Raw genomic sequence first — 86,690 nt, 5'->3', positions numbered from 1 at the left:
GCCTGCGCACGCCCGAAATCCGCCCGCCGCAAGGCGGCCACGGCATAGTCTGCCGCTTCAAAGATCGACATCCGCTCAAGTCCGGACCGATGCACCAACGCCCTTCTAGGGGAGATTCTCTTTTGCCATCAGTCTCGCTCATTGGTACCTAGGCTGTGCAACGCGCAGGTAGCCACAATGGCAAAACGACCTAGCGCGCTTCAGCCCGTTCCCCCCAAAGCTTCCGAATAACCGGCTCGTACTCCGGCCTTGAACAGAATTGGCAGTCGGGCTGCCGCGGGCGCAGCGTTCGTCCCCGTGCGATTGGCAAGTCCATGGATCGATCGACCAATAGTTTGTGGTGGCTAAGCCTGCAAACGACCTGAGCATCTCAACTGCCATCAGTACGCCGGCCGGCCGATGCTATTGTGCAAGTTTCGCAGCACTGCGGGTGGCGATATCGCCCAAGACAGCATGAAGAAGCGTTCCAACTTCCTGTTCGGCGACCCCGGGTGCAATTCCTGATTCGGACAGTTGAACTAGAATTGCCTTGGCGGTGTTGCGCCAGAAGGCGTTCGCGTCCTCCCCGTTCTTGAACTCCAGGACCCGGGCGATCCCTTCGACCAACTTCCGCCGCCGATGCAGCGGAAACGCGCTTATGTTTGAATCACACATCGATCACCTCACCCTTTCAGTCGCGCGAATAAGCATTGGCGGGTGAGAAAATTTGGTTAACAGCGCTTTTTGGACAATGGACAGCAATGGAATAAAGCGTCTACCCAACAAGCCAAGAGGTGTGCCGCGTGTTGATGATCGGCGCGTGCTGAACGGCATCTTCTGAGTGCTGCGCTCCGGTGCTCCATGGCGCGACCTGCCTCAGAGCTATAGCCCGCGCACCACCTGTTGCAACCGCTTCGTCCGATGGCGAAAAGCAGGTGTGTGGCTGCGCAGTAACGAGTCTACGGCCTAAGGTTTGCGGAGCCTCACGCCGGCGCGGCTGCCGTTCTCCGGGATGAACTCGACGCCGGCGGCCTAGAGGGCGATGCGCAAGGCAGCAACGGTTCGCTCTTGTGTGGGGCTCTGTCGGGCCGCGACATCTACTTAATGTCTACTCTAGACAGTCGCCGCGACCATAACTTTGATAGCAAGTCAGGGTCGCGGGATGCCGAGCCGCTTGAAATACCGAGTTAGGTCCGGGTGCTCGCGATCGTCCTGCCTCAACCGCGCAAGCGCGTCATCATCGCCGGCGAGCGCCATAACCAAACCGCGAGCGCTTATTCTCCACGGAGCACCGGGCATTGTCTGGTTGTGAGGACGGTGCTTGATAACCAGCCGCCTGAGTGTGTCGTCGCTTACGTTGTAGTCGTGCCCTGAACAGATCAATGGCCCTCTGGACCGTGATCGCCTCTGCCCGTGGATGTAGAGCGGCCGAAGCCGTTCGCCTGTTTCCGGCGCTGTTTTTGACAGGGACCGCATTGCTCATTCGGCCAATCGCGCTTTTCTGCGGCCCGCCGTTTCGCCCGACATCAGGGAACGATATCGCCCCCCGTGTATTAGAACCTATGGACACATTGGAACCCCACGGCCACGGGATGGTGGCCGACCTTCTGACATCGGAAGTTGCCAACGCCAGGCAGCGCATCCACCGGACCGAGCTCGCGCTTCAACGCACTGAAGAAATGCTGGCCGAAAATCTCGCGCTGTGCAGCAGGACACGAACTGCGGTGGAGGCCGCAGACCGCTTGATGAAGATCGATCCCCCCAGCTTTGAACGACGTCGCGCGGGTTGAACTGGGCCGGCGTTTCATTTTCGCGGCCTTGCGGCACCGTCCCGCAAGAGCCTGCCCTATTGGCATCACAGCGTGAGCAAACATTGGACAGAAGCGTTCCAACGTTCACGATGTGCAACGCCGACGCCAGACCGACACGAATCTTCAGTTCAAAGAGCGAGGGTAATGCTGCGGCAAACGAAGGTGGCACGGGGGGTCTTCGCGCGAGCCGGTTATCCGATCTCCCGCTCAGAAATTTGTAGTAAATATTCCAACGTCCTTATGGAACCCATTCGTTGCGGGCGAGTTGCGGCTGATTGGGACGGAATTCCCGATGACAACCAGCAACAAAGCAGACCATCAGTCTGTCTCCGAAGCGTTTCGGAAACTGATCCGTTCCGAGGGCTATCGTCATAACGTACAAACGTTCTTAAATCTGGGGGTCGAACCAGAACTGCCGCCAACCCTACAGTCATTACTTGCGGCTATTGATCGGGCCAAACAGGGGCCGACGGAAGAAGTCCCTTAGCGGGCCGGCTGGGCGTCAGGTCCAAAGAGTATAGAGGCTCGCCTCGTGGCTTGTCCCTCCGAGTCCCACTCAGAAGTCTATCAAACATTCTTCTTGATTTTACCCGGCAGGATCATGAATGTTCCGCGTGGGTTCTCGCTGAGGTGGGAGGCTTGGTATGAACGTTTGGACAAACTGCCGACCCCGCAAAGTGACTGCACATGAGCTTGTTGAAGAGCTGATCTTACAAGCCCGTCGCGGCCAAATCATCTCCGTCAAAGAGACCATCGCAGCGGTGCGCCGAGACGGGCCGCATCTGATGGAAAGTGACTGCGAGCTGGTCGCTCTTATTGTCGAGATTGCCCCAGCCTTTGGCCTGTTTGTCGGGTTCGATCTTCGCGAATAGCCGCATGGCTCTCCACTGGTTCTCCCCTCAGTCTACGGCAGGACCGACAGCACCTAGGTTATGGACGAAAGGTGGATCGAAGCGCGCTCTATAGGTCGAGAGGGGGTCTTCGCGCGAGCCAATTATCCGATCACCCGATCAGAAACTCTAGCTAAAAAAATTGCTGACTGTTGCGGCCGGCACCGTGCCAATTTGTACGATTCGTACATGGCGTTGATGTCGGTCAGGAAGTGAGTAGATTCCCTTTCGGCGTGTCCCTGGGGAGGGCTGGATGAGCGTCGCGCAAAGGGTCGGTCCGCTTCTAGAGCAAGCAATCACTGTACTCCTCAACAGGGCGGACCGTCGCGACACGGTCTCGATAAAAGCGGCGCTACGCGAAGCGCGGGAGGCTGCGCCTTATTTGGTGGCCTCCGACGAAGAACTAACCGAGGCGATCGTCGAGGCAGCAACTGCCATGGGCCTCTGCGTGGCTTTCGACTGTGGCGAGTAGCTGTCAGCCAACTTCAGTCACTGTGGCATCGCAACAAAGCGCGCCGTCCTGCGCTATTTTCCCATTTTCAACAGTTAGAGGTAATCCGCAATTACCTTCGCAACCTGCTGCCTGTAGAACGGGAGCTGCCGGCTGAACGAAGGTATTTGCTGGAGGAACTTGATAAGGTCGACAAAGAGTGACCGCATGGCCCGCCACTGGTTCAACCCTCCGGTCCCGGTCAAGACCGAGCGTCCCGGGATCATCCGCAACGTCAACAACGCCGAGGCAGCCGGGGAGGAGCTGATGAAGGGGACCAAACGTGGCCTTGCTCGGACCTCGCGATGCGTGTTTGCATCGCCGTACCCATCCGGTGAAGCCTTCACCGGATGGGTACAACAGCACCGCGAAGCTGACCGGCTGAACAAGGCATACAATGGAAAATTTCGCATACTGAAGGGCATCGAGGCGGACATCCTGGCAGATGGCTCGCTCGATTACCCGAATCATATCTTGGAGCAGTTCGATTTCGTCGTCGCGAGCGTGCACAGCCGCTTCAAGTTGCCCAAGAAGGAACAGACGGAGCGTATCATTGAGGCGATCGCAATCATCGGGCACATGACCGGTCGCCAGCTGTTGCGCCGGCCCGGTTATGATCTCGACGTCGACAAAGTCCTCAAAGCGTGTGCGAAACACGGCGTCGCTGTCGAAATCAACGCACATCCGTGGCGACTCGACCTCGACTGGCGCTGGCATCAAAAGGCACTCGATCAGGGCTGCATCTTCAGCATCAATCCGGACGCTCATTCGATTCGCGAGCTCGACCACATGCATTGGGGTGTCGAGATGGCGCGCAAGGGCGGTGTCCCTGCGAAGCGGGTCCTGAACGCGATGCGTTTGACGGCCCTCCTTGCGCATCTCGCACGGCGCAGGCAAACGTTTTAACCTGCCTGTGCGCCCGGCCTGTCAGCGCAGGAGTCCGTCATTCTCAAAATCTTCCCAGCCGCGCAAACTGGAGTGCGAGTTCTCATCGGGGCCATGGCCAGCTGAAGCTGCAGTTCCGCGACCGCTTCTTTGAGCACGTTTCATAGCGGCCTTCCCCGCGGCTCGCCGCCTATTGTCTGCAGCTGTCGCTGCGTCCTGTTCGCGCCAGACCGTAACCAGGTCGCGGTCAAGCACATCCTCCACGTGCTGCGGGTCGAACACGTGAAAGGTGATGTTCCTTGCCCGCCCGCGGAGTTTCACCGTTTTCGTCCCGGCGCTCTGCAAGCGACCATCTTTCAACCAGCGGTGCCGTTCGGCCGTCGAGATCGTCAGAATGTCCTCGATTTCACGGGGGATTACGGGCAGGTCTTCGATATTATGCAGTGCTTTGGATACGATCCCGAATACCACCTGCACATCATTCTCGGCGCCCTCAGACAGGCGCAGGGTAAGCACGCGGGACTCGATATTGAGCAGTTTCCTGAACTCCGTTGGAAGGCGGGCGCGTATTTCGAGAAAAATACCCCTCGCTCTGACGGACGATCCAAACGTTGCAGCTGGGGTTAAAGGCCACTCTCCAATCAGCTTCGCTGTTGCATTGATTTTTCGGCGCGTGGACATGCCCCTTTATATAGGTCACCGATTGTCGGCAGCGATGAGCCGATCGCAAAGCCAACATGAGTTCTAATCCGCCAGCGGTCTGAACCACGATGCCCTAAAGGCGCAACCACGATTGTTAGCGGGGCCGCTTGCAACTCCGGCTAACAGGAAGCGGCCGAGTTGATCTCGAAGTGCGATATCAGGCGCGTTGCCGCCTGGCGGCTGTACGTGGGCCACAACCTGACCGTCCGTGATTGGGAGCCACATGGCTAATGCGGCTGTTCCGCTATTGAGCCTCGACATGCGTTTTCGGGACCCACCCCGTCGGATTCAATCGTGAATCCCGCATCGATCGCGCTTCGCGCAATGAGATCGCCAAGTTGCCAGTCCGTGAGTTCGCAAAAGGGAAGCATTCTCCTCACGGTGTGGCTAACCTCGGATATCGAAATGCTCGGGCTGCCGATGTTGTCGATCAGGTGGCGGACAATCGCTTGGCGAACGTCCGATAAGGTAGGCGTCTGCGCGAGCGCAGGCATCACCGGCCCTATGAATGGAGCCGTGGTTCTGCGGCCACGGCTGTTTTTAAGTCGAAAGCGACTGGCACACCGTGAATAATGGATGCTGCCGCCAAGAGCTCCTCCAGCTCGCGGTCGGTGGCCCTGCATGCGGGCATGAGTGTTCGGATGGCGCGGATTGCCTGTGCTATCGAAAGGAAGTGAGCCTTGCCTCTGGAGAGAACATAGGCTTCGGCGGCTCTTTCAACCGTGACTGTGTCAAAAGTGGTGGTCATCGAGAATTCCTCCCTGAACCCTGACCCACACGATTTACGGCACGAATTCGGTAGCTTGCAAGGGTTTGTCTGATTTAGGACAGTTAGGCGGAGGCTAGGCCGAAGTGACTTTGCTCCTCCTCCCCGTAAGCACCATGCGTGAGTCGTATCATTCCAACGCGGTCGATAATCGTGATCTCGCCGCGCTTGGCGTGAACCAGCTCCCGATATTCAAGCATTTGGAGGGCCGTGGTAACGCCGGGGCGCTGGGCACCAAGCATTGTCGCCAGGAATTCATGCGTCAGGTAGATCTTATTTCCTTCGACGCGGTCTTGGACCATCAGCAACCAGCGGGCCAAGCGCTCCTCGATTTTGGAGTGGCCGTTGACCAGTGCCGTCCGGGACGACTGGATGAGGAACGCGTGGGCATAGCGAAGCAGTGACTCGCGAAGGGATTGGCTATCCGCAATCGCAGAGCGAAGAGCTTCAACCGGGAGGATCCAGCCATTACCTGCGACTTGGATATAGGTTTCATTGGGCGACTTGTCCTGGCCGAGAATAACGGCAACTCCTGTCATGCCGTCGTGGCCGACGATGCCGACCTCGCTTTGCCGCCCTCCGGTCATCGTAGCGACCACCGACGCGATGCCCATCTCTGGAAAATACACACGCTCGATCGGCTGATAAGAGACTTCCAGCTGGTCTTTGATGTTGAGTTCGACGTGATGCAGTGATGGCCTCAAAAGCGCGAAATCCTCCGAGGAGAGGGTTTTCAATACATGGTTGCGAAGAAGGGATTGGGGCATGGCTCTCTCTCCCATGCGGGCAAGAGCACGTACCTCTTACTGTCGGCTGCGTCCGACGCGCTGGCGGCCGATGTGGGAAGCATAGCCTTCAAATGTGCGGTTGGCAAAGAGTCCGTGCCTGGCGACAATGACATCGTCATCCCCCAAGACCACGATGCATCGCCACTTCGGGAGGAGGAGTAATTTCGTCCTCTGCCCGGCGTGCGGCCAAGCGTTCGACATCAGGTGTATGGCAGAGGCGCTTCATCACAACGAGCTAGGCACGAGCCATACGACCTCGACTCGTAGTCGGCAGTGATCGACGACCGTCGATGAGCGTTTGGAGATGTCCCTTCAGGCCTCTATACGAGCCGGGTCGAGACCAGCACCGAGGGTAAGCTCTCGCTCATCTGGCCGGTCGCGTTGCCGACCGATCGGCCTGACGAATCCCTGTCGCGAGGGCGGATCTTCGCCGGCACGCTATGTCTTGACGATACCTTGCGGGCTTTCAGCAACGACTTGATGCCGTTGTGGTCGTCGTCGATGCGGCCGCGGCCGACCGAAAGCTTCGACAACGTATGCACCGCATGCGACAGTTGTTGTTCATCCAGGGCGACGGCGCCTACTCCACCGCAACTATGTCGCCCAGTTCTGTCACGACGCTCCGAAGCAGACCTGCTCCCGGCATCGGGTGCCGGGACCAACATGTGATCTCCATAATGCGTAAGAGCCGGAGGCCCATCGCCGGCGACAAGGCGCTCATTGCAGAGAAAGGTTAGCGATCGATCGGATGCCCGCGTGCCTTCACGCGCAATGTTGCTGGGCGCCTCCTTCGACAGCGCGCTCATGCGACACGTCCTGGCCGCGGGCGCCGCCTGTTGCCGAGAGCGACGATCGCGAATGCGCGAACGGCTGGACGGCAGGTGAAGCGGGGTCGCGATAGGCGCACATCAGACTTGCTTCACCGGTAGTCCGAAGACGCCAGCGACGCTATCTGACCGAAAGCAAACAGAAGCTGGGCGTGCCCCACTGAAAGCACAAGCAAGCGCAAACGTTCCTGGACTGATGCTCGGCTGGCGGCAACTTGCTCGCCAGCCGAGTTTATCTTAGCCGGTGGTCGGGGGAGACCAGCCAGCCACACACTGGTGATTCCAACGTGGGCCGATGTGCCAATCAGCAACCTTCGTCGGTCTTTTTCACCTGGCCTGGCGCGGCGGTGTTGGCTGCCGTGTCCTGCTGACCTGGCGCCGCCTGCTGAGCGCTGCCAGTCTGCTGGCCGGGCGCGCAGTCTCTGGCCGAGTTCGGATTTGTGGTGCCGCTGGTGGTGGTCGTGCCGGTGCCCTGATCCGTCGTGCTGGGCATGGTTGTCGTGGTCGAGGTTCCGCTGGTCGAGGTTCCGCTCGAAGTTCCACTGGTCGTCTGGGCAAAGGAAAGCCCGGCCGACAGCGCCAGCACGGCCGAAGCCAAAAGGATGCGTTTCATCTTCCTTCTCCTGTCTGAATGCGCGGGATGCGCCTGGCAAATCGAACAGGCAGACAGAAGGAGTGTTCCCCGATGAAGTTCAACTTTTGTAACTCTGGTCGTAGGTCAGCCTTAGGATGGCTGGCGTATATTAGAAGCCTCTTGAAGAAGACACTGCCCGCACCAGAATCCATGGCATGGCTCGGGGAATAGGCATTGGTGACCAAGTGGCGATTACTGCCAGGGTCTGACGCGGGTAACAGAGGACCGCGTAAGGGTCTCGATCCCAGGTTACGAGTTCCCACATTCCATCATCGATCACACCAAGGTGAACCGAGGCCAGCAAATCGACCTGAAAGGCGAGGTCACGCGCATCGACGAGGACACCGTGACGATCGACCTCGGGCCATTGGTCCCGGTCGACCGTGACAAGGTCCGGCTAATGGAGAAATATCGGCCGCCAAAACGACGAAAGGCACTTGTCGTTGCCCCGGATTAGAACCGACAACATCGCGACAGGCTATGAGGGCAGGCCGCATGACGAGCCGGTAGAGGACGAGTCGAAGCACTTGGTCTACTGCCCAGTCTGCGGCCAAACGTTCGACGCGCGCGATCTTGGACAGGTGTTCCACCACGCTGAGCCGCAGCACGAGCCGCTTCCGGTCGAGCAATAGTCCAGCTAGTTGAGCTCCGGCGGCAGACCGACGTTGAGACCCTTCAGCGCACCACCGACGTACGTTGGATGAGAAAAGGGTGCTGCGTGCACCGCGCCTTCCCCGCGCGCCGATGTTCCACCTGGGCCGCAAAAAAGTCCCGCCGCACTGCCAGAACGGCGGGACCGATCAAACGCTTTGCACCAGGCGGGGGGATGCGGGGGGTTGGGCTTGCCAAGTGAGCGCGGACCGTAACTAACCCTAAGCGCAACGGCGGCAACGCGTCCACCAACCGCCGGTTGGAGCGACAGGACGATTGAGCCGCCGGCAGGTCAGGTCATCCCGGGTCGCTATCGCTCGCAACCAGACGGTAGCGGAAATTGTTGCGGATGTGGTCGTTGAAATAGCGGCCCTTGGCGAACGCGGCCCGGAACGCGGCAAAGGTTTCCGGCGGTACCCCCTCAAACTCGTACCGTTTACCGCTGGCGACGAACCACACCGAGAGGGTCCTTCTATCCAGATCATATTCCATCTTGCGGATCGAAGTAGATGGCATGAGTACCACAGGCCGAGGCCCGCGCCTTTGCCGGGAGCGCGGGCCGATCGGGATACCGATCTGCAGCAATACCTGGAGGGGAGGGTTCGCTGCGTGCACCGAACTTTCGCGGCGGTCCCGTGTTCCATCGAGATACACAAAAAGCTAGCTGCACCTTTCGGCATCACGCGGACGTCGGATTTCTGAGAAAGCGCGAGCGTCAATACTAACTTCTGGTGATGGAATCTTCCCGTGAGATAGGCACGTTCCAGGGCGAAAGGAGTGCCCCGCCATGACCGTCCTCGCCTACAACCTTGCCAATGACGTCAAAGGATTATGGAGGGTCGTCTTCGTGCCGGACGAACTGCATTTGTATGTGGAATTCAGCCAGCCAGACGCCGACACAAACCCGGCTGATTGGATGAGCGTTGATGATTTCCTTGCATGGCGGCCGAAAGGCGCACTCCACGAGCGAGCGCGCGACAGCTTGGTTTCGCTCATTTGCAAGGCGCTGACAGGGCGATGAGACACGGGAAACCCGCACCGAGATCGAGTGCGAGCGCCGCGAGTGGGCCTAGGGCCCCACAGGCCAGTGCGACCCCGCCGCCGGCAAACCGCGGCGGGCGAGTGCCTCGGGGACACGATGGTAGATTGCTAATGCGTTCGCGCGTGTGGCCTTAAGTCGCAAACTATTGGCTTCAGAAGCAGGGCGTAGGGCTTCATTGATGGTGCTACCAACACCATATGGTGATCCATAGCCCTCAAAACGAGAGAAGCTCGTCCCGACGGGTCGCACTGCGGCCGTCAGCTGGTAATTGCTACGAACTAGGAAACCATCATGCCTGAAAATATCAGACCAACTTCGAGAGACGTCCCCCTCATTCAGCTAGGCCTCTATCAGTGCCGCTTCCCGGTAAGCGAAGACGCTTCTGTACCTGGCGGTTATCGTTTTTGTGCTGGGCCAACTTCGCCGGATCGCGTCTACTGCGATCACCACCACAACATTGTGACCGCCGTGGACCCTCGTCGAGCCCGTTCGGGTCTTCACCTCGCTCAACGACGCGCCGCGTAAGCCTGACTGGCGGCGGCCTCCCGGCCAGGCGCTATCCGCTCCAAGCCCTTGGCTACGACGTTGCCGTCGGCGGTCTGGCCCATCCTGCCTTATGCCGTCTTCGCCGATTTATCCCCCGTCGCCCGATTGAGAACGACGACTTCTCGCCGAGCCTTTCAGCTCGCTACTCGCACAAACGCGTCGGCTCCAAAGGTTTGTCTGTCAGCACATCTTCAATGTGCCCGCGCCTGAAGCCCCAACATCTTCTGCGACCAAACCGCGTACCTGGCACCGCCGATCGGTTGCTGCGGCGGATTTTCGCTGTTCGCAGCTGAACAATGCCTATCAACCTTGTCATCGCACCTAGTCGCACGTAGCGGCCGTTCGAATTCTCATCGCTCGGCGCGATGTTTGGTCCGTCTGGCCAGAAGAGCGGAGCAAGCCATTGACACCCACGAAGTTGCTGATTGGGCAGATCGTTGTCGTATTCGCAATTGTCATTCTTGGCGTGTGGACTGCAACCCAATGGTGCGCCCACATGCTCTCCTATCAGCCGCCACTCGGCGCGCCATGGTTTGTGACAGTCGGCTGGCCGATCTACCAGCCGTGGAAACTGTTCGAATGGTGGTTCCAATTTGACGCCTATGCGCCTGAAGTCTTCGACAAGGCTGGCATACTTGCCGGAGCCAGCGGGTTCCTGGGCTGTGCCGCCGCGATAGCTGGGTCCCTCTGGCGCGCACGGCAGCGGGGGTTGGTCACCACCTATGGGTCCTCACGATGGGCCATGAAGCTGGAAATCGAGAAGGCGGGGCTGTTTCAGCCGGCCGGCGTTTTCCTTGGCGGACTGAATTATCGCTATCTGCGCCATGACGGACCAGAACACATCATGGCCTTTGCGCCGACACGTTCGGGCAAGGGCGTCGGACTCGTTGTTCCAACCCTTCTTTCCTGGACCGGCTCGGCCGTCATTCACGACATCAAAGGCGAGAACTGGCAGCTGACCTCTGGCTGGAGGTCGAAGTTCTCGCACTGTCTCTTGTTCAATCCGACCGATCCGAGATCGGCGCGGTACAACCCGCTGCTGGAAGTGCGCAAAGGTCCAGATGAGGTCCGCGACGTTCAGAACATCGCCGACATTCTCGTCGATCCGGAAGGCGCGCTGGAGCGGCGGAACCATTGGGAGAAGACCAGTCATTCACTCCTAGTTGGCGCCATCTTGCACGTGCTCTACGCCGAAGAGGAAAAGACACTCGCCCGTGTCGCCACCTTCCTGTCGGACCCGCAACGCTCATTCGCTGCGACACTGCAGCGGATGATGACCACAAACCACCTCGGCACGGTGGACAAGCCCCAGGTCCATCCGGTCGTGGCCTCGGCGGCTCGTGAGGTGCTGAACAAGTCAGAGAACGAGCGCTCAGGCGTTCTCTCGACCGCCATGTCGTTTCTCGGGCTCTATCGTGATCCAACGGTGGCCGCGGCAACATCGGCCTGCGACTGGCGCATTGCCGACCTTGTGGATGCCGAGCGACCGATGTCGCTGTATCTGGTCGTGCCGCCGTCGGATATCTCGCGCACTAAGCCCCTGGTGCGATTGGTGCTCAATCAAATCGGCCGGCGGCTGACCGAGCGCCTGGAGGGCGATCCAAAGAAGAGCCGCAAGCATCAGCTCCTGATGATGCTGGATGAATTTCCGGCGCTCGGTCGGCTCGACTTCTTCGAGACTGCGCTCGCCTTCATGGCAGGCTACGGCATCCGCGCTTATCTGATAGCGCAATCGTTGAACCAAATCTCCAAGGCCTATGGCGAGAACAACGCCATTCTCGACAATTGCCATGTGCGGATTGCCTTTTCCTCAAATGACGAGCGCACGGCCAAACGCATCTCGGACGCGCTCGGTACCGCGACGGAACTCAGATCGATGCGCAACTATGCCGGCCATCGGTTGGCGCCCTGGTTGTCCCACGTCATGGTAAGCCGCCAAGAGACTGCTCGCCCCCTGCTGACCCCGGGTGAGGTGATGCAGTTGCCGCAGGCTGACGAACTAATCCTGGTTTCGGGATTGCCGCCGATTCGCGCCAAGAAGTTGCGTTATTACCAGGATCCGAATTTCACGGAGCGAGTGCTGCCTTCGCCGGTGCTGCGCGACGGTGCCTACGCGGATCGGCCCACGTCGCGCCCGGACGATTGGAGCGGACAGGTGCGCGGCGTGGATCGGCGTCTTGCTGGCGATGACGACAGTGCCGGCGCGGCAATCGAAGACGGAGGTGTCCAGCAGCAGCGCCATCCGGGCCTGCGCGAAGAACGGACCCTCGTCGTCCAGGAGCCTGATCAGGGCGATCTGTTCACGCCCGCAGACGATGACTGCGAGACGCTCGCCGACAAGCGCGTCATGGATCGGATTTCCACCGCCGCACGTGCGTACGGCCTCAACGAGGGAATGGGCGACGACAAGGACATCGTGCCCGGCTTCTGAACGGCGCGCCATACGCGGGCGCATCTCAGCGTAGATAACGGCAGTAAGCGATTTCGAGGATCTCGACGATGCTCGTTCTCGTCGCCGGTGCATCAGCGCCGGTCAGAGGGAACGAGCAGCATGAAGCCCCACCGCATTCGTCACCAGTTTTTGCTTGAACCCGAGTTGAGCGAGAAGCTGGAGAACCTCAGCCGCAATCCATCGACCACCAAATCGGCCATTGTGGCGCACGCGGTCGAGACCTTTATCGAGCAGCGTGGGGAGAATGAACTCGACCAGCGCTACGGCAAGAGGCTCGACCGTCTTTCCCGCGACCTCGGACATGTCAGGCGCGATGTCGAGATGATCCTGGAGAGCCTGGCGCTCTTCATCCGCTTTTCGATCACGCTTCATGCTCACACGCCGGTGCCGGACAGGGCCACGCAAGCGATTGCCCAGGAGCGCTTCGACAAATTCGTTGAACAGGTCGGCCGCCAAATCGCTTCCGGGAAACGGTCACTTGGCACCGACGATCGCAGGGGAGGGGAAGGATGAGTTCTCATCCGGAAGCCGACCATCGCCGCCGCGTCATGCTGCGCACCGCCATGGGTCCGGCGATCACCGAAGCCCTTGCCGATCCGACCGTCATTGAGGTGATGGTCAATCCCGACGGTGCGCTGCGGCTCGACCGGTTGGGTGAAGGCCGGGTCGACACCGGCGTGCACATGCATCCTTCTGAGGCCGAACGCATCATCCGCCTGGTCGCCTCCCACGTGCGCGCCGAGGCGCATGCTGACAATCCGATTGTCAGCGCCGAATTGCCATCGGGCGAGCGCTTCGAGGGTCTGCTGCCGCCTGTCGTGCTGGGGCCATGCTTCGCCATCCGAAAGCCTGCGGCGAAACTCTACACGTTGGCCGACTATGTCGCCGACCGGGTCATGCTGCCGCTGCAGGCCGATGCGCTGAAGAAGGCGGTCCGCGAGCGGCGCAACATCCTGGTCGCCGGCGGCACGTCGTCGGGCAAGACAACACTTGCCAATGCGCTGCTGGCACAAGCCGCCGATTGCGACGAGCGGGTGATCCTGATCGAGGACACACGCGAACTGCAATGCGCGGCGAAGGATTGCGTTGCCTTGAGGACGAGGCGGGGGGCGGTCACGCTCGCCGATCTCGTGCGCTCGACCCTGCGGCTCAGACCCGACCGCATCATCGTGGGCGAAGTCAGGGGCGCGGAAGCCCTGGACATGCTGAAGGCATGGAACACCGGGCATCCCGGCGGCATCGCGACGGTTCACGCCAATTCGGCGCGCTCCGCTCTCTACCGTATCGAGCTGCTCGCCCAGGAAGCCGTCGTCACCGTTCCCCGCCGCCTCATCGCTGATGCGGTAGATCTGATCGTCTTCATCGCTGGGCGCGGATCCTCGCGCCGCATTGACGCGATCGCTGAGGTCACCGGTCTCGACAGCAGCGGTGATTACGCCGTCAGCCCGCTCACACTTCCGCAACTCCAGCAGTTTTGAAAGGTCACCTCATGCTCAAGAAGCTTCGCTTCCTTTCGTCCACCGCGCTCGCGTTTCTTCTCACCGTCCCGGCCCACGCAGCGGGCTCCGGCATGCCTTGGGAACAGCCGCTGCAGCAGATCCTTGAGTCCGTGCAGGGACCGGTCGCCAAAATCGTCGCGGTGATCATCATCATCACCACCGGCCTGACCCTTGCTTTCGGTGACACGGCAGGCGGTTTTCGCCGGCTGATCCAGATTGTCTTCGGCCTGTCGATCGCCTTCGCGGCATCGAGCTTCTTTCTCTCCTTCTTCTCCTTCGGCGGCGGGGCACTCGTCTGATGGCCACCGGAGAGCAGCATGTCGAGGGTTTCGAAGTCCCCGTTCACAGGGCATTGACTGAGCCGATCCTGCTGGGCGGCGCGCCGCGAGCGGTGGCGATCCTCAACGGCACGGTGGCCGCGGCAATAGGCCTTGGCCTGCAGCAGTGGATCGCCGGACTGGCGCTCTGGATCGCCGGCCACACCCTCGCGGTCTTTGCCGCTCGCCGCGATCCGGACTTCGCCAGCGTGCTTGTCCGTCATCTTCGCCTGAAGGGGTGGCTTGCATGCTGAACCTTTCGGAGTATCGCGGCAAAGCCGATCGGCTTGCCGACCATCTGCCCTGGGCCGCTTTGGTCGCGCCCGGCATCGTGCTCAATAAAGACAGTAGCTTCCAGCGAACCTTCCGGTTCCGTGGCCCCGACCTTGAAAGCGCGACCGAAGCCGAGTTGGTCGGCATCTGCGCACGAGCCAACAATGCGCTACGAAGGTTGGGCTCCGGATGGGGGTTGTTTTTCGAGGCCGAGCGCGTTGAAGCGCTGGGCTATCCGAGCTCGGCTTTTCCCGATGCTGCCTCATGGCTGGTCGATGAGGAACGGCGCGCGGCCTTCGAGGGCAAGGTCGCGCACTTCGAGAGTCGCTATCATCTGACCTTGGTCTTCATGCCGGCGCCAGATGGCCAGGCGCGGGCGGAAAGCGCACTGGTCGACTCGCATCACTCGGGAGGGGCTAGAGACTGGCGCCAGGAGCTGGCGTGGTTTCGCGACGAGACCGACCGCGTCCTGGATTTGCTGTCCGGCTTCATGCCGGAAGTGCGCGCCCTCGATGATGCCGAGACGCTAACCTATCTGCACGGCACAATCTCGACCTACCGCCATCCGGTCGCCATGCCGGAAACGCCAATGTATCTCGACGGTGTTCTGGTTGACGCGCCGCTTACCGGCGGCCTGGAGCCGATGCTGGGTGAGCAGCATCTGTGCACCCTCACCATCCTTGGTTTCCCGAACGTCACCCGGCCAGGGATCCTCGACGCGCTCAACCATCAGGATTTCGCCTACCGCTGGATGACGCGCTTCATCCCGCTCGACAAGACGGAAGCCACAAAGACACTGACCCGGTTGCGCCGTCAGTGGTTTGCCAAGCGCAAATCGGTCGCAGCCATCCTGCGCGAGGTCGTGACCAACGAACCCGTCCCTCTCGTCGATAGTGACGCCGACAACAAGGCGCTCGATGCGGATGCCGCCCTTCAGGCATTGGGCGGCGATCACGTCGGCTTCGGCTATCTCACCACAACGGTGACGGTATGGGACCAGGACCGACAGGCCGCCGCGGAAAAGCTCCGAGCGGTTGAGCGCATAGTCAATGGGCTCGGCTTCACCACGATCCGTGAAAGCATCAATGCGGTCGAGGCGTGGCTCGGCTCGTTGCCCGGTCATGTCTACGCTAACGTTCGCCAGCCGCTCGTTCACACGCTGAATCTTGCCCATGTCATGCCGCTGTCGTCGGCGTGGGCCGGTCCGGTGGATAACGAGCATCTCACCAACGTGACTGGGACCGAATCCCCGCCGCTTCTCTTCGCAGAGACCAACGGGTCGACACCGTTTCGGCTTTCCACCCACGTCGGCGATGTCGGCCACATGCTGGTCGTTGGTCCGACCGGTGCCGGCAAGTCGGTTCTGCTTGCGCTAGTCGCTCTGCAGTTTCGACGCTATGCCGGGGCGCAGGTCTATGTCTTCGACAAGGGCAATTCGGCTCGTGCGGCAACACTGGCCATGGGCGGAGAACACCACGCTCTGGGCGCGGATGGTGCGCTTGCCTTCCAGCCACTGAGCAATATCGGCGACCAGGCTACTCGCAGCTGGGCGGCGGAATGGATCGCCGGCCTCGTTGCCCATGAGAATGTCACCGTTACGCCGGAGGTAAAGGAGGCGATCTGGTCGGCACTCATCAGCCTTGCCACTGCGCCGGTGCGGGAACGCACGCTGACGGGCCTGTCGGTTCTGCTTCAGTCCAATGGACTCAAGGCCGCGTTAATGCCCTACACGCTCGACGGTCCCTTCGGCCGGCTGCTCGATGCCGATGAAGATCGGCTGGCTTTGTCGGATGTGCAGTGTTTCGAGACCGAAGAGCTGATGCACCAGGAAGGCGCCGTGCTGCCGGTGCTCACCTATCTCTTCCATCGCCTCGAGGAGCGGCTCGACGGCCGGCCAACACTGCTGATGCTCGACGAGGCCTGGGTCTATCTCGACAACCAGCTCTTTGCCGCCCGCATCCGCGAATGGCTGAAGGTGCTGCGAAAGAAGAACGTCTCCGTCATTTTCGCCACGCAGTCACTTGCAGATATCGCTGGCTCTTCCATCGCGCCGGCGATCATCGAGAGCTGCCCACAGCGCATTTTTCTCCCCAATGACCGTGCCGTGGAACCGCAGGCGCGGGCAGCCTATGAGCACTTCGGCCTGAACGAGCGGCAGATCGAATTGGTCGCCCGTGCCACACCGAAGCGCCAGTATTATCTGCAGTCGCGCCGCGGCAACCGCCTCTTCGAGCTCGGGCTCGGCCCGATCGCTCTTGCGCTCTGCGGCGCCTCTGATCCGGCCACGCAAGCTTTGATCGACAGCGCCCTGTCAGAGCACGGGCAGGACAGCTTTGCTTCCCGGTTCCTGAGTGCGCGCGGCCTCGATTGGGCTGCCGAGCTTCTCCAGCAATTCCCTCAACCAGATAAGGAGCAATCGTCATGATGCGGCGCCGCCTTCTCACCAGCCTGATCACCGTTTCCCTAATCGCAAAACCGATGGCCGATTACGTCCAGCCGGCCCACGCCCTGATCGTGTTCGATCCGTCGAATTATACGCAGAACGTGCTGACAGCGGCACGTTCCCTGGAGCAGATAAACAACCAAATCCAGTCGCTTCAGAACCAGGCGACGATGCTGCAGAACATGGCGCGGAATCTTCAGCGCTTGGATTTTTCTTCCGTCGGCCAGCTCACAGGTTCGCTCCAACGGATCGACGGCCTGATGACCCAGGCCAGCGGCCTGAGCTTCGATCTCGACAAGCTTCAGAACCAGTGGCGTGTGCAATATCCGGAAAGCTACGACGCCACAATCAAGGTCAGCGATGTGGCGAGCGCCGCGCGCGAGCGCTGGCAAAACGCCATGCAGGCGTTCCGCCAAACCATGAGCGCGCAGTCGCAGATCGTGGAGAACGTGCGGGCCGACGGCGACCTGCTTACCGATCTCGTCAACCGCAGTCAGGGCGCGGCAGGTGCCCTTGAGGCAAGCCAGGCCACCAATCAGCTGATCGCGCTTTCGACCAAGCAGCAGATCCAGATCCAGACGCTGCTCGCGACCCAGTTCCGGGCTGAAGCCGAAGATGCTGCCCGCAAGGCGCAGTCCGAGGAAGCCGCCCGCGAGACGACGAAGCGTTTCCTGGGCACCGGTACGGCCTATCCCGGCAACTGATCAGCAGTTCTTCAAGACAACGAGGAAGGCGGCGACATGAATGACCTCGGCGTCATTGATCGCTTCATGGAGACTTTTACCCGCTATATTGATAGCGGGTTCGGTCTGCTTTCGGGCGACGTCGCCTTTCTCACCACCATCCTGATCGGCATCGACATCACGCTGGCAGGCCTGGTCTGGGCGTTCGGCGGCGAGCCCAATGTTCTTGGCCGGCTTGTCCGAAAAGTGCTCTATGTCGGCGCCTTCGCCTTCATCCTGAACAATTTTAAGAACCTCGCCGACATCATCTACCATTCCTTTGCCGGGCTCGGCATCAACGCATCGGCCGGCAATCTGTCCGCCGACAGTCTCCTGCGGCCAGGCCGCATTGCCGCGGCCGGCTTCGAGGGCGCCTGGCCGCTGCTCAATCAAGCGAGCCAGCTAGTCGGCTTCCCCGAGATCTTTGGCAACGCGCTGACCATCTTCGTGCTGCTTCTCGCCTGGTTTCTGGTCCTCATCGCCTTCTTCATTCTTTCAATTCAGCTGTTCATCACCATCCTGGAGTTCAAACTCACCACATTGGCCGGTTTTGTTCTGGTGCCCTTCGCGCTCTGGAACCGCTCGGCGTTTCTGGCCGAGCGCGTGCTCGGCAATGTGATCTCGTCGGGCATTAAGGTGATGGTGCTTGCTGTCATCGTCGGCATCGGCTCTACGCTCTTCGGCGAGTTCGCTTCCGCGCTGCAAGGCAAGGAGCCGGACTTGGCCGCGGCCATGTCACAGGTACTGGGCGCGTTGGCGCTGCTTGGGCTCGGCATTTTCGGGCCAGGGATCGCCTCGGGTCTTGTTTCCGGCGCGCCGCAGCTGGGCGCCGGCGCCGCACTCGGAACCACCGCGGCGGCCGCCGGATCAACGCTCGTTGCCGGAGGTGCGACGCTTGCCGGCGCGCGCATGGCAACCGGCGGCGGTCTCGCCGCCGTTCGAGCCGGCACGGCCATGGGATCGGCTGCTTCCACAGCTTGGCAGATGGGGCGTGCAACATCGCCCGAGTCCGGCCTCTCCGGCGTAGCTGCTGGACTGCAGGGCGTTGCCGGTGCAGCTGGCGGCGCCGCGATGCGGGGAATGCGATCTGCAACAGAACCATTCCGGCGCAACGCCGATGCCGGCCGCGATGCCGCCTGGACCTCGACGGGCGGCACGCCGACCGCATCAATGACCGGAAACCCTGCCGCGTCAGGTGCCAATGCCGCGCCGGCGTGGGCGAGGCGCTTGCGTTCCGAACAGACTGCGCGCGCCCATCGCCATGCCGCCACGCAGGCCGTCCGTGATGGCGATCGGGGTGGAAGCGGCGCCAACCCCTCTCTCAATGACAAGGAAGACTAGATGCTCTTCAAGCGACCTGTTCAACGCTACGGGAAGACGCCTCACCCCGTCACACCATACCAGAAGGCCGCCCAACTTTGGGACGAGCGCATCGGCACAGCGCGCGTGCAGGCAAGGAACTGGCGCCTGATGGCCTTCGGCTGCCTCGCTCTGGCCACCGGGCTCTCTGGTGGACTCTTGTGGCAGTCGATGCAGGGCCGCGTCGTGCCCTATGTCGTCGAGGTAGATCGTTTCGGCGAGGCGCGCGCCGTCGCTCCAGCAATCCGGGACTACGAGCCCACCGATGCCCAGATCGCCTGGCATCTCGGCCGCTTCATCCAGAATGTCCGCTCTGTTTCCACCGATGCGGTGCTGGTGCGGCAGAATTGGTTCTCGGCCTACGACTTCGCCACCGACCGTGGAGCCCTCTTTCTCAACGAGTACGCTAAGGCCAACGACCCGTTCGGCAAGATCGGCACGCGCAGCGTCTCGGTGCAGGTGACGAGCGTGGTTCGAGCGTCCGACAACTCCTTTCAAGTCAAATGGACCGAGCAGGTCTTTGAGCGCGGCAGCCTCGCCAGCACAACGCGTTGGACCGGGATCCTCACCATTGTGATCCGGCCGCCGAACAATACCGATCAGCTGCGCAAAAACCCGCTCGGCGTCTTCATCAATGCCATCGACTGGTCGCGCGAGCTCGACAGTGCCGCGCAGACTTCCGTTCCCCCAAAGGAGCCCGCCAATGATAAATAGACTCTCGTCGCTCCGCACTGCCCTGGTCCTGTCGACGTCGGCTGCGGTCATCTCCGCCTGTGCCTCGAAACCGGTGCCGCCACCTCAGATTTCCTATGATGCTGCCAAGTTCCAACCGGCGGCAATCGAGAAGGCGCCGGAGAAGCCCGTCAAGGTCGTGGAAGTGCCGAAACCGCTGCCGCTGCCCGGCCAGTTGCAGCCCGAGCCGGGCAAGGCTGCTGAAGACAAGCGCTCGCCTGAAGAACGTGTCGCCGATGCCAACAAGGCGGCGACGCAGCAACCCACCAAATATGGCTATGTGAATGCGGTGCAGGTTTACCCCTTTGCCGAAGGCGCGCTCTACCAGCTCTATGCCGCACCGGAGCGCGTCAGCGATATCGCTCTGCAATCAGGGGAGAAACTCCAATCCGTGTCGGCCGGCGATACAGTGCGCTGGGTAATTGGCGACACCGTCAGTGGCTCCGGCGATGACCAGCGCACCCATGTGCTGGTGAAGCCCTTCGCGCCAGGACTTGCCACCAATCTGGTGATCACCACGGACCGGCGAAGCTATCACCTGCAGCTTCAAAGCACGGATAAGACCGCCATGGCGGCAATCTCCTGGACCTACAGCGAGGACCAGATCATCGCGCTACGCCGGCGCAATGCGCAGGCCGAGGCTGCTATGCCAGTGGCGTCGAATGTGGCTCTCGAAAATATTCGCTTCCGCTATTCGATTACCGGCGACATGCCGCCCTGGAGGCCGACGCGCGCGTTCGATGATGGCAGCAAGGTCTACATCGAGTTCCCGCGCCGCATCGATCAGGGCGAGGCCCCGCCGCTCTTCATCGTAGGTGCTGACGGGGACAACCAGCTCGTCAACTACCGCATACGGGGCAACTATTACATCGTCGATCGCCTCTTCGCCGCGGCCGAACTGCGCCTCGGCGCCAAGCAGCAGCAGGTGGTGCGCATCACGAGGACCGACGGCAGGCAAGCGCCGCGGCGGATATTGCTCTTTTCGCGTTCCAGCAGGTGAGGGACGGCCCATGACGGATACTTCCCGCTCCGATGCTCCACCGAAACTCGATCCAGAACAGCTCCAGCTGCGGGCCTCGCCCCGCCGCGCTGTGCGCTTCAAGCGCGGCATTATTGTCGCCATTGCAGCTGTTGTTTCCGGCACCGTTCTAGGCGTCACCATGATGGCGCTGGAGGGACCGGCACTGCGCATCAAAGAGCAGGCTGAAGAGCTTTACAACACTGAGCGGAAGCCAACCGCGGAGGCAATTGAAAGGCTGCCTAAGGACTATTCCGGGATCAAGCCCAAGCCTCCGGTGCTTGGACCACCGCTGCCCGGCGACCTCGGCCGCCCCATCCTTGAGCACCAACGCCAGCTGGGCATCGCGCCGGGCCAGGAGGTTTCGGCGGAGGAGCAGCGCCTTGCACAGCAGGCGATCGAGGCGCGCGAATCGCAAATCTTCTTCCGGATCGAAAATCGACCCCGGCAAGCGGATGCCGCCGGCAACGGGCAGGGCGGGCGTCCACCCTTTGATGGAACGGCTCCACAATCCGATGCCGCACGCGATTCAGCTTCCGTTGCACCGGCCGAGGGCGACCAAAACAATCAACAGCGCAAGCTCGATTTTGTCAGCCAGCGGAACACAAGTGGAATCTACAATCTGCATGCACTGCAGACGCCGGCTTCGCCGTATCAGCTGATGGCCGGCAGCGTCATCGCAGCGAGCCTGATCACTGGCATCAATTCCGACTTGCCCGGCCTCGTCGTCGCACAGGTCACCGAGAATGTGCACGACACAGTCACCGGCAGTACCTTGCTCATTCCGCAAGGCTCTCGCCTGATTGGCACCTATGACAGCGTCGTGGCCTTTGGACAAAGGCGCGCGCTGCTGGTCTGGCAACGGATACTGCTGCCCGACGGCTCTTCGATCGAAATCGACAATCTGCCGGCAACAGACACTGCCGGCTATGCGGGGCTTGAGGACAAGGTGGACTTCCATACCTGGCAGCTGATCAAAGGCGTTGCGCTGGCCACCTTGCTAGGGGTCGGCACGGAGCTGAGCCTCGGGGAAGAGGAAAGCGACCTGGTCAAAGCAATCCGCGAATCCGCTCAGCAGAACGTCAGTCAAGCTGGCCAGCGCATCACCGAGAAGAACCTCAATATCCAACCCACCATCACTGTCCGGCCCGGTTGGCCACTGCGCGTCATCGTGCACAAGGATCTTGTGCTGCGGCCGTACCGGAATTGACTGGAGTCATCATGACCAATCTGAAACTCGGCAAACTTCCGGATCGGACACCTTCGAAGATCACCATAAGCGTAAGTGCAGACCTGAACCAAGCACTGAAGGACTATGCGGCGCTTTATCGTCAGACCTATGGCGAGTCCGAATCGGTAGCAGAACTGATCCCGTTCATGCTGGCGGAGTTCCTGGAAAGCGATCGAGCGTTTGCCAAGGCCAGAAAGGAAGGTTTCCCGGATGCTGGCAAGTCCGAGAAATCGCGACATCAATCAGTATCAGAGTAAGCAACAGTGACCAGTGAGTTCGAGTGGGACGCTTTTACGCAAAACCTCACCGTCAGACAGGCGATTGCATTGAAGCAACTTGCCTACGACAAACCGTGTCGGTTTCGGCGACACGATCCGCAACCCAAGAAACCCATTCCTCGCGAGTAGTAGGAATGAACTCTCGCGGCCCGCCAATCCCACTGCAGCTAACGCCGTCATGTTATACTCCACGCTCTCACCGCATCAATTGAAGTACAGATCGAACCGTCCCTCCGTGCCAGTGTAATTACCAGCATTACCGAATCTGGGCAGCTGCCATTCAGCTCGCATTCCCACGCGACCAGCTGGTTGCTCACGGCTTATTTGGGCGCAGTTGCAAGCAGGTCGAAGCTACGCTACCATCCCGAAAGACTTCGGTAGACCTCGCGTCATCCCGCACGGTCATTCCGACAATCGTCCGGACGTTGGAAAGGGAAGCCTGCCATTTCTATAAGGCTCAAGCGAGAAACGGCGTCGCATTAAGAAAACTTGCCCGCTCGACGAGCGCGCAGCACCGATTGCGCAGGCGGCGTTGCGAATCTCGTTCACCTATGGGCCAATCGGTGCAGAACGCCGCATGCGGATTTCGATGCGCCGCCGCTCTTTTACGTCACCTTTTGCGCTGCCGTTAGAAAGGTTGTCGCCGGGAAGCACCAACTGACCGGCCGAGAATGGGACAATCTTGATGCCCTTCAAGCGGGGATCGGCTAGGAGAACGCTTGCGACTGATACGGCACGGGCCATGCCGAGACCAGCATTGTCGGCCGGGGTGAGTAGGCCGATCGGAACCTTTCCGGTTAATGCAGCGATTAGGTCGTCATCAAGATTGGAACGATTCGCACCCATCGGCTGCTCGTCCGTGTGCCCCACGACTTCGATCACATCAACTTTATATCGTGAGATCAGGTCTGCAACTTGATCGACAAGTGCCAATTTGCGTCGCTCAAAGTCCGGCGTCAGATCCGCTTTGCCCACAGCAAAGCTGTAACCGTCCGCTTCGCTCAAGGGGATAATAGGCGGCCAATCGTGCTCGCCAGTGCTTGATTGTTCACGATCCTGAGCGGCCTTGGCGAGGCGGATGAGTTCCTCAATGGGAACAGCGCTGAGCTTTTGGGAGGCTTTTGCTTTTTCCAGCGTTTCGACTTCTTGGAGGGAAGCAAAGATCTTCTCAGCTGTTAAGCCAGAGGAAAGGGAGGGCAGTAATTCCTTGAGTTCGGCAGCTTGCTTTAGCAACCCGTCGCGAGGCAGGCCTGCTTGGTCGATTTGTTTGGCGAACCTAAGATCCGTTGAAAGATTCTCCCAGTTGTCGGCAATTTTCTCGGGGAGGCCACTGTTTGCACGAAGCTGGTCGAGTAACTCTCTAAGCGTTTTTTGCTCATTCTCAAGCTCGGACACCTGCGTGTTGAGTGCCGTGAGCTTGCTTTGAAGGTCGAGGTTCTGGGCCTTGTAGCGTGTAAACACAACCGAGGTCGCTATGAGCAGGCAGAAGACCAAAAGGAGCATGATCTCTGCCATGGTCAGTCCGAGGACAACGCCCCGACGGTACGCGGCCATGTCATCTGCGATCGCCGCGCGACCTTGCATTCGTGCTACTCTTTCGGCTCGGTTGTCAATGGCGGCTGGCGTTGACTTAGCAGTCGGAAAAGGGCCTCCAGTCGACTGCCAATGACGTGAATAAGAGCCCGGTCCTCGGTCTGATTTTTGCTCGCTGAGTTGATAGCCTCCGTGATTGGCTGGAAGCGCTCTTCGTGGACTTCGATCGAACGGACGCTGCTTTGGATCGTTGTCAACGACGATGAGATGGCCGTAGCAAGCTCACGAATGGCATGGCTGTTCGATCGAATTTCCATTGCTGTGGAGCGGCTCTCGGCAACAACTTGGGAACCGGCGTCAGCGTGGCTTCGAACGAGAACGCCAAATTCTTCGACCGCCTTGGACAATGAACTAACGAGCGGCTCGATTTTGATTTCGATGATGTTGTCCGGAGTTTGCATCGCCGCCAGCTTATCGGTCGTCGCCTCGAATTGACTGACGATGCGTGTCGCAGCACTGGCAAGCTTCTTGTTCTCATCGGCAAGATGATTTGCCGCAGTCTCCAGACTTTCAGTTATGGTTCCGGCAAGTGATGTCAATGCAATGCTCGAGCTTTCCGAAGCGGCTTCAAAGGGCTTACGGGCCTGAGACGTCATATCTTCGAAGTTGCCGAGAATTCGGCCGGAAACTTCCTGCATGCCGCGTCGGACTTCTTCAAACCCTTCCGAAATCGCCTGGTGCGATGAGCGACGAAAATGGCTGAGTTCCACCACCGTCTTGTCCAACTCGCGGCGGACTTTGCGCGCAGCTTCGGACAACTCCAGACGCGCCGCGTGTTCGACTTCAACAGGATCGCGACGCATCTGATTGAAGATCACTCGAAGCGCGACGCCTGCGATGGTTGAGCCGATTGCCACGCCAAAATTGCGGACGATCTCTTCTGCGGCACCATCCGCCGAGAATTGATAGAGGGATACGCCGAGGCTCGTCAGCGTGAAAAGAAAACCCATGTAGTAAAGATTGTCGCCGGCTTGATCGTCGCGAATTCGCAAGAACCGGATGGCTTTTACCACGACTGCGTAAACCAGCATAACGACAACCGGGGTCGCGGTGACTACGAGAGCCGAATAGCGGTCCAGTTTGGCAGCGATGATAAAGCCGCAACCAAAAAGGACAAAAAGGGAGAATATGCCTGCGGTGTACCAGGCATCGCCGGCCCGTTCTTCAGCTTCGCGCGCCATTATCCAGCTCCCTGAAGCTTGTCGGCATCAAGCCGCGAGCCATGGCTTTCTGCAATCCAATCGCGCCAGAACTGAATGTGCTTCGCGCTGTCGATCTTAGTGTTCAGACGAACCAGGTATTTGACCGTCACCGCTGCGCCATGAAGATCCGTTCGCAAGCGCCGATAGGCAGGCGTGCGCGCAAATTCCTCGAACGCTAAGTTGCCTCTGTACTGTGAATAGTCTGACACATGCTCGATCATATCGGAGATGACCGTGAGGTTTTTCGGCATCTCCTCCGCTTTGCGGCCGGAAAATTGATCCACGGCAATACGCTGGATCGTTTCCATGATGGGTGAGGTATCAGACGGGGACCCCGCCAGGTTTTTAAGGGCGGCCTCGAGGGGGTCCTGAAAAGCTTGCTTCCAATGGTTTTTGGCTAGTTTGGGATTGGAATCGAAAGCACTCAGATCAGAGCCATCGCCAGGATTGCACCTGCTAAACACAACGGCGCCACCCGCAATGTTTGGGTCAAGCAGACGGAGCTCCAATAGGCCGTATTTCGGGGTCGTGTCAGCAATGTCCAGAAGGTAGGTCTTTATTTCGCTTTTGGTGATGTCGGGAAGATTGTCGGATCGATCGAGAAGCACGATCATCTTGGAATGTGGCCCATCTTCCGGACAAAGCGATTCCTGTGAAAGGGCTACTCGTGCTGGCCGACTTAGATACGAGTAGCCCAGGAAAACGGCAATCGCGACACAAACCAGGAGAATCGCCGCGGCGGTAATAATCTTTCCGATTTCGGAAGCGTCACCGGGGCGCCGCCTACTACGCTGACGGCGCGACATCTGAAGCCCTTTGTTCCGGAACGAGTTCATCGAGCTGGCGGTAGCGATCGACGGCGTTCTCGAATTCTCGGTGAATGGCACCGACCTGCTCGGTCAGCACGTCCTGTGTCGCAAGAATTCGATCACGCAGTTCTTCGCCTCTCCATTCGCCTGCCATGCTTGCAACGACCGGTATTCGTTGACGCTTGTATGGGGCAGAGAAGCGCTTGGGCGGCTTGGTACTACGTGCTGCCTTGTTTGCCTCCCTGTAGGTAGACAGGAGCAGGGTTGCAGTCCGTTCCAACTGATTTTGGTGTTCTGCAAATAGCTGGATGAAGCGTGCGCGATTGGTAAGGATCGCATCATGCTCTCCGCGCCGGACGGAGAGGTCACGGTTCAATTCCTCCATCTCATCGCGGTAATCATCTCTAATGTCGCTGAGTCTGTCGATAAGCGCCCGCCGCCCCCTGGAATAGGCTGCCCGGCGCTCCTCAAGCCGCTTCTGCGTAGCAGCGAAGCCGGGATAAGGGTCTGACAAAAACAGCCCATCGATAAACGCGATGAGCGAGAATAATGTGCCGATTGCCAAAAACACCCACGAGTTTACATCGTCCAATTGCAAGGGTATGTGCCGCATGCGCTCCATGACGAGCCGACCCGGGTTCTCGGCCAATATTGCTGATACATCACGGTAGTGTGCCAGGGCAAGATTCAATCCTAGCGCGACCGCGATGTAGAATGCCAGGCTCACGAAACCTATGAGTTTGCGAAGCAAAGAGCGGTGATTGAGTTGAACCACGCCAAATAGCGCAAGAATCAAGGCGCAAGTGATATTCACAAATGCGAAGGAGAAAGCTAGGGCAATACCCCCTAACAAGCCACTTTCATTGTCGACGGCCAAAAACTGTCCATTCAGAATGGTCTCGAATACAAAGATGCAGACGAGGATAGCGATCTTCAAAAGCGTGCTCGCGCGGCCCTGAACCCGTGCGCTACGAGACAGGTTATGCGTGCGGCGGAATTCGTCACGCTCGTTGTGAGCCTCTCGGAAATTGTCTCGTAGGCTGTGTAGGTCATCCAGCCCTTTCGCAACTTCGGCCTTGAACTCGCCAACGCATGCAGGAGCGGCATGGCGAATGGCGGCGAACTTACCCTCAAAATCCAGTGAGGAGAGGCGTTCGGAATAGGTGCGAAGCTCGTCTTCAAGCGCACCGTGAGACTGTTTTTTTTCCATTTCGACGCGTTCGATTATCGCGGCTTCAATGTCGTCAAGGGACGTGGAAATGGAAGGCGGCTCGTTCCTTTCGCCTCGTTCTTGGCCGAGATCTTCGAGCCGCATCTCTCTTGCGATACGGTTTGCATCTAGATCAGGAAAAGTCTCAATCGAGGCGACTTTATCGTGAGGCGGCCGTCGCGCGCTTTCCAACAGACCCGATAATGCCCTGCTTACCAAAATGCGTCCCGCCCATAGTTACCCGCTTTTCGTTGAAATACCGAGTAAAAGTAAAAGAGTGGCAACGTCAAGGCGCGCCAATTTCACGAGGCGCCGCCATTCTCCGGAGGATGGAATTAGTTCACGGTGCTACCCGGGCGTAGGGAGCCTGTCAGGCAATCTGTCACATCGCTAATATTACAGATTTCCACGACGACTTAAATATCGATCGGCCGCCATACCACGTACGCAAAAACGGCGGCCACTGAGTAGTTTTCGCAGCGAACTTCCTGTCCATGTCGAAGTAAAAGACCAAAAATCGAGACCGCCAGCTCGCACGATTTTTTACCATCCGGGCAATTTCACGGCCTCGTTTGCTTCCCCTTGCGCGCACATTAACATTGCGCGATGTTATCTGCGCTATGGGAGGGCTTAGGCAATGAAGGGGGTCGTGATCATCGGGACTTTGGCTGGCCGCCAGCCAGGGAATATGTGGGGCGTGAGCCCAACCGGCGGTTGATTTGATGGGCAAGATCACTCGCTTCGGCAGGCAATCCGCAGAATCTGGACGGCTAGGACCTCTCCGAGCGTCCATTTGGATTGCGACATGTTTAGCGGCTCTCGTGGCGGTCGGCTATATCAATGTGGGCCGTTCCGATTTGGGAAAACTCCAAATCCTTCGGTCTCTGGACGACCCGGGCCCGCTCGAGGGAGTCGCATTGGTCATTGATGGCGACACGATTGAAATTCATGGGCGGCGCGTTCGCCTCAACGGCATTGACGCTCCCGAAAGCAGCCAACTATGCGACGATGCAAAGGGCTTTCGCTACCACTGCGGTGCAAAGGCAGCAGCGGCCCTCCGCGAGTTTCTTTCGAAATCAAGGCCGACCCGCTGCCAGTTCGTCAGTTGGGATCGATATGGCCGTTACGTTGGCAGCTGTACTCGTGTGGACGCGGTTAGCGTTGCTGGCTGGTTGGTCGAGAACGGTCATGCGCTCGATTGGCCGAAATACAGCAGTGGAGCCTATGCCTCGCAACAGGCTGCGGCAAAGGCTTCAAAGCGCGGCATCTGGATCGGAGTTTTTCAAGCGCCTTGGGACTGGCGCACTAACCACCGGGAGGCCGAACATTCGCCCAGCAAGCCACCACTAGGCCTGGTCAGCCCGCATGCTCTTGCGCAAAGTTGGTCCTGCCAACCCCGCCGAACATGCCCTCAGATCAGTTCATGTGACGAGGCAAATTGGTATTTGAACAACTGCTCCTGGGGCGGGAAGCTGGACCGCGACAGCGATGGCCTTCCATGCGAGTCACTATGCTGATTGTGCTCAATGGTCAGCTTGTGACCGACCCTGACCGGAGAAACCGGAGGCCTTCAGATGGTCGACATACGCTTGTTCGTGGATCGAACCACATTCCCAAAGGATTTCAAGAAATAGATCGAAAGAAACAGGTTTCCCGAGTGCTCCCTTTGCAACAGCCTGATCCAGAGCTGTAAGATACCGGCAGGGACAGGTGGCCGACGTATGTTGTGTTTTACGAACTTCATACGTCAAAGTTTAAGGGTAACGAAGGGTTCAATCAAACGAAAACAATGGCCCGCACGCGGGTTTTCACATGAAGCTTAGCTTGAGGTCCACAGTACAGCGTCTCATTTCACAAGAATATTAAGACCTAAGAGCCCCTGAGAGGCTTTGTACCCAGTCGGATGGGTCAGTCGTGTAGGGCTCGGGCATACGTCGCCGGATTCCGCGCTGCGTGCTCGACCTCACAGCCATTTTGAACACATCGGTTGGTCGCACGGCATTCCGTCTTGACGAGCCGGGTAGCCTCCTCAGCATGTCGATATCGGACCGTGCACGTCAAACCGGCCATCGCAAATCGTTGAGCGACCTTGTATGCGCGATGTGGCATTCGCCTCTTTCTAAGAGGCCAGCTTACATTGACTTGCGCAAACGGAATTTTTGCACGATCTTACCTATCTCAATTTGGGGGAGGGGCTCATGAGTGTTGAAGAAAAACTTCGCGTTCTTGCTGATCGCATCAAGACGCATTCGAGCGCAATGCTTACAGAGGAGGCCTTAAAGACAGCGATAGTACTGCCCTTTCTCTCAGCGTTAGATTACGACGTTTTCAATCCTGACGAGGTCATCCCTGAATTTTGTGCCGACGCAGTGGGGAAGAAGGGCGAGAAAGTTGACTACGCCATAAAAATTGACGGGGAAATCAGGATTCTTGTTGAATGCAAACCGATAACCACAGTTCTTGATCGAGTACATCTCGCGCAGTTATACAGGTATTTTTCCGTCACTAACGCAAAATTCGCCATTTTGACGAACGGTCGCGCGTTCCATTTTCATACGGACTTAGTTGCACCAAACAAGCTCGATGACCGACCGTTCCTCACGTTCGATCTTTCGGACCTACAGGGGCAATTGATCTCCGAGTTGAAGAAATTCGCGAAAGCGGATTTCAATGTGGATGGGATTCTGCAATCCGCTCACCGCTTGAAATATACATCGGCGATCAAGAAAGAAATTGGAAGCGTGATGGAGAATCCACCAGAGGATTTTGTGCGGATGGTGACTGGCGGCCTTTACCAAGGACGGTTCACCGCCCAGGTGAAGGAGCAATTCACACCCATGGTCAAAGCGGCTTTTCGCGAGATCGTTCGAGAATCCGTTCAGTCACGTCTTTCCACAGCGTTGGCCGAGACTGAGGTTTCAGAAATTGGCGCCGACGGACTTGGCGCCGAAGAAGAGGTTGTGACCACTGAGGACGAGCGAGAGGGCTTCATGGTTGTGCGGGCAATCGTCCGGGACCTTTTAAAGCCAGCCAGGGTGATCATGCGCGATCAGAAAAGCTATTGCGGGATCCTGGTCGACAACAACAACCGTAAGCCCTTGGCTCGGCTGTGGTTTAACAGGTCGGTTAAATATCTTGGGCTTTTCGATTGTGAGAAGGAAGAGAAGGTTAAGATCGACTCGCTCGACGAAATCTATGACCACGCCGATCGCTTGCGAGCTACCGCGAAGGAATATCTTTCCGGGGCAATCGCGGCGCCCTCGATTGCTTCATGACTTTGAACGGTTCGGAAGTCCGCGCTACGCGCCTTCTTCGAAGCTTGATCCCGCGCGATGTGGCGCCCATGTGCCTTATCAACTTTCAATGGGCTCAGTCCGCCAGACGTCTTTCGGCAGATGAGCATGCCGGTTGTTTCCAGAATAAAAGTTGTTCCCGGCGAATTTGCCCCCCACTGATACTGACGACGCACGCGGTCGGTTGGCGTGTTCATACTTCAGATGAGTGATGAGGCAATGGATGGTCCGGCCGACGTGGGAAGCGGTCGTTGGTCTCGTCCCAACGAGCAAGTAGCGCCCCTAAGCTGACTCGCCGGCGGACAGGGAGCGGTTGGCCGTGCCGCCCGGGTCGGTTACGAGGCTAGAGCCAGAACGGGTCCCAGGCGTCAGCTCGTGGATGTGCTCCGGCCGTCCAACTCCAGTCGGGCTACGCCCTGCCTGCGTTCCAACCCGCCAGCATTCTCATTTTAATTGACGCAACGCTCACAGCTTCATTGTCGCGCCGCAGGTTCCGCTGTGGACCAATCAACTACAGACTGCCGGTTGGTTATGGGTCGGTAACGGAACTACCGCTTTCCGCGGCAACAACTTTGCAGTCTTCAGACGCCGAGGCGGCGTACAACAGCGCTACCCACCATACCCTTGTTGCCCGCGACCCACTACGGCTTTTTCCCTTCAGATCGTACATTATGCTTCCTTCATTATTACCGATGTCTGCATGACCTTGAGGTCTTCCCGCACCATTTCCGCGGCGAGCTCGCGCACGGATGTCTCATGCATCCAGCCGAGCTTCTCCTTCGCCTTGGTGGCGTCGCCCAGGAGAAGATCGACTTCCGTGGGGCGGAAGTAGCGTGGGTCTACTTGGACCAGGCATCTGCCGGTCTCGACATCATAGCCCTTTTCGTCGACTCCCTCACCACGCCATTCGAGCTCGACGCCGACATCTTCGAAAACCCATTCGACGAATTGGCGGACAGGGGTCGTCTTGCCCGTCGCCAGCACGTAATCATCCGGTTGATCCTGCTGCATCATCATCCACATACCACGCACGTACTCACGCGCATGGCCCCAATCGCGTTGAGCATCGAGATTGCCGAGATAAAGCTTGTCCTGCTTGCCGAGGTAGATAGCAGCGGCGGCGCGGGTGATCTTGCGCGTCACAAAAGTTTCGCCGCGCAGTGGGCTTTCATGATTAAAGAGAATGCCGTTGGAAGCGTGGATACCATAGCCCTCGCGATAGTTGACCACGATCCAGTAGGCGTAGAGCTTGGCGGCGGCGTAAGGGCTGCGCGGATAAAAGGGCGTTGTTTCGTTCTGCGGTACGGATTGCACGAGGCCGTAGAGCTCTGAAGTCGAGGCCTGATAGAAGCGGGTCTTGTCCTTCAGACCGAGGAGGCGGATCGCCTCAAGAAGTCGCAATGTTCCGATACCGTCGGCGTTTGCTGTGTATTCCGGCGTTTCGAACGACACCTGGACATGGCTCTGAGCGGCCAAGTTGTAAATCTCGTCTGGCTGGGATTCCTGAACTACTCGGATGAGATTGGTCGCATCAGTGAGGTCACCGTAATGCAAAATTAGGCGCGGATCGGGATCGTGCGGGTCTTGGTAGATGTCTTCGATGCGACCCGTGTTGAAGGAAGAGGAACGTCGCTTAATCCCATGAACGATGTAGCCTTTTTCCAGCAGAAGACGGGTGAGATAGGCACCATCCTGTCCCGTTATGCCCGTAACCAGAGCAACTTTCCTGTTCTCGCCCATTTTCTTCCTGCTCTATTATAGTTGAAGTTTCGAATCTGGCTCGCCACACCGCCAGCAAACTGCGGCCCGCCCCATAGCCTATGGTAGGACTTCGACAGATGCGGTACGGAGCTCGTCATTGACAGTGTCAGCCGGCGAGCACACCTGCTCCTGCTTCGAGGCATAGCAAAACAGAGTCTCGCCGCTAACCTGCCTAAGTCGCACATGCGGGCTGCTTTGCGCTAACCAGGTAATCTTTGCCTGCTTCAGCGTCTTCTAATGGAAATTGTTTTGATCCGTGAAATCGATTGTTTGGATGAGGTGCATCCATAAAGTGGATTGTTTGACAGCGCAGCGCGGCACCATCGGCGGCACAACCGTGGGTGCTAGGTTTCCCTCCGCGCGAAGACAAAGTTCGTGTCAGTGGGCGGCTTCGGGCGAACCGCACATCTGAGACGGCGGCGAAAAGCGCGGGTAAGGCATTTCGTATTGACCTCCATGAATTTCGGGCGGCGAGCCGGAAAACGGTGGCTGGGCTTCAACGAGCTTCAACGATGGGGGACGAAGCGACCATCAAACTGTGTTTCATATGTAGGCGATTCGCAGTGCGGCGGATTTGAACGGCTGCCTTTGCCAGCCCTCGCCATCGCATCCGGCGAAGGTCGTAGCTTCGTTTCCAGGTACCGAAGATCTTCTCGATCCGACTACAAATTCTGTGGATCGGTGGTTCCAGGCGTCGAGCTTTCGGCCTCGTCGCGCCCCCACATAGCGGTTGCGATGATGCGCGGCCTTCCACGCTTGGCGCGCACCGCGTCGCCGAGATGATTGCCTGGGTAGGCGCTGTCGGCAAACCCTTCGCCGGGATTGTCGGGCAGAGCATCAGGAACGGCGTTGCCGTCCTCGGTGTGGGCGCCGTGACGGCGATCTCCTCGACAAGGGCCGTATCGGCGTAGGCACCGAAATGGGCTTTGAAGCAATGAAACGCTGGTCGGCCCTTGTGCTTGACCCTGGCCCTCTTCATCGTCTTCGCTGGCCGAGGCGATGATCGCCGCATCGACAAGCGTGCCGATCTTCACCTGGATCGCTGAACTGGCGGGTGATCTCGGCGAACAACAGGGTCATGAACCTCAAGGGCCTTTCGAAAACGGACGAAAGCGGGTTCGCACAGGTGTCGGCTCCGACACCCAGAACCAGCAGAACCGTCGGAACGATCCTCCACATGGTTGCAGACGCCAAAATTCCTCTCTCGGCCGTCGTCGCACAGCATCGCGTGCCAGTCGCTCAGTCCAGCCGGATCGAAAGCTATCCGGCAGGAGTTGCGCCATGTTGGCGCACTTGAAAGCGTCAGAGGGCGCCGTGTCGCATCTTTCGATGGGACCGGACGCCATGATGGCCATAAATGACGTGGATGGCCTGCGCCTGACATTCGACGGCTGGCGGGTCCTGCACATCCGTCCTTCAGGAAACGCCCCGCAAATGCCATGTTAGGTTGAGGCAGTTAAGAATTGGACTTGAAAAAGGGACTTTGTGGACTGCCTCGACCGGCTGTTTCGCTTAGCAAGGCGCGGCCCCACGTCAGCAGAGCTCATCGTCAAGGAACGCCTTAGTATCCAACACATGGATGGGCCACATCCACGCAATCAATTTTACACATGTCGCCGGGCGCATTAGAGAACGCTGAATTTAAACCGGAGCGAGTGTACCGGCGTCAAGATTTGCGAGCGTCACAGAGATAAGGATAGGCAGTGCTGACGGAGCTCTCTGCCCCACGGCGCAGCCTCTACCAAATCGCCCGGCGTAACGGTCGACTAGTATCGATTAAGAGATCCCAAGTCAGATGCAACCTCGTCTCTGAAACGAGATTTCCGAAAATGCAGGTCAGTGGATTGGTAGAGCGCCGGTTCGTCGTCTCTCAGAGGCGTACGGGGTTCGGTGATTGTCTGTGGTCGCTGGCGGCCGCTTGGCGCTACGCTCAGCGGTCGGGACGAACGCTCGCCGTCGACTGGCGCGGGTCCTGCTATCTCGACCAACCCTTCACAAATGCCTTTCCGGTGTTCTTCCAACCGATCAATGACATCGCTGGCGTACCGGCTATTTGCGACGACCGGATCAACGACTTTTCCTTCCCGGGTCCCTTCTTCCCGGAGTGGTGGAATAAGCCAGCGATCGACTGCCTTTACCGCCCAGATGAGCAGATTTTCCAAGAGCGCGACGCGTTGGGCGAGCTCTTTCAGGCCGAACACGATGTCGAAGCGAACACAGTAGTGTGTGACGCTTGTTTGATGTGGCGCTGCGATGAGGATGCCGAGCGGCAGGTCTTCCAGAGTGTCAAGCCTCGGTCTGAAATTCAAACACGCATAGATGCCATTTACCAAGAATGTTTTGAGGGGCACAGCATCATCGGGGTTCATGTTCGACATGGTAACGGTGAAGACATCATGGACCATGCGCCCTACTGGGCCGATCCGGAGTTCGCCGTTCGACAAGTGTGCACTGCGGTTGATAAGGCTAAAGCGTTACCGCACCCCAAGCCTGTGCGGCTGTTCTTGTGCACGGACAGCGCGCAGATCCTGGATCACCTGTCGGCCAGGTTTCCCGATCTTCTCACCGTCCCCAAGCGTTTCCGATCCGATCAAGATGGCCCCTTGCACACTGCAGCACTCGGGATTGACGGCGGAATTTCCGCCCTCGTTGAGATGTATCTTCTCGGGCGCTGCGATACCGTAATTCGGTTTCCTCCGACGAGCGCCTTTACACGATATGCACGCCTTTTCGTACCGCGGGTAATTGAGTTCAATCTGAAGGACCCAAGTCGTTTGATTTTGATAGAAGGCAGCCAAAGAATCTCTCATCTTGATTAGGACCCGCTATCTGGACAATTCGGCAGATGCAACGAACAGGCATAGAGACATCGACCGCAGTCCACGAGAGGCGGGCCATGGCATACGCTAAATGTCCCGCAGCTGCTCAGCTTGATCCGCAGGCTCGAGGATCCGGACACACTGCAGCAGTTCTTGGCTCCATTCGGGACTGTTGCCGACGTCGATGAAAACCGACGGCCTTAGGGCACGAATACAGAATGACGAGATCATTCATCTGCGGCCGTCCGGCAACGCGCCAGAACTTCGCTGTTACTCGGAGCGCCGCAAGACCATCCCAGAGCGACGGCGGTCGTGACGCTGACGCTAAGGGCGCGGGCAATGACGTCCAGAGACGAAATCGAGGTTGTTTAATGAAAGTGGTTCCTGTCATTATCAGCGGTGGAGCCGGATCGCGGCTATGGCCCGCTTCGAGGCAATCGCACCCCAAACCTTTCCTCAAAGTAGCCGATGGACATTCTCTCATTCAGCACACTGTGCTGCGCGCCGCTTCGATAGAGGGCGTAGTGGAACTCGTCGGTGTGATATCCGGCGAACACCTCTTCGTTACGAAGGACGACTTTGACGAACTGGATTCCGTGGTCCTGCCGCGCACCTTTCTGCTCGAGCCTGAAGGCCGCGATACGACCGCCGCCGTGGCGGCAGCCGCCATTCATGCCCGGGCAACGCAAGGCACTGACGCAATTCTATGCGTCTTCCCGGCCGATCACATGGTTGGAAACCTGCCTGCATTTTTAGACGTCATGGGCCGGGCCATCGAACATGCGAAGCTCGGGCGGATCGCCACATTGGGCATCACCCCAACCAGACCGGACACCGCATTCGGCTATATCGAAGCGGATGGTGAGAAAGTCGTCCGTTTCGTTGAAAAACCGGATCTGGACACAGCCAAAGCCTATGTCGCGTCCAAGCGCTTCTTCTGGAATGCCGGCATTTTCTGCTTTAGCGCACAAACCATGCTCGACGAGATGGCATCGCATTGCCCCGCGGTGATCCAGGCCGTCTCCGACAGCTACGAGAACGGCCGGTTCAGTCAAGGCGATGGCTTTGCCAAAATCGAACTCGCGCCTGAGCATTTCGGCTCCGCGCCGCGAATCTCGCTCGACCACGCTGTCATGGAGAAGACGAATAAACTTGCCGTGGTTCCCTGCGACATGGGTTGGAACGACATTGGATCCTGGAACGCAATGGCCGATTTGATCGTCCCCGACGAAAGCGGGAACAGGATCCGCGGCGATGTTCACATGGTCGACACGACCGGCAGCTACGTGAGCTCCGACAAGCGCGTCATCGGAACGGTCGGCGTCAGCGATCTGGTGATCGTGGATTCCCCGGATGCTTTGCTCGTCGCATCCCGCGACCGCGTTCAGGACGTTAAGAAGCTGTTCGAGGGCCTCAAGGCTTCCGGACATGAAGCTCATCTGGTCCCTAGCACCGTACACCGGCCATGGGGTACTTATACGGTTCTAGAGGAAGGCGAGCGCTTCAAGATCAAACGCATCGAGGTGAAGCCCGGTAGACGTTTGAGCCTGCAAATGCACTACCATCGCTCCGAGCACTGGGTGGTGGTCAGCGGGTCTGCGAAAATAGTCAACGGCGACCGGGAGCTGTTCCTGGCGACCAACGAGTCGACCTACATCCCTTGCGGCCATACGCATCGGCTGGAAAACCCTGGCAGAATCGACCTTGTGATCATTGAAGTGCAGAGCGGCGACTATCTCGGCGAGGATGATATCGTGCGCTTCGACGACGTTTATGGTCGGACGTAGATTTCACCTGCGCATGACGAGAACGGTCAACGTGTCGCTGGCTAATTGCCACTAGGAAGGCTGAACGCTCATTCAGGAACGACGCTTGTGGAATCGGAAATTGACCGAGGCAGATTGGCAGCGGGTGCAACGGGAGGCGGTGACGCTAACTTGGCAGAACTAGTCTTGGTCTAGGATGAAACTGCAATGCCAATCGCCAATTCGAACGTCTCGAAATGGTGCATCATTCCTGCTCAGGCCCCGAAACTCTTGAGCTAGGCGGATGTCACTCGTTCGTGGGCGAATGAACGCAATCGGCATCAGAAGGTGGGACAAAATAACCGGAAAACATTGGAAAGCATAGTAACGCAACACAGTCCCACTGTCGAATAAGCCTTTGACATTTCTGACTTTCCAAGCACCCTCCGGGCCCACCAAAGTCCATAATGGTGCCGACACGCTCGTCGTCGCGCCAGATCACCTCATTGCCGATCAGAATTGGCGCGCTATCGGCGCCGCCAAGAGAGAGAACTGAAGCAGGCGCGAGCGCGGCGCCTTGCCTCGCTGGGGCCTCCACGATATGGCGCCCTATGAAATCGTCTGGCTTGCTCCAACCGACAGCCAAGCCCAGGCCGGCCTCGATTGGGGTGTCCTCGGCGCCGATATCGATGCCCATAAGACGATAACCGCGCTCCAAGCGGCATGCGGCGACGGCATGAAGGCCGGCATAGCGGAGAGCGAATTGGTCGCCTGCCGATACGAGCAAGTCGTGCAGTAGCCGCACATCTCACATGGCCCTATACGTGGATCCCCCTCTGCGAGAGGCAGGGTCTCGGGATCCAATGCGGCAATGCGCTCCAGCGAGGGCAGCGCCAGAGCCGTCCCCGCGATGTCCTGGACAATTCCTCCCAGATCGCGAATTCGCCCTTCCCGATCCAGCAGTCCGGGACGTTCGGCGCCGGCAGGCCCGTAGCGAAGCAGTTTCATGCATGTGTCTCGATTGTCACTCGTTTCTTACTGGAAATCGCTTGCCGCATTGCGCGGCGGTACTGCTTCGGCGCTACGCCGGTTTGCTGGCGGAAGAATCGTGAAAAATTCCCTTGGGCATCGAAGCCCAGATCGCCGGCTAGCCGGGTGAGGTTCGTTCCTTGCTGTCTCATGATCGAAATAGCGTGCTCGATGCGCAAGGTGTTCCAGTACGTACCTGGTGTGAGATCCATGTGGTCGCGGAACATCGAAAAGAAACGGGCCCGCGACATCCCGGCGTGGCGAGCGATCTCGTTAAGCGAATGCTCGCGGGCGATATCGCCCTGCATCAAGCGGATGGCCTTTGACAGGCGAAAATCGAGCGGGGGCCTTCCGTCGGCACTGTCTCGTCCGCCCTTCGCGGCGCCAAGCAAGCCGAGCAGCAGTGCTTCCATACGTGCGTCGATCTGGAGACCGTTGCCGCCGGCGAGGTCGCGCCCAATCCCGGCGGCAAGGGCCTGGCTTGTCCGGTCGAGCTTCAGTTCGACCGTCGTAAAACGGCTCGTCGGATCGGCCCCAGCGAGAATGGTCCCCAGCCAGCGCCGGTCAAGATAGAATGACAGCGTCTTAGCGCGGCCTCCCTGAGGTAGCGAGACGCTATGAGATACAAACGGCGCGATGAGCGTAGCCCGATCTTGATCGAACCCGCCGCGTTTCGACGCTACACTTAGCTCGACCGGGTCCCCTTCGAGCCAGACGCTGAGATTGGCCATCGAGTGCGCGTGCTCGGCTAGCGGATCCGAAAGCTCCAATACGCTCACATGGCCGAACGAGCCGTAGTGAAGCTCATAGATCAAGGACACGGCTTCCTCCCAAAGCGTGACCAATTGCTTCGCAATCAATCTATTCGTCTATTCTTGAGCGAGCGACCAATAATAGGATTGACTCGGCAGCGCAAGTGATTGTTTATCGATCGACAAACAAAGTGCACGAGGAGACCATGATATGAACACGATGAAGGGGCCTGGCCTGATGCTCGCCCAATTCAGTGCCGATGCCGCACCATTCAACAGCCTCGAGGGCATTGCCGACTGGTGCGCCAATCTCGGCTTCAAGGGTGTCCAAATACCGGCTTGGGATCGGAGGCTGTTCGACGTGGAAAAGGCGGCGGAAAGCCAGGCCTATTGCGACGACATCAAGGGTATGCTCGCTGAGCGTGGCATCGTCATCACGGAACTCGCGACCCATCTTTTTGGGCAACTCGTCGCCGTGCACCCGGCCTATGACGCGATGTGCGACGGCTTTGCCCCAGAAGCTCTGCGCGGGAAGCCCAACGAGCGAAGCGCGTGGGCCGTGCAGCAGGTGAACCTAGCGGCAAGGGCTTCGAGGAGGCTCGGGCTTAGCGCGATGGGAACATTCTCGGGAGCGCTACTGTGGCCCTATTTTTTCCCTTTTCCTCAGCGTCCGGAAGGGATCGTAGACATTGCATTCGAAGAATTGGCGAAGCGATGGTTGCCAATCCTGGAGGCTTGCGAGGAATCAGGCATCGACCTCTGCTACGAAATTCACCCGAGCGAAGACCTGCATGACGGCGAAACCTTCGAAATGTTCCTCGGTAAGGTCGGAGGCCATCGGCGCTGCAACATCCTCTACGATCCGAGCCACCTGCTGCTGCAACAACTGAAATACCTGGACTACATCGACATTTACCACGAGCGCATCCGGATGTTTCACGTCAAGGACGCGGAGTTCAATCCGACCGGTCGACAAGGCGTCTACGGCGGATATCGGGGCTGGACTGACCGGGCGGGCCGCTTCCGCTCGCTGGGAGATGGCCAGGTCGCGTTCCGACCGATCTTCTCAAAACTCGCGCAATACGGGTTCGAAGGCTGGGCGGTTCTGGAATGGGAATGCTGCCTGAAGAATCAGGAAGATGGAGCTGCCGAAGGTGCTGCGTTCATCCGTGACCACATCATCAGGGTCACCGACAAGGTCTTCGACGACTTCGCCGGAACGGGTGCCGATCGGGATGCCAATCGCCGGATGCTCGGGCTGGGCGTGTAGGAGGAAGTCATGCAACGCACAACTGTAGAGAATGACTCTGAGGCCGGCTTCGTTCAGGGCTACAGCGAGGTCGGCGACGTTCGCCTGCACCATGTTTCGGTCGGCGATGGACTGCCGGTCCTGCTCATCCCCGGCTGGCCCCAGACCTGGTATGTCTGGCGGCATGTCATGAAAGGCCTCGCCGAGGCGGGTTTCAAGGCTATCGCGGTCGATCCCCGCGGCATCGGGCAGTCGAGCCGGCCGGCTCGAGGATATGATACCGCGACCGCAGCGGCGGATCTGCACGGCTTGATGCGTTTGCTCGGATATGCGCGGTTTCAGGTCGTTGGCCACGACATCGGCAAGTGGATCGGCTACGCGCTCGCAGCCGATTTCCCGGATGCGGTGGAGCGCGTCGCTCTCATGGATGCGAGCATTCCGGGGATCGCCCCAAATGCCGAAATCTTCGGCCCTGTCGAGAAACTCAAGTTCCGCTGGCATTTCATGTTCAACCAGCTCTCTGACCTCCCAGAGATGCTGATCCAGGGTCGCGAGGCGCAATATCTCACCTGGATGTTCGAACAGTGGTCGGTTCAGCGCGAGGCGGTCGCGGTTGACACCTACATCGCCGCCTATTCAAGCCCGGGCGCCCTCAGGGCGGGCTTTTCATACTATCGAGCTATCCCGGAAACGATCGCCCAGAACACGGAGCGCCGGAAAACTCGACTGAAGATGCCGGTTCTGGCGATGGGCGGGGAGTTTTCCGCCGGCGACGGATCGCGCGCGATCCTCGTCGACGTGACAGAACAACTGCGCGGCGTCGTCGTGAAAGGTAGTGGCCACATCGTTCCGGAAGAGGCGCCGGAAGCCGTGCTTCGCGATCTTGTTCCATTCCTTGCGGGTACCGACTGAAATCTTGGGAATCTCTTTGGAGTCCCTTGAGGCCGGTCAAGAGCGAGAGGTGCCGATACGATGAATCCTTCTGTTGGCCGTGTCGGTCGGCCATATTGGGGCCTCTCGATGGAATCAAGTTAGCATGTCCTTTAGCCGATAATAGGTGCCTACCATCGGCAGGAACCACGGCCTGCCGGTATGCAGCGGGACTGCATTCCAGTGCATGCCATCGATTGGATTGGTATCCGTGCGGCCCATTGCAATGTCTGCTAAAACACTTCCGATCAGCGTCGATAATTGCGCGCCATGCCCCGAATAGCCCATGCCGTAGATCAGGCGGCACCGAGTAGCTGGGGGCTGGCGCCACCGGCCTCCGGAGCACGATGCCCGATGCTGGTCAGCATGTCGGCGAACCCATGCGCAAGGCCGGCTTCGTCACGCAGATCGCGTAGCGATGTTGCATCGACCGTTCCAGGACCTTGAGGAAGTTCATGTGCCGCGCCTGCGCGCGATGAATCGCGCCGAGCCGGGTGTCGACCACAGGTATTTCGAAGCCAGCCTCGACGAGAAGCGCGCAGACCTCGTCCGCTTTGGCGCCGTGCGAAAAGTGGAGCCGTGACAGGATGCTGCGATGGCGGCCCACCATCGCCTGATCCACTCCGTGGACTGGCCCGACTGTCCGGCCAACAGCCCTTTCCAGGACTTGTCGCAGAGGGGTAACCCAGGTCCTACTGACGAAATCACCATCAATGATCAGCAGCCGTCCGCCAGGCTTGAGCAGCGAGAACCATTCGGCGAACGCCGCTCGCGGATCCACCAACGTCCAGACGAGATGACGGGTGACGAGGACGTCGTAGCTTTCTCCTTTTTCAAGGGTGCGCTCGGCGTCGCCGATCAGAAACCGGATGCCGCTTTCCCTCTGCGTCGCCTTTGCACGCGCGCGGGCAAGCATGGCCTCTGACCAATCGAGCCCGGTCACGGCATAACCCAGGTCGTGCATGAGATGGGATACAACCCCGGTGCCGCAAGCGAGGTCGAGCGCGCGACGCCCATCCCCGGGGCCCAAGTGCTTGAGCATCAGCCTGTGCCAGGCCATGCGTTCCCGCTGTGAGAAGATTTCATGCCCCACCGAAAGGTCGAATGTTTCGGCGCGCGTCGACCAATAGTCGCGTATCTCGTCCCGCAGCGAATAATTGGGCTCGCCCGCCATTCCAGACCCCTTGTCGTCGTACCAGTCTGGAATTGCTCTAAAAGATATTTCTTGAGAATTGAAGTCATCTTTTATAAGGCACCTCTGGCTAATCCACTTCAAGAGAGGGCGCGATGAATTTCGGAAAGGTCCCAGCAGGGACGATGGCGGCCGCTATCGTCGCCCTGTCGATGACGCTGGCCGCCAGGGCCGAAATGGTTGCAGTGACTGACATCACGGGCCGCCAGGTCGAGGTGAACGTCCCGGTCGAGAGGGTAATCCTAGGTGAGGGCCGGCAGGTCTATCTCGTCGCGGCGCTCGACACCGAGGACCCGTTCAAGCGCATCGCTGGCTGGCGCGAGGATTTTAGCCAAGCGGATCCGGACAACTACGCCGCCTATCTCGAAAAATTCCCCAGGATGGCGGAGATCCCCACCTTCGGCGGTTTCAAGGACGGCACTTTCGACGTCGAGCAGGCGGTGTCGCTCAAGCCCGACGTCATCCTGATGAACATCGAGTCGAAGCAGGCCACGGAAGACGCCAAATATATCGAGAAGCTCGCCGCCGCCGGCATTCCGTTGGTCTATGTCGATTTCCGCGAGCGTCCCTTTACCAACACCGAACCCAGCACGCGCCTGTTCGGCAAGCTGTTCGGCAAGGAGGAGCGCGCCGAGGAATTCATCACCTGGCGCGCCGCCGAGATCGCGCGCGTTACCGACGTCATCGAGAAGGCCAAGCCGGAAAGGCCCAAGGTCTTCATCGAACGCGCCGGCGGCTATTCGGACGATTGCTGCATGAGCTTCGGCGACGACAATTTCGGCAAGTTCGTCGAGATGGCGGGCGGCGACAACATCGCCAATGACATCATCCCCGGCACGTTCGGCACACTCAATCCCGAACAGATCATCGCCTCCGACCCGGATCAGATCATCGTCACCGGCGGCTCGTGGGAAGCCTATGTGCCGGGCGGTGCCTGGGTCGGCGTCGGCCCCGGCCGTGATGAGGCAGAGGCGCTGCGCAAGCTGAAGGCGCTGACCGAGCGGCCGGCGCTGACCGGCGTGAAGGCCGTCGAGGACGGCGCCGTGCATGCCATCTGGCATCAGTTCTACAACAGCCCCTATCAGTTCGTCGCCATCCAGCAGATGGCGAAGTGGCTGCATCCGGATCTTTTCGCCGATCTCGATCCCGAGGCGACCTTCAGGGAGTTGCAGGAGAAATTCCTGCCCGTCGCATACAGGCCCGGCCACTGGGTCTCGCTGACCGATGTCGATTGAATCGACGGCCATCAGCACCGCGCTCGACAGCACCGATGGACGAGGGCGTTACCGCGCTCTCGTCTGGCGGCGGCAGTTGATCCTTGCCGGCCTCGGCGCTGCCCTGCTCTTCAGCCTGTGCGTCGACCTTGCGGTCGGTCCCGCCCGCTACGGACTTGCCGAGGTCGTGCGGGCGCTTGTGTTTCCCGACACGGTGCCGCAGCAGGTGCGCGTGGTGCTCTGGGACATCCGCATGCCGGTAGCCCTGATGGCCATCGTCGTCGGGGCGGCGCTCGCCGTGGCCGGCGCACAGATGCAGACCATCCTCAACAACCCGCTGGCGAGCCCCTTCACGCTCGGCATATCCGCCGCCGCGAGCTTCGGCGCCGCGCTTGCACTTGCCTTCGGGGTGAGGCTTATCCCCGCCGCAGTCGAATATGTAGTGCCGATCAACGCCTTTGTGATGGCGATGCTGGCGGCCTTCCTCATTCACGTGCTGAGCGTAAAGCGCGGCGTCACCGCGGAGACCATCGTGCTGCTCGGCATCGCGCTGGTTTTCACCTTCAATGCGCTGCTCGCGCTCGTCCAGTTTTTCGCGTCGGCGGAAGCGCTGGCGGCGGTCGTCTTCTGGACAATGGGCAGCCTCACCAAGGCCACCTGGCCCAAGCTTGCAGTCACCACATTCATTCTCCTCGCAGTCTTACCCATTTTCGCCCGGCGCACCTGGGCGCTGACGGCGTTGAGGCTTGGTGAGGACAAGGCGGCCAGCTTCGGCGTCAAGGTCGGCCGCCTGCGGCTTGAGACGCTGATTCTGGTGAGCCTTCTCGCCGCCATCCCCGTTGCCTTCGTCGGCACCATAGGCTTTATCGGACTTGTGGGCCCGCACATCGCGCGCATGGTCATCGGCGAGGACCAACGCTTCTTCCTGCCCGCCTCGGCCCTGTCGGGTGCGCTCATCCTGTCGGCCAGTTCGGTCGTCAGCAAGTCGCTTATCCCGGGGACGGTCTTCCCGATCGGCATCGTCACCTCACTCATTGGCATCCCGTTCTTCATCTCGCTCATCCTGTCTAGCACGAGGCGCTCATGGTGACGATCCGGCTCGAGGCGCTCGGCGCGCGCTACGGCACGAGCCTCCGGCTTCGGGATGTGACGACGCCAGCGTTCGAGGGCGGAGACATCGTGGCGGTGATCGGTCCGAATGCCGCCGGGAAGTCGACGCTCTTCAGGCGCATCGCCGGCCTCCTGCACGGACCGGGAGCAATGCATGTCGAGGGGGCCATTCGCGGGAAGAGCGGCATCTGCTACATGCCACAGGAAACGTCCGCCAACGCGGTGCTCACCGTCTATGAGTCAGTGTTGCTCGCCCGCAAGCAGGGTATGGGCTGGTCTGTGAGCGACGATGATCTGGCTTGCATCGACGAGACCCTGGCGGCGCTCGGCATCGCCGATATCGCTTTCCGCAACATCGGCGAGCTTTCCGGCGGCCAGCGGCAACTCGCCAGCCTGGCACAAACGCTTGTGCGTGAGCCCGAGGTCCTGCTGATGGACGAACCGACATCAGCACTCGATCTGTCGCGGCAGGTGGAAGTGCTCGGTCTCATGCGGGAACTTGCTCAGGCGCGAGGCATGGTCGTGCTGATCGCCCTGCACGACCTCAATCACGCCCTGCGCTTCAGCGATCAGACAATGGTCATCGCGGACGGCCGGCTGGTCGCATGCGGGTCATCGCCGGACGTCATCACATCCGATCTGCTGCGGGACATTTATCACCTCAACGCGCGCATTGAGCCCTGCTCGCGCGGCATCGGCCATGTCATCGTGGATGGCGTGGCGGATGGGCGTCGGACGCTCATAATGCCGGCAGCGGAAACCGAATCCGGGATTAGGAGCAGATTCGAAGCGGCAGCCGTTCCGGCCGCGTGATACGGCAACCGAATTATGCCGGTTGATCGACGCGCGCACTGATCGACCTGATCCTCTGGCCGCTGGTTGAAGGCGACAGTGTGCTTGCATTCAACTCAAGGCGTGGCCGGCCAATCCATAGACCCAAGGCCCATTGTCTTCCCGGTTCAGAAAGCGGTGCCCTTTGGACATGGTCGTAACGGTCTCGGCGATGCCGAGGCCGCACTGCTGGAGAAACGCGGCAAACACGCCATCCTTCTCGCGCGTATCGACGCGGGCGAACCGTCCTGCCAGTTCCTTCAGATGCACGGCTGTGAGATGGACCGCGTCTAGATCGTTGCGCGCGACCATGGGGCCGATCACGTGGCCACGCCCGAACTCGCGACACATGGAATAGCCGACGATCTCGCCGCCACGGCTCAAAGTGCAGATTGAGGCATCGGCCGCGAGCAACGCGAGCAGCCTCTCGCGGTTTGTCCCAAACGCGCGCGTATCCAACGCCGTGATCTCCTTCAGCCTCTCGCTCGATAGCGCCTGCAATTGACCGTCCAGGGCCGGCATTGTTGGGGGTGTCTGTGGGACCTCCCCCTGGCGCATGTATACGATCGCCTCGGTCGTGAAACCGAGTGAGACATAAAGAGGATAGGCAGCATGGGTAGCATTGAGTGCCAAGTTGCGATCGCCGCATTGCTCGAGCACCAAGTCCATGAGCCATCGGCCGCCTCCTTGCGCTTGCGTGCGCGGTGTTGTGATCACTACGCCGATGGTGGCGAAATCGTCCCCGTGGGGAAACCACATCGCGCTCCCGAAAACGCGTCCAATACCATCAACGGCAACAATGCCGCGGCCGGCGCGGCGCAGAAAGTCCCAATCCTTCGGCCGATGAGGCCAGCGGACTGAGATCGACAGCGCGTGCAGTAGCTTGACGTCGACATCATCAATGTCCCGCGCGACCAGTTCGAAGGATTTCAGGCGTACTGATCTCTGCATCTCAGTCGATCCGGTCCTTCAACGAATGCGCAAGGCACGCGGTGCTAAGGCTCCGATTGCCATGTTTGCGACAGGCCTCTTTTGCAGCATCTTTACAGGGGAAAGCCAGCAGGTTTCGCTGGTTTGAGGTGCTTTTTCGCAATCTTCGGCCAAAGCACGGCGCGATTCGGCAGGGAACACTTCTCCATACGGGTAGGCTGGTCGCGACCGGTGATAGTGTGCAAGCAGAGCGACCGCCATGAACGTGGAAGAAATCCTCGCGACTCTGGTTGCATTTCCCTCTGTTGTGGGCACGCCAAACAGCGCGATCGTCGATTGGATCCGCGACTACTGTCAGGCGGCAGGAGCCGAGGTGACAGTTCTCCCCGGACCCGAGGGTGACCGGTCCAACCTCTTCGTCACGATCGGCCCGCGCCAGGCTCGGGGCTATATCATCTCTGGACATATGGATGTCGTGCCGGCCGGCGAGCCGGAATGGAGCTCGGATCCGTTTGTCCTGCGCCGCGAGGGCGGCAGGCTTTACGGCCGCGGCACCACCGACATGAAGGGCTTTCTCGCCTGCGCATTGGCCGTGCTTCCCGAACTTTTGGCGATGAATCTGCGACAGCCAGTTCATCTCGCGTTCTCCTATGACGAAGAGGCGGGTTGCCGTGGCGTGCCGCACCTCTTAGCGGCGTTGCCGAGCTTATGCGAGAAGCCGCTTGGCGCGATTATCGGCGAGCCGAGCCGGATGCAGCCTGTGCGCGCGCACAAGGGGAAGGCGGCCGCACGGCTCGAGGTGATCGGGCGATCCGGCCATTCGTCACGCCCCGATCTCGGACTCAATGCGGTGCACGCCATGGCCGGTGTCATCACGCACGTCGTGGCCTATGGCCAATCCCTCGCCGACGGGCCGTTCGATGATAATTTCGAGCCCCCATATTCTTCCTTGCAGGTGGGCGTCATCGCCGGTGGACAAGCCGTCAACATCATCCCCGACCGTTGCACCGCTGACGTCGAGGTGCGTGCCGTGCCCGGCGTTTCTCCATCCTCCCTGCTTGAGCCGGTCAAGGCCCGGCTTTTCGATCTGCGCGACAGTGGCTTCGATGTGGCGTGGCACGAGTTGAGTTCCTATCCCGCCCTTGCGCCCGCGAATGGGAGGGATCTAGCGGCCGTTATGACGGAGCTGACGGGGCAGGAGCCGCTGACAGCCGTCAGCTTCGGTACGGAGGCCGGGCTTTATCAGCAGGCCGGAATCGATGCGGTCATTTGCGGCCCCGGCGATATCGGCCGTGCCCATCGTGCCGACGAATATATCGAGATCGGTGAACTCGCCGCTTGCCGGAAGATGATCGAGGGGCTCGGCGCGCTTCTTGCGGCCTGAAGGAAGGGGCGGTCACCATGGCGTTTCTTTTCAATTCCGATGCCGCGCGTGCCGCGGTCTTCCGCGAGATATTTGCGCGCCAGATCCCGGATCTGGAATTCCTCCATTCCGGCGATGAAATGGAGCCAGAGAAGGTGCGCTATCTCATTACCTGGACGGTGCCGGACGAGATTTCGCGCTACCGCAATCTGGAAGTGCTGTTTTCCACCGGCGCGGGCGTCGACCAGTTCAAGCAGGACGTGGTGCCAAGCCATGTGAAGCTGGTGCGCATGGTCGAGGATGGCATCATACGCATGATGCAGGAATACGTCGCGCTCGGCGTGTTGGCGCTCCACCGGCAGATGCCCGCCTATCTCGAGCAGCAGAAAAGGTGCCTCTGGCAACCGATTGCCGGTCGACAGGCGGCCGAACGCCGGGTTGGTTTCCTCGGCCTTGGCATGCTGGCCCGCGCGGCTATCGAGCGCTTGAAGCCGTTCCAGTTTCCGCTTGCCGGGTGGAGCCGCAGCGAAAAGCGGATAGAGGACGTCGCCTGTTTTCACGGCAGGGACCAACTCGCGGGCTTTCTGAAGCAAACGGATATTCTCGTCTGCCTGCTCCCGCTCACGGAACAAACGCACGGCATGCTCGATGCAGAGTTCTTCGACTTACTGCCCGTCGGGGCGCAGCTGCTGCATGTCGGCAGAGGTCCGCAACTAGACCAGGCCGCGCTGATCAACGCGCTCGACATCGGTCATGTATCTGCGGCGATGCTTGATGTCACTGATCCAGAACCGCTCCCGGAAGACCATCCGCTCTGGTCGCATCCGAAGGTGATGATAACGCCGCATATCGCCTCGGTGACGCAACCGCATACGGCGGCACAATCCGTCGTGGACAATATCCGGCGCCACCGCGCCGGAGAAGAACTGATCGGCCTCGTCGATCGGACACTCGGCTACTAACCAGGAAACATCACATGTCACTTCTGATCACGATCGACACAGTTCCAGACTTCGCGCCGAAGGAGGCATTACCGGCTCCGGAGCGGCTCATTTCCGGCACTCCATCCTTCAAGACCTGGGCGCAGGATGCCTCAAAAGGTGAGAAAGTTCTGACCGGCGTCTGGGAAGCGACGCCCGGCGAGACGCATTCGATCAAGGGAACTATCTACGAGTTCTGCCACATCGTTTCGGGTCTCGTCGAAATCGAGGAGAAGGGCGGTGAGACCAAGACCTACCGCGCCGGCGACAGTTTCGTGATGAAGCCGGGTTTCGTCGGCGTCTGGCGCACGATCGAGACCGTACGCAAGATCTACGTCAGCGTTTATGACTGAGTTCAGTGCTCAAGGTCCGGCCGAATAGAGCACGCGGCGGTTCCAGAACAATCGGCTTTCCAAGTTCCGCCCGACGCGATTCGACGCCGTCGGGCGGCTCATCCTCGACGGAAAATGCGGCGGACGGTCCACTATTGTTCCGATGACGTTAGTGCGAACGAGGACCTCCATCAATGAAGACCTACAAGATAGCGCTCATCCCCGGCGACGGCATCGGCAAGGACGTGACGCAGGCGGCGTGGCAGGTGCTGCAGGCGGCGGCCAAGCGGGGCGGTTTCGCCCTTGCCGCCACAAGATTCCCATGGTCGTGCGCCTACTACCTGGAGACCGGTGCAATGATGCCGTCAGACGGCATCGAGACACTTCGAAAATTCGATGCGATCTATCTCGGCGCTGTGGGCTGGTCGGCGGAAGTGCCCGACTCAGTATCGCTTCACGGACTGCTCCTGCCGATCCGGAAAGGGTTCACGCAGTACGCCAACATACGACCGCACCGGCTGTTGCCGGGCGTTCAGGGGCCGCTCCGCTCCGATGGTTTCGACATCCTGTGCATCCGCGAGAATACGGAAGGCGAATATTCCGGCGCCGGCGGGCGCGTCCATTCCGGCACAGCCAATGAGGTCGCGATTGAGACAGCAATCTTCACGCGTGCGGGTGTCGAACGGATCATGCGTTTCGGTTTCGAACAGGCGCGGGCGCGCCGCAAGAAGCTGGCATCTGTCACCAAATCCAACGCGCAGAAACATTCCATGGTTTTCTGGGATGAGGTCACGCGCGAGATAGCGAAAGACTATTCCGATGTAGAGGTCTCGCACTACCACATCGACGCCATGGCTGCCCGCATGGTGCTGGCGCCGGAAAGCCTCGACGTAATCGTCGCCTCGAACCTGTTTGGCGACATCCTCACTGATATTGGAGCGGCCATCCAGGGCGGGCTGGGTTATGCCGCCTCTGCCAATATCAATCCCGATCGCAGCGCGCCTTCCATGTTCGAGCCGGTCCATGGTTCGGCGCCCGACATCGCGCATCTCGGCGTCGCCAATCCGATCGCCGCGATCTGGTCCGGTGCGATGATGCTCGGGCATCTGGGTGAGGGGCAGGCTGCGGCAGAAGTGATGTCGGCGATCGAGTCCGCAACCGCGCGGGGGATTGGCACGATCGCAGGCAAGGACAGGACTGAAACAATCACGCAGGCCGTGCTGGCAGGATTAACCTGAAAGAGCAGAGGAAAGACCATGAATGCGATGACGAAGATTGGTATGTTCAACGATTCCGACCTTTTCCGCCAGCAGGCGCTGATTGGCGGTGTCTGGTGGGATGCGGAAACGAAGGGCGTGGTCGATGTCATTGACCCTGCCAGCCAAAGTGTTCTCGGCACCGTTCCCGAAATGGCGGAGAACGAAACGAGAGCCGCAATCGACGCTGCGGCTGAGGCCTTCAAAGGCTGGAAGAAAAGGACCCATGCCGAGCGTGCAGGATTTCTGGAGCGCTGGCACGACCTCATCCGCCAGCACGAACAGGATCTCGCGCTCCTGCTGACGCTGGAACAAGGCAAGCCGCTTGCCGAGGCGTTGGCGGAAATCCGCTACGGCGCATCTTTTGTGAAATGGTTTGCGGAGGAGGCGCGCCGGATCGGTGGCTCGACCATTCCGTCACCCACGGCCGATCGCCGCATTCTGGTGCTGAAAGAACCCGTCGGCGTCTGCGCCATCATCACGCCGTGGAATTTCCCCAACGCGATGATCACGCGCAAAGTAGCACCGGCGCTGGCCGCAGGTTGCACGGTTGTCATCAAGCCGTCGGAATTTACGCCATTCTCGGCGCTCGCGCTCGGCGTCCTGGCGGACCGAGCCGGCATCCCGGCAGGCGTTATCAACATCGTAACCGGCATGCCGGCGGAGATCGGCAAAGAGCTGATGGCCAACGAGACGGTGCGCAAGATCTCGTTCACCGGTTCGACCCGCGTCGGTGCGCTGCTCATGCGTGGCGCGGCCGATAGCATCAAGCGGCTGAGCCTGGAGCTTGGCGGCAACGCGCCCTTCATCGTCTTTGACGACGCCGATCTGGATAAGGCAATTGAAGGGGTGATCGCATCCAAGTTCCGCAATGGCGGTCAAACCTGCGTTTGCGCGAACCGGATTCTCGTGCAGGAAGGCGTTTACGCCGCTTTCGCCGAAAAGCTGAGCCAGCGCGTCACGCGGATGAGGGTTGGCGCAGGGACCGACGAGGGCACTGAGATCGGCCCGATGATCAACGCGGCCGCGATCGACAAGATCGAGCGTCACATCGCGGATGCACAGGCGAAAGGTGCGCAGATCATCGCCCAGAGCGAGACGGTGCCGGAGGGCAAGCAATATGCACGGCCCGTCGTGCTGGGAGAGGCTACTACCGAGATGCTCCTGGCATCGGAAGAGACGTTCGGTCCGGTGGCGCCGCTTTTTCGCTTCGAGACGGAGGAAGAGGCCATCGCCATCGCGAACGGTACGCCGTTCGGCCTTGCCGCCTACTTCTACACCGACAACCTCCAACGGTCATGGCGTGTTGCCGAGGCGCTGGAGTTCGGTATGGTCGGGCTCAACACAGGCATGATCTCGACCGAGGTTGCGCCTTTCGGCGGTGTCAAGCAGTCAGGAGTGGGGCGCGAAGGATCGCAGCTCGGCATCGAGGAATATCTCGAGGTCAAGACGCTTCATGTTGGCGGGCTTAACTAGTTATCTTGCAAGCAGGTGGAAACACTTGCAGCCCCTAAAGCGTTGGAACAACAAAGAAAGGGGCGGTGAAAACCGCCCCTTTCTCTATTGCGACCAGTGATTATTAACGTTTTGGGAGCACCTCAGTCTGGCGCGACTGCGCCAGCAAACAGACGTTCAGGCGAATTCCCGAACGGGCTCCAGTCCGACGGCGCCGGCCAGACCGCCGATATCCTTGATTTCGGTATATTCGTAGAAGGGGTTTGCAGGCTCGTGGCCGCGGTTCACCCAGACCTTGCTCTTGATACCGAGATCATAGGCGGTCATGAGATCATAGCGAAATGAGGACGACACGTGCGTAATGTCCTCCGGGCCGCAGCCGAGCTTCTCGAACATATATTCGAAGCCCTTCATCAAAGGCTTGTAGGCGCCGGTCTCCTCGGCCGTGATGACCATGTGGAACGGTGCGCCGAGTTTTTCCACGTTCGACATGATCAGGCTCTTCATGGAGTTCGACAGGATCACCAGCGGGATTTCCTTGGCGACCTTGGCCAGGCCCGCCGGGACATCCGGGTGCGGACCCCATGTCGGCACTTCCGCATAGATGCGCTGGGCATCCTCGGGCCGGAATGCGACGCCGTTGCGTTTGCAGGTCCGTTCCACAGAATTGTGCACGACCTCGCTGTACGGCTTCCAGGCGCCAAGAACCTCATCGAGGCGATAGGCGGAGAAATCCCTGATGAACTGCGCCATCACAGCTGGGGAGAGCTGCGCGCCGTATACGCGTCTCGCCGCGCCGGCCATGTCGAAGTTGGTCAGTGTACCGTAGCAGTCGAAGGTGATGTATTTCGGTCTGAACTGGGTCATGGGCGTCGATCCTTCCAATCCTGTCGGCACTGCGTGCCTTTAACAGCAAGGATCATAATGAGAACCGGAGAAGACTAGTCGCCGCATTTGATGCGCCCTGAAGCAGATTGTTTTGTATTGCGTGAGAGGTTTGGCAGAGAGTTGCGCCTGAGTTCGTTCGAGCTTCGGCGGGAGCGCGACCCTTCAGCCGTGCGTCGGCATTAGATGCGGCGCCGGCGGCAAAGGAAAGTCAAAACGCCTATCGCTCAGGTTCTGGTCGGGAGGAACTGCTGTCCTCGGCAGCCTATCTTGGACCTAGAGAATTCAGGCCCGGAATGAACGTGACCGCGTAGCAGATCACGCTGGAAAACGAGCTGAAGGACGAAACCACACCACACCCGACTTATGCTCTCGTCAGTCAGGCACTACGCTGAATCGGAGGAAGAAATGCTGGCAAACTCACTGATCGAACTCGATCGCGCACATCTGGTTCACCCGTTTTCATGCTATCGGAGCCACGAGGAGACGGGCGTGCGGGTGCTCAAATCCGCCAAGGGCGCAACAGTGACCGACGCAAGCGGGAAGACCCTGCTGGACGGATTCGCCGGTCTATGGTGTGTAAACATCGGATACGGCCAGGAAAGCGTCGTTGAAGCAGCCGCAAAGCAGCTAAGAGAGCTTCCCTATGCGACGGGATATTTCGGGCTGGGATCCGAGCCGGCCATTCGCCTTGCTGCCAGGCTCGCCGAACTAGCGCCCGGCGATTTGAACCATGTCTATTTCACGCTTGGCGGCTCCGACGCAGTCGACAGTACGATCCGCTTCATTCGCTATTACTACCATGCCACGGGTACGCCGCAAAAGGACCAGTTCATCTCGGTCGAGTATGGCTACCATGGATCCTCGACGGCAGGGTCAGGTCTGACCGCGATCCCGGCTTTCCATGCGGGTTTCGGCGTGCCATACGACTGGCAGCACAAAATTCCTTCGCACTACGCCTATCGCAATCCGGTCGGTTCCGACCCGCAGGCGATCATCGATGCATCGGTCGCGGCCCTGCGGGCCAAAATCGCGGAACTCGGCGCGGGCCGCGTTGCGGCCTTCTACGCCGAACCCATCCAGGGTTCGGGCGGTGTCCTCGTTCCACCGACGGGTTGGCTGAAGGCTCTGCACGCCGTGTGCAAGGAACACGACATTCTGTTCGTTGCCGACGAAGTTATCACTGCCTTTGGCCGTACCGGCCCCCTCTTTGCCTGTGAGGAAGACGAGGTCGTACCGGATTTCATGACCACGGCGAAGGGACTGACCTCGGGCTACGTGCCGATGGGCGCCGTCTTCATGTCGGACCACGTCTACAATACCATCGCGGACGGAGCCGGCAAAGCGGCCGTCGGCCATGGCTATACTTATTCGGCCCATCCCGTGAGCGCGGCGGTCGGGCTCGAATGCCTGCGTCTCTATGAAGATGGCTTGCTCGAGAATGGGCGCAAGGCCGGGAAGCGCCTGATGGAAGGCCTTCGCTCGCTCGCCGACCACCCGCTGGTTGGCGACATCCGCGGTCGCGGCATGCTGGCAGCAATCGAGTTGGTCACCGACAGGGAGCGCAAAACGCCGCTGCCGGCGGCGGCCGATCCGGGGCGCCGCATCTTCGAGCGCGCGTGGGCGAACGGCCTTGTCATCCGCTCCTTCAACAGCGGCATCCTCGGCTTTGCGCCGCCGCTCTGCTGCACCGAGGACGATATCGATGGAATCCTCGAACGTACCCGAATGACGCTGGATCAAACCCTCGAAGACAAGGACGTTCGGTCAGCGATGAAGGGATGATCATTGCCATCGCCGAAGCGACCTCGGTCACTGCGGTAGACGCCTAATGCATGTCGCGCAAAAGTGTGCAGCGGTTTTGCGATAACGACATGCATCAAAACAAGAACCTAAAGAAAACAAGAACCTAAAGCGCGTCGCACGAGGCCGGTTGAACGCGACGCGCGTTAGCGCCCCGAAGCAAATCCTCAGGTGATGCCGCCGTCTGCCAAGTGCAAAGCAATTTGCCGGTATGTGGAATCTCTTGCCGTTGCACAAGCGCAGCGACAACAGCAACAGCAACAGGGAGCGCTGGCGCGCGGCTCTCCAGGTCCAAGACTGCGGAGCAGCTTTCTCATTTGTCGAAAATGATGTCGAGAGGCAAATGGGATTTCACGATTGGGGACTTCAGCACGACGAAGCTGAAATATTTGTCGATTCCGATATCCAATTCGATCATGCGCTCCATGATCGTCTGGTACTCGCTGATGCCCGCTGTGACAAACTTCACTAGGTAGTCGTAACCGCCTGAAACCAGATGGCATTCGATGACAGAATCGACTTTCTGAATTGCGGTGAGAAATCTCGCGAAGTCGTTCTGTTGATGGTGCTTGAGCGTGACTTCGGTGAAGATCGTTAGAGTCTGTCCGAGCTTGGACACGTCGATCTGGGCGGAATAGCCGGTGATGAAGCCTTCCGCCTGAAGCTTCTTCACCCGCATCAGGCAAGGGCTCGGCGAAAGGTTGACCAGGTCGGCTAGCTCGACATTCGTGACCCGCCCGTTCTTTTGCAATTGGGATAAGATCTTGATGTCGATCTTGTCGAGCTTCATTGGAAACCTGTCACACGTTCGAACCGCGGATCGTCCGGCAGACGGCGTCCGTCACTTCCTGCGTGGTCGCTGTCCCTCCCACGTCGGGCGTCAGCACCCCTTCACTCGTCGCCGTTTCCACAGCGCTCATCAACCGGACGGCCGCTGCGCTCTCGCCCAGATGTTCGAGCATCTGGGCAGCGGTCCAGAAGGTGGCGACCGGGTTGGCGATACCCTTGCCGGCGATGTCGAATGCCGAGCCGTGAATTGGCTCGAACATCGAGGGATAGCGCCGCTCGGGATCAATGTTGGCGGTCGGTGCAACGCCGAGACTGCCCGCGAGCGCGCCTGCAAGGTCCGACAATATGTCGGCGTGAAGATTGGTGGCGACGATCGTATCTAGGCTCCGAGGTTTCAACGTCATACGCACTGTCATAGCATCGACTAGCATCTTGTCCCACGCGACGTCGGGGAATTCCCGCGCCACCTCGGCTGCGATTTCGTCCCACATTACCATGCCGTGACGCTGCGCGTTGGATTTCGTAACAACAGTCAGGAGCTTTCGCGGCCGTGACTGCGCCAGCCGGAATGCATAGCGCATGATGCGGGTGACGCCGACGCGCGTGAAGATCGCGACCTCGGTTCCGACCTCCTCGGGGAGGCCGCGATGGGCGCGGCCGCCGTGGCCCGAATACTCGCCCTCGGAATTCTCACGCACGATCACCCAATCCAGATCGCCAGGGCCAACGCCCGCCAGCGGCGAAACAATCCCGGGCAATATCCTGGTCGGCCGCACGTTGGCGTACTGATCAAAGCCTTGGCAGATCGGCAGCCGGAGGCCCCAGAGCGTGATGTCGTCGGGCAGATCGGGAGCGCCTACCGCGCCAAAGAAGATGGCGTCGAAGCGCTTCAGTTGCGCCACTCCATCTTCGGGCATCATCCGACCATGGGCCTTGTAATAGTCTGAGCCCCAGTCGAAGTGCTGGACGCGCAGCTTGAAGTCGCCGCAGCGCTGCTGCAGCACCTCAAGCGCCTGGAGACCTGCGGCAATCACCTCCGGGCCGATCCCGTCGGCAGGAATGGCGGCAATCTCATATTCGCGCATCGTTACTTCCCTGTTTTTGGTGCTGGCCGCCTCGTGACCTCAATCTCGTGCGCGACCGATTGTACCTTGGCAAGACGGTCTTCTCAGAATTCAGTGACCTGGCCCCACGCCACGGTCTTCAGGCGCTTCGGTCAACTAGGACGCGGATCGACACTGGTCTCGCTGCCCAAGCGCAGCCTAGCGTATGGGCCTCAGCCGTAAGCCGTGAACTTTGTACGAGGGCGGAACATCCTGCCGTTTGAGGCATGAAAGACGGGCAATTGTTGCGACGAATGACCGGTTGGGTCGCACCTCACCTGCGGAGTCGATCATACACTCATTGCATCGGATCGACCCCGGATGAGTATGAGGGTGACACGGTAATGAAGTTTGCTTCCTACTGGCCCGATACTTCGGTTCCATTGGCGGATCCGTGGCCGATCCGGTCTCGGGGGATTTCGAGGTGGCCGTGATTCACACCGGCAAGCCATGGTTTCCTCCCATGCCTCCCACGGTAGGCACATACTATCGTCTGAAGGATGCGGTCGCGTGACCCGGGCGGCGGAAAACGCGCAGAGTGAAATGCCAAATTTGGCCTCCTTTGCAGAAGTTCCTGCTGCCTGCGTGCTAAGTTTCAACGACTCTGCCGGCCAGAAGGGGTCACACTCATTGTCGACTAAGGTCCGTTACTCCCCGGACATCCGCCAAGAGGCAGGCAGGCTCCGCAGGGCCACGACAGGGAGGCTTGAAAGTGAGCCGGAGAGCTCACGATAGGGAACAGTTTGACCGATTGATCGCCACGAGGCGGAGATCGAAAACGCAATCCGCAGCGGGCTAAAGAGCGCGGCTGAGAAGGGAGAGGTCTCGATGATCGCCAGCATCCAAGCTGTAGCTCCTCATGAAGTTGCGCTTTCGGTGCGCGACCTGACCGTAAGCCTGCCGGCCGGCATGGAGCGGGTCCATGCGGTCGAGAATATCTCGTTTGATCTGAAACGCGGCCAGATCCTCTGCATCATAGGCGAGTCCGGATCGGGTAAGTCGGTCACGGCGAACGCGATCATGGGGCTTCTGCCAAAGGTGATCCGCCTCTCATCGGGTGTCATCCAGCTGGAGGGGATGAACATCATCGGCATGTCGCCAGACAAGCTGCGCAACCTGCGTGGACGGGTCGTGTCGATGATCTTTCAGGATCCGCTCTCAGCGCTCAATCCCCTGATGACGGTGGGCGCGCAGATTGACGAGGTCATGGCCGCGCATGGCTTCGGTACGCCACAAACCTGCCGCAACCGCGCCGTTGAGCTGCTCACTGAAGTGGGCCTACCAGATCCCCAACTCATGTATCACCAGTATCCTTTCCGGCTTTCGGGCGGGCAACGGCAGCGCGTCATGATTGCCATGGCCTTGGCGCTCGAGCCGACGGTGCTGATCGCCGATGAGCCAACCACCGCCCTCGACGTCACCACCCAGGCACAGATCCTGCAACTGATCAGCGACATTCAGCGGCGCAAGGGCATGAGCGTGATGTTCATCACCCATGATTTCGGTGTGGTGGCAGAGATCGCCGACAGCGTCGTGGTGATGGAAAAGGGCCACATCGTCGAACAGGGTAGCGCCGAGCAGGTGTTGAAGTCGCCCAAGCATCCTTATACCCGGCGCCTGATCGCGGCCGTACCGCATTTGACCGGCGAAGATCGCCCTCGTCTGGAGTCGGCCAGCAAGGAGCCGATCCTGAAGGTTGAGGGTCTGGTGAAGACCTATCGTGGTGGCAGCGCGCTGTTCGGCGCGCAGCGGACTGTGACAGCGGTGAACGAGGTCTCGTTCGAACTCGCGCCCGGCCGCACGCTGGGGGTCGTAGGCGAGAGCGGTTCGGGAAAGTCGTCGCTGGGCCGGCTGTTGATCAAACTGCTGGACAGCGACGGCGGCGGGATTTTGTTCGAGGGATCTGACATAGCCAAGCTTTCCGAAGCGAAGTTCCGCCCTCTTCGACCGCGGATCCAGATGATCTTCCAGGATCCCTTCGCGTCGCTGAACCCACGCTCAACGGTTGGCCACATCATGACGGTAGGGCCGGTGGCACACGGGATGCCTTATGCCCAAGCGCGCGAGGAAGCGCGTGCGCTCCTGGCTCATGTCGGTCTCGATGCCGGCGCCTTTGGCCGCTATCCGCACGAGTTCTCGGGTGGGCAACGCCAGCGCATCGGCATCGCTCGTGCGCTGATGTTCAAGCCGAAGCTGCTCATTGCCGACGAGGCGGTCTCCGCACTCGACGTCTCGATCCAGGCGCAGATCCTGCAGCTTCTGGACCAGATCCAGCGCGAGACCGGCGTGTCGATGGTTTTCATCACACACGACCTGCGCGTCGCCAGCCAGATCTGCGACGAAATCGCTGTGATGCAGAAGGGCCGGATCGTCGAGCGCGGACCGCCCTCGCAGATATTCCTGAACCCGCAAGCAGCCTACACGCGCCAACTCGTAGCGGCAATTCCAGGAGAGCGGCCGGGCAATGCCCGTCCAGTTGCAGCAAACGCATAAGAAATAACAAGAGAGGAACTACCATGACCAGAAATTCATCGACTACGTCCAACTACTCGAGGCGCGAAGCGCTGCGACTGATGGCGATAAGTGGGGCTGCAGGCCTCATCGCGCCCAACCTGCTGGGCAAGCCCGCCTTCGCCAAGACCCCTCCTGCGGGCCCGGCCGGTCGCGTCGTCGTCGGCCTCTCGCAAGAGCCGACCGTGTTCAATCCGTTGATGGCGCATATCGAAGTCGATGACGCGGTCCATTTCTCGGTTTTCGACGCGCTGGTCCGCATGGATCCCCAAGGTGGCCTACATCCAAACCTCGCAGCCGAGGTGCCAAGCCAGAAGAATGGCGGCATTTCGGAGGACGGTCTCAACTGGCGCATCCGGTTGCGTGACAATGCCCGCTGGCACGATGGTGAGCCCTTCACGGCCGAGGACGTGAAATTCACCCTTGAGCTCATCACGAACCCGAAGTTTCGCGCTTGGCGCACGAGCGGCCATTCGCTCGTGCAGGACATCACAGTGGTTTCGCCCACCGAGATCACTTGGCGGATGAAGGAGGCTTTTGCGCCCTATCTTTCGTTCTTGGCCGAAACCTTCATCGTGCCCAAGCACATTCTGGAGAAAGAGGCCGATCCGAATACAGCCGCGTTCAACCAGGCGCCAGTCGGCACCGGCGCATTCAAATGGAGCCAGCGCGTCGCGGGCGATCATATCGAGCTCGTCGCCAATCCTGAGTACGCGGGCGAGGGCCCCTATATCGAGCAGCTCATCTTCAAATACATCCCCGATATGACGGTGCTCTACACGCAGTTCAAGAGCGGCGACGTGGACCTGGTCGATCAGTCGTTCATCACCGCCGACCATTATACTGAAGCCCGCGAACTACCAGACCGCGTGGTGACACTGGAGACAGGAGCATCCTTGGAGTCGATCTACCTCAATTTGGGCCGCCCGCAGTTCAAGGAGTTGGCAGTGCGCCAGGCGCTCTACGCCGCGTTGGACAGGAAGGCGATCGTCGACACGATCTATTACGGCGTGGGCACTCTCACCGAGACCTTCATGCCGAAGGAGTCCTATTACTACGACCCGAACCTGCCGGTTCAGGAGTTCAATCTGGACCGGGCGCGCCAAATCCTGGATGAGGCCGGCTGGGCGCCGGGGCCGGATGGAATCCGCGCCAAGGATGGGGTGCGACTGTCCTTCTCCAACTCAACAACTTCTGGCAACAACCTCCGCGAGCAGACGCAGCAGTTCCTGCAGCAGACGTTTGCCGAGATCGGCGTCGAGATGACGATCTCGAATTTGCCGGCTGCAGTCATGTGGGGCGAGTTCTGGCTGAAGTCGCAATTTGACACCGCCATGGTGGGCGTCACCTATCTGATTGCCGCGGACCCCGACGCCACAAACCGGCTCCATACGAAGGCAATCGCCGCTCAAGGCGGACACGGTTCGAACACCGGGCAATATTCCAACCCTGAAGTCGATGCCCTGCTCGAAAAGGGTGCTCGCAGCTTCGATCCGGAAGAACGGCGCGGGATCTATAATCGCGTGCAGGAAGTGGTGCGCCATGATCTGCCCTTCCTGCCGCTGTTCGCGTACACAATCGTCCTTGGGCGCAAGAAAGGGTTGGACGGCTTCGAGCCCAACGCCAACACCCGCACCGCGTCGTGGGATGCCGCGGCCTGGCAGTGGAAGGCCTAATCCACGCAGTTGCCGCCGCCCGATCCACTGCGGCGGCGGCAACACACTAAGATCATCAACCCACAATGGAGGACTCGGATGCGCGGCTTCCTGCTCAATCGCCTCTCGCAGAGCCTGGTGCTGCTTGTGATCGTCTCGATCATCGGCTTCGGCATTCTGAACCTCCTCCCCGGCGGCCCCCTGGCACAATTCGGACTCGATCCCGGAATGACCCAGCAGGATATCGAGCGCCTCAAGGGGCTGCTGGGCCTTGATCGCCCTATATGGATCCAATATCTGGACTGGGCATGGCGGCTGGTGCGGGGCGACTGGGGTCACTCCTTCCGCGACGGAGCGCCGGTATTGGAGATCATTGGCAGCCATCTGTTCGCCACGCTGCTGCTGATGGGGTCCTCAACCGCGATTGCGATCTCCATTGGCGCCTGGATTGGAATTCGGGGCGCCACGCGCCGCTACTCACTATTCGACTATCTCGCAACCGTTGGCGCCATGGTCGCATTGTCGGTCCCTACCTTCTGGTTCGGCCTCGTAGGCATCTACATCTTTTCCTTGAAGTTAGGCTGGCTGCCCGCGGGCAATATGTCCGAGATCGGCGATAGCTCGATCCTGGGCTATCTCCACCATCTGATCCTGCCAAGTGTCGTATTGTCGCTGGTCCATGTCGCGATCTGGAGCCGCTACATGCGGACGGCGACACTCGACGCCATTAGCCAGGACTTCGTTAAAACGGCTCGGGCCAAGGGGTTGAGTGAACGCCGGATTCTGATGAAGCATGTCGTTGGCAACGCGCTTTTGCCGATGATTACCTTGGCCGGGATGCAGCTTCCCAGCATTCTGACCGGCGCGCTGGTGACCGAAACCGTCTTTACCTGGCCGGGAATGGGACGGTTGTTCCTCGATAGCCTTGGTTACAGCGACTATCCGGTTGTGATGGGGCTACTGATGTTCTCCGCCATCCTCGTTCTGCTTGGAAACCTGATCGCCGACATTGTCGTCGCTATTGTCGATCCGCGCATTCGTCTGGCCTGAGCGCGCAACTTCCCCGACAGGAGACAGCCGATATGACCGCTCTCACCGCAAATGCAGCTCCAAGCCGATGGAGAAACAACCGCGCGGCACTTCGTTTCATGCGGCATCGCTTGGCGCTGCTCGGGTTGGCGATGATCATCTTCCTGAGCCTCGCTTGCGTCCTCGGCCCCCATCTCCTGCCTTATGACTCCCTGTACATCGATCTGCGGGCCCGCTTTGCCCCGCCGCTCACGGGTTATCACTTTCTAGGTACCGATCCGCTCGGCCGTGACCTTGCGGCAAGACTCTTGATGGCGGGACGAATCTCGCTGCTGGTGGGTTTCTTCGCCATGGTGTTGTCGACGCTCATCGGCACGCTGGTCGGCGTGATTGCAGGCTATCGCGGCGGCTGGGTTGGGGCGGCGCTGATGCGCACGGTCGATGGATTTCTGTCGTTCCCATCGATCTTTCTGCTGCTGGCGCTGGCTGCGGCACTGAAGCCCAGTCCTGTGATGATCACCATCATTATCGCCCTCACCAGTTGGATGGAGGTTGCCCGCATCGTCGAAGCGGAGGTCCGCTCGTTACGCGAACGCGAGTTCGTCCTGGCTGGCCGAATGCTGGGGCTGAGCGGCACGCACATCATGTTCCGCGAGATACTGCCCAACGCAATGGGCCCGATTATCGTCGCTTCCACCTTGACGGTCGCGCGCGCCATTCTCATGGAAGCCTACATCAGCTTCCTCGGCTACGGGATCCAGCCGCCACTGCCCAGCTGGGGCAACATGCTCAATGGCGCCCAGCAATATCTGGGCAGCGCACCTTGGCTGGCAATCATTCCCGGAGCTGCAATCACCATCGCGGTAACCAGTTTCAATTTCATTGGTGACGGACTGCGCGACGCGCTGGACGTACGAGATGACCATATTTGAGGTACCGCGACCGATCGCTTTCTTAATCCCTGGAACATCAAGAGAAGTCAGTCACGTGCACGAGCCCAAAATCGAGAAGAACACGCCCTATTGGTGGGAAGCGGCGCCCGTCATGCCGCTGCCGCGGAAGCCCCTCGCAAAAAAGCTTGACGTGGCAATTGTCGGCGCCGGTTATGCCGGGCTTTCGGCCGGGCTTGTGCTGGTGCGCGAAGGACGCTCGGTCGCAGCCTTTGATACGATGAATCCGGGCGAGGGTGCTTCTACACGCAACGGCGGAATTACCAGCGGAAGCATCCGGCCGGACTATGCCACGATCACCCGGCGCTTCGGTGAAGAGAAGGCCATGGCGATCGAGGCCGAGGGCAAGATCGCGCGCGAATTCCTCTACGACTTCATCAGGACCGAAGGGCTGGACTGCGACTTCCGACTGGTTGGCCAGTTCAAGGGCGCTTTTGGATATCAACAGTATGAGAAGATGGCGCGCGGCGCCGAGACGCTGGCGAAGAAACTGGGGATCGAGTCCTTCGCCGTTCCGCATGCTGAGCAGCGAAATTATATCGGAACCGATTTCTACCGCGGCGGAACCGTTCGGATGGACATTGGCGCGCTGCACCCCGCAAAATTCCACGCTGAACTCCTGCGGGTGGCGCTCGCATCCGGGTTGACGGTCCATTCGCATACAGTGGTCAAGTCGATCGAGAGGAATGGTTCGGGGTTCCGCGTCGCGACTTCGGCAGGGACGGTGGATGCACTGCAGGTTCTGGTCTGTACCAACGGCTATACCGACGGCGCCGCTCCCTTCCTTCGGCGCCGCCTGGTTCCGGTCCGCAGCCGGATCATCGTGACCGAGGAACTTGCGCCCGATGTCATGGCGCGACTGATGCCGAAGCTGATGACGATCACCGAGAACCGGCAACTCGGTTTCTATTATCGTCCCTCGCCCGACGGAAAACGCATTCTGCTGGGGGGACGTGACAGTTCTCGCGTCGGCGACCCGGCGGCGCCGAAACTTCTCCTACGCAAGGGCCTCGTGAACCTTTTCCCCGAGTTGGAGAACGTGCGCCTTTCGCATTGCTGGTTCGGCAATGTGGCGATGAACCGAGACATGCTGCCCCGCATCTTCGAAAAGGACGGTATGGTCTATGCAACCGGCTTCTGCGGTTCGGGCGTGGTCTGGGCGCCATGGATCGGTATGCGTGCGGCGCACAAGCTGATGGGGCATGGCGAGCAGTCGCGCACGGCGTTCGACTTTCGACCGCCTTCGGCCATCCCGCTCTATCGTGGCAATCCGTGGTTCATGCCGGCGATTATCCAAGGCTATCGGTTGCAAGACCGTATCGCCTTCTGGCGCGCCAGCCGCTGATCACCGGAAATATCAGGACATTCTCCAGGTTGGATTCGGCCTGGATTGTAGCTGCCCTACCGTGGCTGGAAAGAAAGCATCACCGAACTGCGACACGCGCCCATTCCGATCGCAATCGGTTTTGCGACATCCGGGGCGATCCGTGGTTCATGCGGGCAACCCTTGGCGTATCCGCCGCTGACACGACTGCAGACTCGCGCGGGACACGTTGTTGCCGGAGAGCACTCAAGCAGGGCGGAAAAATCCGTCGGGGCCGGGACCTATCGGTGCGAAGCTGATCAGGGTTGGGACGCCTTTGCGCGGATCAGCGCGTCGGCCATGTAGAGGTCCTGTAGGGAAATACCGGAACTGTCGAAAACCGTGATCTCGTTGTCGAAATGGCGTCCGGGGGCACGCTTTTCAATGACGTCGCCGATTGGTGTTACCGCAAGCACGCCGGCGTCGATCTCGTCGCGCACGTGTTGGAACTCGCCGATCTGGACGGACTGGGAAAGCAGATCACAAAACAGACGTGCCTTGGGAAACAATTCGCTCGGCAATTCGCGCTTGCCTGGAACATCCGACCCCATGCTGGCGATATGGGTTCCGGGTCCCACCCAAGCGGCATCGAACAGCGGTTCGCGTGAGGGCGTCGCAGTCACGACGATGTCGGCCGCGCGCACGGCGTCTTCGGGCACGGCAGCGCGCGCATCCAGGCCTCTTTCGCCGATCTGATCGACAAGAGCGTCGCGTCGCGACGAAGGCCGGGCGACGACCAGCACGGTTTCGATTGGGCGGACGCGTGCCAGCGCCATCACTTCGAAGCCCGCCTGGTTGCCGGCGCCGAATATCGCCAGAACCTTGGCTTGCTTGCGCGCAAGAAGATCGGCCGCGACCGCGTCGGCGGCGGCCGTCCTGTAGGCGTTGACCTTCCCGGCCTCGATTACGGCGCCGAGTCGACCTGTATGCTGATCGAGCAGCACGATGGTGGAGTTGTGGCGGGGAAGGCCACGTGTCGGGTTGCCCGACCAGAAGGAGCCGATTTTCACTCCGGTCAGGTCGTCCGACGAACCGGATTTGATTGAGAAAGTATTGGTCGCATCATGCGTGCGCCCGAGAACAGCAGGAAAGACCCAATTCTGCCGCGATGCTGATGCCACGAGAGCCTGCCGCGCCGCCTCGAAAGCAAGTTCATGCGTGACGAGGGCGGCTGACTCCTCTTCGCTGATGTAGATCATCCAAAATTCCTCCTGAGCATCAAGCGTTTCATCGCCGGGGAGTGTTGCGGCTATGCCATTGCCATTGGGGATCGTGCGGACGTGACGCCGATCGCGGGCAACCACGAAGCGGCGATTCAAAGTGCCAGGTATTCCTCGCCTGATTTGCGCGATTTGGCATGCCGAGGAACTGCTTAAAACGAACAATCCCGCTGATTTGAAGGGGCAAAACAGCAGCGAAATCTGTCCGCCGGGCGCGACTCTAAGGTCCGACTTCAATCCGACTCTGGATCAAGTGACAGCGTTGCACCTTATGACCGTTGAGCATGACAGAGATATCGTCAGCGCCCCGACCGAGCTGATGAAATTGGAAACCCGCCATTTGCCGGGCGCGCTGAAGCTGTCGCAGGAGATGGCCTGGCCCTACCGCCAGGAGGATTGGGAATTTGCCCTGATGGTCGGCAATGGCCTGGTCCTCGAGAGGGCAGGACAGGTGATTGGCACGGCCATGTCCTGGAACTACGGACATTCCTATGCCACGGTCGGGATGATCATAGTTACTGGCTCCGCGCAAGGCGGTGGCAACGGCGCCCGGCTCTTTGATGGATTGCTTGAGGCGACACACGGCCGCAACGTGCTGCTCAACTCAACCGAAGAGGGGCTGGCGCTCTACAAGCGACGCGGCTTCACTGCCTGGGGCACGGTGCTTCAGCACCAGGGCTCGCTGACTGTCCCCGTGACGCGGAGTACCGGCGACGACATCCGTCAAGCGACAGCCTCCGACCTCACGCCGATCCAGGCCTTCGACGAATCGGCCACGGGCATGCCCCGGCTGGCGATGGTGGCTGCGCTCGCCGATGTGGGCAACGCACTGGTCATTGAGCGCAGGGGACGGATTGCAGGCTACGCTATCGCGAGGAGGTTTGGCCGCGGCTATGTGGTCGGCCCTTGTGCAGCCGAGAGCGACCAAGACGCGCGGCTTCTGATCCTGGCCCAGCTTTCGAAGCTTCACGATCAATTCGTTCGCATCGACGTCTATGCCGAGGATGGATTGGGTGACTGGCTTGAGAGCCTTGGCCTTCAGCGGTCCGGCAGTGCGACCGCCATGGTCAAAGGGCAACGGCCCGCCGTCGAGGGGCCAGCCCATATATATGCATTGGCAAACCAGTCGTTCACTTAGGAAATGAGATGATGAACAAGGTGGCGGCAAACCTGGCAGTGAGCGAGACGGCTAGGACGATCGACGCCTTGGTCACCCCGGCGCTGCTTCTGGACCGTGGCCGGCTCGAGCAAAACATCCAGGGTCTGGCTGGGCGCGCCAAGAAGCTTGGCGTGGTGCTGCGCCCGCATATGAAGACGGCCAAAAGCATCGACGTCGCCCGATACGCGTTCCACCGCGAACCCGGTCCGATCACGGTTTCGACCATCGCCGAGGCGGAGTATTTTGCGGGCCATGGCTTTCGAGACATGACCTATGCGGTCGGCATCTCGCCGGCCTCGGCCATGCGTGCCATGAAGCTTTGTCGCCGAGCCGGCGCTGATGTGAAGCTGTTGCTCGATTCCGTGGAGCAGGCCGACGCCCTGGCCGGCGTGCGCGAAGCCACCGGCATGACGCCATCTGTTTTCATCGAACTGGACTGCGATGACCATCGCGGTGGCTTGAAGCCGGACGACCCGAAGTTGCTCGACGTGGCCAGCAGGGTCGTCGCTGCCGGTGCCAACCTCGCCGGCGTCCTCGCCCATGCAGGCGAGTCCTATGGCTTGAACACGCCCGATGCGCTGGTCAAGGCAGGCGAGAACGAGCGTTCAGCCACCGTTCGCGCCGCTGAAATCCTGCGCGCCCATGGCCATGCCTGCCCGATCGTCAGCGTCGGCTCGACGCCGACAGCGCATTTCGCCGACAATCTTGATGGAGTCACCGAGCTGCGCGCTGGAGTCTACATGTTCTTCGACCTCGTCCAGCACGGGGTTGGGGTCTGCAACCGCGACGATATCGCCATTTCCGTATTGGCCACGGTGATCGGCTCCAAGCCGGAAAAGGGATGGGTGCTGGTTGACGCCGGGTGGATGGCGCTTTCGCGCGACCGGGGAACCGCAAACCAGCAGATCGACCAGGGTTACGGGGTGGTCTGCGACGAAAAGGGACAGGTGCTTGAAGATGTGATCGTGGCCCAGGCCAGCCAGGAACACGGCATCCTCGCCATTCGTGCCGGTTCTGGAAAGTCCATGCCCGAGTTGCCGCTCGGGTCTCGGGTCCGGATTCTGCCCAATCATGCGTGTGCGATGGCCGCCCAGCATGATTTTTACAGCGTCGTCAACGGGGACAGCCCCAAGATTGAAGCGCGCTGGGAGCGGATGCGCGGCTGGTAGGCGCGCGCAACTATGCCTCGGATGTCGCCCCACTCCAATCAGCACTGGTGGTTAAGAAAATGAAGTTTACTTCTTACTGGCTGGATACGTCTCAGCCGTTCAGTGAACGGTCGTCCAAACCGCTCGAAGGCCACTACGACGTGGCGATTGTGGGCGGCGGCCTGACCGGCTCCTCCGCCGCGCTGGCCATTGCCAAAAAGGGCGCCAGGGTTGCCCTGTTGGAGGCCGAAACGATCGGCAACGCCGCGTCCGGCCGCAATGGCGGGATGTGCAACAACGGCTTTGCCCAGAATTATGCAATCATGGCTGGCAAGCACGGCAAGCCCGCCGCAAATGCGCTCTACAAGGCTTTCGACGCTGGCGTCGATATGGTCGAGCGGTTGGTGCAGGAAGAAAAGATCGACTGCAGCTTCTCCCGCGTCGGCAAGCTCAAGCTTGCCGCCAAGCCCGAGCATTACGACATGCTGGCGCGCAGCCAGGAACTGCTGGCGGCCAATGTCGATCCCGAAACGAGGATGATCGCGCGCGACGACCTGCGAACCGAAGTCGGCACCAACCGCTACCATGGCGGGCTGCTCTTTCCCAAGAGCGCGGGCATGCATGTCGGCCGGTTCGTCCGGGGCCTCGCGACCGCCGCTGCCCGGCGTGGCGCAGACGTCCATGAACGCTCGCCCGTAATGGCGATGCGCAAGGTTTCAGGCGAGCATGAGGTAACGACGCCAAAGGGCAAGATCGTCGCGCGGCAGGTCCTGTTGGCGAGCGGCATTTCCCAGGTTGGTCCGCTCGGCTGGATCCGCCGGCGCATGATCCCGGTCGGCGCATTTCTGATCGTGACCGAGCCGCTATCGCCCGACCACCTTAAGCGCCTCATGCCGACCGGGCGCATGGTCGTCGACACGCGCAATCTCGTTGTCTACTGGCGGCTCACGCCGGACAATCGCCTTCTGTTCGGCGGGAGGGCGCGCTTTGCCGTGTCCAACCCCCAATCCGACGAAAAAAGCGGCCGGATACTCAAGGCGGCGATGGTCGAGGTCTTTCCGGAACTGGCCGGCACCCGCATCGGCTACTGCTGGGGCGGCATGGTCGATATGACCCGCGATCGCCTGCCGCGGGCCGGAGAGCGCGATGGCATCTATTACTCGATGGGCTATAGCGGACACGGGACCCAGATGTCGACGTTGATGGGCACCATCATGGCCGACGTCATGGACGGGCGCCCCGAGCTCAATCCCTGGAAGGATTTCGACTGGCCAGCGATCCCCGGTTATTTCGGGCGCCCCTGGTTCCTGCCGATTGTCGGCGCCTACTACCGCATGAAGGACCGTGTAGGGTGATGACGCCTCTCGAACACCTGGTCCGCAACGGCCACCTGGACAAGTTCTTCATCGACGGTCAATGGGTTGAGCCGAGCGGCACCGCGACGGGCGTCGTCGTCAATCCCGCCACAGAAGAGGTTGTGAGCCAGTTTCCGCTTGGAAATGGCAAGGACGTTGACGCGGCCGTTGCAGCGGCCCGCCGGGCATTCGCCACCTGGAGTCGGACCACGCCAGAAGACCGCGCGGGTCTGCTCGATCGCCTGCAAGCGCTGCTCGAGGCGCGCGGCGAACTGCTGGCTCAATGCCTGAGCCTCGAAATGGGCGCGGCGATCGGCTATGCGCGCAGCTCGCAGGTGCCGCTGGCGATCACGCATGTTAAGGTCGCTCGCGATGTGCTGACAGACTTTCGCTTCGTCAAGCAACGGGGGCAAACCGCCGTCACCCACGAACCGATCGGTGTCTGCGCCTTGATCACTCCGTGGAACTGGCCACTTTACCAGATCACCGCCAAGGTTTCGCCGGCGCTCGCTGCAGGCTGCACGATCGTGCTGAAGCCGAGTGAGCTTTCTCCCTTGGACGCCCTGCTGTTCGCCGAGGCAATCGAGGAAGCCGGCTTCCCTGCCGGGGTTTTCAACCTCGTGCAAGGTGATGGTCCAGGCGTGGGTATGGGTCTCGCCTCCCATCCGGATGTCGACATGATCTCCATTACCGGGTCCACCCGCGCGGGCATTGCGGTGGCCCAGGCGGCAGCGACGAGTGTCAAGCGCGTCGCGCAGGAGCTGGGCGGCAAGTCGCCGAACGTGATCCTGCCGGACGCAGATCTCGATCGCGCCGTTTCTCTGGGCGTATCCGCCGCCTTCCGCAATCTCGGCCAGTCATGCAGCGCCCCGACGCGCATGATCGTGCCACGCTCGCGGCTCTCCGAGATCGAGGCAATCGCCAAAAGGGCCGCAGCCCATATTGTCATTGGCGATCCTCTTTGCGAAGCCACAACTCATGGTGCAATCGCAAACCGTGCCCAATTCGACCGCATCCAAACCATGATCGGCGTCGGCATTTCTGAGGGCGCCAGGCTCCTCACCGGCGGACGGGGCCGTGCGCACGATCTGAACGTCGGGTTCTATGTGAGGCCGACCATCTTTTCCGACGTGCGCACGACCATGCGCATTGCCCAGGACGAGGTCTTCGGGCCAGTTCTCTGCATCATCCCTTATGACACAATCGAGGAAGCCGTCACCATCGCCAACGACACGGTCTACGGTCTGGGGGCTCATGTGCAGGGCCAGGATGTGGACGCCGTCAAGGACGTGGCCTCGCGGATCCGCTCCGGCCAGGTGCATCTCAACTACCCGGCCTGGGATCCGCACGCCCCGTTTGGCGGTTTCAAGCAGTCCGGAAACGGACGCGAATATGGCATCGAGGGCATGTTGGAGTATCTCGAGGTCAAATCCATCCTCGGCTATTTCTAGGCAGGCGGGCCTACCGTTGCGAAAAGGTCGCTACCGTCGCGCTGCCGGGCCGGGGCAACACAATCGCGGCAGCGCCGCAGCTGGCGGCATCTTGCTGGAGTCCACGATTTCCCCATTGAGCCTGCCAAGGACCGTGGGAAAGACACGAGGCGCAGCGATTTTTCGGCAGTCCACGGAGCACCAGGACAGTTCGAGTGGGAAAACTGACACTACGAAAGAAGCGCGCGTTCCGTGTCACGATATTCGGCGCAAAATACCGAAAATCGGCGCCAGTCGGAGCATTTCTGCGGCACCAATCGCCGATACTGCTAGCTCCATTGATCGCCGAGGCCGCCATGTCCCCTGTTATCCACCAAATCAGTAGCGATAAAGCGCTACCCGAGTCAGGAGACGTCGTGGTGGTCGGCGGCGGGATTGTCGGCGCCAGCGCAGCCTATTTCCTGGCGCGGCGCGGCCTGTCGGTGGCGCTTGTCGAAAAGGGGTATGTCGGCTGCGAACAGTCGAGCCGGAACTGGGGCTGGTGCCGTCGGCAGAACCGCGATGCACGTGAGTTGCCGCTTGCCAATCTGTCGATGCGCCTGTGGGAAGAGCTCACCAAAGAGATTGGGCACGACCTTGGCTTCCGCCGTTGCGGGCTCACCTATGCGACGAACGATCCGAAGCGGCTCGCCGAATGGGACAAGTGGCGCGAGGTTGCGCGGCGGTTCGACGTCAATACGCGGATGCTTACCGCCGACGAGGCTGCTGCCGCCGTTCCAGCGGCGGGCGGCAAATGGCTGGGCGGCGTCTACGCAGCAGACGATGGCAAGGCCGAACCCTGGCTTGCCGCCCCTCGGATCGCCGAGGGCGCGCGCAAGCATGGCGCGACTATTCATCAGAACTGCGCGGCACGCGGCCTGGATATCACCAATGGGCAAGTGAGCGGCGTCGTCACCGAGAAAGGCCTTATCCGCACCAGCGCGGTGCTATGTGCCGCCGGCGCCTGGGCTTCTGCTTTCCTGCGCATGCATGCGGTTTCGCTGCCGCAGGCCAGCGTCCGTCAGACCGCCTTACGGACCGCTCCTGCACCGGATTTTGGCGAGGCTGTCTATACTTCCGACTTTGCCATGACGCGCCGGCTCGATGGCAGCTACACGATCGCGGTCAGCGGCAGGGCGACCCTCGAGATCACGCCGCAGGGGATCCGCTATGTCCGCCCGTTTCTGCCGATGTTCATGAAACGGCTGAAGGCCGTCGAGATCGGCATAGGCCGCTCGCTCTTCCAGGGCCCGGAAACACTCCGTCGCTGGCATCTCGACAGGCCGACCCCCTTTGAGCGAATCCGCGTCCTCGATCCTGCGCCGGACAAGCGGATGGTGGCAACCATTATGACGCGGGTAAAAGCCCTGTTCCCCACCGTTGCCGATGCCGGCGTCGTGTCCTCTTGGGGTGGATATATCGACTCCACACCGGACGCCGTACCCGTGATTTCACCGGTGGACAGCATCGGTGGAGTGTTCGTCGCCGCAGGCTGTTCCGGACACGGCTTCGGCGTCGGCCCTGGAATTGGCCATCTGGCGGCGGATCTGGTCGCAGGTGACGCGGCAAGCGTCGACCCGACTCCATTCCGCTTGTCGCGCTTCACGGACAAATCGAAAATTCAAGTTGGCGACTTCTGAGCGCAATCTGAACCGTTTCGTGATCGCTCTGGCCGATGCGGTCGCACAGGTGCATCGCAAGGAGCTCGCGCTGCAGGAGCTGACGGTCGCGGATACGTGCGGCCAGGTGATCAGAGGATGGGCGAGATGATCCGTGATCTTCCTTGCAACTATGCCGCGGTCCTTCTGGCAAATCACGGCTCGGAATTGCAGCCCAAGACCTGGAGCGCGCCGTCGACGGAGCCGAGGAACTGGAAGAAACCGCCAACGTCTGTTGCAAGGCGCCGGAAGAGGATTCTCACGCGGGACCAGGTTGATGAACTGGTCCAAACATCCAGTTCCGCCGCCGATCCATGTGACGAGTGCGCCCGATCGTGCAAGGGCAATTCGTGAAATAAGCGCGACTGCAATGGTGCTAGGCAAGCCCGACCGCGTGTCGGGAGGCAGTTGTGAAAGTTGCGATCATCGGACCAGGCTCGCTCGGCAAGGCCTTGGCGAAATGTCTTGGCCTCGCCGGGCACGAAATTCGTCTCAGCTTCAGTCGCGACGAAGGCAAGTTGCGGGCAATCGCGGCAACCCTCCGTGTCGGCTTCGGTGCCCCTGACGAAGTAGCGAGATGGGCCGACGTAATTGCCCTGGCGACGCCATGGCCGGCTCTCGAGTTGGCGATGGACGCGCTTGGCGATTTGTCCGGCAAGATCGTCTGGGACAATACGAATGCAGTCGCGCCTGACCTTTCCACGATGCTGCTAGGCACTACGACGTCGGTAGGCGAGGAGGTTCAGAGGCGCGCGCGGGGCGCGCTTGTCGTCAAGTGCATTCCGACCTTTGCCGAATTGCTTGACAGGGGTGATCCGCGTCTCAACGGCGATCCGGTGACGAGCTATGTCGCCGGCAATGACGCAGATGCCAAGGCGGCGATTTGCCGGCTTCTCGCCGATCTACCGACAATGCCGGTCGATGTCGGCGATCTCACGGCCTCGCGCCTGATCGAGCCGATGATGCTGCTATTGGTCCAACTCGCCTATCGGCGCGGGATGGGGCCGAGAATTTCCTTCAATCTCATTCGACAGGACGGACCGGTTCATGACTGACTATCTACCCGCGCGGCGCAAGGCGATTCCAGTAGGACGTCTGCTGATCGATGGCCAATGGCGCGATGCTGTCAGTGGCGAGACGTCGACGACTTTTGATCCGACCACGGAGGCGGCGATCACCAATATTGCGAAGGCTGGCGTCACCGACACAAGCGATGCCGTCGCGGCCGCGCGGCGGGCTTTCGAGCAAGGACCCTGGGCGCGGATGCATCATGAGGAGCGCGCGAAGGTCCTGTTCCGCATCGCCGATCTGTTGGACGAGCGCGCCGAGGATTTCGCGGTGCGCGAGGCGATGGACATGGGTATGCCCTATCGCGATTTCCGCGATATCATCATGCCGCACTGCTCGGGACTGTTCCGCTTTCATGGCGGGCTCGCCATGAGCGCAATGGACGGCGCCTATCGTACCAGCTACGAACCAAATATCAGGATCCTGACGCGGCGTGAGCCGCTCGGCGTGGTCGCTGCGATCACCCCGTTCAATTTTCCCCTCGCGTTGTCCTGTTCGAAAATCGCGCCGGCACTCGCGGCGGGTAACACGGTCGTTCACAAGCCTGCGACCGACACGCCCCTGACGGCCCTCGCCTTGGCGCAAGTCATCCTCGACGCGGGCGTACCGCCAGGCGTCTACAATCTCGTCACCGGCCCGGGCGGCACCATCGGCGACGCGCTGGTCAACGATGCCCGCGTCGACAAGATCGCCTTTACCGGGTCGACCGCCGTCGGCCAGGGCATCATGCGCAACGGTGCCGGGACGATGAAACACCTGACGATGGAGCTCGGCGGCAAGAGTCCCAATATCGTTTTCGCCGATGCCGATATCGATGCCGCGATACAGGCAGCCTTCTGGGGCATCTTCTGGAACAAGGGCGAAGTCTGCGTGGCCGGATCGCGCCTGCTGGTCGAACGCGCCTGCTATGACGAGGTCGTCGAGAAGCTGAGCGCCATGGCGAAGTCGGCGACGCTCGGCGATCCGCTGGACCCTGCGACGATGATCGGGCCGATCGCGTCGCGCGGCGAGTATGACAAGGTCTTGAGCTATATCGAAGAGGGCAAGCGCACCGCGCGACTGACCGCGGGCGGCGGCACCCGCCAGGTCAACGGCAAGGGCCTTTTCGTCGAGCCGACTATCTTCGCCGGTGCGACCAACGACCTAAGGATATCGCGCGAAGAGATTTTCGGCCCCGTCCTGCCGGTGATTCCATTCGACAGCGAGGAGGACGCGATCCGGATCGCAAACGACACGAGCTACGGGCTCGCCTCGGGCATCCAGACCAGCGATCTCGGCCGCGCCTTGCGGCTCGCCGACCGGATCAAGGCAGGCACGGTCTGGCTGAACTGCTGGCACAAGTACCATCCTAATGCGCCGTTCGGAGGCTTCAAGATGAGCGGCTATGGCCGCGAGCAGGGCCGCGAGGCGTGGGAAAGCTACACCCAATACAAGACGATTTGGGCGAATCTTGGCGAACCAGTCGAGATGGCGCGATGAGCGTGCGTGATCCCAACCCACTCGACCCGCTGCATCCAAAGCGGGTCGCGATGGTCCTTTCAAACCCGGCTGTATCAACCACCACAGGCTGGCCGGTCGGGTTTTGGTGGAGCGAGTTAACTCATCCCTGGCTCGCCTTCACGGAGCGCGGATACGAAGTCGCGATCTTCTCGCCTGAGGGCGGCAAATGCGAGGCGGATGCGTTGAGCGACCCGCGTGATCCGTCCGGCTATTCGGATACGGATCTGATCTCGCTCGGTTTCCTGTCGACGCCGAAACTGGCGGCGCTGGTGGAGACGACCCGGCCCATCGCAGAGCTGTCGTTCGACGCGTTCGACGCGATCGTCGTCGCTGGCGGCCAGGCGCCGATGTTCACCTTCCAAGGCGCGACTGAGTTGCAGCGGCTGTTCGTCGCCTTTTTTGCGGCCGGCAAGGTCGCGGCCGCCTTGTGTCATGGCGTCGCGCTGCTGCGCTACGCGCGCCTCTCAACCGGCGAGCTGCTGGCCAAAGGGCGCACTGTCACAGGTTTCGCCAATGTCGAGGAAGACTTCGCCGATAATGCCGTCTGGGAGATGGGCGCGCTGCCGCACGGTACGCATCTGATGCCATGGCGGATCGAGGATGAGATGCGTGCGCTCGGCGCGAACTATATTCAGGCCGGGCTGTGGCGCGATTTTGCCGTGCGCGACGGCAATTTGATCACCGGCCAGCAGAACTTCTCCGGAGCGGCGACCGCCCGTCTTGTCATCGAGGCGCTCGGTGGCTGAGGACCAAAGGCCGCTCCTGTGGGTGAACTTCGGGAGTCAAACTCGCGGTCAGGACAGCGATGCCAAACGACATCGGCCCAATAGATTCGGGGCCCGTCCAAGAACTCCACTTCAAACAACCACTATCAGCAGCGAGGATGACCCATGGCCGTAGTGACGACACTTGATATTGCCGGCCTGACGGCCGAAGATTATAGCCGCATCCTCGATCGGATCGGCGTGGAGAAACGGCCCGCTGGCGGCATCTACCAGCACATCGCGCATGCCACCGACGATGGCTATCGCATCATCGAGATATGGGACGACAAGGCAGGCCTGGAACTCTTCTTGCAGGACACATTGTTTCCCGCCGCACAGGAACTGCAAATTCAGCGTGAAATGACCATTATGACCCAGTCACTGCACAACATCTTTGTGCCCCGGATCGGTGACCTGACTGCCCTGGCAAATGATGCCCCTGGTGGACCAGTCAAACGGGCAAAAGTGTAGGCGTCAAGGATCGAGGATGCGGCGATCGATCATCGAAGTCCTGGAGGAACTTGCGTCCGGACGCCCGGTACAACGATGGTGACCGCGGCAAGTGCAAAGAGGTTGTTCTTTCCTGCCGGCGACTATCGCCATGCACCGGCCGGAGTCGTTCAGCTGCGTGTGATTCGCAGCGGTTCATCCTATGCAGAGATCGATCTTGGCCGCGGGCTGCGGCGCGTCTTCACGCGCCCCGGTGATCTGCTGCTCAGTCTTCCCGAGCGGGCCACGCGGTTCAAGATCGAGGAGCCGCGAGAGCTGACGATGATCACCGTTGACTCCGCGCTGGCGTCAAGGCTCCTGGTATCCGCAGCCGGGACCCTTGAGGACCTGATGATCCTGACCGATCGACCGATACGCGATTCGCTGGTGGCCGAGTTGTGCCGACGCCTCGAAGGCGACCCGCCAGCCAATGCCATCGTCCGTGAATGGACGCTGGGCCTGATTTTCGTGAACCTGCTCCGTCTCGGGCATGCACGCCAGCGGCGGCAGAAATCTCCGCTCCTGACCTCGCAGCGGTTCGACCGGATCCTCGCTGCGATTGACGGCGATCTGGAAAAGGGGGTCTCGATCGACCATCTTGCCGGAATCTCGGGAATGCCACGACGCGCCTTCACCGCCGCCTTTCGCGAGGCGACGCAATTGCCGGTACATCAATTCATTTTACGCCGCCGCGTTGATCGCGCGGTCGAGCTTTTGGAAAATAGCGATCTGCCGCTGGCCGAGATTGCTCAACATGCGGGTTTCACTCACCAGGCCCATATGAATCGCGTCGTGACCCGATTGAAAGGGCTGTCGCCAGGCCGGCTGCGGTCTCGCAGGCGCGAGGGCTGACTTGTGATCTATTCCATCATCAGAATTCGAATAGCGGAGACGTGATTTGCTGAAACGTCCGTTGGCTAAAATGCCCGACAGTTTGCGTGCAGAGCTCGAGGCCGCAAATCTGATGCCTGCTTTCAAGCAACGGCCTCCCTATCAGCGCAATGATTACTTGCACTGGATCGCGCGCGCCCGTCACCCGGAAACACGCCGAAAGCGCATAAATCAGATGATTGAAGAGCTTACGAAGGGAGGAATCTACATGGGCATGCAATAAGAGCTGGCATCGCCACGAAGCTAGCAGGTCGGTCAACGATCATTTTCCAATCCGTCGCTTATCGAGATCTGATGCTTTCCGGATTGATCTTCACCGGTTTCCCCACGACTTTGCGTAGAGGGTGCAGAGAGCCAATAGTGACAATCGAACCTATCCTCCATTTTCGTTTGCGGCAGGTGGCCTTAATGATCGTGACATCGCAAAGCAGCAACGTGCTTGGCAGCACGTCGGGAAGGTGGCGCGTCTGGTCGCTCTCGGACGGTTACAGCGAGATGCCGGCGGACCTTCTGCGGGATCCGCAGGATAATCCGGTGCCGCAAGCTGCGCAGGCAGGGGCGCTTCGCCTGTCTGTCAATTGCTTCGCCCTTGCAGGTCCAGGCGTTGACGGCGTTCTTATCGACAGCGGAGGAGGGGGCTGGGCCCCGACAGTGGGGCGTCTTGAGCAGGCCATGGCGGAAGCCAGGATTGACCCGGCTTCGATCACGGTCTTGGCGCTCACCCACGCCCATCAGGATCATGTGCACGGACTTTTGACCCCCGACGGCCGAGCGCTCTTTCCAAACTTGAAGGCGATCGTAATTCCCGAGGCGGCTGTGGAGAGCTTTTTCGCTTACGCGCACCTTGCGCAGTTCCGGCCCCTGCTGAAGCGCGTCCAGAATGGCGACCAGGTGGGTGAGCGATTGAGGGCGGTCGCCCTGCCCGGTCATGCTGCCGGCCATACCGGCTACGCGTTCGACGCGGACGAGGACCGTTTCCTATTCTTCGGGGACATCGTTCATGTGCCGGCCTTGCAGTTCGGCAATCCCGCGTTCAGTTGGGGCTATGACGACGATCAGCTGACCGCGCGCGCAACCCGCCTAAAGGTTTTCAGTGACGCGGCCGAGGCGGGGACGTGGATCGCCGGCGCGCACCTTGGCTGGCCGGGCATCGGTCGCGTGGCGCGTAAGGGCGAAGCATACGGCTATGAGCCGGCTCGAGCGATGCCGCCGCGTTCAAAGTGATACCGCATCTTTCCCGTCGCGCTGTGCCTTGGCTAAACCTCGATCCCTGGCCATGAAATGCTCTATCACGGAGGAATGCGCTTTATGGGACGGGAGACGTGTTTGCCTGGCTCCAGCGCAGGACTTCAGCATAAGTGACCAACGCCCGATGCACCGCCGCCGAAAGCTCTTGCGTCACCTTCATTTTGGCACACGAAAAGATCAATTAAATCAACGGCAGCGGCATCTCGTCCGGCCCACCAAAGTATTCTTGATCCACTGCGGCCGATCGACACCTGAGGCTTACCGGAACGGCGTCTCGCCACGAAACAGCGGCTGGTGCGCCCGCATCAAGGCGACAATCCGGTCGGCGACTTTTCGTACCGGCGGCGAGTGACGTTCCTCGTGATGGGTGACGATCCATTGGTCGGTTTCGAGTTCGGGGATAGGCTGAGCGACGCGAACCAGCCGCGGATCACTGTCACCGACGAAGCACGGAAAGATCGAAAGGCCGGCGCCGGCGGCTACCAGTTCGCGCACCGAATGGGTGTTGTTGCCGCGAACGGCGATGCGGTCGCCGTGGTGGGCTTGCAGCCAGCGCGCCGAGGCAATGTTTGCCCCTTCGCCGGTGACGCCGACGAACAATCCGGCGGCGATGCCGTTGATCAGGTGGCGTCCGGAATAAATGGCGTGGGCGACCTTGCCGCTCAGACGGCCGGCCAGCCACTGCTCGGTCGGGCGCTCGCTGCGGATGCCGATGTCGGCGGCGCGGCGGCCGATGTCGACCCGGTCGGTGGTGGTGACGAGTTCCACCCTTATGCCATCATCGACCGTCCAGATCTCGCCGATATGGGCGGAAACGAAGGCCGAGGTCCATGGCCCAGCCGAGACGCGGACAATGCGGTCGGGCAGGTTTCCCTCGCGCCAGCGGGTCAGCGACTGCATTGCTACCTCGACGTCTTCGGCGCGCCGCAGCAGTTCTTCCCCGACCGGGGTCAGCCGGTAGCCGGTCTGCTGGCGCACGAACAGCGGTTCGCCAATCTGCTTTTCGAGCGCGGTGACGCGTCGTCCAAGGGTGGCTGCGCTGAGGCGCGTGGTTCCCGTCGCTGCGCTCAAGCCACCCAGCCGCGCAACGTCGAGAAACAACCTCAGATCGTCCCAGCCAATATCCATTTTGCAGAAATGAAAAACTCCTTGCGACCGTGGCTGTAGCGCGAAGCGGGCATCGCGCGCAAGTATGCAGGAATTGGAGGCGTTGGATAATCTTGCCTGACGGGACAGGGATAAGCGCCTCGGCTGGCCAAGAAGCGAGCGCCATCTTTTCGATCGAGCATGCGATTCGCGCAGATGCTTTGCGCTTTCGATCAACCCAGGCGCGCGGGCATTCTGCGCGCCAAAGGAGACGACCATGTTGTATGAACTTCGATACCGTTTCACCCGCTGGATTGCCTATCGCCAGACGCTTGCGAGCTTGAAGCAGGCCCCGGACAGCACACTGGTGGATGCCGGCATTTCCCCCGATGAGATCCGCGAGCGTGCCCGCCACGCCAGCCTGCGCCGTTGAGGAAACGGGCATGGAGATGATGGAGCTTTGGGATGGCCGATCGGTGCCGCGCATCGGGATCGGCACCTGGGCGGCGGGTGGCGCCGCGCGCTGGCGCGACACGGCGACAATCTATGGCGAGGTCGACGATATCAGGTCGCAAGCCGCGCTGGCGATGGCCTATGACATCGGCGCGCGGGTGTTCGACACGGCTGCCGCCTATGGCGCCGGCAATGCCGAACTAATCCTCGGGCGGGCGTTGAAGGGCAGGGACGAAGCCGTCATCGTCACCAAGGTCGGCTATTTCGGCGATCCCGAAACGCGCAAGATCGCTCCCGAGGATGCCTCTGCCGCGGCGATCCGGACATCGATCGACAATTCGCGGCAGCGCCTGCAGCGCGATTTTATCGACGTCGTGCTGCTACACATCAACGAATATCCGATCGAACGCGCCGGTGAGGTGTTCGATACGCTCGACCTGTTGGGCCAGGAGGGCAAGATAGGCGGCTTCGGCTGGAGCACCGATCACTGCGAACGGCTTGCTGCCTACGCGCCGCGCGAGGGTTTCGTCGCCGTAGAGAACGACTTCAATGTGTTTACCCCGGCCAACGAGCTGATGGCCGTTGCGGCGCGCGAGCACCTCGTCTCGTTCAGCCGGCTGCCGCTGGCAATGGGACTGCTCACCGGCAAATACACGCCGGCCATGAGGCTGCCCACCGATGACGTGCGCGGCGGGAATGCCGATTGGATGGTGTTTTTCAGGGATGGCGCCGCCAACCCGCAGTATCTGTCAAGGCTCTCGGCAATCCGCGACCTGCTCACCTCGGGCGGACGCACGCTTGCGCAGGGTGCGCTCGGCTGGATCCTCGCCAAGTCGGCAATCGCCTTGCCGGTTCCCGGCTTCACGCGGCCCGAGCAGGTCGCGGACAATCTCGGTGCGCTGGAAAGAGGGCCGCTGCCGGCAGCGGTGATGGCCGAGATCGACGCCGTGCTGAAAATTGCCGAGACCGCTTAGTGTTGCGAATCCGAAATTCGCATTGGTGATGATGCCGACCAACTTCGATCTCTCCGATGTCCGCCGGTATCTTATCTTCCCTTGGCCAAGCTTCCGTGGCGCAATTGAACAAAGACGGAGCGGCGGACCCGACTCCATTTGAAGGTCCGCCACTCCGGGTTTTCAGATCACAAAGACTGATGCTGCCACGGGAAATGGGTAGCGAGCTGCGCTTGAGCTGCGCCGCCGACTTCATCGCTGTCGATAGAGAGCGATCCGGTTGTACTGTCAAAGATGATGTGGTGGGAACCATCATCGGCGGCCGTATCAGCAGAGGAAGCATGCAATGAAAGCCCGCCCGACTTAAGCTCGGTAAGAGCGGGTTGATCGAGGTGGAGCTTGTCCTGGAGCTTGCTGAAGTCGAAGGCGTCGTTGCCTCCGTGGCCGGACATGATCTCGGCGGCGCCATTTTTTGCCTGGGCGCCGACATTTTCATCGGGCTGGACGGTCTGCGCGAACCCGTGGCGAACCAGGCTGGTTGCCGTTGTGTCGGACGGGTCGTTGGTCGGGAGAAGCTCCGAGCCGGCCGAAAGAGAATGGTTCAACGCAGCCAATATGCGGTCAACGCTGCTGCCCTCGCTTACCTTGTCGCCGGCATTATCGTGGGTGGTGTCAGTCGAACTGCCGTCGCTGGCAAGGAGGTGCGAAAGCGCGGTCTTGCTATCACTGCCATCGCTTGTGGTGGCGCCGGAAGCGGCGGTATCAGTCGAACTGCCATTGCCAGCGAGGAGGTGCGAAAGCGCGGTCTTGCCATGACTGCTATCGCTGATGGTGGCGCCGGAAGCGGTGGTATCAGTCGAACTGCCATTGCCGGCGAGGAGGTGCGAAAGCGCGGTCTTGCCATGACTGCCATCGCTGGTGGTGGTGCCCGAAGCGGCGGTAGCAGTCGAACTGCCGTCGCTGGCGAGGAAGGGCGAAAGCGCGGTCTTGCCATGACTGCCATCGCTTGTGGTGGCGCTGGAAGCGGCGGTATCAGTCGAACGGCCATTGCCGGCGAGGAGATGCGAAAGCGCGGTCTTGCTATCACTACCATCGCTTGTGGAGGCGGCGGTGTCGGTCCAACTGCTATTGCCAGCGAGGAGGTGCGAAAGCGCGGTCTTGCTATGATTGCTATCGCCGGTAGTGGTCTCGGCAGGGGCAGTCGCAGTCGAGCTGCTATCGCCGGTGATGGCCCCGGAAGGGGCGGTGGCAGTCGAGGTGCTGTCGCTGGGGGTGGCCCCGGACGGGGCCGTGGCAGTCGAGGTGCTGTCGCTGGGGGTAGCCTCGGACGGGGCCGTGGCAGTCGGGGTGCCATCGCCGGTGGTGGCCTCGGCAGGGGCAGTCGAGGCGCTATCGCCGGTGGTGGCCTCGGACGGGGCCGTGGCAGTCGAGGCGCTATCGCTGGGGGTGGCCTCGGACGGGGCGGTGGCAGTCGAGGCGCTATCGTTGGGGGTGGCCTCGGACGGAGCCGTGGCAGTCGAGGCGCTATCGCCGGTGGTGGCTTCGGAAGGGATGCTCGCCGTAGAACTGGGATCAGTAGCCGCGGCTTCGGAAGGAGCAGTCCCTCCAGTGTTGAGATTGTGTTCCCGGAAAACGGCCTGCAGTTCCGAAGAGCTCTCCAACGCTGTGTCGCCTCGCTGCGAACCCCAGGCGTATGCGTAGTCGAAGGCGGGTGACGGAACCAGCTTGGCCCAGTGGTCCATCATGGTTTCCATCTGGGTGGCGGTGGGCACGACATATTTGCCACCCATGTCGGTGTTATAGTCGCCACCTCCAAACGTCTGGTAGCCTGGAATGATCTGGCTCGTCGGGATGCCCGATGCCTGAGCGGCGGCGACGAATTTGTCGATCATGTTGTAGTCGACCGCGCCATCCGTGCGGACAGGATAGACATCCACGCCGTAGTAATCGATACCCGTACTGGCGGGATTGTAGGTGTTCGAAAAATCTGGATTCGCCGACGTCCCCAGGCTCATCATCGTGATATAGGTCTTGGCATCCGGCACATTGGAATGAATCCAGTCGGATTCTGCCTTCAGATTTGCGGCAGAGGCGTAGGTACCCCATTGGCCGGTGGGATCCGGCTCGTCAACCAGGAAGAATCCGAACAGCTTTGGATTACCGATGAAGGGCGTGACCTTGTCGACAAAGGAGGAGGTTACTCCGTCGGTTTCGTTCAGATAGACCATGCCTTTCATACCGTCCGGCAGCGCATTGAGTTGGTCAACGGATGAAACGTCAGCCAGATTGAATCCGGCTTGAGCAATTTCCGTGCCCGATCCACCTGACGTGTAATGCAGAGTTGTCATCCAATATTCCTTTTTCTGTTTCGACAGCGCCCTACCTACAGACTGCGTATATTAGCGCCAAATCACATACCGGCACCCCGTGAGAGAAACTTTGATCGTAAGTTGATACACACAGTGCGACCTTCTCCCCGATAAGCCCTTCGATGCGGTGCCAGGTCGCAAGAGAGTCTTGCGCCATATGCCGGACCTGGCGTGCGCTATTTGGAGTGCGCTTCGCTGCTCTTGAAGCCTCGTCGTGCGGGGTGCTGGGGAATCGGCTGAGCCGTCAATGAAACCGGAAGCGGGACACATCCAGTGTGCCGTACAGCGTGCCAAGCCCGGATACCCCGGTGTTTCGCGATTAACGCGAATCTTTCTGGCACACCCGCCGAGCGCTTCTGATCACGATGTTCGTGCGGACGAGGTTGGCCGGATTGGCTGCGACGCTGGTGCAAGGCGATATATCCCAGACACCAGAGCGCGAACGAGCGGCTTGCGTACCGGCGTCTCGATGAAGCGCCAGACGAGAAAAGAGGCAAGAAGAATCCCGGCAAATACAACGAAGAATGCGGCGTTCTTTCCGACATGCGGCGCCAGCGCGTTAAGCGAGATGTAGCCAATATACTGATGCAAAAGATACAGTGGATAAGTCAATCCTCCGAGCATCATGACAACCTTGGATGGAGCAATCACGGAGCGGAGCAGTATCGCGCCAGAGAAGACTCCGTAGACCACTATATTGGCAGCGAGGAGAGCAGGATACGAAATGGCAGCGCCAAAGTGCTCATGCATCCAGTGGTGAGAGAAGATTATAGTCTGGCAAGACACCAGGAATGCGACGGCAAGAAGCAGGAACGCAGCCGGCGAACGGCCCCTTGCAACGATGTCTTCCGCGAGGATGCCGGCGGCAAACAAAGGCGCATAGTTTGTAATAAAGAGAATGCGTATCACCGCGTTCTCAAAGAAGAACTCGTTGCTTGCCGAAATTGCGAGCCAGATGGCAGCGATAGGTATTTTCCAGCGCTGAAAGGCACCCGCAAAGATCAGCACTGCAACCCAGCCGTAGAACAGGATCTCGAGCATGATCGACCAGTAGGCCCCATCCATGGATGGTCTGCCGAAGAGGCGGGCGAACATAGAGAGATTGGCTACATAGGTCGCAATATCGGTCGGAAAACGCTGGTCTTTGGCGACGACGAGAACAACAAAAGTTGCGGTCATGCAGACGAGGAATCCGGGATAAAGCCGGGCGAAGCGGGCGACCGCGAATTCCTGCCAGGTTCGACCTTCGGCCGACCACGCGATGACGAAACCGCTGATCAGGAAAAACAGATTGACGCCGAGATAGCCATAGATGGCGTAAGGTGCTGCGGCAGGATATTCCACATCGAGACTTCCGGCGATCGCGCCGCCAAAAAGATAATGATAGAGCACGACCGCGAGGGCTGCGGCCAAGCGCAGCAGGTCGAGTGATGCCATGCGCGCCGGAATGGCCTTGCCTGCCGGTTCCACAGCCACCTCCCGTCGCCGTTTCAGCTTTTGACACCCATCAGCGGCTTGATCCGCAATGCCAGTGCTAACGCAAAGGCTGCAAACCGGCGGCAGGCCACGCCTTTACCTTCTCAAGTACGAACAGCTGCTCGCAGGACAGGAACCGGAGGACGCTGAAAGAGCGTACCAGTTCGAGCCCCGCCTCTGCGAAATCCTGTCGTGCAACGTTAAGATTGACGGGATGAGGCGCCGACAGCCTTCCGGTGATTATCTTCCGCAGCCTTAGTCGCATTCTCTGGAGGCGGGTGCCAACGCCGTAGGATACGATCAGACGGCGGCTGGCAACGCGCGCGAGCTCCATGATAATGTCGCGCCTGAGATGTGGCGGGATAAGATGGATGAGGCGAAGACAGACCACCGTGTCAAAGCTTTCGTCGGCGAACGGCAGTTGCGTCACGTCACATCGGATGAATCCCCGAAATCCGGGCTGACCTTCATATGCTGACTTAGCCAGGGCCATCATTTCCATTGAAATGTCTGCAGCCAGCACCTGACAATCATGCCGGCCCAGCACGCCAGCCAGCTTCCCGGTTCCGCATGGGATATCGAGCACCTGAGATGGAGGCGGGCTGCACCTCTCCAGCGCCTTGGCGATGCAGCGCTGCTCCCGTCGCGCAATGACGTAGGATGCAATTGTAGACAGCTTCAAGCGGCCTGCATATCCGTCCAGGTACCAGCTCGCAAAGCTCGGATCCTGATATCTCTGCTTTGTTGGGAGATCATAGGCCGCGGCCGCGACTTCGGCGTCGTAACTAGTAGGCATAGCGGCTGTAGCCCCTGCTGACGGATATGACTTGAGGTCCTCGCTCATCTGCCCGCTTTCATACGATTTCTCCTGAGATGGAATCGAAGATTTTTTGTCCAACATATTCATTGGATGCCCCACCAAGCTGTTCTATTGGCGATAGAGGCGGCAAAAGATCAGTTCTGGGTGGGGCCATCGCAGAGGTAAGGTTTCCAGATGGCTGGGTATCTCGCATCCCCCGAACGGATGAGACATGCCGAACTTATGACTACTGAGCCCCGTGGAGGTGCGCTGGGGCATTGGGCTACTGCACAGCCCTGTCGGGGACGGAACGGCAAACGGATGGAAGGCAATCGGGAAGGATAGTGACCGAAACGCACTCCTTCCGTTCACGATTATGGCCTTCGTCGATATCCTAACGTGACCACACCGTCATTCATACGGATGGCGCGAATTCCTGGCTCGTCGGCTAGACATCCCGGGAAGAGATGGGCGTTCGCTTCAGCAAATGGACATAACATCACTGCCGGAAGGCTTCCCTCAGTCTGGATTGAAAGATGATCTTGGAGCTATTTGGGCCGTCCGGTGCTGGTAAGACGACGTTGGCGTGCGAGCTGGTGCACGTTCTGCGAGCTCAGGGCTACTCTGTGGTTTTGCAGACCGGCGACCGTCGACACCCGGTTAGAAGAGCCGCCTTCAAACTAGTCTCCGGCTTGCATTCAAAGTGGATTGGACAGCGTTCTCTCGGTGCAGAAGTGCTTAAGATCCTTCCACCCAAGAATGAGCTGTGGGCGGCTCGTCTGAACTGGCATCTTGAAGCTCTTCTACAAGCCTGGCGCGCGGCAATAGCGTCCAAGGACACGATCTCAATTTTTGACCAGGGTATGGTGCAATTCGTGTGCTCGCTGGTTTTGTTCAGCGGCATAACGGATCGTGAAAGGGTGTCGTGCGCCCTCGAGCTTCTACCCAAACCGGACCTGCTTGTCCGATTGCAGGCGCCACGAGAGATTCTAGAGGCGCGGTTGAGGGAACGCCGGCGTAATCTCGGCATCATTCAGAAGTTCCTCGAAGTTGATCTGCAGAGCAGTCTTGATCATATCGACCACGTTAATCTTATCGAGGAACAACTTGGATCGTTCCCGGTACCGACAACTTGCGTTGAAAGCTTAGATTCGGACGGGCTCGCTGCCGCCACCGAAATAATAGCGCGTGGAGTAATTGACAAGTTTGGCGCGGCGCGGGCGAAATTTAAAAGGGTTGAAGCTTAGAGAGATACGGTTTTGAAGCGTCGAGAAGAAGGTATCCAATAAAAACGGAAATCGAACTATTGAGACGGAACCGCGTGAGTTGACACGACATGCGCTTTTTTCGCTACCAAATTGTCTTGGCGTTGACGCTAGCTGCCAGCGCGACATCCATAGATCTGCGCGGAGCGGTGAGTGAAGAGGATGTGGCATCGACAAAGTTCGTCGCGCCGGTGGCCATGGACCTGCCTGATTACCTGCACCCGGCGAAGGATGCGGCATTTGGCACAACTTTCACGCGAATAACCAAACCCGGAATCCTCGGCGCCGGCGTCGCATGCGGGAGCAAATATTGCAGCCACCGCTATTCGAGCGCTCAGGCCTGGAATTCGGATCAGAGCCTTCTTGTCATCAGCAACGGCTGCGGCGGCTTATGCTTCCTGGATGGGCGCACCTACGCTCCGCTTTTTCGCCGTGTTCGATCGATCGAATGCGAATGGCACCCTCGCGATCCCGACCTGATGATCTGCGTCGGTGGTCGGAAAATCTCGACGTGGGCGCCACGCACCAATCATGAGGAGGTCCTGTTTGTTTCGACTGACAGTAGCGATCTCCAGTTCGGCCCTTATAAAGGGAATCCGAGCCGTGACGGCAGCCGTATAGCCGTGCGCGCGGTTCGCGGGGACGGCAAAGCGGTCGTCTTTGCCTACGATCTCAAACAGCGGCGGAAGTTTCCGGAAATCGATCTCGCACAGCTTGTCGGGACCAACAGCGCCTGCTCAATCTCGCCGCTAGGCGTCAACATCTTATGCATTCAGTACCTAAAAGACGAAACTGAACAGACGTTCATCTTTTCGGTTGACGGCGTTCTGCGCCAAAAATGG

The 86,690-nt window shown here is 60.0% G+C and carries 81 protein-coding genes and 3 pseudogenes (1 of these 84 only partly in view); 57 read left to right on the top strand and 27 right to left on the bottom strand.

Going from position 1 to position 86,690, the window contains the following annotated elements; genetic code table 11:
* Positions 1–402: 402 nt before the first annotated feature.
* On the bottom strand, positions 403–654 hold the full coding sequence (locus NKI22_RS21805; RefSeq protein WP_023722593.1) for a DUF6074 family protein: 252 nt from the start codon (positions 652–654) through the stop codon (positions 403–405).
* Between the two features lie 76 nt (positions 655–730).
* On the opposite strand from NKI22_RS21805, the pseudogene NKI22_RS21800 reads away from it, so the two are divergent.
* The 6 genes and pseudogenes from NKI22_RS21800 to NKI22_RS21775 all read left to right on the top strand — a co-directional run.
* Positions 731–928: pseudogene (locus tag NKI22_RS21800) on the top strand (transposase); the annotation flags it as partial.
* A 433-nt stretch (positions 929–1,361) separates the two neighbouring features.
* A complete protein-coding gene (locus NKI22_RS21795) occupies positions 1,362–1,769 on the top strand; it encodes a hypothetical protein (protein WP_352958879.1) in 408 nt (135 codons plus the stop codon).
* Between the two features lie 313 nt (positions 1,770–2,082).
* Positions 2,083–2,277 carry a hypothetical protein gene (locus NKI22_RS21790; RefSeq protein ID WP_352776793.1) on the top strand — a complete coding sequence of 65 codons (195 nt, stop codon included), beginning with the start codon at positions 2,083–2,085 and terminating at the stop codon, positions 2,275–2,277.
* Positions 2,278–2,434: 157 nt separating this feature from the next.
* A complete protein-coding gene (locus tag NKI22_RS21785) occupies positions 2,435–2,662 on the top strand; it encodes a hypothetical protein (protein ID WP_352818989.1) in 228 nt (75 codons plus the stop codon).
* A 271-nt stretch (positions 2,663–2,933) separates the two neighbouring features.
* Positions 2,934–3,152, top strand: a complete 219-nt coding sequence (locus tag NKI22_RS21780; protein WP_352818992.1) for a hypothetical protein — start codon at positions 2,934–2,936, stop codon at positions 3,150–3,152.
* Positions 3,153–3,527: 375 nt separating this feature from the next.
* Positions 3,528–4,076: pseudogene (locus tag NKI22_RS21775) on the top strand (PHP domain-containing protein); the annotation flags it as partial.
* A 21-nt stretch (positions 4,077–4,097) separates the two neighbouring features.
* Here the strand turns inward: NKI22_RS21775 and NKI22_RS21770 are convergent.
* From NKI22_RS21770 to NKI22_RS21750, 5 genes are all read right to left on the bottom strand, one after another.
* On the bottom strand, positions 4,098–4,736 hold the full coding sequence (locus NKI22_RS21770; RefSeq protein ID WP_352958876.1) for a hypothetical protein: 639 nt from the start codon (positions 4,734–4,736) through the stop codon (positions 4,098–4,100).
* Between the two features lie 523 nt (positions 4,737–5,259).
* A complete protein-coding gene (locus NKI22_RS21765; protein ID WP_352479079.1) occupies positions 5,260–5,505 on the bottom strand; it encodes a hypothetical protein in 246 nt (81 codons plus the stop codon).
* A gap of 83 nt (positions 5,506–5,588) precedes the next feature.
* Positions 5,589–6,290 carry a Crp/Fnr family transcriptional regulator gene (locus tag NKI22_RS21760; protein ID WP_352958874.1) on the bottom strand — a complete coding sequence of 234 codons (702 nt, stop codon included), beginning with the start codon at positions 6,288–6,290 and terminating at the stop codon, positions 5,589–5,591.
* 341 nt (positions 6,291–6,631) lie between these two features.
* Positions 6,632–6,844: a hypothetical protein gene (locus NKI22_RS21755; protein WP_352571680.1), complete on the bottom strand. Its 213-nt coding sequence runs from the start codon at positions 6,842–6,844 to the stop codon at positions 6,632–6,634.
* 598 nt (positions 6,845–7,442) lie between these two features.
* The gene (locus NKI22_RS21750) at positions 7,443–7,751 is read right to left on the bottom strand and encodes a hypothetical protein (RefSeq protein ID WP_352958872.1); all 309 of its coding nucleotides are present in this window, start codon (positions 7,749–7,751) and stop codon (positions 7,443–7,445) included.
* Positions 7,752–8,058: 307 nt separating this feature from the next.
* Between NKI22_RS21750 and NKI22_RS21745 the strand changes: the two genes are divergently transcribed.
* Positions 8,059–8,229 (top strand): hypothetical protein, encoded by a 171-nt coding sequence (locus NKI22_RS21745; RefSeq protein ID WP_352958870.1) that lies wholly within the window; start codon positions 8,059–8,061, stop codon positions 8,227–8,229.
* 491 nt (positions 8,230–8,720) lie between these two features.
* Here the strand turns inward: NKI22_RS21745 and NKI22_RS21740 are convergent, their stop codons facing one another.
* Entirely contained in the window at positions 8,721–8,939 is a 219-nt protein-coding gene (locus NKI22_RS21740) for a KTSC domain-containing protein (protein ID WP_023722567.1), read from the bottom strand.
* A gap of 271 nt (positions 8,940–9,210) precedes the next feature.
* Here NKI22_RS21740 and NKI22_RS21735 point away from each other — a divergent pair, with 271 nt between their 5' ends.
* From NKI22_RS21735 to NKI22_RS21670, 13 genes are all read left to right on the top strand, one after another.
* Positions 9,211–9,444, top strand: coding sequence for a hypothetical protein (locus tag NKI22_RS21735; protein ID WP_352718503.1), 234 nt, complete (start codon positions 9,211–9,213; stop codon positions 9,442–9,444).
* 970 nt (positions 9,445–10,414) lie between these two features.
* Complete coding sequence (locus NKI22_RS21725) at positions 10,415–12,442, top strand: conjugal transfer protein TraG (protein ID WP_352895902.1); 2,028 nt, start codon at positions 10,415–10,417, stop codon at positions 12,440–12,442.
* A gap of 120 nt (positions 12,443–12,562) precedes the next feature.
* Entirely contained in the window at positions 12,563–12,976 is a 414-nt protein-coding gene (locus NKI22_RS21720) for a CopG family transcriptional regulator (protein WP_352704243.1), read from the top strand.
* A complete protein-coding gene (trbB, locus tag NKI22_RS21715; RefSeq protein WP_352958867.1) occupies positions 12,973–13,941 on the top strand; it encodes a P-type conjugative transfer ATPase TrbB in 969 nt (322 codons plus the stop codon). Before NKI22_RS21720 ends, trbB begins: the two co-directional genes overlap by 4 nt.
* Positions 13,942–13,952: 11 nt before the next feature.
* Positions 13,953–14,261, top strand: a complete 309-nt coding sequence (locus NKI22_RS21710) for a TrbC/VirB2 family type IV secretion system protein (protein ID WP_023680310.1) — start codon at positions 13,953–13,955, stop codon at positions 14,259–14,261.
* On the top strand, positions 14,261–14,533 hold the full coding sequence (locus NKI22_RS21705) for a VirB3 family type IV secretion system protein (protein WP_352571685.1): 273 nt from the start codon (positions 14,261–14,263) through the stop codon (positions 14,531–14,533). Before NKI22_RS21710 ends, NKI22_RS21705 begins: the two co-directional genes overlap by 1 nt.
* Positions 14,527–16,977 (top strand): conjugal transfer protein TrbE, encoded by a 2,451-nt coding sequence (gene trbE, locus NKI22_RS21700; RefSeq protein ID WP_352958864.1) that lies wholly within the window; start codon positions 14,527–14,529, stop codon positions 16,975–16,977. Before NKI22_RS21705 ends, trbE begins: the two co-directional genes overlap by 7 nt.
* Positions 16,974–17,699, top strand: a complete 726-nt coding sequence (gene trbJ, locus NKI22_RS21695) for a P-type conjugative transfer protein TrbJ (RefSeq protein WP_352691358.1) — start codon at positions 16,974–16,976, stop codon at positions 17,697–17,699. Before trbE ends, trbJ begins: the two co-directional genes overlap by 4 nt.
* A gap of 36 nt (positions 17,700–17,735) precedes the next feature.
* Complete coding sequence (trbL, locus tag NKI22_RS21690) at positions 17,736–19,058, top strand: P-type conjugative transfer protein TrbL (RefSeq protein ID WP_352895894.1); 1,323 nt, start codon at positions 17,736–17,738, stop codon at positions 19,056–19,058.
* A complete protein-coding gene (trbF, locus tag NKI22_RS21685; RefSeq protein ID WP_352704234.1) occupies positions 19,059–19,790 on the top strand; it encodes a conjugal transfer protein TrbF in 732 nt (243 codons plus the stop codon). It begins immediately after the preceding gene.
* Positions 19,780–20,808, top strand: a complete 1,029-nt coding sequence (gene trbG / locus NKI22_RS21680; RefSeq protein WP_352895889.1) for a P-type conjugative transfer protein TrbG — start codon at positions 19,780–19,782, stop codon at positions 20,806–20,808. The genes trbF and trbG overlap by 11 nt, the downstream gene beginning before the upstream one ends.
* Positions 20,809–20,818: 10 nt before the next feature.
* Positions 20,819–22,036 (top strand): TraB/TrbI/VirB10 family type IV secretion system protein, encoded by a 1,218-nt coding sequence (locus NKI22_RS21675; RefSeq protein ID WP_352958860.1) that lies wholly within the window; start codon positions 20,819–20,821, stop codon positions 22,034–22,036.
* An 11-nt stretch (positions 22,037–22,047) separates the two neighbouring features.
* A complete protein-coding gene (locus NKI22_RS21670) occupies positions 22,048–22,314 on the top strand; it encodes a DUF2274 domain-containing protein (RefSeq protein ID WP_352895883.1) in 267 nt (88 codons plus the stop codon).
* A gap of 570 nt (positions 22,315–22,884) precedes the next feature.
* Here the strand turns inward: NKI22_RS21670 and NKI22_RS21665 are convergent.
* From NKI22_RS21665 to NKI22_RS21650, 4 genes are all read right to left on the bottom strand, one after another.
* On the bottom strand, positions 22,885–23,850 hold the full coding sequence (locus tag NKI22_RS21665; RefSeq protein WP_352958857.1) for a hypothetical protein: 966 nt from the start codon (positions 23,848–23,850) through the stop codon (positions 22,885–22,887).
* 74 nt (positions 23,851–23,924) lie between these two features.
* Positions 23,925–25,109, bottom strand: a complete 1,185-nt coding sequence (locus NKI22_RS21660; RefSeq protein ID WP_352958854.1) for a hypothetical protein — start codon at positions 25,107–25,109, stop codon at positions 23,925–23,927.
* Positions 25,109–25,744 (bottom strand): hypothetical protein, encoded by a 636-nt coding sequence (locus tag NKI22_RS21655; protein ID WP_352704225.1) that lies wholly within the window; start codon positions 25,742–25,744, stop codon positions 25,109–25,111. Before NKI22_RS21655 ends, NKI22_RS21660 begins: the two co-directional genes overlap by 1 nt.
* Before the next feature lie 172 nt (positions 25,745–25,916).
* Positions 25,917–27,254 (bottom strand): hypothetical protein, encoded by a 1,338-nt coding sequence (locus tag NKI22_RS21650; protein ID WP_352958852.1) that lies wholly within the window; start codon positions 27,252–27,254, stop codon positions 25,917–25,919.
* Positions 27,255–28,066: 812 nt separating this feature from the next.
* On the opposite strand from NKI22_RS21650, the gene NKI22_RS21645 reads away from it, so the two are divergent.
* Positions 28,067–28,666 (top strand): thermonuclease family protein, encoded by a 600-nt coding sequence (locus NKI22_RS21645; protein ID WP_352895869.1) that lies wholly within the window; start codon positions 28,067–28,069, stop codon positions 28,664–28,666.
* Between the two features lie 681 nt (positions 28,667–29,347).
* Positions 29,348–30,424 (top strand): type I restriction enzyme HsdR N-terminal domain-containing protein, encoded by a 1,077-nt coding sequence (locus NKI22_RS21640; RefSeq protein WP_352895867.1) that lies wholly within the window; start codon positions 29,348–29,350, stop codon positions 30,422–30,424.
* Between the two features lie 687 nt (positions 30,425–31,111).
* Here NKI22_RS21640 and gmd read toward each other — a convergent pair.
* The gene (gmd, locus tag NKI22_RS21635) at positions 31,112–32,182 is read right to left on the bottom strand and encodes a GDP-mannose 4,6-dehydratase (RefSeq protein WP_352895865.1); all 1,071 of its coding nucleotides are present in this window, start codon (positions 32,180–32,182) and stop codon (positions 31,112–31,114) included.
* A 683-nt stretch (positions 32,183–32,865) separates the two neighbouring features.
* The gene (locus tag NKI22_RS21630) at positions 32,866–33,237 is read right to left on the bottom strand and encodes a hypothetical protein (RefSeq protein ID WP_352895862.1); all 372 of its coding nucleotides are present in this window, start codon (positions 33,235–33,237) and stop codon (positions 32,866–32,868) included.
* Positions 33,238–34,032: 795 nt separating this feature from the next.
* On the opposite strand from NKI22_RS21630, the gene NKI22_RS21625 reads away from it, so the two are divergent.
* Together NKI22_RS21625 and NKI22_RS21620 are read left to right on the top strand one after the other, a co-directional pair.
* Positions 34,033–35,022: a nodulation protein NodZ gene (locus NKI22_RS21625; RefSeq protein ID WP_352958848.1), complete on the top strand. Its 990-nt coding sequence runs from the start codon at positions 34,033–34,035 to the stop codon at positions 35,020–35,022.
* Positions 35,023–35,393: 371 nt separating this feature from the next.
* Entirely contained in the window at positions 35,394–36,809 is a 1,416-nt protein-coding gene (locus tag NKI22_RS21620; protein WP_352958846.1) for a mannose-1-phosphate guanylyltransferase/mannose-6-phosphate isomerase, read from the top strand.
* A gap of 265 nt (positions 36,810–37,074) precedes the next feature.
* On the opposite strand, the gene NKI22_RS21615 is transcribed toward NKI22_RS21620, so the two are convergent.
* Positions 37,075–37,572, bottom strand: a complete 498-nt coding sequence (locus NKI22_RS21615) for a hypothetical protein (protein WP_352958844.1) — start codon at positions 37,570–37,572, stop codon at positions 37,075–37,077.
* A gap of 199 nt (positions 37,573–37,771) precedes the next feature.
* Positions 37,772–38,611 carry a helix-turn-helix transcriptional regulator gene (locus NKI22_RS21610; RefSeq protein ID WP_352483196.1) on the bottom strand — a complete coding sequence of 280 codons (840 nt, stop codon included), beginning with the start codon at positions 38,609–38,611 and terminating at the stop codon, positions 37,772–37,774.
* A gap of 148 nt (positions 38,612–38,759) precedes the next feature.
* Here NKI22_RS21610 and NKI22_RS21605 point away from each other — a divergent pair, with 148 nt between their 5' ends.
* Positions 38,760–39,818: a sugar phosphate isomerase/epimerase family protein gene (locus tag NKI22_RS21605; RefSeq protein WP_352815124.1), complete on the top strand. Its 1,059-nt coding sequence runs from the start codon at positions 38,760–38,762 to the stop codon at positions 39,816–39,818.
* A gap of 9 nt (positions 39,819–39,827) precedes the next feature.
* The gene (locus tag NKI22_RS21600) at positions 39,828–40,709 is read left to right on the top strand and encodes an alpha/beta fold hydrolase (RefSeq protein WP_352815126.1); all 882 of its coding nucleotides are present in this window, start codon (positions 39,828–39,830) and stop codon (positions 40,707–40,709) included.
* Between the two features lie 114 nt (positions 40,710–40,823).
* On the opposite strand, the pseudogene NKI22_RS21595 reads toward NKI22_RS21600, so the two are convergent.
* Both NKI22_RS21595 and NKI22_RS21590 read right to left on the bottom strand, forming a co-directional pair.
* Positions 40,824–41,027 (bottom strand): annotated as a pseudogene (locus NKI22_RS21595) (FAD-dependent oxidoreductase); the annotation flags it as partial.
* Positions 41,028–41,088: 61 nt separating this feature from the next.
* Positions 41,089–41,901: a class I SAM-dependent methyltransferase gene (locus NKI22_RS21590; RefSeq protein ID WP_352815128.1), complete on the bottom strand. Its 813-nt coding sequence runs from the start codon at positions 41,899–41,901 to the stop codon at positions 41,089–41,091.
* Between the two features lie 143 nt (positions 41,902–42,044).
* On the opposite strand from NKI22_RS21590, the gene NKI22_RS21585 reads away from it, so the two are divergent.
* The 3 genes from NKI22_RS21585 to NKI22_RS21575 are packed head-to-tail and all read left to right on the top strand — an operon-like array spanning position 42,045 to position 45,056.
* Positions 42,045–43,154: an ABC transporter substrate-binding protein gene (locus NKI22_RS21585; protein ID WP_352483218.1), complete on the top strand. Its 1,110-nt coding sequence runs from the start codon at positions 42,045–42,047 to the stop codon at positions 43,152–43,154.
* On the top strand, positions 43,144–44,223 hold the full coding sequence (locus NKI22_RS21580; RefSeq protein ID WP_352815130.1) for a FecCD family ABC transporter permease: 1,080 nt from the start codon (positions 43,144–43,146) through the stop codon (positions 44,221–44,223). Before NKI22_RS21585 ends, NKI22_RS21580 begins: the two co-directional genes overlap by 11 nt.
* Positions 44,217–45,056 carry an ABC transporter ATP-binding protein gene (locus NKI22_RS21575; protein WP_352958841.1) on the top strand — a complete coding sequence of 280 codons (840 nt, stop codon included), beginning with the start codon at positions 44,217–44,219 and terminating at the stop codon, positions 45,054–45,056. The genes NKI22_RS21580 and NKI22_RS21575 overlap by 7 nt, the downstream gene beginning before the upstream one ends.
* 90 nt (positions 45,057–45,146) lie before the next feature.
* On the opposite strand, the gene NKI22_RS21570 is transcribed toward NKI22_RS21575, so the two are convergent.
* Positions 45,147–46,025 (bottom strand): GNAT family N-acetyltransferase, encoded by an 879-nt coding sequence (locus NKI22_RS21570; protein ID WP_352815134.1) that lies wholly within the window; start codon positions 46,023–46,025, stop codon positions 45,147–45,149.
* Positions 46,026–46,263: 238 nt separating this feature from the next.
* Between NKI22_RS21570 and argE the strand changes: the two genes are divergently transcribed.
* The 5 genes from argE to NKI22_RS21545 all read left to right on the top strand — a co-directional run bounded on the left by argE (position 46,264) and on the right by NKI22_RS21545 (position 51,411).
* Positions 46,264–47,388, top strand: coding sequence for an acetylornithine deacetylase (gene argE / locus NKI22_RS21565; protein ID WP_352483201.1), 1,125 nt, complete (start codon positions 46,264–46,266; stop codon positions 47,386–47,388).
* Between the two features lie 17 nt (positions 47,389–47,405).
* A complete protein-coding gene (locus tag NKI22_RS21560) occupies positions 47,406–48,329 on the top strand; it encodes a 2-hydroxyacid dehydrogenase (RefSeq protein WP_352483202.1) in 924 nt (307 codons plus the stop codon).
* A gap of 14 nt (positions 48,330–48,343) precedes the next feature.
* Positions 48,344–48,700, top strand: a complete 357-nt coding sequence (locus NKI22_RS21555; protein WP_023718603.1) for a cupin domain-containing protein — start codon at positions 48,344–48,346, stop codon at positions 48,698–48,700.
* A gap of 173 nt (positions 48,701–48,873) precedes the next feature.
* The gene (locus NKI22_RS21550) at positions 48,874–49,917 is read left to right on the top strand and encodes a tartrate dehydrogenase (RefSeq protein WP_352815136.1); all 1,044 of its coding nucleotides are present in this window, start codon (positions 48,874–48,876) and stop codon (positions 49,915–49,917) included.
* 18 nt (positions 49,918–49,935) lie between these two features.
* On the top strand, positions 49,936–51,411 hold the full coding sequence (locus NKI22_RS21545) for an NAD-dependent succinate-semialdehyde dehydrogenase (RefSeq protein ID WP_352483203.1): 1,476 nt from the start codon (positions 49,936–49,938) through the stop codon (positions 51,409–51,411).
* Positions 51,412–51,567: 156 nt separating this feature from the next.
* Here the strand turns inward: NKI22_RS21545 and NKI22_RS21540 are convergent, their stop codons facing one another.
* Positions 51,568–52,257: a haloacid dehalogenase type II gene (locus tag NKI22_RS21540; RefSeq protein WP_352815138.1), complete on the bottom strand. Its 690-nt coding sequence runs from the start codon at positions 52,255–52,257 to the stop codon at positions 51,568–51,570.
* Between the two features lie 426 nt (positions 52,258–52,683).
* On the opposite strand from NKI22_RS21540, the gene NKI22_RS21535 reads away from it, so the two are divergent.
* Positions 52,684–54,060 carry an aspartate aminotransferase family protein gene (locus NKI22_RS21535; RefSeq protein ID WP_352639339.1) on the top strand — a complete coding sequence of 459 codons (1,377 nt, stop codon included), beginning with the start codon at positions 52,684–52,686 and terminating at the stop codon, positions 54,058–54,060.
* Between the two features lie 331 nt (positions 54,061–54,391).
* Here the strand turns inward: NKI22_RS21535 and NKI22_RS21530 are convergent, their stop codons facing one another.
* Positions 54,392–54,868, bottom strand: coding sequence for an Lrp/AsnC family transcriptional regulator (locus NKI22_RS21530; protein WP_023718597.1), 477 nt, complete (start codon positions 54,866–54,868; stop codon positions 54,392–54,394).
* Positions 54,869–54,878: 10 nt separating this feature from the next.
* The gene (locus tag NKI22_RS21525) at positions 54,879–55,952 is read right to left on the bottom strand and encodes a tartrate dehydrogenase (protein ID WP_352639340.1); all 1,074 of its coding nucleotides are present in this window, start codon (positions 55,950–55,952) and stop codon (positions 54,879–54,881) included.
* Between the two features lie 846 nt (positions 55,953–56,798).
* Between NKI22_RS21525 and NKI22_RS21520 the strand changes: the two genes are divergently transcribed.
* The 5 genes from NKI22_RS21520 to NKI22_RS21500 all read left to right on the top strand — a co-directional run bounded on the left by NKI22_RS21520 (position 56,799) and on the right by NKI22_RS21500 (position 63,460).
* Entirely contained in the window at positions 56,799–58,463 is a 1,665-nt protein-coding gene (locus NKI22_RS21520; RefSeq protein WP_023718595.1) for an ABC transporter ATP-binding protein, read from the top strand.
* A 23-nt stretch (positions 58,464–58,486) separates the two neighbouring features.
* Entirely contained in the window at positions 58,487–60,157 is a 1,671-nt protein-coding gene (locus NKI22_RS21515) for a peptide ABC transporter substrate-binding protein (protein WP_352639341.1), read from the top strand.
* A gap of 78 nt (positions 60,158–60,235) precedes the next feature.
* On the top strand, positions 60,236–61,186 hold the full coding sequence (locus NKI22_RS21510; RefSeq protein WP_023718593.1) for an ABC transporter permease: 951 nt from the start codon (positions 60,236–60,238) through the stop codon (positions 61,184–61,186).
* Between the two features lie 32 nt (positions 61,187–61,218).
* Entirely contained in the window at positions 61,219–62,097 is an 879-nt protein-coding gene (locus NKI22_RS21505; protein ID WP_031193877.1) for an ABC transporter permease, read from the top strand.
* A gap of 112 nt (positions 62,098–62,209) precedes the next feature.
* Positions 62,210–63,460 carry an NAD(P)/FAD-dependent oxidoreductase gene (locus tag NKI22_RS21500; RefSeq protein WP_502897710.1) on the top strand — a complete coding sequence of 417 codons (1,251 nt, stop codon included), beginning with the start codon at positions 62,210–62,212 and terminating at the stop codon, positions 63,458–63,460.
* A gap of 278 nt (positions 63,461–63,738) precedes the next feature.
* On the opposite strand, the gene NKI22_RS21495 is transcribed toward NKI22_RS21500, so the two are convergent.
* Positions 63,739–64,677 carry an ornithine cyclodeaminase family protein gene (locus NKI22_RS21495; RefSeq protein ID WP_352639343.1) on the bottom strand — a complete coding sequence of 313 codons (939 nt, stop codon included), beginning with the start codon at positions 64,675–64,677 and terminating at the stop codon, positions 63,739–63,741.
* Positions 64,678–64,798: 121 nt separating this feature from the next.
* On the opposite strand from NKI22_RS21495, the gene NKI22_RS21490 reads away from it, so the two are divergent.
* The 13 genes from NKI22_RS21490 to NKI22_RS21430 all read left to right on the top strand — a co-directional run bounded on the left by NKI22_RS21490 (position 64,799) and on the right by NKI22_RS21430 (position 77,423).
* Complete coding sequence (locus tag NKI22_RS21490; RefSeq protein WP_245278565.1) at positions 64,799–65,836, top strand: GNAT family N-acetyltransferase; 1,038 nt, start codon at positions 64,799–64,801, stop codon at positions 65,834–65,836.
* Positions 65,837–65,847: 11 nt separating this feature from the next.
* Positions 65,848–67,026 (top strand): alanine racemase, encoded by a 1,179-nt coding sequence (locus tag NKI22_RS21485; RefSeq protein ID WP_352958882.1) that lies wholly within the window; start codon positions 65,848–65,850, stop codon positions 67,024–67,026.
* A 59-nt stretch (positions 67,027–67,085) separates the two neighbouring features.
* The gene (locus NKI22_RS21480) at positions 67,086–68,360 is read left to right on the top strand and encodes an NAD(P)/FAD-dependent oxidoreductase (protein ID WP_352639344.1); all 1,275 of its coding nucleotides are present in this window, start codon (positions 67,086–67,088) and stop codon (positions 68,358–68,360) included.
* A complete protein-coding gene (locus NKI22_RS21475) occupies positions 68,357–69,811 on the top strand; it encodes an aldehyde dehydrogenase family protein (protein WP_352639345.1) in 1,455 nt (484 codons plus the stop codon). Before NKI22_RS21480 ends, NKI22_RS21475 begins: the two co-directional genes overlap by 4 nt.
* Positions 69,812–70,146: 335 nt before the next feature.
* Positions 70,147–71,469: an NAD(P)/FAD-dependent oxidoreductase gene (locus NKI22_RS21470; protein WP_352639482.1), complete on the top strand. Its 1,323-nt coding sequence runs from the start codon at positions 70,147–70,149 to the stop codon at positions 71,467–71,469.
* A complete protein-coding gene (locus NKI22_RS21465) occupies positions 71,456–71,599 on the top strand; it encodes a hypothetical protein (protein WP_352639346.1) in 144 nt (47 codons plus the stop codon). Before NKI22_RS21470 ends, NKI22_RS21465 begins: the two co-directional genes overlap by 14 nt.
* A gap of 298 nt (positions 71,600–71,897) precedes the next feature.
* Complete coding sequence (locus NKI22_RS21460) at positions 71,898–72,542, top strand: NADPH-dependent F420 reductase (protein ID WP_352639348.1); 645 nt, start codon at positions 71,898–71,900, stop codon at positions 72,540–72,542.
* The gene (locus tag NKI22_RS21455) at positions 72,535–74,034 is read left to right on the top strand and encodes an aldehyde dehydrogenase family protein (RefSeq protein ID WP_352639349.1); all 1,500 of its coding nucleotides are present in this window, start codon (positions 72,535–72,537) and stop codon (positions 74,032–74,034) included. Before NKI22_RS21460 ends, NKI22_RS21455 begins: the two co-directional genes overlap by 8 nt.
* A complete protein-coding gene (locus NKI22_RS21450) occupies positions 74,031–74,801 on the top strand; it encodes a type 1 glutamine amidotransferase domain-containing protein (RefSeq protein WP_352639351.1) in 771 nt (256 codons plus the stop codon). Before NKI22_RS21455 ends, NKI22_RS21450 begins: the two co-directional genes overlap by 4 nt.
* A 144-nt stretch (positions 74,802–74,945) precedes the next feature.
* Positions 74,946–75,290, top strand: coding sequence for a hypothetical protein (locus NKI22_RS21445; RefSeq protein WP_352815140.1), 345 nt, complete (start codon positions 74,946–74,948; stop codon positions 75,288–75,290).
* Positions 75,291–75,365: 75 nt separating this feature from the next.
* Positions 75,366–76,160, top strand: a complete 795-nt coding sequence (locus NKI22_RS21440; protein WP_352815142.1) for a helix-turn-helix domain-containing protein — start codon at positions 75,366–75,368, stop codon at positions 76,158–76,160.
* A 46-nt stretch (positions 76,161–76,206) separates the two neighbouring features.
* A complete protein-coding gene (locus NKI22_RS21435) occupies positions 76,207–76,422 on the top strand; it encodes a YdeI/OmpD-associated family protein (protein WP_036244599.1) in 216 nt (71 codons plus the stop codon).
* 185 nt (positions 76,423–76,607) lie between these two features.
* Positions 76,608–77,423: an MBL fold metallo-hydrolase gene (locus tag NKI22_RS21430; RefSeq protein ID WP_352958838.1), complete on the top strand. Its 816-nt coding sequence runs from the start codon at positions 76,608–76,610 to the stop codon at positions 77,421–77,423.
* A gap of 82 nt (positions 77,424–77,505) precedes the next feature.
* Here the strand turns inward: NKI22_RS21430 and NKI22_RS31525 are convergent, their stop codons facing one another.
* Both NKI22_RS31525 and NKI22_RS21425 read right to left on the bottom strand, forming a co-directional pair.
* On the bottom strand, positions 77,506–77,607 hold the full coding sequence (locus NKI22_RS31525) for a DUF2274 domain-containing protein (RefSeq protein WP_156948055.1): 102 nt from the start codon (positions 77,605–77,607) through the stop codon (positions 77,506–77,508).
* Between the two features lie 98 nt (positions 77,608–77,705).
* A complete protein-coding gene (locus tag NKI22_RS21425) occupies positions 77,706–78,575 on the bottom strand; it encodes a LysR family transcriptional regulator (RefSeq protein ID WP_352716094.1) in 870 nt (289 codons plus the stop codon).
* 235 nt (positions 78,576–78,810) lie between these two features.
* Between NKI22_RS21425 and NKI22_RS21420 the strand changes: the two genes are divergently transcribed.
* Both NKI22_RS21420 and NKI22_RS21415 read left to right on the top strand, forming a co-directional pair.
* Positions 78,811–78,966 carry a YjiS-like domain-containing protein gene (locus NKI22_RS21420; RefSeq protein WP_352815144.1) on the top strand — a complete coding sequence of 52 codons (156 nt, stop codon included), beginning with the start codon at positions 78,811–78,813 and terminating at the stop codon, positions 78,964–78,966.
* A gap of 10 nt (positions 78,967–78,976) precedes the next feature.
* A complete protein-coding gene (locus NKI22_RS21415; protein WP_352639357.1) occupies positions 78,977–79,960 on the top strand; it encodes an aldo/keto reductase in 984 nt (327 codons plus the stop codon).
* Between the two features lie 167 nt (positions 79,961–80,127).
* Here the strand turns inward: NKI22_RS21415 and NKI22_RS21410 are convergent, their stop codons facing one another.
* From NKI22_RS21410 to NKI22_RS21400, 3 genes are all read right to left on the bottom strand, one after another.
* A complete protein-coding gene (locus NKI22_RS21410) occupies positions 80,128–82,287 on the bottom strand; it encodes a hypothetical protein (protein WP_352815146.1) in 2,160 nt (719 codons plus the stop codon).
* A 381-nt stretch (positions 82,288–82,668) separates the two neighbouring features.
* Positions 82,669–83,778 (bottom strand): acyltransferase family protein, encoded by a 1,110-nt coding sequence (locus tag NKI22_RS21405; RefSeq protein ID WP_352639361.1) that lies wholly within the window; start codon positions 83,776–83,778, stop codon positions 82,669–82,671.
* 64 nt (positions 83,779–83,842) lie between these two features.
* Complete coding sequence (locus NKI22_RS21400) at positions 83,843–84,691, bottom strand: class I SAM-dependent methyltransferase (RefSeq protein ID WP_352484582.1); 849 nt, start codon at positions 84,689–84,691, stop codon at positions 83,843–83,845.
* A 428-nt stretch (positions 84,692–85,119) separates the two neighbouring features.
* On the opposite strand from NKI22_RS21400, the gene NKI22_RS21395 reads away from it, so the two are divergent.
* Together NKI22_RS21395 and NKI22_RS21390 are read left to right on the top strand one after the other, a co-directional pair.
* Positions 85,120–85,830, top strand: coding sequence for an AAA family ATPase (locus NKI22_RS21395; RefSeq protein ID WP_023718570.1), 711 nt, complete (start codon positions 85,120–85,122; stop codon positions 85,828–85,830).
* A gap of 89 nt (positions 85,831–85,919) precedes the next feature.
* A protein-coding gene (locus tag NKI22_RS21390) for a hypothetical protein (RefSeq protein WP_352639363.1) crosses the window boundary here: on the top strand, positions 85,920–86,690 show its 5' portion. The gene runs 510 nt beyond the window's last position; only the first 771 of its 1,281 coding nucleotides appear in the window; it begins with the start codon at positions 85,920–85,922; the stop codon falls past the right edge of the window.

It is taken from the genome of Mesorhizobium sp. M0778 (assembly GCF_040320105.1).
Lineage (GTDB): Bacteria > Pseudomonadota > Alphaproteobacteria > Rhizobiales > Rhizobiaceae > Mesorhizobium.
The sequence above is the reverse complement of the archived record's forward strand: the minus strand, read 5'-3'. Positions and strand labels throughout refer to the sequence as shown.

What these genes read in the sequence shown, in the direction of transcription:
- NKI22_RS21805 (WP_023722593.1), bottom strand. Translation starts at nt 654, where the DNA reads ATGTGTGATTCAAACATAAGCGCGTTTCCGCTGCATCGGCGGCGGAAG.
- NKI22_RS21795 (WP_352958879.1), top strand. Translation starts at nt 1,362, where the DNA reads ATGGCCCTCTGGACCGTGATCGCCTCTGCCCGTGGATGTAGAGCGGCC.
- NKI22_RS21790 (WP_352776793.1), top strand. Translation starts at nt 2,083, where the DNA reads ATGACAACCAGCAACAAAGCAGACCATCAGTCTGTCTCCGAAGCGTTT.
- NKI22_RS21785 (WP_352818989.1), top strand. Translation starts at nt 2,435, where the DNA reads ATGAACGTTTGGACAAACTGCCGACCCCGCAAAGTGACTGCACATGAG.
- NKI22_RS21780 (WP_352818992.1), top strand. Translation starts at nt 2,934, where the DNA reads ATGAGCGTCGCGCAAAGGGTCGGTCCGCTTCTAGAGCAAGCAATCACT.
- NKI22_RS21770 (WP_352958876.1), bottom strand. Translation starts at nt 4,736, where the DNA reads ATGTCCACGCGCCGAAAAATCAATGCAACAGCGAAGCTGATTGGAGAG.
- NKI22_RS21765 (WP_352479079.1), bottom strand. Translation starts at nt 5,505, where the DNA reads ATGACCACCACTTTTGACACAGTCACGGTTGAAAGAGCCGCCGAAGCC.
- NKI22_RS21760 (WP_352958874.1), bottom strand. Translation starts at nt 6,290, where the DNA reads ATGCCCCAATCCCTTCTTCGCAACCATGTATTGAAAACCCTCTCCTCG.
- NKI22_RS21750 (WP_352958872.1), bottom strand. Translation starts at nt 7,751, where the DNA reads ATGAAACGCATCCTTTTGGCTTCGGCCGTGCTGGCGCTGTCGGCCGGG.
- NKI22_RS21740 (WP_023722567.1), bottom strand. Translation starts at nt 8,939, where the DNA reads ATGCCATCTACTTCGATCCGCAAGATGGAATATGATCTGGATAGAAGG.
- NKI22_RS21735 (WP_352718503.1), top strand. Translation starts at nt 9,211, where the DNA reads ATGACCGTCCTCGCCTACAACCTTGCCAATGACGTCAAAGGATTATGG.
- NKI22_RS21720 (WP_352704243.1), top strand. Translation starts at nt 12,563, where the DNA reads ATGAAGCCCCACCGCATTCGTCACCAGTTTTTGCTTGAACCCGAGTTG.
- trbB (WP_352958867.1), top strand. Translation starts at nt 12,973, where the DNA reads ATGAGTTCTCATCCGGAAGCCGACCATCGCCGCCGCGTCATGCTGCGC.
- NKI22_RS21710 (WP_023680310.1), top strand. Translation starts at nt 13,953, where the DNA reads ATGCTCAAGAAGCTTCGCTTCCTTTCGTCCACCGCGCTCGCGTTTCTT.
- NKI22_RS21705 (WP_352571685.1), top strand. Translation starts at nt 14,261, where the DNA reads ATGGCCACCGGAGAGCAGCATGTCGAGGGTTTCGAAGTCCCCGTTCAC.
- trbE (WP_352958864.1), top strand. Translation starts at nt 14,527, where the DNA reads ATGCTGAACCTTTCGGAGTATCGCGGCAAAGCCGATCGGCTTGCCGAC.
- trbJ (WP_352691358.1), top strand. Translation starts at nt 16,974, where the DNA reads ATGATGCGGCGCCGCCTTCTCACCAGCCTGATCACCGTTTCCCTAATC.
- trbL (WP_352895894.1), top strand. Translation starts at nt 17,736, where the DNA reads ATGAATGACCTCGGCGTCATTGATCGCTTCATGGAGACTTTTACCCGC.
- trbF (WP_352704234.1), top strand. Translation starts at nt 19,059, where the DNA reads ATGCTCTTCAAGCGACCTGTTCAACGCTACGGGAAGACGCCTCACCCC.
- trbG (WP_352895889.1), top strand. Translation starts at nt 19,780, where the DNA reads ATGATAAATAGACTCTCGTCGCTCCGCACTGCCCTGGTCCTGTCGACG.
- NKI22_RS21675 (WP_352958860.1), top strand. Translation starts at nt 20,819, where the DNA reads ATGACGGATACTTCCCGCTCCGATGCTCCACCGAAACTCGATCCAGAA.
- NKI22_RS21670 (WP_352895883.1), top strand. Translation starts at nt 22,048, where the DNA reads ATGACCAATCTGAAACTCGGCAAACTTCCGGATCGGACACCTTCGAAG.
- NKI22_RS21665 (WP_352958857.1), bottom strand. Translation starts at nt 23,850, where the DNA reads ATGGCAGAGATCATGCTCCTTTTGGTCTTCTGCCTGCTCATAGCGACC.
- NKI22_RS21660 (WP_352958854.1), bottom strand. Translation starts at nt 25,109, where the DNA reads ATGGCGCGCGAAGCTGAAGAACGGGCCGGCGATGCCTGGTACACCGCA.
- NKI22_RS21655 (WP_352704225.1), bottom strand. Translation starts at nt 25,744, where the DNA reads ATGATCGTGCTTCTCGATCGATCCGACAATCTTCCCGACATCACCAAA.
- NKI22_RS21650 (WP_352958852.1), bottom strand. Translation starts at nt 27,254, where the DNA reads ATGCGGCTCGAAGATCTCGGCCAAGAACGAGGCGAAAGGAACGAGCCG.
- NKI22_RS21640 (WP_352895867.1), top strand. Translation starts at nt 29,348, where the DNA reads ATGAGTGTTGAAGAAAAACTTCGCGTTCTTGCTGATCGCATCAAGACG.
- gmd (WP_352895865.1), bottom strand. Translation starts at nt 32,182, where the DNA reads ATGGGCGAGAACAGGAAAGTTGCTCTGGTTACGGGCATAACGGGACAG.
- NKI22_RS21625 (WP_352958848.1), top strand. Translation starts at nt 34,033, where the DNA reads ATGCAGGTCAGTGGATTGGTAGAGCGCCGGTTCGTCGTCTCTCAGAGG.
- NKI22_RS21620 (WP_352958846.1), top strand. Translation starts at nt 35,394, where the DNA reads ATGAAAGTGGTTCCTGTCATTATCAGCGGTGGAGCCGGATCGCGGCTA.
- NKI22_RS21605 (WP_352815124.1), top strand. Translation starts at nt 38,760, where the DNA reads ATGAACACGATGAAGGGGCCTGGCCTGATGCTCGCCCAATTCAGTGCC.
- NKI22_RS21600 (WP_352815126.1), top strand. Translation starts at nt 39,828, where the DNA reads ATGCAACGCACAACTGTAGAGAATGACTCTGAGGCCGGCTTCGTTCAG.
- NKI22_RS21590 (WP_352815128.1), bottom strand. Translation starts at nt 41,901, where the DNA reads ATGGCGGGCGAGCCCAATTATTCGCTGCGGGACGAGATACGCGACTAT.
- NKI22_RS21585 (WP_352483218.1), top strand. Translation starts at nt 42,045, where the DNA reads ATGGCGGCCGCTATCGTCGCCCTGTCGATGACGCTGGCCGCCAGGGCC.
- NKI22_RS21580 (WP_352815130.1), top strand. Translation starts at nt 43,144, where the DNA reads ATGTCGATTGAATCGACGGCCATCAGCACCGCGCTCGACAGCACCGAT.
- NKI22_RS21575 (WP_352958841.1), top strand. Translation starts at nt 44,217, where the DNA reads ATGGTGACGATCCGGCTCGAGGCGCTCGGCGCGCGCTACGGCACGAGC.
- NKI22_RS21570 (WP_352815134.1), bottom strand. Translation starts at nt 46,025, where the DNA reads ATGCAGAGATCAGTACGCCTGAAATCCTTCGAACTGGTCGCGCGGGAC.
- argE (WP_352483201.1), top strand. Translation starts at nt 46,264, where the DNA reads ATGAACGTGGAAGAAATCCTCGCGACTCTGGTTGCATTTCCCTCTGTT.
- NKI22_RS21560 (WP_352483202.1), top strand. Translation starts at nt 47,406, where the DNA reads ATGGCGTTTCTTTTCAATTCCGATGCCGCGCGTGCCGCGGTCTTCCGC.
- NKI22_RS21555 (WP_023718603.1), top strand. Translation starts at nt 48,344, where the DNA reads ATGTCACTTCTGATCACGATCGACACAGTTCCAGACTTCGCGCCGAAG.
- NKI22_RS21550 (WP_352815136.1), top strand. Translation starts at nt 48,874, where the DNA reads ATGAAGACCTACAAGATAGCGCTCATCCCCGGCGACGGCATCGGCAAG.
- NKI22_RS21545 (WP_352483203.1), top strand. Translation starts at nt 49,936, where the DNA reads ATGAATGCGATGACGAAGATTGGTATGTTCAACGATTCCGACCTTTTC.
- NKI22_RS21540 (WP_352815138.1), bottom strand. Translation starts at nt 52,257, where the DNA reads ATGACCCAGTTCAGACCGAAATACATCACCTTCGACTGCTACGGTACA.
- NKI22_RS21535 (WP_352639339.1), top strand. Translation starts at nt 52,684, where the DNA reads ATGCTGGCAAACTCACTGATCGAACTCGATCGCGCACATCTGGTTCAC.
- NKI22_RS21530 (WP_023718597.1), bottom strand. Translation starts at nt 54,868, where the DNA reads ATGAAGCTCGACAAGATCGACATCAAGATCTTATCCCAATTGCAAAAG.
- NKI22_RS21525 (WP_352639340.1), bottom strand. Translation starts at nt 55,952, where the DNA reads ATGCGCGAATATGAGATTGCCGCCATTCCTGCCGACGGGATCGGCCCG.
- NKI22_RS21520 (WP_023718595.1), top strand. Translation starts at nt 56,799, where the DNA reads ATGATCGCCAGCATCCAAGCTGTAGCTCCTCATGAAGTTGCGCTTTCG.
- NKI22_RS21515 (WP_352639341.1), top strand. Translation starts at nt 58,487, where the DNA reads ATGACCAGAAATTCATCGACTACGTCCAACTACTCGAGGCGCGAAGCG.
- NKI22_RS21510 (WP_023718593.1), top strand. Translation starts at nt 60,236, where the DNA reads ATGCGCGGCTTCCTGCTCAATCGCCTCTCGCAGAGCCTGGTGCTGCTT.
- NKI22_RS21505 (WP_031193877.1), top strand. Translation starts at nt 61,219, where the DNA reads ATGACCGCTCTCACCGCAAATGCAGCTCCAAGCCGATGGAGAAACAAC.
- NKI22_RS21500 (WP_502897710.1), top strand. Translation starts at nt 62,210, where the DNA reads ATGCCGCTGCCGCGGAAGCCCCTCGCAAAAAAGCTTGACGTGGCAATT.
- NKI22_RS21495 (WP_352639343.1), bottom strand. Translation starts at nt 64,677, where the DNA reads ATGATCTACATCAGCGAAGAGGAGTCAGCCGCCCTCGTCACGCATGAA.
- NKI22_RS21485 (WP_352958882.1), top strand. Translation starts at nt 65,848, where the DNA reads ATGAACAAGGTGGCGGCAAACCTGGCAGTGAGCGAGACGGCTAGGACG.
- NKI22_RS21480 (WP_352639344.1), top strand. Translation starts at nt 67,086, where the DNA reads ATGAAGTTTACTTCTTACTGGCTGGATACGTCTCAGCCGTTCAGTGAA.
- NKI22_RS21470 (WP_352639482.1), top strand. Translation starts at nt 70,147, where the DNA reads ATGTCCCCTGTTATCCACCAAATCAGTAGCGATAAAGCGCTACCCGAG.
- NKI22_RS21455 (WP_352639349.1), top strand. Translation starts at nt 72,535, where the DNA reads ATGACTGACTATCTACCCGCGCGGCGCAAGGCGATTCCAGTAGGACGT.
- NKI22_RS21450 (WP_352639351.1), top strand. Translation starts at nt 74,031, where the DNA reads ATGAGCGTGCGTGATCCCAACCCACTCGACCCGCTGCATCCAAAGCGG.
- NKI22_RS21445 (WP_352815140.1), top strand. Translation starts at nt 74,946, where the DNA reads ATGGCCGTAGTGACGACACTTGATATTGCCGGCCTGACGGCCGAAGAT.
- NKI22_RS21440 (WP_352815142.1), top strand. Translation starts at nt 75,366, where the DNA reads ATGGTGACCGCGGCAAGTGCAAAGAGGTTGTTCTTTCCTGCCGGCGAC.
- NKI22_RS21430 (WP_352958838.1), top strand. Translation starts at nt 76,608, where the DNA reads ATGATCGTGACATCGCAAAGCAGCAACGTGCTTGGCAGCACGTCGGGA.
- NKI22_RS31525 (WP_156948055.1), bottom strand. Translation starts at nt 77,607, where the DNA reads ATGAAGGTGACGCAAGAGCTTTCGGCGGCGGTGCATCGGGCGTTGGTC.
- NKI22_RS21425 (WP_352716094.1), bottom strand. Translation starts at nt 78,575, where the DNA reads ATGGATATTGGCTGGGACGATCTGAGGTTGTTTCTCGACGTTGCGCGG.
- NKI22_RS21420 (WP_352815144.1), top strand. Translation starts at nt 78,811, where the DNA reads ATGTTGTATGAACTTCGATACCGTTTCACCCGCTGGATTGCCTATCGC.
- NKI22_RS21415 (WP_352639357.1), top strand. Translation starts at nt 78,977, where the DNA reads ATGGAGATGATGGAGCTTTGGGATGGCCGATCGGTGCCGCGCATCGGG.
- NKI22_RS21410 (WP_352815146.1), bottom strand. Translation starts at nt 82,287, where the DNA reads ATGACAACTCTGCATTACACGTCAGGTGGATCGGGCACGGAAATTGCT.
- NKI22_RS21400 (WP_352484582.1), bottom strand. Translation starts at nt 84,691, where the DNA reads ATGAATATGTTGGACAAAAAATCTTCGATTCCATCTCAGGAGAAATCG.
- NKI22_RS21395 (WP_023718570.1), top strand. Translation starts at nt 85,120, where the DNA reads ATGATCTTGGAGCTATTTGGGCCGTCCGGTGCTGGTAAGACGACGTTG.